Origin of the sequence: Pontivivens nitratireducens, from assembly GCF_014235845.1 — a bacterium.
Taxonomy (GTDB): Bacteria; Pseudomonadota; Alphaproteobacteria; order Rhodobacterales; family Rhodobacteraceae; genus Pontivivens; species Pontivivens nitratireducens.
This window is the reverse complement of sequence record NZ_JACJUQ010000002.1, coordinates 1-115343: the sequence shown is the minus strand read 5'-3', so window position 1 is coordinate 115343 and position 115343 is coordinate 1. Positions and strand designations below refer to the sequence as shown.

The following is a 115343-nucleotide window of genomic DNA, read 5'->3' as shown; positions in this document are numbered from 1 at the left end:
ATGGTGCCGATAAAGGCGATCAGCTTGAGAAAGCTCAAATCGACATCCGCCAGACCCAGCCAGCCCCAGGCACCATCCTGCAAAAGACCATTGAAAATCAGGTTGTTGATCGGGACGGTCACGGTCTGAACGACGATAACCGCCATGCCCAGTCCAAACGCCGTCTCGAACCGCTGCGATACTGCCAGAAACGTGCAGATGCCCAGAAACGATGTCAGCGCGAGGTTTTGATGAAACAGCGACGCCAGCAAAAGATCGGTCATTGCTCCACCTCGGATCGGGAGAGTTGATGTTGCGGTTTTTCAATCTGTTCCACACGCACGGACCGAATGGCCCAGATCAGCAGCGCGATGATGAAAAAGCCGCTTGGGGCAAGCTGCATGAGGCTCAAAGGTTCGAACCAGCCGCCCTCCGCCTGGGGGAGGAGAAGCGTGTAGCCCAGAAGCGAACCCGTTCCCAGAACCTCCCGGATTGTGCCGACGATGATCAGCACAAGACTGTAGCCCAACCCGTTGCCCAGCGCATCCAGTACCGATGGCCCGATCGGGTTGCGCGTGGCGAAGGCCTCGGCGCGGCCCAGCACCAGACAATTCGTCACGATCAGGCCAACGAAGATCGACAATTGGCGACTGACCTCGAACGCAAAGGCCTGAAGCAATTCGTCAGCAACGACCACAAGCGTTGCGATCACCACGATCTGAACGATAAGCCGAATGGCATTCGGGATATGATTGCGCATCAGGCTTATGGTGGCGGAGGACAGTACCAGAACGGCGGTCAGCGCGCCTGACATGACAAGAGCCGTCTGAAGCGTCGTGGTCACGGCCAGCGCCGAACAAATACCCAGGATCTGCAACGTCACCGGGTTGTTGGCGATCAGAGGTTCCGTCAGGTAGCGAAGCGTAGCGTTCATGTCACATCCCCTCTTCGCGAAGGCGATCGAGGAAGGGGCCGAAACCGTCATCGCCCAGCCAATAGCGCAGCATATTCGCCACGCCGTTGCTGGTGATGGTGGCCCCGCTGATGGCATCGACCTCATGCGGGCCTTTCGCCTGCCCACGAACGACGTCGATGACGATCTGCCCGGTTTCGTCCGTGACCTCCTTACCCGCCCACAGGTCTTGCCACTGCGGTGTTTCAGCCCGTGCGCCAAGTCCGGGCGTCTCCGCCTGCTCGGTGATGGTCAGGGCCGCGATTGTCGTCAGGTCGGCGTGCAGCGCCAGGGTGGCACGCAATGTGGACTGATAGCCCTTGCCGCTGACCGGAAGCACGACCAGCAAAATATCGCCGTCACGTTCCAGAAGATATACCGGTGCGATCCGTGCTCTGCGGCCCAACCGGGCCAGATCGGCCTCGGGCTGGATTTCCACACTGCGCTCCGGATCGTTTTCGGCCTCGCGCAGATCATAGGTTTCGGGATCCGGCTCCTCGACAAAGGCGCCAGTTTCCAGATCGACGAGCCGGGTCGTCAGCGCATCTACACCTGCCTCGGCCATGATATCGCGCATTCCGGGCAACGTATCGAGCATCTGCTCCATCCGGGCCGCGCGCTCGGCCTCCAGATGCGCGTCTTGCAGGGGTTCCAGCGTGACCGAGGCCACGGTGACCACAACCGCGCTGAACACGGCCGTCAGAAACGCGACGCCAAAGATCTTGACCCGGTCGTCATTTGGCCGGGCCAGAAAGCCGCGCCATAGGGATACGGGGCTACGCATGTCGCCCACCCCCTTTGTTCCCGGCCCGTCTGCGATAAGCATGTGCGAGAATGACCAGACGATCGAGCAAGGGCGCGAAGATGCTGGCAAGAAGGGCCGCGAAAACCATCGCCTCGAACGGCAGTATGGCACCTTGCGAGAAATTGACGAACAGACCGCCCGCCAACACACCGTACAGCCAGCGGCCCGCCCGTGTCGTGCTGGACGCAGTCGGATCGCAAACCAGAAAGACCAGCCCGAATGCCAGCGTCGCGGCAACGGCCCCCGGATCGGTCACGGGCCCGCCGATTGACAGCAAGACACCGGCGGCGACACCCGCCCCAAGCATGACGCGCCAGCAGACCAGACCCATCAAAATCAGCAGGACAGCGCCCGGCACCGTCGCAAGACCCAGCATTGCGCCCGGTATCGGAAGTTCGACTTGCGGAAACGAGATCATCAGCAACGACAGGACCACCGTCGCCGGGCTGAGAAAACCGAACCCCCGCCCCCCGAACACCTGCTCTGCCAGCACGACGCCAAGCGAGATGGCAAGGATCAGTTGCCAGTACGCAAGGTCAGGCGGGCAAAGGATCGTGACGATCAGCGCCGTGGTGATCCCGTGAAAGCTGAACCCCCGCTTACGAACAAGGCAAAACAGCACCTCCCACGCCAGCGCAACGCCACCCGCGACAAGGAAAAGCGCGACAAATTGCAAAGGCGCGCTCCATGCGACCGCGACAGCAGGCAGCATCAGCGCCAGCGTCTGTGACAGCGTCACACCGGCAACGGTTCGCGGGGCGGCAATTCGAGGGGTGGGAAAGGTAATCACGCGGCGTCCAACTCCAGCTCATCCAGAACCCGGCGCAGCATCGCGGCATAATCGGTTCCGCTGGTGCATCTGCGCGTCAGGGCGGCGACGTCCTCCTCGATCAGACCCAGACATCCCAGACGTTGTGCCGCGTCACTGTCCCCCACGCTGAGGGCCCGCGCCAGGGGGATGGCGTAGGTGTCGGTCGCCACGGCTTTCTCCATCGAGGCGGACGGGATCAGCGGCCTGAATATTGTAGCCCGCCGTGCCTGCCGCGACGGGTCAGCGGCCTGCGGGCGCGGTTCCAACAAGCTCACCTGATCGTCGAAAGGTCCCAGAAACTGCGCATCCCGGCCCGTGATCGGATTGCCCGAAAGGATGTGGGCAGCCCCGCCTTCGCTGAGTTCTGCAAGCCGGGCACCAAGGACGCTGCGCACCAGCTTCGGCGTCGCTGCTTGCGGACCCGTGATCGAGACGACGCGCCGCGCCATATACGTGCCGGTCCCGAACAGATGTCCGATCGCGATCACATCCTGATAACTGATGCTCCACACCGCCCCCCCGAAATCCACGGGGCAAAGCCTGTCGATCTGTGTTCCCGGCAGACCGGCCGCCATCGTGCCGGAAAAGCTGGCATGAATGATGCGCTCCCCCTCCGGGCCGAGCGGCTTGCCGGGGGATTGGCACAGGAAAACATCTGCGGGCGTCAGCTTGGTCAGGACGCTGAGCCCAAGGTGGAAGGCGTCGCGCTGACCCTCCAGAACAACTGCCGGATCAGGGGCTTGCGGCGATGTGTGAACTGCATTCACGACAATCGCATCCGGCACGGCGTCGGGCGCCGGCATACGGCCAAAGGGGCGTGTCACGAATGCGGACCACATTCCCCGCGCCTGCAAAATCTCGCGCGGCGCGGCATCCGGCATCTTATGGGGTGAAGGCTTTTCATTTTCGGGTGCGACAGTGACAACGCACAGATCCAACGTTCGGCGTGAACCGTAGGTCAGCTTCGACACCACCCCTGACGCGGGAGAGACAAAGGCGATCTGGGGTTGTTTGCGATCTGTGAACAATGTCTGGCCGCAGGTGACGCCCTCCCCTTCGCTGACAACAAAGTGCGGGCGAACCCCGGCGATATCCCGCCCGAGCAAAGCCACTTCGCGCGGCAATCCGATATTCTCAACCTGCTGCGCCGGTGCGGGAGTTTGCGGCGCGGGGTCGCCTTGTCTGATGTGAAAATGTCTCAATCTGCCCATCCTGTCGGCATCTGGCGAACGCGCTGCATCACCCTGCAATTCGCACCGAAGCTAGATGTGAAACACGGGGCCGAGATTGATATTTCTCAATCCAAAACCGCTCCGCCCGTTTATCACTGTTCATGCGGCAGAAAGGGACGTTCCATGAATCGAAATATCCTCGGGACCATGATGACAGCCAGTGGTGCGGCTTTCGTAAGTGCGACTTTCGTCGGCGTGGCCGCAATGGCCCAAAGCGAAGCGCCGGATATAGCAGCGATAACAGAAGCATGGCTTGCATCGCCCCACGCCGACCGAATGTCGGAAGCGTTTACGCATTGGGACGAGGAAGGCGAGATACCGGGCACCTGTGCCGTCTGCCATTCCGGGGAGGGGATCACCGATTACCTCAGCGGACCCATCAGCACACCGGGCCTCATAGATCATCCGGTCAGTCTGGGAACCCCGGTGAATTGCACCGCTTGCCACAGTCCCGGCGCGTCGGAGCTTGAATCTGTCCCATTTCCGTCCGGCGTCACGATCGACACCTTCGGGTCCTCCGCCGTGTGCGCGGTATGCCACCAGGGTCGCAGCTCGACCAATACCGTCGCGGCCGCGACCGATGGTCTGGAGGATGACACCGTCTCAGCGGATCTGGGCTTCGTGAACATCCACTACGCCCCCTCGGCGGCCACGCTGATGGGTGGCATCGCTCATGGCGGGTTCGAGTATCCGGGGAATGTCTACAAGGGCCGCTTCGATCATGTGCCCAACCTGAACACCTGCACGAGCTGCCACAGTCCGCATTCGCTGGAAGTCGAGATCGAGACCTGCACCACGTGCCATCAGGGCATCGCGAGTTTCGACGAGATCAGGATCTCACCCACCGATTTCGATGGCGACGGCAACACGGCCGAGGGCATCGCAAATCCCATCGCCGACTTCCACAGACGCCTGGAGGAGGCCATTCAGAAATACGCCGCGGAGGTCACGGGCGTTTCTATCGCCTATAACTCGGCAACCTATCCGTATTTCTTTGTCGATACGGATGGCGACGGAACCGCGTCAGAAACCGAAGCCGTCTTTCCCAACCGGTATCAAGACTGGACGCCCCGCCTGTTGAAAGCAGCCTATAACTATCAACTGGTTGTCAAGGAACCTGCGATCTTCACCCACAACCCGCATTATGCGCTTCAACTGCTTTACGACAGCCTTCAAAACCTGTCCGAAAAGGTCGAGGTCGATATTGCCGGATTGACCCGTCCCTGAGCGAAACCGCACGTGCATCACGATGTCCGAAACGCCTACCATGCGCCTCAAGGGCGGATCAGATCGCCGTGACCTCGCAGCGTTGAAACAACGCCTCGGCCTCGTCCCGGGAACACAGTTCCGTGGCCGGCGTGTTCACCGTCGCACAGGCAGCGGCGACACCACGGCGAAGCGCCTGATCCGGCTGTTCGCCGCGTGCGAATGCCAGGATCATTGCACCGACCAAGGAGTCGCCCGCTCCGATCGTGCTGCGCACCGGCACCTTGACCGCTCGGCAGAAATATCGCGCGTCCCGCGTCACCAATACCGAGCCTTCTGCCCCGCGCCCGGTCACGACGATCCGGGCCACGCCGCGTTCGATCAGATCCAACGCGAAGGTCACGCTGTCCGCGATGGTTTCCATCGCATGACCCGCCGCTGTCTCTGCCTCCTTGCGGTCAATCCTGAGAAGGAAAACCGGATCGACGGGGTTCGCGGTCAGATGGGCAAGCGGGGCCTGTGATGTATCGACGATCAACCGGTCAGTCAGCCGCGAGATGGCCTGCTGCACGCGAGAGGGGAAGTCGTCGCCCAATCCCGGCGCAACCCCGCCGCTGAGGACCACGAAGTCATCCGGCCCCACGACATCCGATATCGCCGTCAAAAGCCGCGCCCCCTCATCCGTGGTCAGCGTTTCCCCCGGAAGGTTGAAGCGATATTGCGCGCCGCTGGTGCCATCGGTCACGGCAAAGCTGAAGCGCGTTTCCCCATGTATTGGCACGGGAACCACCGGAACGCCCTCGACCTTCAGCAGTTGCAACAGCGTCTCACCCATGGCACCGCCGACCGTGACCAGTGCCGTGGCGTCCCCACCCAGCTTTTGAATTGCGCGGGCGACGTTCACACCCCCGCCTCCGGCGTCGAGACTGGGTTGCGCGCAATAGAGCTTCGGCCCGGCGACGACCTCATCCACCGACGTGGCAAGATCGACGGCCGAATTCAGCGTGATCGTCAGGATGTTGACCATGAATACCCCTCCTGTTCATGCGCCGCGTGGCAGGCAACGCCAAGTGCGTTCTGTTCCGCAACGGCGCCTATTCCTTGACATAGGGCTTGCCGTCCGCCGCCGGTGCCCGTGCGCGTCCGACCACGCCGGCAACGACGACAATTGTCGCGATATAGGGGGCCATGGCAAGGAACTCCGACGGAATCGGCGTGCCGAGAAGCGCCAGCTTTTGCTGCAAACTATCGGCAAATCCGAAGATCAGCGCAGCCATGAGGGCACCGACCGGATGCCACCGCCCGAAGATCATCGCCGCCAACCCGATGAAACCACGCCCGCCGGTCATCCCCTCGTCGAACCGGCCGACAGAGCCTAGCGTGAACCAGGCCCCGCCAAAGCCCGCGACCATCCCCGCAATGGTAACATTCACGTAGCGCGTGCGATAAACGTCGATCCCCAGTGTATCTGCGGCGCGCGGATGCTCGCCCACCGCGCGGGCGCGCAGGCCATGCCGGGTGTGAAACAGATAGTAGGTGGCGAGTCCGGCGAGGATGAAGGCCCCATAGACGAAGATATTCTGGCTGAAAAAGACCGGGCCAAGCACCGGCAGATCGCTCAGCACCGGGATCTCCACCGCGCGAAACACCGGCGCGTTGTTGAGCGCGCGATATTCCTGAAAGACCTGGCTGGAGATGTAGCTGGTCAAACCCAGCACGAACAGATTGATGAACACGCCCGCGATAATCTGATCCATTCGATATGTCACGACCAGCGCCGCCAGAACGAAACCGAACACACCGCCCACGGCAACCGCCGCGGCCAGCCCTGCAAGCCCCCCGGCCAGCGACCCCACCAGCGCCCCGGTAAAGGCCCCGGCCAGCAACATCCCTTCGATACCTATGTTCACCACGGCGACCCGTTCAGACAAAACGCCCGCCAGCCCCCCGAGGGCGATCGGCACCGCGCGCACCAGGCTCGCCTGCAACATGCCGGTCAATGAGAACGACTTGCCCGCCGTCGCCCAGACTAGAAACGCGGCCACCGCGATGATCAGGCCGATGCCCAGAAACCGCGCGCTCCACCTTGCGCCGCCGCGCAGGAACAGGCGCACACCGAAAAAGGCCAGAAGGGCCGAGGCGACATAGACGAAGGCTCCGCCCGGAACGACCAGATTCGGAACCGGCCAGACATCGGTCGGGCGCGACAGGCGGAAGGTGGCGACCCCGCTTGAATCGGGGGCGAGGAAAACCGCGATCAAGGCACCGAGAGCGATCAGGATGCCGCCCGTGATGCGGGTTTGCCGTTGTCGCGCTTTATCAAGTAGGACGGTCACGACTTGTTCTCCCTCTTGCCCGCTTTTCTGAACCCCCAGGGAAAGATCGCCTTGACCAGAAGGGGGGCCGCTATAAAGACGATGATCAGTGACTGGATGATACCGATCAGATCTATGCTGACCCCTGCATCCACCTGCATCTGCCGGCCGCCGGCCTCCAGCGCGCCGAACAGAACCCCGGCAAAGAACACGCCGACCGGATGCGATCGACCCAGAAGCGCCACCGCGATGGCGTCGAACCCGATCCCGGCGGAAAAGCCGGGCGTCGCGCGGCCCAGAATGCCAAGCGTCTGGTTGGCCCCTGCCAGCCCCGCCAACGCCCCCGCGACGGCCATGGCCAAAACGATGGTCCAACCCGCGCTCATACCGGCAAAGCGCGCGGCGACGGCGTTTTCACCGCTGGCGCGAAACTCGAACCCCAGCTTGCTGCGAAACAGCAGCCAATAAGCAAACGCGACCATGGCCAGCGTCAGAAAAAGACCGGCATGCAGGCGCAGGTTGGCGTCGAGAAAGGTCAGCAGCTTCGGCAATTCGGCGGCGTCGGGCACGGATTTGGAGATCGGATCGGCGCGATCTTCCTTCTGAATGAAAGGCGTGCGCAACAGATAGTCGAGCAGCCGGAAGGAAATCAGGTTCAACATGATGGTCGTGATCACCTCATGCGCGCCGGTCGCCGCGCGCAGCCATCCCGCGATACCTGCATAGAATGCACCCGCCGCAGCCCCGGCGAGCAGCGCACCGGGAAGCGCTATGAAAGCCGACATATCGCCAAGGGCCACACCGGCCACCACGGCGGCCAGCCCGCCCACGACGATCTGGCCCTCGGCCCCGATGTTGAACAGCCCGGACCGAAAACCAAGCGCAAGCCCCAGACCCGCCAGAACCAGGGGCAAGGCCGCGGTCAGCGTTTCCGAGATCGCGTTGACCGACCCGACAGAACCTTTCAGCAACGCCACATAGGATTGCGCAATGGTTGCGGGTGAAACACCCGTGGCGGCCATCACCACCGCGCCCAGAACGAGCGCCGCGACAAGCGCGAAGAGCGGCACGATCACCATGTCCTCCAGCTGCGTCCGGCCAAACACCCTGCCCTGTGTTGCATCGGTCATTGCATCGCTCATGTCGCCGCCCCCGCCATTGCCAAACCGATCGTTCCCTTATCGACCGGAGCCTCATGCGGCGTGTATTCAGCCACGACGCGGCCCTTGAACATCACCAGAATGCGGTCGGACAACGCCATGATCTCGTCCAGCTCGGACGACACGATCAACACGCCGTCGCCTTCGTCGCGCGCGGCGATCAGGCGTTCATGGATAAAGGCGATGGAGCCGACATCGAGCCCCCGCGTAGGCTGCCCCGCAATGACCAGCCGCGTATCGCGCGACAGTTCCCGGGCCACGACCAGCTTTTGCTGATTGCCCCCCGACAGATGCGCGGCGGCGGACCGCACAGACGGGGTGCGCACGTCATATTCCCTGGCCACGGCTGCGGCATCCTCGTGAACACGGTGCCAGTCGATACCCGGACCCTTCGCGAAGGGGGGGCCATAATAGCTGTCCAGCACCATGTTCTCGGCCACGGAAAAGTTTCCGATCAGCCCGGCGCGCTGGCGATCCTCGGGGATATGCGCGATCCCCATCCGGTGCCGTGCACGCGGCGAAGCATTCGTGATGTCTGTGCCGTCGAACCCTACCCGTCCGGCGACCGGGCGGCGCAATCCGGCGAGCGCCTCGATCAGCGCGGATTGCCCGTTCCCCTGAACCCCCGCGATGCCCACGACCTCACCACTATGCACCTGAAGCGTCAGATCATCGACCGCCACGGCCCCATCGGGACGCAATATGGTCAGTCCCTGAATGTCGAGGATGACTTCACCGGGCGCGAAGGGCGCGCGGGCCACGTCGAGATCGACCGGATGTCCCACCATCATTTCCGCCAGTTCCGGGCGGGTCAGTTTCTTCGGATCGCCGCTGCCCACGATCTCCCCCCGCCGGATGACGGCGATCCGGTCGGATACCTCCAGGATTTCGTTCAGCTTATGTGTGATGAAGACGATAGCCTTGCCCGCATCGCAGAGCGAACGAACGATCTGAAAGAACTCATCGACCTCCTGCGGCGTCAGAACCGCCGTCGGCTCGTCCAGGATCAGGACGTCCGCTTCCCGGATCAGGACCTTGATGATCTCCACCCGTTGTTGCACGCCAACCGGAAGCGTCTCGATCGTGGCATCCGGATCGACCGTAAGGCCGTATTGCGTGCTCAACCTCTCCACCTCGGCCCGCGCCGTCTTCAGGTCGAGGTGATCGAGCTGGCCGACAGGTTCGATGCCCAGGATGACATTTTCGGTCACGGTAAAGACCGGGACCAGCATGAAATGTTGATGCACCATGCCGATGCCCGCACGGATCGCATCGCCCGGACCCGCGAAGGTCACGGGGCGACCGTCAATCAGGATCTCACCTTCCGTCGGTTCGTAAAGACCGCACAGAACGTTCATCAGCGTCGATTTGCCTGCACCGTTTTCCCCCAGCAGGCCCAGTACCTCGCCCGGCTCAATGGTCAGATCGACACCCTTGTTGGCGACGACCGGACCGAACCGCTTGGTGATATTCTTCAACTCCACCCGCATGTCAGCATCCTAATCCGACACGGATATGGTGCCGGCGATGATGTCTGCGCGCAGGGCCTCAAGCTCGGCCTTCAACGTGTCCGGCACCATGGCCTCCATGTCGTGGAACGGGGCCAGACCGACGCCGCCGTTTTCCAGGCCGCCGACCAGCACCCCCCCGTGGAAATCGCCATTCATCGTGGTTTCGATCACGTCAGCGACGGTGGCATCCATACGTTTGGTGATCGACGTCAGATAGACGTGCTGCCGCTCGGTATCGGTGAAGTAGAGGTCGGCATCCACGCCGATGATCATCAGCTTCTCGACACCAAGCTCATCGGCCAGCGTGGCGGAGCCGAGGCCGACCGGGCCCGCGACAGGCAGCACGATATCGGCGCCCTCATCATACAAGTTCTGGGCAAAGGCCCGCCCGTCATCGAGGTTGTCGAAATTGTTGGTGAACAGCCCTTCGCGGGTGTCTATGTTCCAGCCGAGCACGGTAACGCCGTCGTTCTTGACCGAATTCCAGTGATCGACGCCCTGAACGAACCCATCCATGAAAATCGTCACCGGCGGGATGTTGATGCCGCCGAATGTGCCAAGGATTTTCGTCTTGCTCATGCCGGCGGCCAGATAGCCTGCCAGAAACGCCGCCTGATCCGTGGCATAGACCTGCCCCAGCACGTTGTCGATTGGCGGATCATATGAAAAATCCACAATGGAAAACGGCTGATCCGGATTGGCAATTGCCGCCTTTTCGGTCGCGTCCCCTAGGAGGAAGCCAACCGTGATGATGATGTCGCAATCGCCATCAACCAGCGAATTTATGTTGGCGTCATAGTCTGTCTCGGCCTGGGATTCGAGGAAACGGCCTTCGATCCCGAGAGTCTCGCTGGCGTCCAGCACACCCTTCCAGGCGGTCTGGTTGAAACTGTTATCGTCGATGCCGCCGGTATCTGTGACCTGACACGCGGTGAAGGCAAGCGCCGGGCTGGCGAGCGTCGTGGCGATCAGCGCGCCACAGACCATCAAGTCTTTCCGAAAAAGCACTCTCATCTTCCCGCATCCTTTCATGGTTGCCTCCATCCTTGATTGCCAACCCACTGTTCAAGGCCGGTTGAACACGAACGGGATAGCCTGATCGCCCGGTCGCCGATTGATATTCGTCAAGGCATCGCGCCCCGCGCATTCCATCAACATGCAAGAGCGTGGATTTGATAGAACAGGTGAGATCGTGGAAATCGAAACAGTGCTTCTGACGCTGGGCGGTATGTTCGTCGTGGGATTGGCCGCTGACCAGATCGGGCGTCGGACATGGGTGCCCCGGGTCACCTTGCTATTGCTTTGCGGGCTGGTTGCAGGGCAGATGGAGTGGATTCCCGACGCATTTTCAGACGCCTACGAATACCTTTCCGTCACGGCCCTGACATTCGTGGCCTTTCTGCTGGGCGGATCGCTGAAAGTGGCGGATCTCAGGCAAACGGGGCGTCGGATTCTGAGCGTTTCCATCGCGATTGTTCTCACCACCATCGTTGCCGTGTCTTTCGGTCTGATCGCACTGGGCGTCGAACCGGGATTGGCTGTCGTGCTGGGCGGTATCGCCTCTGCCACCGCACCGGCGGCAACGACCGACGTCATCCGCCAATCGAACATCGACAATGGTTTCACCCGTACTTTGAAAGGCGTCGTGGCCGTCGATGATGCCTGGGGTTTGCTGGCGTTCAGCCTGTGTCTGAGCTATGCGCATTCGATCGCGGCGACGACACCGGGCCTGCATGATCTGTCCGTCATGCGCGAAATAGGGGGTGCTATGCTATTGGGCCTTGCCATCGGTGCGCCCGGTGCGGCGCTGACCGGGCGCATCAGCGCGGGGGAGCCGATCGAGGTCGAGGCACTCGCGCTGGTTTTCCTGACGGCGGGTCTGGCGCTCTGGCTGGAGGTTTCCTTCCTCTTGGCGGGAATGACGGCGGGGGCGGTTATCGTGAACTTTGCAACACATCACGACCGGGCCTTTCATGAAATCGAACATATTCAGTGGCCCTTCATGGTGCTTTTCTTCCTGTTGGCGGGGGCGTCGCTAGAATTCGAAGCATTGCGGCAGGTCGGATTCCTCGGATTGGCATATATCGTGCTGCGCGTGCTGGCCCGCATTGGCGGCGGGTGGATTGGCGCCTTGATCGGAAACGCCCCCCCGCGTGAACGGCGCCTCTACGGCGTAGCCCTGCTGCCGCAGGCGGGCGTCGCGGTCGGCATGGCCTTGATTGCCGCGCAGGCATTTCCGGAGCTGGCCGACCGGATCATCGCGCTGACCATTGGCACGACCATTGCGTTCGAGCTTGCAGGCCCGGTCCTGACACTCTGGGCCATCCGCCGCACCGCGACCCCCGGCGACGACACCGATAGCAAGGTGCGGAAAACTTGATCGCCCCCCAAGCCGTCGCGTGCCGGAGTTGTTTCCGCAAACTGCATCGGCTTGAATGTGCAGTATCGGATGGGCCCGCTTGATCTGGCTCAAAGCCAAGACATTTTCGGAGGTTAGACAGAACCCATGGCGAAAGAACACGGTCACAGCCCAGATGAAATTGCCGACCGTCTGGCGACGGGCGGGCGTGGGGGCAACCTCAAGGACCTGATTTATGGGGCCATCGACGGCACGGTTACCACATTCGCCATCGTCGCAGGCGTCGAGGGGGCCGGGCTGTCCCATGGGGTCATCCTGGCTCTGGGTGCTGCCAACATCCTGGCCGACGGTTTTTCCATGGCCGCCAGCAATTATTCCGGGACCAAGGCCGAACTCGACGACCGCAATCGCATCATCGAGATCGAAAAGCAGCACATAGCCTTCCATCGCGACGGTGAGTTGGAGGAACTGCGCCAAATCCTCGCGCGGCGTGGCCTTGAGGGGGACGTTCTGACAGGGGCTGTCGATGCGATTTCGCAAAAGCAGGAAAAGTGGATCGGACTTATGCTGACCGATGAATACGGATTGCCGCGCGAAGAGCCCGATCCCCTGCGGGCCGCCCTGGCCACATTCGGCGCGTTCCTTGCCGCCGGTGCGATCCCGCTCCTGCCGTTCATTCTGGGGCTGGAAAGTGCTTTCCAGATTTCCATTGCCGCGACGCTCATCACGTTTTTCTTGATCGGCACCGGTAAAAGCAGGTGGTCGCTGTCGCCTTGGTGGGTTTCGGGTCTTGAAACGCTGTTTATCGGGGCCGTTGCCGCCATAATCGCCTTTTTCGTCGGATCGCTGTTTCAAACCGGCTGACCGTTTTGACCAATATCAAACCCGCGGATCGGAGCCGTGCAATTCTTTGGGATAAACGGGGTCGCAGATGTTCACGAACGCGGTGAAACTTTTCTCAATCGCTGGTTTCGATATAAAGCTCGATCCAAGCTGGCTGATCATAGCTGCAATCATCACGTGGAGCCTGGGACAGAACTATTTCCCCCACACCTTGCCGGGGGAAAGTCCGGGCATCTACTTTATCATGGCGATCGTCGCGATGATCCTGTTCTTTGCGTCTCTGCTGCTGCACGAACTTGCCCATTCCGTCATTGCGAGGCGCTACGGCCTGAAAATCGGCGGCATCACCTTGTTCCTGTTCGGTGGCGTGGCCGAACTGGAAAGCGAACCACGCGTTGCGATGGAGGAGTTTTGGGTCGCTATCGCCGGACCGGTCATGAGCGTTGCCCTCGCATTCGGGTTCTGGGCACTGAGCCTGATTGCCCAACTTGCCGACAGTCCTGCGGCGGCAGTGGTTGTGTTGTCCTACCTTGCCACGATCAATCTGATTCTGGCGCTGTTCAATCTGGTGCCTGCCTTCCCGCTCGATGGCGGACGCATCCTGCGGGCATGGCTGTGGCACCGCAGTGGCGACATCCAGCGCGCGACGGGGACGGCCACGAAGGCCGGGGTCGCCTTTGCCTATGTTCTGATGGGTCTTGGGCTTCTGGCGCTGTTCCAGGGTGCGGTGATCAGCGCGATCTGGCAGATCATGATCGGTGGTTTCCTGCTGGTCGCCGCGCGGTCCGCCTATCAGGAACAAATCACGCGCGTGGCCTTCTCAGGCCGCACGGTCAGCGATCTGATGCGGCGCGAACCGATCACGGTCGGGCCGGATCGCAGGCTGTCGGACCTCGTCGATCAGGTCGTGCTGCGCCACGGTCTCAGCTTTGTTCCCGTCGTCGAGGATGACATCCTTCTGGGGCATATCGACCGTGCGATCCTTTTGAAGATTGACCGGGAGCATTGGTCCAGCACCCGCGTCGGTGATGTTTTCGCGGGATTGGACGAAACGCCGACCATCCCGCCCGACACGCCGGTGGAGGACCTGATGAAATCCATCGCGAAGACCGGTCAGCGCAAGTTTCTGGTGGTCGACGGACACAGCCTTCTTGGCCTCATCTCCCTCTCGGATATCGTCCGGCATCTGGAGCTTTCGGACCTCGTGGTGGCACGAACACGCTCATCATCCTTGCCTTGACCCTCAGTTTTCCCCAAGACTACGCATAAATTGCGGGGTGCTATGGAAAGCGCGGTTACAGGCAAGGCACTTCTTCACGCCGTTCTCGAAGCGGCCGTGGACGCGATCATCCTGTCGGATCGGCATGGGATCATCATGCGCGCCAATCCGGCGGCCGGCGCGATGTTCGGCCACGCGACCGACGACATGATCGGCAAAAACGTGAGCATGCTGATGCCCGAAGCCTTGGCAATCAAACACGACGGCTTCATCCAGCACCACATCGAGACCGGCGAAAAACGTATCATCGGCATCGGGCGTGAAGTCGAAGGCCTGCACAGCGACGGCACCGTCTTCCCGCTGCATCTGTCGGTCGGGCGCGCCGAGGTGGACGGCAGGCTGATGTTCGTCGGCATCCTGCACGATCTGACGAAGCGCGCCCAGACCGAGGCCGCGCTGGCCCGGTCACAGCGCCTCGACGCGATCGGCCGGATGACGGGCGGTATCGCGCATGATTTCAACAACCTGCTGACGGTCATCATGGGCAATCTGGAATTGCTCGACGCGCGCGCCCCCGACGATGCGCAGGACGCCCTGATCCGCGATGCGCTGGAGGCAGCGGAGCTGGGCGCTGACCTGACATCACGGCTGATGATCTTCGCGCGGCGCAGCAACCTGAAACCGGTGAAGTCGGACCTGCGCAAGCTGTGCGATTCCACGCTTGTCATCTTGAAACGCACACTCGGCGCGCAGATCGGGATCAGGACGGAATATGCGCCAGATATCAGCCTGGTTCTCGTCGATCCGGTGCAGCTTCAATCGGCCCTGATGAACCTTGCCCTGAATGCCCGCGACTCGATGGATGGCAAGGGCGAATTGCTCATCTCCATCGCGGATGTCACCATTGACGACACCTATATGGCGCAGGAAATCGACGTCGAGCCGGGTCACTACGTGCGGCTGTCGGTCAGCGATAACGGCGCGGGCATGACACCCGAAGCACAGAAACACGCCTTTGAGCCATTCTTCACCACGAAATCGGACAGCGGCGGAAACGGACTTGGCCTGTCGATGGTCTATGGCTTCGTGCGCCAGACAGGCGGGCACATCACCCTTTACAGCGAGGAGGGGCTGGGCACGAGTTTCGGCCTCTATTTCCCGTCCCTTTCCGAAAAAAGCGCATCAGCGGAAAGGTCGCATACCGGGCGGTACGCTGCACAGGCGCCTTTCGGCAAGGGGCGAAAGGTGCTGGTGGTCGAGGACAACCCCAATGTGCGCAGGCTGTCGGTGACGCGCCTTCGCGATCTGGGGTTCGAGGTTGCCGAAGCGGTCAACGGGGACGAAGCGCTCGCCTTGCTTCGGTCCGGTATCCAGATCGACATCGTATTTTCCGATCTGATCATGCCCGGCAGCCTCAGCGGCTATGAGCTTGCCGCGCAGGTGGCGGTGGAGTTTCCGCATCTCAAGGTTCTTCTGACGTCGGGCTATGCCAGCGATATCGTCGCCGCGCGAGGGGCCGTGGGGGAAAATCACGACGTGCTGCACAAGCCCTATCGCCAGTCCGATCTGGTGGCACGGCTTCAGGCGCTCTTGGTCGATGATCCTGAGGGATGAACCACTTCGACCTCGCAGGCCAGTGTGTAGCCGACACCGCGCACGGTCTTGATCAGGCCCGGCTCTGACGGTCTGCGCTCGATCTTCTTGCGCAGGCGCGCGACCTGGTTGTCGATGGTCCGGTCGAGCGGGCTCCAGTCCTGACCGCCGGTCAGATCCATCAGCTGATCGCGCGACAAGACACGCTTGGGACGTTCCAGAAAGACAGTAAGCAGTTTGAAATCGCCGCTTGTCAGTGAACTGTCATTGCCCTCACGGTCGATGATCTCCAGCCGGTCGGGCACGGCGGTCAATCCGTCGAACAGGTAGCGTTCGCTCTCATCGCTGTCGCGATGCGTGTCGGGTGTCCCCCCTGTCCTGCGCAAAACGCTGCGGACCCGGGCGATCACCTCGCGGACATGGAACGGTTTCGTGATGTAATCATCGGCCCCGATCTCCAACCCGACGACGCGGTCGATGACGTCGTCCTGACCCGTCACCATGATGATCGGCACGGAGGAGACGCGCCGGATCTGTCGGACCAGATCCAGACCGTTCTCGCGGCCCAGCTGGATGTCGAGGGTGATCAGGGCGATCGGGCGGGAGGCCAGCAGGTCGATCACGCCATCGCCGGATTGCGATTCGATGACCTCATACCCGTCGCTTTCCAGCACATTGCGCAGGAGGGTCCTGATCTTTGCCTCGTCTTCAATGACGAGAATGGATGCTTTTCGCATCGCAACCCCCTGATCCTGCCTGTTTTATGCTTCAGAAGCGCAGCATCCGGGCCACGCTTCGATCATCTTCATACAAAAAGATACACTTTCAGACAACTTCAACGCGAATAGAGTTACGCCGCGCACGCATGTTGACACCCAAATGGAAAATGGGGGCCACAAGATGTATGTCACGCTATCCGCCGATTATCAGAGCCGCACCGCGGTGCCCAGTATCTCCAGACCCTGCCTTAGCGCTCGCGAAGCGCAGATAAAGGCAGGTGCCTATCTGTTCTACGAAGGGGATGAGGTGACCTGGCTTTATCAGGTAACCTCGGGGGTTCTGCGCCTGACGCGTCTTTTGGAGAATGGCCGCCGTCAGGTCATCGCGTTCGGCTATCCCGGCGATGTCGTGGGCTTTCCCGCCGCAGGCTGTCACCACACCGATTGCGACGCGCTGGTCGACACGTGTCTGCAACCCTATCGCAAAAGCCTGCTTGAAAACGGTGAGAGCGATATCGAGTTGCACGGCGAGCTTTTGCAGGCCGCCTTGAGCGAAATCAGCGCCATGCAGGATCACTTCATGATGCTGGGTCGCAAATCGGCCGTCGAAAAGGTCGCGTCCTTCCTCAACGTGCTGGCAGGTCGGGTCGGGCGCTATGAGAATGGCATCGGCAAGGTGGATCTGCCGATGCGCCGCGCCGACATCGCCGATTTCCTGGGCCTGACGACCGAGACCGTCAGCCGCACCCTGACCCAGATGCGCAAGAGCGGGATCATCGAGATCGAGAACATCCATACGGTCGTCATCCTGCGACCGACGGCGCTGACATCCCTTGCCCAGGGCGACGAGGACTGAGGCGCGACGACTTGCTCGCCTTTGACGTGGCCAGGCTGCCAGTTCTGTTCGACCACAACAGGCAGCCTGGCCATCGCCCTTCATTGCGCGACGAAACCGCCGTCTACCGGGATGTTGGCTCCGGTCACAAAACTTGCGCCGGGTGAGCAAAGCCAGACGATCAGTTCCGCCACCTCTTGCGGTTTTCCGATCCGGCCGATCGGGTGCAGCGGGCTCATCATCTCGTCGGCAGTTTGCGCGCCCCCCGTTGCTTGCTCGGAAAGTGAATCGAGCATCCGGGTGTCGATCCCACCGGGACAGACCGAATTCACGCGAATTCCGCTTTTCCCGTATTCCAGCGCGGCGTTCTTGGTCAGACCGTTCATGCCATGCTTGGTCGCCACATAGGGTGACAGGTTAACAAATCCCACCAGGCCCGCTATGGATGCCAGATTGACGATGGCCCCGCCGCCGTTTTCCTGCATCTGCCGTATTTCAGCCTGCAGGCAGAGGAACCCACCGCGCAGATTGACCGCGATCACCCGGTCGAAATCCTCCACCTTCTGATCGAGCAACGGGGCGATCCGCCCTTCGATCCCCGCATTGTTGACCGCGCAGTCGAGCCTGCCAAACGTGGCAACAGTCTCTTTGATCAACGCAGCGACCGCTTCGGGATCCGACACATCGGCGGCCACACTGGCGGCCTCTCCACCCGCGTTCCTGATCATGTCGGCAGTTTCTTCCGCCGCCGCCAGATCAATGTCGCAGACAACGACCTTTGCGCCCTGCTCCGCGAACTTCAGCGCCGTCGCACGACCGATTCCCGCGCCCGAACCGGTTACAAGAGCGACCTTACCATCAACGATACCCATCCTGACCTCCTGCAGTGATTGGATGGTGTCAGCATGAAGCATCGCACCCACCCGCCTGTTGAGGAATGTCAACGCCCGGCGGGGCGAGCTAACCGCGTATCAGACCCGAACGCCCCACCATGTGCGCGAAGAGACGGTCCGGCGCAGGGCGGGGCTCAACCCCACACAAAGGATCATGATCGAGAACAGGCACCAGACCGCCGGCATCTCGTTCGGGTCACTGGTCAGCATCCAGGACAGCACCGGCCCCGCAAAGACGTGCAACAGAACGAAACGCCATGCCCCGTAAAGCAGCGGCAGGACGAACACAGCCACCATATAGGTCGGAAAGCCGGAGCCGAAGCCGAACGCGGATTCAAGCGGCACCAACAGCCCGTTATAAGGAATATCCCACGCGATATGCCACGTGCCCGAAACCGTGCACAGTTGATCGGCGCAAAGCGGTTGGCCCGGGACGCAGCGCCCGAAAGCCTCCACCGGGACAAGTTGCAAGAGCATGACCGCCGCGGAAACCCCCGCAAGCCCCAGAACCCAGCCCTGCACCCGCTGCCTGACCTGCGCAGGGACGAGTTGCAGGACGAACAGATTGATCACGATCGGCTGAAACACGATGTGCAGATAGGACAGCAAGGTGACGGCGCGGTTCTGGGGCGTTCCACATTGGCCCAGCACCCCGTATCCTGCGACCTGCAATGCCTCCATCGCCGTAAAATAGCCAAGTGTGCCCCAGATCGCAGCGGGCTGCCCCCGGTGCCAGGCAAGGCTGGTCGCAACCGAACCGAAGCCTACCATCGCGACCGAGGCTTCCACGCTCCAGCACATCGCCTAGACGCCTTCGTATCGGGAAAGCCTGCGGATCATCGCCTCGCGTTCATCCAGAAGGTCCAGCACCATCGCGATACCGGCCGTGTTGATCCCCAGATCGCGGTTCAGGCGGCGTGCGCGTTTGGCGCGTGCGATGCTGACGCCCTCGAACCGCCAGCGCCGGACCGTGGCGCCCATGGGTTCCAGAACGCCCTCATCGACCAATTCGATCACCCAGGCTTCATCCGCCTGGCAAAACCGGCACAGGTCTTCCAGTGTTAGGGTGTCGAGGATTTCCGTCTCGGGTGTTGCCTTCTTCATGGCCTATCCTTTCATCTGGGCGCGCGGATCGAAGGGCAGTTCCCTCGCCATCCGTTCGAACAATGCGCGCGCTTCATCTGTGGACACGTCGGGATTCACGATCTTCAGCGTGGCGAATATGTCCCCCGGCGACCGCCCCGGCAGGCCCTTGCCCTTCAGCCGGAGTTTCTGGCCGGAGCGGGCGTTTTTCGGGATGCGCAGATCAACCTTGCCGCCGGGCGTGGGCATTATCACATGCCCACCCAGCGCGGCCTCCCACGGGGCGACGGGCAGCGTCACGTAAAGGTCCGCCCCTTCGGCATGATAGGTGGGATGCGCCGCGAAGGAGACCTCAAGGAAGAGGTCTCCAGCCTGACCACCGCCAGCCGCCGGTCCGCCCTGCCCCTTCAGGCGGATATGCTGACTTTCGCGTATACCCTTCGGAATGGTGACGGAGATCTTGCGGTCCTCCAACGAGACCTGCCCGGAACGGTCAACCACCGGCATCCGCAGGTGGAGAACACGGGTCGCGCCGCGATAGGAATCCTCGATGTCGATCGTGATGCGCGCATGGCTGTCACGACCCTGGCCCGCATTGAAATCACCATGCGAGGTCGCGCCGCGCCTGAACAGGGTCTCGAAAAAGTCGCTGAAGCCCTCGTTGTCGTGCGGGCCGGCACCTGTGAATTCGAAACCGCTGTCCCAACCGGGTGGCGGTTGAAACGGGCCCGCGCCCTGCGGCTCCGCCCCTAATTGGTCATATGCCGCCCGCCGTTCGGGATCCTTGAGAACCTCATGCGCCTCGTTCACTGCCTTGAAACGCGCCTCGGCATCGGCGTCCTTGTTGATGTCGGGATGAAATTTCCGCGCAAGCTTGCGATAGGCCTTGCGGATATCGTCCTGGCTCGCATCCCGCGCCACGCCCAACGTCTTGTAATAATCCTCGAAATCCATGCTGAACCTGTCTTGATTGCAGTTTGACCAAGGGTATCACGGCGACCACGTTCCGCATTGATCAATGTCAGTTCCGCGCCGCCACAGCTGCCCCTGATGACGGTCGCGAGCATCTCAGACCAGATTACTGTCACCCTGACACCTGGCAACAGTTTCGCGTTCACCAATTGATGAGCGTCAATTGCCGCGTTGCGCGACCGGATAGACAGCGATCAGAATGCGGGAACCGGACATTGGCCACCGAAGCCCGGTCGTATCAATGTCGGCGCCGACCACGCCGCTTTTCACGGAGGCAAAGAGCTAAAATGGCAGTTACTTCCACTAGATCTCAACCCGCAATCACCCTGGCGCGATTGCGGAAAATCTGGTTCTGGATCGGGATCGTGATGATTGTGCTCGGCATCGGGGCGCTCCTCATGCCGGTGGTCAGTTCGCTGATCCTTGGCATCCTGATTGGCTGGCTTTTGTTCATAAGCGGTGTCGTGGCCGTTGCCTCGTCATTCTCGTTCCGTGGAACTGGCCTCTTTGGCTGGCAGCTTGCAGGGGGCCTCGTGCCGCTGGTGGCGGGGGCTCTTCTGATCGTGTTTCCCGCGCAAGGCCTGATCGCGCTGACGGTTCTGGTGGGACTCATTTTCCTGCTGACAGGTGCTGCGCAATCCTCCTTCGCGTTCTGGGCGCGCCCGGCCCGTGGGTGGGGATGGATCCTGGCTTCGGCTTTGATCAGCATCGCATTGGGTGCGTTTGTCCTCGTGGCCCTGCCGGAGGCGTCAGCGGTCGTCCTTGGCGTGCTATTCGGCATCGATTTTGTCAGCACCGGCATCTCCATGGTCTTGATTGCCATTTCGGCGCGGCACGTCGTTTGAAGCTATGCCCCGCCCGGATTGACGGATGTCAAACGCCCGATCGCTCGGTCCATTAGGCAGGGTCAAATCCGGCCCCTTACAACAATCGAGCCCAGCATGAAAAATCCCAGATATCTCCTCTACACCGCGATTGCCGTGGTCTGCGCCGTGGTGGGTTTTCTGTTCTGGCAGGACACCGGCAACGGCACGGTTCCCGAGGGGTTCGCCCATGGCAATGGACGCGTCGAAGCGGTCGAGATCGACGTCGCCTCGAAACTTCCCGGCCGGATTGAGACGATCCTGGTTCGAGAGGGTGAACTGGTCGAAGCCGGCCAACCGCTGGCCGTGCTCGACACACGTCAGTTGACCGCCAACCGCCATGAGGCGGAGGCGCAACTGCTCCGCGCCGAGATTTCGGTTGAGAGCGCCCGGCTGACGATCCAGCAGCGTGAGGCCGAAGTGCGCGCCGCCGAAGCGGTTCTGGCCCAGCAGCAATCGGCCCTTGATGCAGCCCAGCGCCAGTTCGCCCGTTCCGAGGCGCTGGCAGGCAACAGTGTCGCGTCCGAGCGGCAACTTGATATCGACAGGTCGAACGCGCTCGGCGCCGAGGCCGCAGTCGCCTCGGCGGAGGCGATGCTCGCGGGGGCGCGGATCGGGGTTTCCGCAGCCGAGGCAGCGGTGGTCGGGGCCGAAGTGGCGGTGACGGCGGCCACGGCAATGATAGAAGCGATCGACGTGCAGATCGAGGACAGCACGCTGAAGGCACCCCGGCCGGGGCGGGTGCAATACATCGTTGCCCAAGCGGGTGAAGTGATGGGTGCCGGCGGGCGGGTGATCAACATGATCGACCTCAACGATGTCTACATGACGTTCTTCCTGCAAACCGCGGCGGCAGGGCGTACCGGGCCGGGAACCGAGGTTCGCCTGATTCTGGATGCGGCACCGGACATCGTCATTCCCGCCGAGATCTCCTTTGTCTCGGACGTGGCGCAATTCACCCCGAAAACGGTTGAGACCGAGATCGAGCGCGAAAAGCTGATGTTTCGGGTCCGCGCCCGGATCGCGCCGGAGCTGTTGGGAAAATACTTGGATTACATCAAGACCGGACTGCCCGGCGTCGCCTGGGTTCGACTGGATCCCACACAGCCCTGGCCGGAGGAAGCTGAAGGCAGGGTGCTGGAATGACGGCCACCGGGCCTGTGGTGCGGGCGGAGGAGCTTTCGCTTCTCTATGGCAAGGTCCGCGCGCTCGATGCGGTTTCGATTGACCTGCCGGGGGGCTGCATCGTCGGCCTGATCGGGCCGGACGGGGTGGGCAAATCCAGCCTTCTGGCGCTGATTGCCGGGGCGCGGAAGATGCAGGCCGGGCAGCTTGACGTGCTGGGGGGCGACATGCGCCGCGCGCGGCATCGCGCCCGGGTCTGTCCGCGCATCGCCTATATGCCGCAGGGGCTGGGGCGCAATCTCTATCCGACGCTCTCGGTGCGGGAGAATGTGGACTTCTTCGGCAGGCTTTTCGGTGAGAGCCGGCAGGAGCGCGAAAGACGGATTGCCGATCTGCTGGAGGCGACCGATCTGGCCCCCTTTGCCGACCGCCCGGCGGCCAAGCTCTCTGGCGGTATGAAACAGAAGCTGGGTCTGTGCTGCGCGCTGATCCACGATCCCGACCTGTTGATTCTGGACGAACCGACAACCGGGGTCGATCCCTTGTCGCGGCGTGAATTCTGGTCCCTGATCGCGCGTATCCGCGCGACGCGTCCGGGCATGAGCGTGATCGTCGCGAGCGCCTATCTGGAGGAGGCCGCGCAATTCGATCATCTGGTCGCCATGGATGACGGCAAGGTGCTGGCCACCGGCAGCCCTGCCCAGATCATGGATCGCACCGGTACCGCCAACCTTGAGGAAGCTTTCATAGCACTTCTTCCGCCGGAAAGGCGCGACCGGCACCACGATCTGATCGTCCCGCCACTGAACCTTTCAGACAGTGACGGCTACGTTGTCGAGGCGGAGAACCTGACCGTCCGGTTCGGGGATTTCGCAGCGGTCAAGGATGTGAGCTTTCGCATCGCGAAGGGTGAGATATTCGGTTTTCTCGGCTCAAACGGCTGCGGCAAGACGACGACGATGAAGGCTCTGACGGGGCTTGTCGAACCTGTCGAAGGAACCACGCGGATCGACGGCCGAACGGTTGATGCCCGTGACATGGCCACGCGCAAACGCATTGGCTACATGACGCAATCCTTCTCGCTCTATTCCGAACTGACGGTACGCCAGAACCTCGACCTTCATGCCCGGCTGTTCGACATGGCGCACGACGGCATCGCGCCACGGATCGACGAGCTTGCGCAGCGGTTCGATCTTGAGGGGGTCCTCGACAGCTTGCCGCTGCGGCTACCGCTGGGGATCCGGCAGCGGCTGTCGCTGGCCGTGGCACTGATCCACCGGCCCGAGGTGCTGATCCTGGATGAGCCGACCTCGGGTGTCGATCCGGTCGCGCGCGATATCTTCTGGCAGGCGTTGGTGGACCTGTCGCGGAATGACGGCGTGACGATCTTCATCTCCACCCACTATATGTCCGAGGCGGCGCGATGCGACAGGATTTCGCTCATGCACGAAGGTCGCGTGCTGGTAAGCGACACGCCCGAAGCCATCCGTGAGGGTGCGGGGGCCGCGACGCTGGACGATGCTTTCATTCATCACCTGGAACGCGCGCAAAGCGAGAGCAGCACACCTGCGGCCACGCATCAGGCGGAACTGGTCACCGAAGGGGCACCCGTCTCATCCCCGCGGCGGGGACGGTTCAGCCTTGCCCGATTGCTGAGTTTTTCATGGCGCGAATGGCTGGAGCTGCGCCGGGATCCGATCCGCCTGACGCTTGCAAGTGTGGGCAGCGTGATCCTTATGATCGTGCTGGGTTACGGCATTTCGATGGATATCGAGGATCTCAAATTCGCGGTTCTGGATTTCGATCAGACCATTACCAGCCAGTCCTATGTCAACGATCTGGCCGGTTCGCGTTATTTCGAGGAGCAGCCCCCCGCGGTCGATCATGCCGATATCGACCGGCGAATGCGCGCGGGCGAAATCGGTCTGGCGCTGGAGATTCCGCCGGGCTTTGCCGCCGATATCAAACGGGGCCGCCCCGTGCAGATCGCGGCCTGGTTCGATGGCGCCATGCCAATGCGCGCGAATACGGTGCGGGGCTATATCCAGGGAATGCACGTTCACTGGCTGACCGATCAACTGCGCCAAGTCTATGGCGACGATGCCGTGAGCGGCAGCTACAGCCTGCAAATGCGCTATCGCTACAATCCGGATGTGGAGAGTCTGGCGGCCATGGTGCCCGCCGTGATCCCGCTTTTGCTGATGCTGATCCCGGCGATGCTCGCCGTTCTGTCCGTCGCGCGGGAGAAGGAAACAGGCTCCATCATGAACCTGTATGTCACCCCGGCCAAGCGGCTGGAATTCCTGCTGGGCAAACAGGTGCCGTATGTGGTGCTGGGCTTTCTCAACTTTCTGTTGCTGCTGGCATTGGCGGTGTTCGTCTTCGGTGTGCCGGTCAAGGGCAGCCTTCTGGCGCTATCGGCGGGGGCTCTGGTATATGTCATCCTGTCAACGGGACTGGGACTGCTGATCTCGGCCTTCACCCGCAGTCAGGTCACGGCATTGTTCTTCACTGCGCTGGCCACCCTGATCCCCGCGGCGCAATATGGCGGCATCATTGATCCGGTTTCCTCGCTGGAGGGCATGGGCCGCGTCATCGGTGAGGTTTTCCCGACCAGCCATTTCGTCACCATCTCACGCGGGGTGTTTGCCAAGGCGCTGGACTTCGGCGATCTGGCTGGATCCTTTGCGCCGATGCTGTTGCTGGTGCCGGTGCTTGTGGCGCTCGGTGCGTTTTTCGTGCGCAAGCAGGAGGTCTGAGCGATGCGTCCCAAGCATGTGCTACACCTTGCGATCAAGGAATTTCGGGGGCTGTTGCGCGATCCGCTGCTTCTGGCGCTGGTGCTGTATGCCTTTACCCTGGACATCTACACCCATGCCACCGCCATGCCCGAGGCGCTGAACCGCGCGACAATCGGCATCGTGGATGAGGACGCCTCCCCCCTGTCCCGGCGGCTATCGGATGGGTTCCTGCCTCCCTACTTCGTGACCCCTGACCAGATTGACATAGCCCGGATGGACGCGCGTATGGATGCGGGGATCGATACCTTCTCGCTGGTCATCCCGCCGGGTTTTCAGGGTGACCTCGTCGCGGGCGAACGGCCCGAATTGCAGCTTAATGTGGATGCGACACGGGTCAGCCAGGCCTTTACCGGCGCGGGCTATATTCAGGCGATCGTCGATCAGGAAATCACCGGCTGGTCCGGTCAGGAGGCTGCGGTGCCGATCGAGCTGGCCCTGCGCGCCCGCTTCAACCCCGCACTGGATCCCGCATGGTTCGGGGCATTGACGGCAGTGATCAGCGCCGTGACCATGCTGTCGATCATCCTGTCGGGGGCCGCCCTGATCCGGGAGCGGGAGCATGGTACCGTCGAGCACTTGCTGGTCATGCCGGTCAGCGCGGTCGAGATCATGACCAGCAAGGTGCTCAGCATGGGCGGCGTGGTGCTGCTGGCAACGGGGCTGTCGCTGACCTTCATGGTGCAGGGTGTTCTGGGCGTGCCTGTGGCCGGCTCCATCACGCTGTTTCTGGTGGGGGCGGCGCTGCATCTGTTCGCCACGACCTCGCTGGGAATCCTCCTGGCCACCATCTCCGGCTCGATGCCGCAATTCGCCATGCTGCTGCTACTGGTGCTGCTGCCGCTGGAGATCCTGTCAGGTGGAATGACCCCACGGGAATCCATGCCCGAGGTGGTGCAATACGTCATGCTGGCGGCACCCAACACTCATTTCATCACGCTGGCACAGGCGGTGTTGTTCCGGGGCGCGGGACTTGCCGTGGTCTGGCCGCAATTGCTGGCACTGGCGATCATCGGGTCGGCAATGTTCGCGTTCGCCTTGCGCCGGTTCCGCGGCTTCCTGCGGTAGCCGCTGCGTTCGCAGACAAAACCCTTTGGCCGCGCACGGCGACGTGACGGTTGGGTGATCGAAAGCAGCGGGAATTCCCGATACGGCGCACTCAGCCCCGGCGGTGGACATGGACGTCCGGCGCCGGGCTACTCTGCTGGCACAGGCTGGGCGGCCTCGCTGCTTGCCCCACCCTCTTCGGCCCGCCCATTGCCGCGCGACTTGCTGGCAATGATCGTGTAGAACATCGGCACCACGAACAGCGTGAAGAGCGTGCCGATCATCAGGCCGGTGAAGATCACCAGACCCATTGCCTGACGGGCAGCCGCACCGGCACCTTCGGCCAGCATCAGCGGCACGACGGCCAGTGCAAGGGCCGCCGTGGTCATCAGGATCGGCCGCAGCCGCACCTTGGCCGACTCCACGATCGCATCGCGGATCGACATCCCCTCATCGCGCCGCTGGTTGGCGAACTCGACCAGCAAAATACCATGCTTGGTGATGATGCCGATCAACGTGATCAGCCCCACCTGAGTATAGATGTTCAGCGTCCCCAGGCCGAGATTCAGCGGCAGGATCGCGCCGAAAATCGCCAGCGGGACCGACATCATGATGATGAGCGGATCGCGGAAACTCTCGAACTGCGCGGCCAGCAGCAGATAGATTACCACGACCGCCGCGCCGAAGGCGACGAGGATCGTGTTGCCTTGCGTGACCTCCAGCCGCGACTGACCGGAATACTCGATGAAGAAGCCGTCAGGCAGCACGCGTTCGGCGATCTCGACGATGACGCCGAGCCCCTCACCCGTGGTCACGCCGGGCAGCGGCAGCGCCGAGATCGTGGCCGAATTCAGCTGGTTGAACTGCTCGATGGCCGCTGGTGAGGCATTGGTCGACACCTCGATCAGCGATGACAGCGGGATCATCTCACCCGTGCTCGACCGCAGGAAGTACTCGCCCAGCCGTTCGGGATTCTCGCGGAAGTTCTGTGGCACCTGGGTGATGACGTCATAGCTCTGCGATTCGCGGTCGAACTGGCTGATCGCGCCACCGCCCACCAGCAGGCTGAGCGTGCTGCCCACGTCGCGCACCGGAACGTTCAGCGCGGCAGCCCGATCGCGGTCGATGGTCACGGTGACCTGTGGCGCGTCGAAGGCCAGCGAGTTCTGCACCACGATAAACCGGCCCGTCTGTTGGGCTTCGCGCTGGATTTCGGCGGCGACCTCGTAGACTTGCCTCGGATTGCCGGTGGACTGGATGACCATCGAGATCGGCAAGCCGCCGCCTGCGCCAGGCAGCGACGGCGGCGCGAAGACCAGCGCCTCGACCCCGTCCACGGCCGAAATGCGACCTTGGATGTCGGCCTTGATCTCCGCCTGGCTGCGCTCACGCTCGGACCAATCCTTCAGCGCCCAGATCGAGAAGGCGGTATTCGTGGCGCCGCCCACACCGACGATCGAGAACTGCGAGCGCACTTCCTCGATGTCCTGGGTGCGCTCACCGATTTCGGCAGCGTAGCCGCTGGTGTATTCACTTGTGGCATAACGCGGGGCTGTGACCAGTGAGAACAGGCCGCCCGAGTCCTCCTCGGGCGCAAGCTCGCTGGGCGTGTTGAGGAACATGAAGCCGGTCAGTCCAACGAGGACCAGCACCATCAGCATCGTCACCGGCCGGTAATCGAGCGAGCTTCGCACCCGGCGCTCATACCAGTTCGACACCCGGTCCGACGTTCCGTCGACGACCCTCTGGAACCGGGTGTGTCCGCCCGAACTCAGCAACCGCGCCGACATCATCGGCGTGATCGTCAGCGCGACAATGCCCGAAATCAGCACCGCGCCCGCCAGCGTAAAGGCGAATTCGCGGAACAACGAGCCGGTGAGACCGCCGGTGAAGCCGATCGGGATGAACACGGCGACCAGCGTCAGCGACATCGCGACGATCGCCAGCCAGATTTCCTGCATGCCCTTGATCGCCGCCGCCATCGGGGCCATCCCATCCTCGACGTGGCGGTGAATGTTCTCAACCACGATGATCGCGTCGTCGACCACCAGGCCGATTGCCAGAACCATCGCCAGCAGCGACAGAAGATTGATCGAGTACCCCATCGCATAGAGGAAGAAGCAGACGCCGACCAGCGACAGCGGGATCGTCACGATGGGCATCAGAACCGAACGAAATGACCCGAGGAACAGCAGGATCACCAGAATTACGATGATCACCGCCTCGGCGATGGTCTTGAAGACTTCCTCGATTGAGGCGCTGATCGTCTCGGTCGAGTCGTAAACCATCGAAACGGTCATGCCCTCCGGCAGGCTCGCCTGGATTGATGGCAGTTCTTCGAGGACCGCGCTCGCCGTATCGAGCGGATTGGCCGATGGCGTTGGGAAGATGCCGATGAACGTGCCGGGCTGTCCGTTGAAACGGACCACCGTATCGGTGCTCTCGGCCGCCAGCTCGATCTCCGCCACGTCTCGCAGTCGCACCACATCATCGCCATCGGAGCGAATCGGGAGGGCCCCGAAGGCCTCGGGCGTCTGGAGCGTCGAATCGAGCGTGATTGAGTATGAGACCAGATCGTTCTTGGTCCGCCCGGGTGCCGACAGGAAGTTCGAGGTGTTGATCGCGTTCAGCACCTCCGTCGCCGTGGCGCCCCGGCTGGCGAGGCGCACCGGGTCGATCCAGACCCGCATCGAATAGTTCGCGGCGCCAAGGATCTGAACCTCGGCCACGCCCTCGATCGTCGACATACGGGGCCGGACCACCCGTTCGAGATATTCGGTCAACTGCTCGGGGCTCATGTTCTCGTTCTGAAAGGCAAGATACATGATGGCGAACTGCTGGCCGGTGCCCTTGAGGATCACCGGGTCCTCCGCTGCGGTTGGCAGCTGGCCGCGAACCTGTTGCACCTTGGACATCACCTCGGTCAGCGCGATATCCGGGTTGGCGCCGAGCTGCATCTGAACAGTGACGGAGCTGCTGGAGGGGCGGCTCTGCGAGGTGACATAATCCACATTTTCGGTGGTCGAGACCGCCGCCGCAATCGGCGCTGTCACAAAGCCCTGGATCAGGTCGGCGCTGGCACCGGGATAGATCGTGTTGACGGTGATGACCGTCTCTTCAACTTCGGGATACTGGCGGACCGGCAGGTTGAACAGGCCCTGGAAACCCAGCAGCAGGATCAGGCAGCCCAACACGGTCGACAGGACGGGGCGGCGGGTAAAGAGCTCGGGAAGGCTCATTCGGTAGCCTCCGCCGCGCGTCCCGCGCCGATGAACGCGTTCGTATCGCTATCCTCGTCCGCCTCCGGTTCAGGCGCGGGGTCGGGAGATGCCTCGGATGCCTCCGCGCCAGACAGCTTGACCGGCAAGCCGTTCGACAGCCGGTTCTGGCCCGCGACCACGATCCGATCGCCTGCGCTGACGCCCTCGACGATCTCGACCAGGTTATCCTGGCGCGAGCCGGTCTGGACGAAAATTTGTTTCGCCATCAGTTGCGGCTCTTCTTGCGTGCTGTTTTCGGCCGGCACGACGGAATAGACGTAATCGCCGTAGAGGCTGGTCACGACCGCTGTCTGCGGCAGCGCCACCACGTTCTCCATGTCTGGCAATGTAACCCTGACCCGAACGAACTGACCGGGGCGGAAGACCTTGTCCTCATTCTCAAGCTCGGCCCGCACTTTCACAAGGCGCGTGGCCGGATCGATCCGCGGTTCGATCGCGGTGATGATGCCGGAACCGGTCGTCCCCGACTCTCCGGCCAGGGTGACCGATTGGCCGATGTCGATCTGCGCCAATTCCTGTTCGGGCAGCGAGAAATCGACCCGCAGCATGTCTGTGTCCTGCAGGGTCGCCACGGTGCTTCCGACAGTGACGAACTGGCCTACCTCGATCTCAGGGATACCGATCTCACCGGCGAACGGTGCTTCGAGCACCTTCTGGTCGAGGATCGCCTCGATGCGCTGCATCTGCGCCAGCGCGGAATTGGCGGCGGCTTCGGCCTCCTCGATACTGGCGGTTGCCGTAATGCCCCGGTTCCCAAGGGATTCGGCACGTTCCAGCGTCTGTTGGGCCAGGTGCAGCGAGGCTTGCGCCGCGGCGAGGTCCGCCTGCTGGATCTCGTCGTCGATCCGGACCAGCATCTGGCCTTTCTCGACGCGATCATTTGCCTCGAATCCAATCTCGCGGACAACGCCGCCCGTCTCGAATGCGAGATCGATGCCGCGGCGCGAATAGATCGTGCCGATCGCCTCCAGCGTCGGCGTCCACGGACCCGCCTCTGCAACGACCGTGTCCACCGGCAGGGCGGGCGTGGGCCGATTGGCAAAGAAATCCGTGATCGCCTGATCACGAAACTTGTTGAAACCAACGACGCCGCCCACCGCGATTGCAAGGAGCAGGACAGCAATTATTAAGCGTTTTATCATGAATTCGGGTCCCGGTCTTTACAGTCAAATCGGCGACGATGCCTGGTTCGAACGCCAGTCTGCCTACTGTACCGTCCGGTCGGTATTGTCAATAAAGAGGTTCGATGGGCCAGACTTCGTTGCCGGGCTCAACAGGTTGGATGCGCGAGACCGCATGATAAAAATGGCCGAGAACACGACCGCGTGAAAATCCGTTCCGGCACCTTTTTGATCTCGATAATCCCGTCGCACGCGTTATATGATGCAACGTGACGCCCCGCTTGATGCCGGTGGATTGTCCCAACTTTTCGTGCACATATGCCATCCCCCAGTCTTGTCGGCCTGTACCGGCGCACTACAATAACGCCAGTTATCGCTCGGATGCGGGGAGCCGATCGGCGCGGGAGCTGATCGCCAAGTGAAAGGAACAGCCAGATGTATAATCTCACAGTCAACAACCGAGAGGTTTCCGTCGATGTTCCGGGGGACACGCCTCTCCTGTGGGTGCTGCGCGATGAGTTGCGGCTGACCGGAACGAAGTTCGGCTGCGGCGTGGCGCAATGCGGGGCCTGCACGGTCATGATGGACGGGATGACTCGTCGCTCTTGCGTGACGCCGATCGAGATGGCCGACGGTGCCTTCGTCGAGACGATCGAAGGGCTCGACACGCCTGAATCACAGGCGGTGCAGGCGGCCTGGGTCGCGAACGACGTGCCGCAATGCGGATGGTGCCAGTCAGGCCAGGTGGTCAGCGCGACCGCGCTGCTGACCGAGATCCCGCAGCCGACCGACGATGATATCGACAATGCGATGGCCGGGAACATTTGCCGTTGCGCCACATACCAGCGCATCCGCAAGGCGATCCATGACGCCGCCAGCACGCTGGAGGGATGATCCGATGACCGAACACACACGCCGCCAATTCCTTTCCGCCTCCGCCGGGCTCGTCGTCGCGGTGACGCTTCCGCTCCCCGGTCGGGCGCAATCGGGTGCCGCCGCCATTCTCGGGCAGGATGCGCCGACGCAGGGCGACTTCGCCCCGAACGCCTTCATCCGCGTCGCCCCCGACGACACCGTGACCGTCCTCATCAAGCATATCGAGTTTGGACAGGGCCCCTATACCGGGCTCTCCACGCTGGTGGCCGAGGAGATGGACGCCGACTGGTCACAGATGCGCGCCGAAGCGGCACCGGCGAATGCCGAACTTTATGCCAATCTTTTCTTTGGCATGCAGGGGACCGGCGGCTCCACCGCCATGGCCAATTCCTACATGCAGATGCGCAAGGCAGGTGCTGCGGCGCGTGCGATGCTGGTCGCTGCCGCGGCCGAAGAATGGGGCGTGCCCGCCGGTGAGATAGAGGTCGCGCAGGGTGTCGTACGACACGGGGCAAGCGATCGCAGCGCCCGCTTCGGTGAGCTTGCCGAACGCGCCGCCGGCATGACGGTGCCCGAGGATCCGCCGCTCAAGGATCCGGGGCAGTTCAAACTGATCGGCACCGAGGTCCAGAAGCTCGACACTAAACCCAAGTCCACGGGTCAGGCGACCTTCACCCTCGATGTCTACCGCGAGGGGATGGAAACCGTCGTGGTCCGCCACCCCCCCTTCTTCGGCGGGCGCGTGGCGAATTTCGATCCAGCGCCAGCGATGGCGGTTCCGGGTGTCGTTGCGGTTCGTGAAATCCCCTCCGGCATCGCGGTCTACGCAACCTCGACCGCTGCGGCGCTCAAGGGGCGCGAGGCTCTCGACGTCGAATGGGACGACACCGAGGCCGAGACCCGCTCATCCGAAGAAATGCTTCAGGCATTCTCCGAAGCAGCGGCGGCAGAAACGCTCGTTGCCGAGGAAGCCGGCGATGTCGATGGCGCACTCGAAGGCGCCGAGCAGGTGATTGAGACCGAGTTCCGCTTCCCCTACCTCGCACATGCGCCGCTTGAGACGCTCGACGCGGTGATCGAGATGCGTGACGGCGTTGCCGAGCTGTGGATGGGGTCGCAATTCCCATCGCTCGACAAGCCGACTCTGGCCCAGACGCTGGGTGTCGACCCCTCGAATGTGATCATCAACGTCATGTTCGCCGGCGGCAGCTTCGGACGCAGGGCTCAGCCTGACGCGCATCTGGCGGCTGAGATCGCGGCCATCGCGAAGGCAGCGGGACGCAACGGGTCGTGGAAGCTGCTATGGACACGCGAGGATGACCTGCATGGCGGCTACTACCGCCCCATGACCGTGCACCGGATGCGCGGTGGCATCGATGCGGAGGGCAACATCGTCGGCTGGACCGACGTCCTCGCCAACCAGTCGATCATGGCCGGCGGGCCGATGGAAGCGATGATGGACAAGGGGCTCGACCCCACGGCCTATGAGGGCGCGACCAAGATGCCCTACGACCTGGTCAATTTCCGAACCAGCTGGGCGCGAATGGAAAGCCCCGTTCCGGTGCTGTGGTGGCGTTCGGTCGGACACACCCATACCGGCTACGCGACCGAAGTGTTTCTCGACATGCTGCTCGAAGCGGCGGGCAAGGATCCTGTGCAGGGCAGGCTCGACCTGCTGCGTGCGGATGCCGGGCGCGACCGGGCGGTGCTTGAGCGCGTCGCCGCCATGGCGGGCTGGGATGGCCAGCGCGTGAAGGGCGATCGCGGCTACGGCATTGCTCTGCACGAGAGCTTTAATACCTATGTGGCGCAGATCGCAGAGGTCTCTAACGATAACGGCATGCCGCGCGTTCACCGCGTCTGGTGCGCGGTCGATTGCGGCGTGGCAGTCAATCCCGGTGTGATCCGGGCGCAGATGGAAGGCGGCATCGGCTACGGCCTCACCGCGTTGCTCTACAGCCAGATCACGCTGCTGCCGGGCGGGCGCATCGCCGAGAACAATTTCGACGATTACCGGATGCTGCGTATCAACGAGATGCCGGCGGTGGAGGTCGAGATCCTCGACACCGACCACGACCCGAGCGGCGTTGGCGAACCCGGAACGCCACCGATCGGCCCGGCCGTCGGCAATGCATGGAGAGCGCTGACCGGCCAGACCGTGACGCGACTGCCTTTCACCGTGGGAGTTCAGTCATGAAAATGTGGAAAGTCTCAACCGTTGCGCTGATCGCAATCCTGTCCGCCGCATCGAGCGGTTGGAGCGAGGAGGTAAACGGCCTGCGCACGGTCGACGAGTTCGACGGTTTTACGGACGAAACCGCTCGCTCGCAAGCGCTGTTCGAGGAGATGGCGAAGGTCATCCAGCATCCGCGGTGCCTGAACTGCCACCCTGCGGACAACACACCGCGGCAGGGCATGGAAATGCGCATCCACGAGCCGCCGGTGGTTCGGGGCGACAGCGGGTTCGGTGCCCCGGGAATGCGCTGCAACACCTGTCACGGCAGTGAGAATGTCGATTACGTCTCTGGTGACGGGTCGATCCCCGGCCACTCGCCATGGATGCTGGCCCCGATCGAACAGGCCTGGATCGGCAAAACGGTCGCCGAGATCTGCGCACAGATCAAGGACCCTGAACGGAACGGCGGGCGAACGCTGGCTGAACTGCATGAGCATAATGCCCATGACGGGCTGGTCGGCTGGGGCTGGACTCCGGGAGAGGGACGCGAATCCGCACCGGGTACACAGGAACTCTTCGGCGAGCTGACGAATGCCTGGATCGAGGCGGGCGCAGCCTGCCCGGAGGGATGACGCGCGCACCCAATCAATAGCGTGTGGGGAGCCGGTCATGTAGGCTCGGATTGAGGGGCTGGGGAATTCTGTGAAGAACCCCCTGCCCCACAGTTGAATTTGTCCCATGAGTTAGCTCCGGGCGAACCAGGTGATCGCCGCCAGCGAAGGTCCGGTCCTGCGATACGCGCGGCCGACGACATCCCTCACCGTGGGGACGGCTAATCAATGTTGCAACAAATTGCGTATGTCCGAGAATCGCCAGTCAGCGTGGCAGTTGTGCTCAGGCGAAGACGTTGACGCTCTCAGACGCATCCCGTGTCATCAAGCGGCTCAGAATGGCGTCGTGGTTGGATTCTACCTCCTTCGACGGTTCATGATGGCTCCCGCAACGCCCGCGATACATCCGACCAGCGCCCCGAACCGGATCTGACGGACTGCGCACCGCGCAAATAATGCTTTGAACTTCGTGGTGGAGGGGGTAACTCGCCCCGGAATTCGGCTGTTTTGATGTTTAGGGTGAGGCTAGAAAACACGCAAATCCTCGAAATTTTGTGAATAGTTTCCGCCCCCCATATCGGCATGCCTGTTCCATATCGAACGCTTCGATTCCGTTTGCCGATCACGTTTTTACCAACGCGGTCTGGGCATGGAACTACGGCAAGGTGCGGTTCGTTATTTTAATGATTCATCTTAGGAAACGGAGGTCGGACATGGGACGCCTGGATAACAAAAGAGTGGTCATAACCGGGGGTGCAGGTGGCATTGGAGCGGAAACCGCCAAGCTATTCCTCAAGGAAGGTGCGAAGGTTGCGCTGGTTGATCTGGATCAGGATGCACTGAATAACGTCGCTGAAACGCTTGAAGAACACGGCAAGGTCGTTGTCATCGCTGCCGACGTGTCGAACGAAGCGGATGTGGAGCGATACGTTCAAGAGGCGAAGGACAAGTTGGGCGGTATTGATGTTTTCTTCAACAACGCGGGTATCGAAGGAACCGTCGCACCGTTGATTGAACAAAAGGTAGAGGATTTTGACAAGGTCATGGCCGTAAACGTGCGTGGCATGTTTCTGGGCCTAAAACATGTGATGAAGGCCATGAGCGAAAGCGGCGGAAGCATTATCAACACGTCGTCGGTAGCGGGCCTGTCTGCGGGTCCGGGCCTGACACCCTATGTCACGTCCAAACATGCGGTGGTCGGCCTCACACGCAACGGGTCAGCCGAGGGTGCTGGTCAGAATATTCGCGTGAATTCGGTGCATCCCGCACCTGTTAACACGCGCATGATGCGCTCTATCGAAAAGGGTTCGAAACCCGAGGACGCCGCTGCTGCTAAGGCGGAGTATGAAAAGCGGGTTCCGCTGGGTCGCTATGGCGAACCCGACGATGTTGCGCAGCTTGTACTATTCTTGGCCTCCGACGAATCGAGCTTTATCACAGGTGCCCAATATGTCGTAGATGGGGGCATGACCACTTGATCTGATACCGAAATCTTCGGGCGCGAGGGCTTACACGCCGACTTCATTGTCAGGGCGATACTAACCAATACTGCCAATGAAGACATCAATCGAAAGCTGGCGAGTCCGAAAGCCCCCAACAAGCAGTGTCATTTATACAGAAGGTCGTAAGTATAATTAAGGTCACGCCAAATCCTTCAATAAAATCAAAGATATTTGGCTCCGGCGGTAGGGATCGAACCTACGACCAATTGATTAACAGTCAACTGCTCTACCGCTGAGCTACGCCGGACCATGTCTTTCGACTTGGCGGGGTGTAGCAAAGGCATGGGGGGGCGGCAAGCGCAATCTAGCGCAATTCCGGCAAAAAGTTACGGGGTGCGTCCGCCATATTCCTGCGTGACTTCCAGCGCAATCTTCCGGACCTCGTGACCGAGTTCCGCCAATCTCTCCCCGCTCAAGCGCGACTGGGGGCCGGAGACGGAAATTGCGGCGATCGGGTCGCCTGTCTCACCGAAGATGACCGACGCTGCACAGCGCAATCCTTCGGCATGTTCCCCATCATCCGTGGCGTATCCGGCGGATTGAGCCGCGTTCAGAGCAGTGTTCAGAAGGCTCCGATCGGTGATCGTGGCGTCCGTCAATCTGATCAGGTCGTCGGATGACAGTGCGCGTTCCCGGCGGTCCTTCGGCATCATTGACAACAGGGCCTTGCCGGAACCGGATGCGTGCATGGGCAACCGGCCGCCGACCTGGGTGATCGCGCGCATTGCGTGTCTGCTTTCGACCTGATCCAGACAGACCACTTGCCCGCCGCTTTCGACGAAAATGTTGGCTGTTTCGCCTGTCGTCTCAACCAGACGCCGCAGGAATGGCTTGGCCACGTGCAACAGATTGCGGGTTCGAACGAAGGCGGACCCGGTGACGAAGGCGGTAACCCCGATCTGCCAGATGCCCGCGTTCATGTCGTATCTGACGAAACGCTCACTCTCCATCGTGGTGAGCAATCTATGCGTGGTCGAGGGGGGCAGATTTGCGCGCTCCGCCACTTCCGTCAGCGTCAGGCCGCTATCTGAGGCCGCGATCTCTCGCAGCAGGGTCATCGCGCGTATAACCGCCCGCACCTGACCGGCGCGTTCGTTGGGAACCGTCTCGTTGCTGTTGCTGCTCATGCGAGGTACGTAGTTCGGGCATTTCGACTGACGAGGGGGAACACGGCAGTTTGAACTGCTCAGGAGCATTGTTTCGCCATTTGACCCGAGGTTTTGGAAGATGATCCATTTGCCAGACAGCCCCAGCCTGCATGTTGAGGATCTGCACAGTGACAACGCTCCGGCTGTGGTCCTGATACATGACTTCCGTCTGGATCGGCGCGTCTGGGGTGATGTGGCAAAACGTCTGCCCCAGCAGGTGCGATGCGTCATACCCGATTTACGTGGATACGGGCACAGCCCCGCCCCGGACGGCCAGTGGTCGATGCGCGATGTGGTCTATGACCTCGCGAACACTCTGTTTTCGCTGAATATACGCGATGCGGTCGTTGTCGGCTCGGGAACTGGCGGCATGATTGCGCAGGCACTGGCCGCCGAGGTGCCCCAGACCGTGCGCGCACTGGTTCTGATCGGAACCGGGGCCAAGCTGGAGACGGAGGACAGATGGCTGCATCGGGCACAGGTTCTGAGCGGTCTGCCCGACACAGCGCGCGCCCGGCAGTTGCTGGACGCCGCGACTTATCGCGCACCTGACCCGCATCTGTGCGAAATCGCGGCCTCGACCCGGCCGGACACCTTGCGGCGGATGTGCGAGGCGGTGGCCCACACCGATCTGCGCCGCTCGACCGATGCGCTGCGCTTGCCTACTTTAGGCTTGGTCGGGCGCGACGATCGCATCACGCCGCCGGATCTGATGCGTGAAATGATCGACGGCATTCCCGGTGCCTCGCTGGAGTTGTTGCCGCGCTGCGGTCATATCACGGCATATGACGCGCCTGAGGCGACGGCGGATGCGATCAACGGATTTCTGGACCGCACCGGGCATCTTCTACCCGATTTCGACAGCAAGGACCCCTCCTGATGAGTTTCACTCCATTCGACAGCCCGCTTTATCGTGAACTGGTCTCGGACACCGAACTTGCCGTGCTGTTCAGCGATGCCGCGGAAATCCGCGCAATGTTGCTGTTCGAGGGGGCATTGGCCGATGCGCAGGGTGAGTTGGGCATCATTCCGCTGGAAAGCGCGCTGTTCATCTCTCGCAGCGCGCGGGAGGTTCAGCTCGACCCCTCCGCGTTGACCAAGGGACTGGCTGCCGCCGGTGTCGCTGGCCCTGCCCTCGTTGCCGCCTTCCGAGCGGAGATGAAGGCCCCCGAGCACGCGCAGTGGGCGCATCACGGTGCCTCCTCGCAGGACCTTGTCGATACAGGTCTGGTGATCCGCTTGCGGCGTGCCGCCGATATTCTGCAACAGCGGATCGAGGTGCTGGCCGAAACGCTCGGCGCGCAGGCGACCCAGCACGCGCATGTCGTGATGGCCGCGCGCACCCGGCATCAGATCGCGACGCCTACGACGTTCGGCGCGCGGGTCGCGACATGGCACGCCCCCCTGCCCCGCCACCTGCAACGGCTGTCGCAATTGCGACCCCGGGTGCAGGTCGTCAGTCTGGCAGGTGCGTCGGGGACCGCCGCCGCGTTCGGCCCGCAAGCGGTTGAGGTGGAGGACCGTGTCGCCGGCGCGCTGGGTTTGGCACCCTCGCTGCATCCGTGGAATGCAACCCGCGACGGCCTGGCGGAATTCGCCGGTTGGCTGGCCCTGGTCAGCGGCTCGATGGGCAAGATTGCGACTGATGTCCTGCAACTGATACAGGCCCAGCCGCCGCAGATCGGGCTTTCCTCGGGCGGCGGATCCTCGACCATGCCGCACAAGGCGAACCCCGTCGCGGCGGAAACCATCGTCGCCCTGGCGCGTCATGTCGCGACCCTGTCCTCCTCCCTGATGCATTCCCAGCTTACCGAAAGCGACCGCGACGGGGCCGCGTGGGCGCAGGAGTGGCTTTGCCTGCCGCAGTTGATCTGCGCCACGGGGGCCGCGCTGCGGCATACGCAACAGATGATCGAGGGGATCGTGCCCGATGCGGATGCGATGCGCGCGACGATCGAGGCCACCCACGGCACGATGTTCGCGGAACCTGTGACCTTTGCCCTGGCCGAACATATGCCGCGCCCCGAGGCCGCCGCGCTGGTCAAGGAGGCTTGCACACGCGCCGGTCCCGTCCGATCATTGCGCATGATCCTCGAAGCGGAAAGCCCGGTGGTGCTCGACTGGGATGCGCTGTTCGATCCGGTGGCGCAATGTGGCCGCGCGGTTGCCCTCGCCCGTGCCCCTGCGAAAGGTGGCGATGATGACCGCGAATGAGATTATCGCGATGCTGGACCTCGCCCCGCACCCCGAGGGCGGCTGGTACCGCGAAACATGGCGCGCGCCGACCACCGGCGATGCGCGGGCCAGTGGCACCTCGATCTATTTCCTGCTGGCAGCGGAGCAGTTTTCCCACTGGCACCGCGTCGATGCTGCCGAGATCTGGCACTGGTATGCCGGCGCGCCGCTGGTCCTGTCGTTGAGCGAGAATGGCCACGACGCCGAGGCGGCGATCCTGGGCCCCGAACTGACCGCCGACCAAAGACCCCAGCGCATCGTTCCGGCAGGATGGTGGCAATCCGCCACATCGCTGGGCGAGTGGACGCTGGTGGGTTGCACCGTCAGCCCCGGCTTTCAGTTCGCGGGGTTCGAACTGGCCCCACCGGACTGGCGTCCCACACGTCGGGGGAGCACGCCGCGAGGGGATTGAGGACGTCGCCACGAACCGCTAGACGTTTGCCAACTATGCAGGAGCGCACAATGGCCGATACCGTCGTCGAAGACCCCCAGATCTACCTGATCACTCCGGCCAAATTCGAATTGGCGACGTTCAGCGAAACCCTGCAAAGGGTGCTGGATACGCGTGAGATCGGCTGTGTCCGCCTCGACATGCCGGGGGCCGAGGCTGGCGACATCGCACAGGCCGCCGATCTGTTGCGCGACATCTGCCATCAGCGCGACGTGGCGCTGGTGATCGCGGATCATTTCCGCATGGTCGGCGTGCACGGTCTGGACGGGGTGCATCTCAGCGATCCACGTGCGGTGCGCGATGTGCGCCGCGAACTGGGGGCGGACGCCATTGTCGGCGCATTCTGCGGCAGTTCGCGTCATGTCGGCATGAACGCCGGGGAGGGCGGTGCGGATTACGTCACCTTCGGTCCCACCAGCCCCGATCCCCTGCTGGGGGACGGGTCCGTCGTCGATCTGGATCTGTTCGACTGGTGGTCAAAGGTTGTCGAGGTTCCCGTCGTGGCGGAGGGCGGCCTGACGCCGGAGCTGGTCGCCAAGCTGACCCCGCTGGTCGATTTCTTCGCCGTGGGGCGCGAAATCTGGTCAGAGGAAGACCCCGTCGCCGCGATGCAGACACTGGGCCTGCCGCGCGGCGACTGATCCTCAGCTATAGTCGCGCTGATCGTCGATGACCTTGCCGTCGTTGGGCAGGCTTCCCTTGGCCACGACTTCGACCTTTCCGCCCAGTTTGAGGATGTCGCGCACGCTGCCCGAGACTGCCTCTACGTTGACATCATCCGCCTCGACCTGAACCAGCATCTGGTCCCGCTCATCCTGGCGGGTGGCGGTAACACGGGCGCGGGCGATCTCGGGGTGGCGGGCGACCAGAGTCGCGACCTGCTCCGGCCGGACGAACATGCCCTTGATCTTCGCGGTCTGATCGGCGCGGCCCATCCAGCCCTTGATGCGCATATTCGTTCTGCCACACGGGCTTTGCCCCGGCAGGATCGCGCTCAAATCGCCGGTCGCGAACCGCACCAGAGGGTAATCGCGGTTCAGCGAGGTAACGAGGACTTCGCCCACCTCGCCCTCCGCCACAGGATCGCCGGTGCCGGGGCGCACGATTTCCACGATCACGCCCTCATCGACGATCATCCCCTCCATCGCCGGGCTTTCATAGGCGATGTTGCCCAGATCGGCGGTCGCATAGCATTGCAGGCAGTGGATGCCACGATCCGCGTATTCCGCACGCAGCGACGGGAACAGCGCGCCGCCCCCGACGACAGCACGGGTGATGGCCAGCGACAGGCCAAGTTCGTCCGCCTTTTCCAGAATGGCCTTAAGGTAATCGGGCGTACCCGCATAGGCCGTGACCCCCAGATGCGCCGCCGCCTGGGCCTGAAGCTCCGTCTGCCCAGTTCCGGCGGGAAAGACCCGCGCTCCGACAGCCGCCGCGCCGCTCTCGAACATCATGCCGGCAGGTGTGAAATGATAGGAGAAGCAGTTCTGCACCAGATCGGCACCGCTGAGGCCCGCCGCATGTGCAAACCTGCCCATCCGATACCAGTCATCGCCCGTGCCACCCGGTTCGTAGATCGGTCCGGGCGATTGAAACGCATGCTGCAAACGCCCGACGGCGAACCCTCCGAAGGGCGGGTTGGCCTTTTGCGCCGGTCCCAGATCGGATTTGCGCAGCACGGGCAAGGTCGCCAGCGCCTCACGCGAATCCACCCTGCCCGGCTGGCCCAGATGTGCCGCCATACCGGGTGCATAGCTCACCGCGTGGTCGATCAGCGCGGCGAGCGCGGCGCTCTGATCCTCCTCCCGCTGCTCAGGGGTTCTGGTCTCAAGCGCATCGAAATGGGTCATATGAGGTCCGTAAGGTTAGGAGGGTAATTTATAGGTCGTGGGATCGTCGCTCTTGTCCAGGACGATCTCATCGTTGGATAGCATCTTCTTGGCCACACGTTCCACCGTCTGTTCCCAATTTTCGACGGGCTCACGCTCATCCGGCAGGACGGCCACGGCAGATGCCAGTTCCTCCTGCGGGACGGGTCCGCTTTCCAGCAGTTCCAGGATGCGGGCGTGGATGGCCTGCGCGGTTTCTTCGGTTACGGTCATATCAGCCTCCGATGACAATTCATCGGTACAAGCTAGATCGCCCCGCGCGGACTGCCAGCATCAGTTCAACCACCGTTTGCGACGCCGGTACGAACGCACATCGCGAAAGCTCTTGCGGCCCTCATCGCCAACGCCGAGATTTTCACGCAGATCGGTCGCTGGTCACGCACTTCCAGCCCCTTGTCCACCTGCTCCTGACCGTCGCCGATCGCCGACTTTGCGGAACAATTGTCCAGGACGTAGGCGATCTCCTCCGCCACGCCGTCCTGATAGATCGGAGCGGCAACACCACCGGCCCCGCAGAGGGCGGTCATCGTGACATACAACTCGGGCCGGTTCGGCCAAACTCCCTGTAAATTTTGCACTCAAAAAAAGCCGCCCCGGAGGGCGGCTTCGCATTGTCGATCAAAAAGTGATCAGGCGTCCACAGGCTCGCTCGTCAGCGCCTTGTTTGACCGGATTTCGATCTGTCGGGGCTTCAGCGCCTCGGGGACTTCACGAACCAGATCAATGATGAGCAGACCGTTTTCGGTCCGCGCCCCGCTCGCCCGAACGTGGTCGGCCAGTTGGAACCGCTTCTCGAACGCGCGGGTCGCTATCCCGCGGTGCAGGTAGCTGCGATCCTCGTCGTCGGTTTCCTTCTTGCCCGATACGACAAGCTGTCCGTCACGCGCCTCAATCGACAGTTCATCCTCCGCAAATCCCGCGACGGCGACCGTGATCGCGTAAGTGTCGTCACCGGTTTTTTCGATATTGTAAGGGGGATAACCAGTCTGGCCGTTGTCGGACACGGTGTCGAGCAAGTTGAACAGGCGGTCGAAACCGACAGTGGAACGGTAGAATGGCGAAAAGTCAGTATTACGCATGATGCATCCTTTCATAAGCGATACTATTGCTTGAGCCTTCCTTGCGCGGACAGGCCCGGTTCTGTGCGAGGCCCGGTCACCGGCACCTCACATCCCCTATTTGGGAAACCACCAATCGGTGTTCAAGAGGGTCTCACTCGCGTCCGAGCTGCTGCGCGATGCTGGAACCTGGGCGTCTGATGCCCCGATCCGCGTCCCCGTGCACGATGTCGGTCAGCACCGAATCGAGGGCCCCTTCGTCAATCGCGGCGCCATAGGCCACCTGCTGATCGCCGCCGCGCATCCCGATGGCCGACACGACCGACGATATCCGCGGCCGCCCGTTGCGCACAGTAAAGACCGGGCTGCCCGACGCGCCGAAGGTCACGTCGCAATCCATCACGACGAATCTGTCCTCGACGGCAATCGTGTCGCACGGCTCCTGAATCGAGGGGGCCTCGGGCCGGTCCGCCGCATAGGACACCACGACGATGGGATCACCCGCGCGCGGTCGCAATTCCCGCTCGAACGGATGAACCTCGTTGATCGGGGTCACCAGTTCCAGCACCGCGATGTCGGACGTGATCTGTCGTTCGCTCAATTCGCGCAGGGGGTCGTAACCGCGATGTACCATCACCCGTCGCACCCGGCGGTGCGCGATATAATCGCCGATATAGTATCCCGCGACGAAGTGCAGTGCATTTGGCCTGACCGGCAGGCGCGTCCGGTCGGAAAACACGCAATGGGCCGCCGTCAGCACCAGATCGGGCGCAATCAGCGTGGCGGTGCAGAACCCGCGGCCGTCGATGTTCAACCGCCCCACGGCGCGCCAGTCCGCCGCCTCGGTTCGCGACAGCAGCCTGCGCCCCTCGGCCTGTGCGGCACCGGCCCACAGCAACACTATCAACAGCACGTATCGCATGAACCCTCCGCCGCGCGACCTTGGCAGGCTGCGCCGGAGGGATCAATCGTTCTTGATGAGCGCGGGCGGTTTCGGGCCGCCTGTCGCCCAGTCGAGAAGTTCGACCGTGTGCACGACAGGCACGCCTGCTGCGGACCCGATCTGCATCATGCAACCGATATTGCCCGCTGCGATCACATCGGGCTGCGTTGCCTGCAGGGTTGCGACCTTGCGCGCCTTCAACTCGCCCGAAATCGCGGGTTGCATCAGGTTGTAGGTTCCGGCGGAACCGCAGCACAGATGCGGGTCGCGCGGCTCCACCACGGTAAAGCCCGCCTTTTTCAACAGCTTCTTCGGCGTATCCTTGATTTGCTGCCCATGTTGCAGCGAGCAGGCGGAATGATAGGTGACGCGCAGCGGTTCGGCGCGGGCGTTCAGGTCCAGTCCCTCCAGCACCTCCGAGATGTCGCGCGCGATGGCCGACACCCGCGCCGCATTCGCGGCCAGCGGATCGTTTCGGAACATGTGCCCGTAATCCTTGACCGTCGTGCCACAGCCGGAGGTGTTGATGACGATGGCGTCCAGCCCCTCGCCGTCCATCTCCGCCACCCAGGCCTTGATGTTCGCGGCGGCGGAGGCATGGCTCTGCCCCTCGCGGCCCATATGGTGGGTCAGCGCGCCACAACATCCCGCACCGCGCGCCACCACAACCTCGACCCCGTGCCGGCGCAGGATGCGGATCGTCGCGTCGTTGATATCGGTGTTCAGCGCCTTTTGCGCACATCCCGTCATCAGTGCCATCCGCTTGATCCGGGGCCCCTGCGCGGCGAAGGTCTGCGGCCGATCGTTGGGCGAGGGCGAGGGAATGTCGCGCGGCGCCATGTCCAGCATCGCCCGCAATCGCGGGTCCGGCATGAACCGTCGAAACGGCCGCCCCAGTCGCGCCAGCCCCAGTGCCGCACGAAACCGCCCTGAATAGGGCAGCACCTGCGCCAACGTCCAGCGCAATGCCCGGTCCATGAAGGGGCGTTTGTAGTTCTTTTCGATATAGGCGCGGCCATGATCGACCAGATGCATGTAATGCACCCCCGAGGGGCACGTGGTCATGCAGGCAAGGCAGCTGAGGCAGCGGTCGATATGCTTGACCGTCTTCGCGTCAGGGGTGCGTTCATTCTCCAGCATATCCTTGATCAGGTAGATGCGTCCGCGCGGGCTGTCCAACTCATCCCCCAGCACCTGATAGGTCGGGCATGTCGCGGTGCAAAAGCCGCAATGAACGCAACTGCGCAGAATCTCGTTCGAGCGTGCGATGGCCGGATCGGTGAGCTGCTCGGGGGTGAAGCTGGTCTGCATGTGACGCGATCCCTAGATCATCTTGCCGGAATTGAGGATGCCGCGCGGGTCGAATTGCGTGCGCAGACCCTGGCTGAGCCGTGCCACCGGCATCGGTTCGGGCTGGAACGCCCGCTTGTCGGTGCCGCGCATCAGCGTCGCGTGGCCGGGATATTCAGCGATGCGGTCGCGCAGCACGGTGCCCTGCGGCATGCGCAGCCACACCAGCCCGCCCTGCCAGTCGTAAAGGGCCGGATGCCCCCCCGCCGCCGCGACGACACGCGGTCCGTCGGATGGCTTTACGCAGATCCGCCAGATATCGCCCTGCCCGTCGCATAGCGGCCTCGCGTCCCGAATATCCGCCCATATCGCGGCGCTGTCATCCTCAATGATTTGCGCAGCACCCCGGCTCGACAAATCCTGTGACAGCGCCTGCGCACGGTAGCTGACGGATTGTTCCAGCCCCTCGATCCGAACCAAAGTACGCCCCGAGGCCGGATCATGCGCGGCACCTGAAACGTCGTAGGGGGATCGCATGGCCGCTGCCAGCAGGGCCACCGCCGCCCCGTCGTCCAGACCCGACCAGACCAGCGTGGCGACCGATTGCGGTTTGGGCAGGACCTTGAACGAAACCTCGCTCAGCACCCCTAGCGTGCCGTGACTGCCCGCCATCAGCTTGACCAGATCGTAGCCGGTGACGTTCTTCATCACCCGACCGCCATTCTTGACCACATGCCCCTCGCCGGTGACGAAGCGCACGCCGATCAGGCTGTCGCGACAGGCACCGACCTTTAACCGGCGCGGACCGGAGGCGTTCGTTGCCACCACGCCGCCGATGGTCGGTGTGCCTGTGGTGCCCAAAATGCCCTGGTGATCCATTGGTTCGAAGGGCAGCATCTGCCCCTCCGCCGCCAGCGCGGCCTCGACCTCGGCCAGAGGCGTGCCGGCCCGCGCCACCAGCGTCAGCGCCCCCGGATCGTATAGAGTGATGCCGCTGAGGCCGGATGTCTGCAACACCGCGTCCGCCCGAACCGGATTACCATAGGGGCGCGTGCCGCCGCCCCGGATGGCCAGCCGGGTCCGCTGCGCGTGGGCGGCGCGCACCATCTCGGCCAGCTGCTGCTCCGTATCGGGGGTCAGAACCGTGTCGGTCACGTCGTTCATGTCAAACTCCTGTCCCCGCCAGCAAGGGTGTGGAAAGCATCGCGCATCAAGCGATCGCCGCGTCCTGCGTCTGGCGCTGCGGAACATCCCGCGCCGCGCGCCGCGCCTCGGTCGCGTCCAGCGGAAACACCTTGGCCGGGTTCAGCAACCAACCGGGGTCGAAAACATCCTTCACCCGGACCTGCATTTCCAGATCGGCGGCGTCGAACTGCACGTGCATCAGGTCGCGTTTCTCGATCCCGACGCCGTGTTCGCCAGTCAGGCAGCCGCCGACCTCAACGCAGAGCTTCAGGATCTCGGCCCCCAGCGCCTCGCAGGTGTTCAGATCGCCGGGTTTGTTGGCGTCGAACAGGATCAGCGGATGCATGTTGCCGTCGCCCGCGTGAAAGACATTGGCCACGTCCAGACCGAACTCGGCCGACAATTCGCGGATGCGGCGCAGAACGAAGGGCAGTTCGCTGACCGGAATCGTCCCGTCCAGGCACATGTAATCGTTGATCTGCCCCATCGCGCCGAACGCGGCCTTGCGCCCGGCCCAGATCGCGGCGGATTCCGCCTCGGACTTGCTTTCGCGCATCTCGACCGGATCGTGCGTGGCAGCGATGGCCTTGATCTTGGCGAGTTGCTCGTCGATTTCGGCGTCCGAGCCTTCGACCTCGACGATCAGCAGGGCCTCGCAATCGGGATAGCCGGCCTGGGCGAACCGTTCGCAAGCTGCGATGCAGGGGCGGTCCATGAATTCGATGGCCACGGGCAGAAGGCCCGCGCGGATGATGTCGCTGACGCAGGCGCCCGCCACCTCGTTCGCGTCGAAGGCCAGCAGGATCGGGCGCGCGCCCTCCGGCTTCGCGATGATGCGCAGGGTCGCCTCCGTCACCACGCCCAACTGCCCTTCCGAGCCGCAGATCAGACCCAGCAGGTCGTAGCCGCCGGAATCCATGTGGGCACCGCCGATCTCGACGATCTCCCCCTCCATCGTGACCATTGTCACGCCCAGCAGATTGTTGGTCGTGACCCCGTATTTCAGGCAATGCGCCCCGCCGGAATTCATCGCGATATTGCCCGCGATGGCGCAGGCCAGCTGGCTGGAGGGATCGGGCGCGTAAAAGAACCCGTCCTGTTCGACCGCGCCGGTCACGCTCAGATTGGTCCGGCCGGTCTGCACGCGAATGAAGCGATTGTCGTAATCCGTCTCGATCACCTCGGTCAGCCGGGCCACGCCCAGAATGACCGCATCCGCCGTGGGCAAGGCCCCGCCCGCGAGTGAAGTGCCCGATCCGCGCGGCACAACCGGCACGGCCTCCTCATGACAGATGCGCAGCACCGCCGCGACCTGCGCGGTGGTGGCGGGCAGAACAGCGGCCAATGGCGGGCACTTATATGCGGTCAGCGCATCGCATTCATAGGCGCGAACCTCATTGTCGGAATGGATCACGGCCCCCTCCGGCAGAACCTGCTTCAGACGCGCGACCAGATGCGCCTTGCGCGCGATAATGGCCTGATTTGGGTCCGGCATCTGCATGTTACATTCCCCCGTTCCGCGAATTGGTCCAGATGTATGACCAATTCCAGCACACGACCAGCCATTTCCGGCCTATGCCCGGCCCAATTCCGGTGTAGCCCGCCTTTGCGCGCATCGCCGCTTTCCGATGCTCATTGCTCAGCTTACTATCAAACCGATGTGAAGGAAGGTCAGACAATGCAAATCGACGTGAATATCCTGCTGAACAGCTTCGATCTGCTCGACCTTGTGGCACTGGCGCTCTTCTGGTCATGCTGGCTGACAACGACCTTCCTGATCGAGAGGGATAACGCGAAGCGCCCCTCCGTTCACGTCCTGATGAAGCGTCATCGGTATCGCTGGATGGAGGAGATGGCCGCCCGCGACGTGCGCATCTTCGACAGCGCGATCCTTGCCAGTATCCAGCAGAGCACCGCGTTCTTCGGCTCCACCACCTTGCTGGTGATCGGGGGGATCGTCGCGATTCTGGGCAAGCCCGAAACCTTGCTGTCTGCGGGTGAGGGCCTGATGCCGGACTGGTCCAGCCAGACCTTGCAACTGGAATTGCTGATGGTTCTGGGGATCGCGTTCTATGCGTTCCTGAAATTCGTGTGGTCCAACCGACTGTTCAGCTATTGCGCCGTGGTCATGGCATCCATGCCCAATGACGGCACCGTGCCCGAGGCCGGGCGTATCGCGATCCGCGCCGCGCGGCTCAATTCCTACGCGGCCCGCAGCTTCAACCGGGGTTTGCGGGGGATCTACTATGCGTTGACAGCCATGGCCTGGGTGCTGGGCGCGGAGGCGTTGATCGTGGCGACCGTGGTCACGACGGCTGTGCTGATCCGGCGGGAGTTCTTCTCCCGCTCACGCAAAGCGCTGATCGCCAGCTAGCGGCTCTCGATCCGCCATGCGCCCAGGATCAGCGCGGCTGTCAGCAAGAGCATCAGCCATGCCGGGGCCAGCGGGGTCAGGCTGACATTCTCAACCGTGTAGGCATCGCGGTCAGCCAGTCCCAGCCAGCCGCGCCCGGCGGCGTTGCGCCCCTCGCGCACGCGCCGCAGATCGGGAACACCGTCCGAGACGCGGATCGCACCGCCATCGGTCGCGTCGATCAACGGTTTCAGAACTTCGTCGGTGGACAGGGCGTTCTCGAACTCCTTGGGCGCGGCATTGCCAACCGCCGCGACGCCGGTGACATCGCCATCGCGCAATCGCCATAGTCCTTGAACAGGGTCCTCGATGCGGACCTCCCAGCGACCGGGCCCGACCTCGACCATCTGCGGCGTCAAGATCGTTTCGTCCGGGGCCGTCAGTTCCAATGTCGGCGCTACGTCACCCAAAGTGCGCCGCGTGACCAACAGATCGCCGCTTACCTCATCCCCCAACAGGACTTCTTCCTCCAGCTCAGGCTCCTGCATCAGCCAGTGAGCCAGCCGCCGCAACAATTCCACCTGCGGACCGCCCCCCTCGTATCCGCGCGCCCACAACCATGCGTGATCCGAGGCGAGCATCGCGATCCGCCCCTGCCCCGGCCTGTCCAGGATCAGCAGGGGTCTGCCGTCCGGCCCCTCCATCACCGTATCGCCAGCGGTCTGTTCCAGGTCGATCAACCGGAACCACCGGCCCCAGCCGGGCACACCATCGACCGCCGGGCGCGGAGCGTAATCCTCCAATCCCGCCGTGACGGGATGGCGGGCACCAAGCTCGGATATACGGGGCAGATAGCCCTCCTCGATCACCCGCGCGGTGGGATCGGCCGGCAGCACCCGCGCCAACGGCGTACGCCACAGGCTCTCCACCCCGGCAAAGGCAGGACCCGATGCGACGAGGACCGCGCCGCCATCCTCCACATACCGGGCGATATTGTCCAGATAGGACGGCGGCAGAACGCCCCGGCGTCGGTAGCGGTCAAAGATGATCAGATCGAATTCGTCGATCTTCTCCATGAACAATTCGCGGGTGGGAAAGGCGATCAGGCTCATCTCGAACACCGGCACGCCGTCCTGTTTCGAGGGGGGGCGCAGAATGGTGAAATGCACCAGATCGACCGCTGCGTCGGATTTCAGCAGGTTGCGCCATGTCCGCCCCCCTGCGTGCGGCTCACCCGAGACGAGCAGGACCCGCAGCCGGTCGCGAATGCCGTTGATCTCGATCAGGGCGGTATTGTTGCGCGACGTCAACTCTCCCGCCCCCTCCGCGACCGAGGCTTGCAGCACGTTCATGCCGCCGCGCGCGATCGGCACGTCGAAGGTAATGTCCTCTCCTACCGGGACGGACAGGCGCAGCACGTCCTCACCGTCCAAGCTGATCGACAGGGTCACCGCATCGCGGTCGCGCGGAACGAAACCCAGTTCGTCGACGCGCAAGGCCATCTGCACCGTTTCCCCCACGATGCCAAAGGCAGGTGCGGCCACGACCGACAGCTTGCGGTCCCATTCGCGCGGCTGACCCGTCAGGACCAGATGCAGTGGCGCGTCCAGTCCGGGCGCGTCGGCCATGTCGTGAACCTGTCCGTCGCTGAGCAGGATCGCCCCCGCGATCCGGTCAGGCGCGACCCCGGCGAGCGCGTCGGACAGCGCGCGCATGGCCAGGGTTCCGCGCCCTTCATCTGCGCCGGTTGCGTCGCCCACCTCGACCCGCCGCCATTCCAGCGGCGCATCCGGGTCCAAGGACAGCGCATCGAGCGAGGCCGAAAGCTCCTCCTCCGCCCGCGCGATCTGGTCGGGCCGCATGCCGAGGCTCTGACTGTCCGAGCGATCCACCAGCAGGAACGCGATATCGGTCAGCGGCGCACGGTCCTCTTCCTTCAGGCTCGGCCCGCTCAGCGCCAGCAACAGGACCAACCCTCCCAAGCCGCGCAGCGCCCATCCTGCAAGCCGCATCCACGCCGCGTAAAGGCACAGCGCGGTCAGCCCGCCTGCCAGTGCCACGATCACCACCATCGAAACCAGAGGGGAAAATACCACGCCGCTCATTGTCCCAACCTTTCCAGCAAGGCAGGCACGTGTACCTGATCCGATTTGTAGTTCCCGGTCATCACATACATCACCAGATTGACGCCGAAGCGCAGGGCCATTTCGCGCTGACGCTCCCCCGGCACACCGCGTCCGACGGGGCGGATGAAATTGCCCAGATCGTCCACCGCCCAGGCGCTGGCCCAGTCATTGCCGCCGATGATAACCGGGCTGACACCATCATTGAGGTTGCGAAACGGCACGCCGTCCACATCCTCGGGGGCGAAGGATGCCTCCGCCCAGACGGGTGCGCCGACATAACGGCCCGGAAAATCGTCGAGCAGGTAGAACGCCCGCGTCATCACGTGATCCGGCGGGATCCGCTCCAATGGTGGCAGGTCGAGTTGTCCGGCAAGGCGGCGCAACTGCGCATTTCCCGGCCCCTCGGCCCCGACGGCCAGATGGGTGTCGCGGGTGTCGAACAGGATCATGCCACCGGTGCGCAAATAGGTGTTGATGCGGGCGACCGCCTCGGGCCCCGGCGGGGCCTGCGCGTCGGTCACGGGCCAGTACAGCATAGGATAGAAGGCCAGTTCATCCCGCTCGATATCCACGGCGACCGGCTCCGCCGGTTCGATGGCCGTGCGCCGGGCCAGAACCAGCGACAGGCCCGACAATCCAGCGCGACTGATCCTGTCCACCTCTGCGTCCCCGGTGCGCACATAGGCCAGAACCGTTTCGGACGTGGCATAGATCGCACGGGGATCGTCGCGCACCGCCTGCGTCTCAACTGCCTGCGTATCCACATTCTGCGCCTGCACATCCTGCGCACCCATCACGAACAGAAGGGCCAACCCGCCAAGACCCGCCCGCGCCGCCGGTCGCAGCCGCCCGCCCAGCGCCAGCGTCGCCAGAATATCCAGCATCAGTGCCAACATCGCCCCGCTCAGGAACAGGCCCGTCAGGTCCCGCTCCGCCCGAACGGTATAGCCGCGCGTCGCGGTGCCCGCAGGCAAGTCCAGACGCTGCAGCGCTGTCGCATCGCGCATGACGTTATAGGCATGCCCCCGCACACCGGCGCGGTACAGCCCCGGCGGCGCGTCCGGCCCCGGCGCCTGCGCCAACCTGGCACCTGCAACGCCTGCGATCCGGTCGGCGTCCGTGACCTCCCCCATGCCGTCGAGAACCCGTTCAGGGGTCCAGATCGCACCTTCGAGTGCGGCCTCGCCCCGCTCCCCGGATTGGGCAACCCGTGCGATCCGGTCGAGCATCTGCAGAAACAGACCTGACAAAGGCAGGCTGGACCAGCGCGGTGTCGCCGTCACGTGGAACAGGATCACCCGGCCGCGTCCCTCATCCCGGGCGGTGACCAGAGGGGTGCCGTCCTCCAGCGCCACCAGCGTGCGATCCGCCAGATCGGGATCGGGCTGCGCCATGACCTGTGAAACGACGTCCACATCCTCGGGCAAATCCAGACCATCGAACAGGGTGCCCTGCGGAAAGGGCCGCAACCGCTTGGGGTCGCCCCATGACATCGCACCGCCCAGCGACCGGCCCCCCTCGCGCAGACGCACGGGCAGAAGGCTGTCCCTGACCATTTGTCCGGTGGCACTGGCCGCCATGCGGGGTCCGGCGAAGCGGACCAGCAGACCGCCCTCACGCACCCAATCCTCCAGACCTGACCTCTCCTCCTCCGAGAAGTTCGCCACATCGGCCAGCATCACGATATCGGGGCTCGCATCCAGCACCTCGGCCAGGGGTGGCTCGACAAGTTCGGCCACAGGCTGGAGCGCGGTGCGCAGATAATGCAGTGGAGCCGTCAGCGATTGCGCCTCACCGCTGCGCCCCCCCGCGACGAGGGCGATGCGGCGGCGCTGCAACGCGTCATCCGTCAGGACGGTCGCCCCCGCGGATTTGTAAGGCGCAGAAAGCGTCAGCCTGCTGACGCGGTTGCGCAGTTCCAGCGGCAGGTCTATCGCCACGCGCGTTACCTCATCCCCCGGCGCCAGAATCTGCCCGACCTGATCCAGCACACGCTCGATACCCGCTGCATCGGTTCCGATCACCTGAACGGATACCTCCTGTGCGGGGGCACCGGGGGCCCGCAGGATATGCGTCACCAATTGACCGTCCTCGAACATCGCAGGGGCCAGCGCCAACGCCACATCCTCCGGCAGGACAACCTCCACCGGGCCACGAGCGGAGAGGGCCTCGACCAGATTGTCCGCCTCACCCAAACCGTCGCTGATCCAGATGCTTGCGCCGATATCGCCCATCTCATCCAGCCGCGCAGCGAAGGCCGCGCGGTCCGGGGCCCAGCCCGCAGGCCGCATGGTGTCGAGGACACCGGCCCAATCCGCAGCGGCCCTAGGTGCCAGATCAGGCGCGGCATCGGAGAGGGAGACCAGGTGCACCGCCCGACCGGCACGATCCGCGCGATCCAGGATCTGGCGAACCTCGCCCTGCCGGGCGCTCCAATCCGGGGCGCTGGCACAGCCGCCATCCATCACGATCAGCAACGGCCCGTCCGCCCGCTCCGGTGCGGGGGCGGGGTTCAGCAGCGGCCCGGCCAGCCCCAATATGGCCAGCGCCAGAACCGCCATGCGCAACGCCAGCAGCCACCACGGCGTGCGCGCGGGTGTCCGCTCCGTATCCTTCAGCCCGAACAGCAGCGAGATGCCGGGAAACGCCCGACGCATCGGCGCGGGCGGTGTCGCCCGCAGCAACCACCACAGCACCGGCAGGGCGAGCAGAGCCGCCAGCAACGCGGGCGTCACGAATCCGATTGCGCCAAAGCTCATCATATCAGCGCCGCTCCCCCTCGATCACGCGGTGCAGCCACAACAGCGCTCGGCTGGCCGGTTCCTGCACACGGTGAGTGGCAAAGGACCACCCCGCGCTGCGGGACCGCGCGCGCAGCATGTCACGCCGCGCCGCCAGCTTTGCCCGGTATCCATCGCGCAGGGCGCGCGCCCGCTCCGCCTCGAACGACAGGGCACCGGACATCGAGCGGAACTCCGTCCGTCCGTCGAAGGGGAACGTCTCCTCGCTCTCATCCGTGATCTGCAACAGAACGACGCGCTGCCCTTGCGCCGCCAAGGCGTCCAGCGCAGGCATTAGCAGGGGGTCCGGTGCCAGAAAATCCGAGAGGGCAACCAGCAGACCGCGCCGTCCGTCAGGCATGGCGGGGACGCAATAATCCTCATGCGGCGTCATACCGCTCAACAATCCGGCGATGCGGTCCACCTGCCCCCGCCCCGCACCCGGCGGCAGATCGGGAGCGGCCAGGCCGACACGCTCCCCCCCGCGCACCAGCAGCAGCGACAGGGCACACGCCAGGACGGCGGCTCGGGTCCGCTTGCTTTCCCCGTGTTCGGGGTAGTCCATGGACAGCGCCGGATCGACGTTCAGCGTCACGGTCTGCGCCGCCGACCACTCCGTCTGGCGGACGAATGCGGTATCGGACCGGCCCGAACGGCGCCAGTCAATCGCACCCGCGGCATCACCGGGGATCGCCTGCCTGTATTGCCAGAACTCCTCGCCTATGCCGGCCCGTCGGCGGCCATGTTCGCCCAGCACGACTGTCGCGGCCAACCGTTCGGCCCGCGCCAACAGGGGCGGCAGGGCACCCGCCGCGCGTCTTGCCGCGCCTTGCAGATTATCTGATGGACCGGATCGCATCGTCACGCTGCGGCAGCCGTGCCAAGCTCCCGCTCGACCAGACGGGCGATCAGATCGGGCAACTGCACACCCTCCGCCCTGGCGGCGTAGTTCAGCGCCATGCGATGCGTCAGAACCGGCCCGGCGAGAGCAGCGACATCCGACAGATCGGGTGCGAGGCGATTGTCGAGCAAGGCCCGCGCCCGCACCCCCAGCATCAGCGCCTGCGCCGCGCGTGGCCCCGGCCCCCACGCGACCGCGTCGGTCAGATCGCTTGCGGCACCGGAATCCGGTCGCGCCGCGCGCACCAGATCGAGGATCGATTCAACCACCGCTTCGCCCACCGGCATCCGGCGCAGCATCGACTGCATCGCCATCAGGTCGGGCGTGTTCAAGACCGGCTCCAGCACGGCGCTTTCAGCGCCGGTGGTCGCCAGCAGGATTGCGCGTTCATCGTCACGGTCGGGATAGCTCACGTCGATCTGGAACAGGAACCGATCCAGCTGCGCCTCGGGCAATGGATATGTACCCTCCTGCTCGATCGGGTTCTGGGTGGCCAGCACATGGAACGGGGCGGGCAGGTCGCGGCGCATCCCGGCCACGCTGACGTGATGTTCCTGCATCGCCTGCAACAGGGCCGATTGCGTGCGGGGGCCGGCGCGGTTGATCTCATCCGCCATCAGAAGCTGGCAGAAAACCGGCCCCTTGATGAAACGGAACGCGCGGCCGCCATCGGGCGCTGTCTCCAGCACCTCCGCGCCCAGAATGTCCGAGGGCATCAGATCCGGCGTGAACTGCACCCGGTTTGCGTCCAGCCCCAGCACGGTGCCCAGCGTTTCGACCAGCAGCGTCTTGGCCAGGCCCGGCGCGCCGACCAGCAGGCCGTGCCCGCCTGAAAGGATCGCCGCCAGTGCCAGATCCACCACATCCGCCTGACCGATGACCCGCCGCGCGACCATCTCTCGCACCTGCGACAGACGCGCTCCCGCCTGCTCGATCTCGATCAGAAGTGAATCGCTCATACTGCATCCCCTGTTTTGCGCGGAATAAGACCTACTATGTATAGAACACGTAATCTGACTGCACCGAAAGGCACGGACCCGTGAACAGTGAAAAAGCCGAAACAGCCAAACCCAGCGCCGATGGCATCATCAGCGCCGTAAAGCGCGCCGCACCGCGCGGAATTCCGCCGGTCGAGAAATGGGATCCGCCCTTTTGCGGCGATCTGGACATGCGCATCGCGCGGGACGGAACGTGGTTCTACCTTGGCACGCCCATCGGACGCAAACCGCTGGTCAAGCTGTTCTCCTCGATCCTGAAGAAGGAGGGCGACGACTATTTCCTCGTCACCCCGGTCGAGAAGGTCGGCATCACGGTCGAGGACGCGCCCTTCGTTGCCGTCGATTTCAGTGTCGAGGGGGAGGGCAAGGACACCACCATCACCTTTTCCACCCATGTCGGGGACACGGCAACCGCAGGCCCCGACCATGCGATGCGAATCGTCCGCGACCCCGAAACCGGTGAACCGTCGCCCTATATCAACATCCGCCGCAATCTGGATGCGCTGATAGATCGCAAGAGTTTCTATCGCCTCGTCGATATCGGGGTTGCGCATCAGGTCGAAGGCGAAGACTGGTTCGGGGTCTGGTCCGAAGGCGTGTTCTTCCCCTTCATACCGGTGTCGGAACTGAAATAGATTTCACAGGTGTATCATGCGTTCTTTCGTTGTGTTTATGGCAGCCGCCGCGCTTGCTGGTTGCGCTGTACCGCCCCAGAACACCGCGACCCCCGGCCGTGAGGCTGCGGGCACGGTGTTGCTGGCCCGATCCGGCCTGATCGTGGAGGATTCGCGCGACAGCCTGCTGGCGTTCGGCACGGCGCTGCCGTCAGTCGAAATGCGCGTGACCCCGATCCTGGGCCCGGTGGTGACCCGCACGACCCGTGTGGATTGCGGCCCCGCGCCGGTGTCCCTGATCGCGTTCCAGGATATCACCCTCATCGCGCGCGACGGGCAGCTTGCGGGCTGGATGACAGATGAGGACGGCTTGCGCACCGATGCAGGCATCGGCCTGGGCAGTACCGAAACCTCCCTCACCGCCGCTTACAAAACAGAATACACCCTGGATGCGCTGGATCGGGAGTTCGACGCGGAGGGATTTCACGGCACCGTCCGGAACGGGCGGGTCAGCAGCATGTGGGCCGGAACGTCCTGCCCGTCATGACGGCGATCAGCGGTGGGGGGCATATGCCCCCTGCCCTCGCAGCGCTACCATCCCTCTTCAGCTGTCGAGATATTCGGCAAATTCGTTCAGAACGGTCTTGTAGACAGGGCGTTTGAACGGAACGATCGCGGCGATCATCTCCTCTGGCGTCATCCAGCGCCAGTCGGAAAATTCAGGATGATCGACCGCGATGTCGATCACATCCTCCCCCGCATCCAGCCGGATCAGATACCAGATCTGTTTCTGCCCGCGAAACCGGCCGCCCCAGCGGTTGGGAATCACATCGCGCGGCAGATCATAGAAATGCCAGTTGGCTGTCCGGGCCAGAACCGTGACATGCTGCGGTTGAACGCCGGTTTCCTCCTCCAACTCGCGCAGGGCGGCGGCCTGAGGCTCCTCACCGTCGTCGATGCCGCCTTGAGGCGCCTGCCATGCGCCGGCGGCGCCGTGCATACGCGCCCCCGCGAACAGCCGTCCCGCACCGTCCGTCAGCATGACGCCGACGCACGGGCGATACGGCAGGGCCGCGATATCATCGTCGCTCAACATCACCGATCCGAATACACGGACAACCCCTTGAGGATGTCGAGTGCATAGGCGAGTTGGAAATCGTCATCGCGCAGCAGTGCGTCCGCTTCTAGGCGCGCGCGTTCCTCCTCCAGCTGTTGCAATTCCTCGGGCGTCAGGCTGTCATTGCGGATCGAGCCGCGCAGGTCAGCCTCGGATCGGCGGGGGATAACGCCGTCTTCCTCAACCTCGCTGGCCAGACGTTGTCCGACGATGACGTCCGGCTCGATGCCCAGCGCCTGAATGCTGCGCCCCGACGGGGTGTAATAGCGCGCCGTGGTCAGACGCATCGCGCCGTTCCCCTGCAACGGCATGATCGTCTGGACGGACCCTTTGCCGAAGCTTTTCTCACCCACGATGATCGCCCGCCGGTGATCCTGCAACGCCCCCGCCACGATTTCGGAGGCGGAGGCCGAACCGCCGTTGATCAGCACGACCATCGGCAGCCCCTGCGCCAGATCGCCCGCACTCGCATTGTAGCGGTCGCTGTCCGCCGCGGTGCGCCCGCGAGTGGATACGATCTCCCCCTGCTCCAGAAACGCGTCGGAAACATAAACTGCCTGATCCAGCAAGCCACCGGGATTGTTGCGCAGATCCAGAACGACACCGCGCACGTTGTCGATGCCGCCCAGTTCCTCGACCTGTGCGGCCATCTCCGCCTCCAGATTGGCGAAGGTCTGCTGGTTGAAGGTGGTGACGCGCAGAACGATCGCCCCCGACTCTACCCTGCCCCGCACGGCGCGGATCTGGATGGTGTCGCGGATGATGCTGACCTCGAACGGTTCGACGCCCTCACGCACGACGGTGATGACGATCTCCGATCCGACGGGGCCACGCATCAGATCCACCGCCTCGTTCAGGTTCAGGCCCAGCACGCTTTCACCATCGACGTGTGTGATGAAGTCGCCCGCCTCGATCCCGGCCTCCGCCGCCGGGGTGTCGTCGATGGGAGAGACCACCTTGACGAAACCGTCCTCCTGCGTGACCTCGATGCCCAGACCGCCAAATTCACCGCGCGTCTGTTCGCGCATGTCGGTGAAATCATCCGGCGGCAGATAGCTGGAATGCGGGTCAAGCGATGTCAGCATCCCGTTGATCGCATTTTCGATCAGCTCACGGTCGTCCACTTCCTCGACGTAATCGGCCCGCACCCGCTCGAAAATATTTCCGAACAGGTCGAGATACTCGTAGGTCGAGCGCGGTCTGGTGTCGTCTTGCGCCAGCAGGGGAGCGGCCAGTTGCGTTGTCGCCAGTACACCTGCCAGCGCCCCCGCGACCCCCGCTACGAACATCTTGTTCATGGATTTCTTCCCCAATGTCTTTTTTCTCAATTTTCTCACTCAATCGAAACCGAACCACGGCGTCGGATCGACGGGTACGCCCTCATGGCGCAATTCCACATATAGAACCTGGCGCTGATTTGGGCCGGATTCGGTGGCAGGTTCAACCCCAAAGCCCGCGACCCCTCCGCGCGATTGCGTGAGGGTGCCGACAGGTTCACCCGCCAGGATGACTTCTCCGGCCTGTCTTTGCACGTCGTTCAACCCGGCGAGGATCATCAGCCAACCCTCCGCCGGTTCCAGCACCGCGATCTGGCCGTATTCCAGAAACGGGCCGCTATACCGCAGGGAGGCGGTCCACGGTGCCGTGACCTGACGGACACCCTCAACCCCCAGAACGATGCCGGGGCGCACGGTTCCATCGGCATCGCGCGCGCCATATGCCCGCAGAACATGGCCCGGCGCGGGCAAGGGCAAGGTTCCGCGCGCCTCCTCAAACCGTTGCGGCGATCCCGTGGCCATGGCCGCGCTCTCACGCGCGAGCAGCCGGGCGAACGCCTGAAGGTTCTGGCTGTCCGCCCGCAAACGCGCAACCAGCGCGGGTTCCGGCTCAGGGGGAACGGTTCTGGCGTCCAGCGCGTCACGCAGCGCGATCCGCGCCTGTTGCACGCCCGCCAGCCCGTCCCGCATCAGGTCTTCCGCCCGATCCTGCTCATTGGCGACGATATCGAGTTCGATCATCATGGCCCGCAGCTCGTCCGCCTCCGCCTGCAGGTGGGGTACGATGGCGGCCATCATCTGGGCTGCCCGCGCGGCCCCCTCCGGTCCCGAAGGATGCAGCAACAGCAGCGGCGCAGGTGCCCGACTGACCCGATGCAAGCCGCCCAGCAGGCGCGCCAACCGATCCCGATCCTGCGCCATGCGCGCGCTCAGAACATCCGCGCGCAATGCCAGATCGCGGCTGGCGGACCGTTGCGCGGCCAATCCCGTTTCGTATCCCTGAACCACCCGCCCCAGCACAGAGAGCCTCCGCTCACCGCGCGGCGCGGATGCCAGCCCCTCAGCCGCGTCGCCGATCAGACGCGCCGCCCGCTCCGTCTGCTGCACGGCATCCGTCTGTGCCAGGGCACCGGTGGCCACCACCAAGCCCAGCAAGGCCGCGATGATCCGCATCAGGCGATCAGGCTCCGCCCCGTCATCTCCTCCGGTTTCTCAAGGTTCATCAGATCCAGCAAGCTGGGCGCCAGGTCGGCCAGACGGCCGCTCGACAGGGTCGCCCCCTTGGGACCGCCGACCAGGATCACCGGCACGGGGTTGAGCGTATGCGCCGTGTGCGGCTCACCAGTGGTGGGATCCACCATCACCTCGCAATTGCCATGATCCGCCGTAACGATCATCGCGCCGCCCGCGCTTTCCAAGGCATCCACGACACGGCCCAGCCCGGTATCCACCGCCGCGCAAGCCGCCATCGCCGCCTGCAAATCGCCGGTATGTCCCACCATGTCGGGATTGGCATAGTTCACGACGATCAGATCGTATGTGCCGCTTTCAATGGCGGCGACCAGCTTGTCCGTTACCTCAACCGAGCTCATCTCCGGCTGCATGTCATAGGTCCGCACGTTCGGAGATCTGGGCATGGTGCGATCCTCACCCTCGCTGGGAACCTCGACCCCACCGTTGAGAAAAAACGTCACATGCGGATATTTCTCGGTCTCCGCGATACGAAACTGGTGCTTTCCCTGTGCGGCAACCCACGCGCCCAGCGTGTTGGGAATGTCTTCGGACGGGAACATCACGTCCAGATACGCGTTCAGGTCCTCCGAATACTCGACCATGCCACATGCCGCCGCCAGATCGATCTTGTCCCGCTCGAACCCGTCGAAATCCGGCGCAACGAAGGCGGACAGGATCTCGCGTGCACGATCCGCACGGAAGTTCAGGAACAACACGCCGTCCCCATCCGCCATGCCGGAATATCCGCCCAGCGCGGCGGCGGCGATGAATTCGTCCGTCTCCCCCCGATCATAGGCGGCGGCAATGGCGGTGTCGGCATTGGCCATCGCATCGCCGGTGCCCTTGGCGATCAGATCATAGGCCGCCTGAACCCGGTCCCAGCGATTGTCGCGGTCCATCGCATAGAACCGCCCGATCAGGGTTGCGATCTGCACGCCCTGCGGCAGATCATGCTCCAGCGCATAGACCTGCTCACGCGCTGATTTCGGGGCCACGTCCCGCCCATCCGTGAACAGATGCAGCTTTACCGGCACACCCGCTGCGGCCACCACCTTGGCCGCTTGCAGGATGTGACGCTGGTGCGCGTGAACCCCGCCCGGGGAGGCCAACCCCATCAGATGCGCGGTACCGCCGCTGTCCTTGAGCTTGCGTATGAATCCCGTCAACGCCGCGTTGGTGTCAAAGGAACCGTCCTCGATCGCCTTGTCGATCCTGGGCAGATCCATCCAGACGACGCGTCCCGCGCCGATATTGGTGTGCCCAACCTCGGAATTTCCCATCTGTCCGTCCGGCAGGCCGACATCCCGCCCATGCGCGGCCAGCGTGGCATTGGGACACTCAGCCATCAGCCGATCGAAGACCGGCGTCTCGGCCAGGGCCACGGCGTTCGCTTCGGTCTGCTCGCTTATTCCCCAACCATCGAGGATACACAGGATCACGGGGCGTGGTGTGGACATGGGGCAACTCCTAAATGCTGCACATGACATAGGACGCTACCCATATGTCGGGCAAGCCTGCGGCGCACTTTCGCCAAATATCCCCGCCAACATCCCCGCCAACATCCCCACCGGTGGCATCCTTTATCCAGACTTGCGAAAACAGGCCTCCTTGGCCTAGATGCGCGAAACCGAACACAGGGGCGCATTGCATGAACATCCTCATCCTCGGCGGCGGCGGGCGTGAACACGCGCTGGCATGGGCCATATCGCAGAATCCCAAATGCGATCGGCTGTTCTGCGCGCCCGGCAATGCCGGAATAGCCGAGATTGCGGAATGCGTCCGCATAGACCCTGAGGATTCCGCCGACGTCATCGCCTTCGCCGGGGAACATGCAATCGATTTCGTGGTGATCGGGCCGGAGGCTCCGCTTGCCGCCGGTGTGGCGGACGAATTGCGCGATGCGGGCTATCTGACCTTCGGTCCGTCCAAGGCCGCGGCGCAGGTCGAGGCATCCAAGGCCTTCACCAAGGAATTGTGCGATGCAGCCGGCGCCCCCACCGCCGCCTATGCCCGCTTTACCGATGCCGCCCCGGCGAAGCAGTACATCGCCGCCCAGGGTGCACCGATCGTCATCAAGGCGGACGGCCTCGCCGCAGGCAAGGGCGTGACCGTCGCGATGGATGAAGCCACCGCGCTCTCCGCCATAGACGACTGTTTTTCAGGTGCGTTCGGCGCGGCGGGCGCGGAAGTCGTGATCGAGGAATTCATGGATGGTGAGGAAGTTTCGCTGTTCGTACTGACCGACGGCACCGCCATGCTGCCGCTCGCCTCCGCGCAGGATCACAAACGGGCCTTCGATGGTGACGAGGGGCCCAATACCGGCGGTATGGGCGCATATTCCCCTGCCCCCGTGCTAACGCAGGAATTGCTGGATCAGGCGATGTCGCGCATCGTCGCCCCATGTCTGGCCGAACTGCGCGACCGGGGCACACCGTTTTCAGGCGTGCTTTATGCGGGATTGATGATTCAGGACGGTCAGGCGCGGCTGGTGGAATACAACGCCCGTTTCGGGGACCCGGAATGCCAGTTGTTGATGGCGCGGATGGGTGCACAGGCGCTGGATCTTCTGATCGCCACGGCAGAAGGCAACCTTGCCGACGCAAAGGTCGCCTGGGCGGACGATTACGCCATTACCGTCGTGCTTGCCGCGCGAGGGTATCCCGGCAGCTACGCCAAGGGTGAGGATATCGGCCTGCCCGACCTGACCGGCCAGCCGCTGGTGCAGATATTCCATGCCGGAACGAAGGACGTGGAGGGGCAGCTCGTCTCGAACGGCGGGCGCGTGCTGGCCGTCACCGCGCGGGGGGACACCCTGCGCGCGGCTCGCGATCTGGCCTATTCCGTGGTGGAACGTATCGACTGGCCCGGCGGATTTTACCGAACCGATATCGGCTGGCGCGCGCTCTGAGCGCACGGAAATAGCTGAACGACCGGGAAGACCTGCGCCACGAACCTGCGGCGCAGCCATGTGGCTCTGACGTGCGTGTCAGATCTGCTTTTCAGGCATCCGAACGACCAGCCCGTCCAGCGCGTCCGTCACCTTGATCTGGCACGTCAGGCGCGAGGTGGCGGGATCGGGCTGCCATGCGAAATCGAGCATGTCTTCCTCCATCGGATCCTTGGCCGGTAATTTCTCGGCCCAGGCGCCATCCACGTAGACATGACAGGTCGAACACGCGCACGCGCCGCCGCAATCCGCCTCGATGCCGGGGATGTTGTTGTCGCGCGCGCCCTCCATAACGGTCAGACCGTTGGCTACGTCCACGACGTGCTCGGTGCCGTTATGCTCGATGTAAGTGATCTTAACCATGTCGGTTTCCTCAAGAAATTCTATCCGTGTCACACGGTTTCTAGCGCCAAGCATGAAGCAGCCACAACGGATAACTTTGCGTCGCGTCAGATCGGCGTCCCCGCCGCCGTTAACCACTTTTTCAGCAATTATTAGGATTTTATATAAATATGGATCATATGTATCGAAACAGTTTAGTAAAATTGGAGCGGTTTCATGGAGTGGACGATCGACCTACCCGACAGCGATGCGGAACAAGCGGTTCAGCAGAGCCGTACCGTTCTGACCTCCGATATCCTGGTGGGGCACGTCATGGACACCCCGTTGCAGGGCAATCGCGAAATAGGTGAGGGCGATGACACGGTTGAGGTCTTGGCCACCGCCGACAGCTTCGACTTCGCACTTGAAACGCCTGAGATTGACATCACCGCACCGGCGGACTTCACTCCCATCCCCATGGACCGTACCCGCCTGGATGAAGCGCCGGTGAACTCAGTTCGGCAGGAAGCACCGACGCCGGACGGAACCCTCTGGAATGTCGAGGTTTTCGAGGAGGGCCGTCAGGTCATGACGCCTGCAAACGATCTGATGCAGCAGGCCACGGGCAACCGTATCGACGGCACCGAACTGTTCGGAACGCGCCATGACGACATTCTGACCGGTACGATGGGTGACGACGTCCTGAACGCGGCGAAGGGGGATGACGTGATGACTGGCAGCGCCGGTGCGGATGTGTTCGTCTTCAGCCAGAGCAGTACCGGCAGGGATCGGATCACCGATTTCACCACGGGTGAGGATCACCTCTACTTCGCGGCGGAAACGATCTTCGATCTGGGCGAAATCACCATGACGCAGGAAGGTGACGATGCGTTGCTGAGCTGGCATCGCGGCAATTCCGAGCTGCTGTTGGAGCAGGTCAATCTTGCCGATCTGAACGCGGACAGCTTCATCCTCGCCGCCGCGTAATCACCGCCCCGCGATGCGGGACGGTGTAGCGTTAACCCTTATTGGTCCAGATCGAGCGCGACGAAGCGCGGCTCACCGCCGTCGCGCACCAGCATCAAGACCGATTTGCGACCTGCCGCTTGCACTTCCTCGATGATCGCGACCACATCCGACGGGGCCGCAACGGTTCGCTGGCCGACCTCTGCGATCACCTGTCCCGGACGCATGCCGCGCTCATAGGCATCGCTGAGTTCATCAACCGCCGTGACGACGACGCCATCCACCGAATCGGGGATGTCGTACTGCTCCCGCATCTGGGCCGTAATGCCGCTCAGGGTCATGCCGGCGATCTCGGCCTGCTCGGGCTGGGTGGTCTTTCCGTTCTGCCCTTCGGAATCCGCCTCGACGGTGGAGCTGTCCTCCAACCGACCCAGCGTTACCAACAGGGTTTTTGTTCGACCGTCGCGGAACACGATGACACGCACAGCTTTACCCACCTGGGTCGCGGCAACCACGCGCGGCAGTTCCCGCATCTCATCGATTTGCTGACCGTCGAAGCTCAGAATGACGTCGCCAGCCTCGATTCCGCCCTCGGCGGCGGGGCCGGGGGGGACATCCGCGACCAGGGCGCCCCGCACATCCTCCAGCCCGATCGCCTCGGCCACGGCCTCATCCACGGGTTGAATGCGCACGCCCAGCCAACCGCGGCGGGTTTCACCGAACTCACGCAACTGATCCACCACGCCCGTGACGACAGCCGAGGACATCGAGAATCCGATACCGATCGACCCGCCATTGGGCGACAGGATGGCGGTGTTCACGCCGATCACCTCCCCCTGCATGTTGAACAACGGGCCGCCCGAATTGCCCCGGTTGATCGCCGCATCCGTCTGGATGAAATCGTCGTAGGAGCCTGAAAGCTCCCGATTGCGCGCCGACACGATACCGGCGGAGACGGAAAAGCCTTGCCCCAGCGGATTGCCGATTGCCAGCACCCAGTCCCCCACGCGGGCCAGATCGCTGTCACCGAACGCGACGAATGGCAGCGGGTCCTCCGGCTCGACCTTCAGCACGGCGATATCGGTACGGGGATCGGTGCCAATCAGCTCGGCCGGCAGTTCACTGCCATCCAGAAACTCGACCATGATCTCATCCGCCTGCTCGATCACGTGGTTGTTCGTGACGATGTAGCCATCAGCGGAAATCACGAAGCCCGAGCCAAGAGCCTGCGCGCGACGCTGCTGGGGCGCACCTTCCTGCCGGTCCATGAAATCGCGGAAGAAATCCTCGAACGGCGATCCCTCGGGGATCATCGGGGACAGGCCGGGGTTTTGCGCGGTAATGGTCTGACTGGTCGTGATATTGACCACGGACGGGCTGAGCCGCTGTGCGAGATCGGCGAAACTGCCCGGGCGCGATTGTGCCTGAACCGGGCCGGCATCCGCCGCGATCACGGCAAGGCCCAGACAGGTCGCGAACACGACATGGCAACTCTTGCGGATCACGTTTCTTACTAGGGTCAAATTCTGTCCTCCTGAACGCATTTGGCGAGCCCCGTTCACGGCCCTCGCCTGTAATAATATCTGTCCGCTGACTGTGGCAAAGACAACACAGGGTTCATCGCATCGTTTCACACTTGCGTGAGATTACGTAGTCCGCGCCTGCAATTTCGCAACCAGGGCCTCGAACGCTTCGCCGCGCGCCTCGAAGCTCGCAAACTGGTCGAAACTGGCGCAAGCGGGGGCCAGCAGGACCGTATCGCCGGGTTTCGCAGCGGCGTGAGCCTGCGCGACCGCCTGATCCAGGGTGCTGCTGATCCGGTGCGGATATGTGCCGAGCGATCCGGCAAAATCCTCTGCGGCCTCTCCGATCAAATAGGTGCTGCTGACCCGGTCCATCAGGGGCAACAGGGCGTCGATGCCGCCCGCCTTGGCCACTCCGCCCGCGATCCAGTGGATGTTGTCGAAGGCCAGTAGGGCCTGCGCCGCCGCATCCGCGTTCGTGGCCTTGGAATCGTTCACATAGCGGACACCGTCGATGGTCGCGATCACCTGACAGCGATGGCGCAGGCCGGGATAGCTGCGCATTCCGCCCTCGATCTGCCGTGGCCCCAAACCGAGCGCGCGGCCCACCGCAAACGCGGCGCAAGCATTCTGATGGTTGTGCGCACCGGGCAGACCGGCAATGTCGCGCAGATCGAAGGACGCGACCTGACGGCCCTTGCGCCATTCGGCAAGGTGCCCCTTGCGCGCGAAAACTGACCAACCGTCCCCCGTCAGCCGCTGCCCTGAGGAGACCCTGATAACCGGATCGCCCGTCGCGGCCTCCTCACGCAGTTGCTGCGCCAGATATCTGCCCTCGACCTCATCCACTCCGATGATCGAGCGTTCGGGACCGCCCTCCGCGAACAGGCGGCGCTTTGCTGCGAAATATCCCCCCATACCGCCGTGGCGGTCCAGATGATCGGGCGAAAGGTTCGTGAACACCGCGATATCGGGGGACAGGGCGCGGGCCAGCTCGGTCTGATAGCTTGAAAGCTCCAGCACCACGACACCGCCATCGCGGCCCGGATCCAGGTCGAGCACACCACGCCCGATATTGCCGCCCATCTGCACGGACATTCCGGCAGCTTGCAGGATATGCGCGATCAGTGCCGTCGTGGTGGACTTGCCGTTCGAACCGGTAACGCAGACCACGCGGGGCGGACGCTCGAACTCATCCCAATCAGGGGTGGCGAAGCTGCGAAAGAACAATCCGATATCGTTGTCCACGACCGCATCGTGCCGCCACGCCTGTTCGATCGCGGGATGCGGGGCGGGATACAGATGCGGAATACCGGGCGAGGTTATCAGCGCGTCGATCCCGTTCCAGACATTCTCGCGGGTCAGATCGGCGATGGCGAACCCCTCAGCCTGCGCGGCTGCGCGAGCGGCCTCACCATCATCCCAGCAGATGGGAATCGCATCGCCTGCCGCCAGCGCACGCGCCGTGGTCAGGCCGGAGCGGCCCAATCCCAGCACCGCGACCTTGCGCCCCGCATAACCGCGCACTGGAATCATGATCCGCCCCCAATTTGCTCAATAAATATTCCCGGTGAAGGCGGTTTAACGCAGCTTCAGCGTGGCCAGTCCGATCAGGGCGAGAATCAGCGCGATAATCCAGAACCGAATGACGATCGTGCTCTCGGCCCAGCCCTTTTTCTCGAAATGGTGGTGGATCGGGGCCATCAGAAACACACGCTTGCCGGTCTGCTTGAACACCGCGACCTGAATGATAACGCTCAGCGCCTCCACCACGAACAGGCCGCCGATGATGCTCAGAACGATCTCGTGCTTGGTGGCGACGGCAATCGCGCCCAGCGCGCCCCCCAAGGCCAGCGAGCCGGTATCGCCCATGAACACCGCGGCCGGTGGCGCATTATACCACAGAAAGCCGAGGCCCGCGCCGATGACGGCGGCACAGAAAACCGTGATTTCTCCGGTCCCCTCGACATAATGCACATCCAGATATTCGGTGAAGTCGGTCCGGCCCACGAAATACGCGATGACCCCGAACGAGGCGGCCGCGATCATCACCGGCATGATCGCCAACCCGTCCAGCCCGTCTGTCAGGTTCACGGCATTCGCGGCCCCGACGATGACGATCATCGCGAAGGGGATGAAAACGAAGGAAAGGTTCAGCAAGACATCCTTGAAGATCGGAAAAGCCAGCTGGCCTGACAGCTCCGGCGTATGCAGATACATCGCCCAGATCGCCGCCGCACCTGCCACTGTGAATCCAATGGCCAGCCGCACCTTGCCCGAAACACCCTTGTGATTGCCCGCGCTGACCTTGGCATAATCGTCGGCAAAGCCGATTGCCCCGAAGCCGAAAGTGACCATCAGTACCATCCACACCCAGCCGGAATCGAGCCGCGCCCACAGCAGGGTGGAGATCAGCAGCGCCAGCAGGATCAGCACGCCACCCATGGTGGGGGTTCCGGCCTTTTCGATGATATGACGTTCAGGCCCGTCCGCGCGGATCGGCTGGCCCCGTTTCTGCCGTCTGCGCAATTCGTCGATCAGCGGGCGACCGAAGGCGAACCCGATGATCAGCGCGGTCAAAAACGCGCCACCGGATCGAAAAGTCAAATATCTGAACAGGTTGAAGACGTCGCCGCCGTCGGAAAGATTGGTAAGCAGGTAAAACATTAAGCGTCCTCATCCTCGGTACTCTGCGCTGGAACCGCCTGCCCCAGTTTCAGCACCGCGTCAACGACCCGCGACGCGCGTGAGCCCTTCGATCCCTTGACCAGTGCGACATCGCCCGCATCCAGCAATCGCCCGGCCCGCGCGGCCAACTCGTCCGCCGTCGCGTACCATTCGCCGCGTCGCGACGGTGGCAGCGCCTTGTGCAGGGCACGCATCAATGGACCCGCACAATGAATCCGGTCGATCCGCTCGATGGCCCGCAGGTCCGCCAATGCGGCGTGATGCCGTTCGGCGTCTGGTCCCAGTTCGAGCATATCTGTCAGGAACGCCACCCTGCGCCCCTTGGCCACGCGCCCGATGCCGTTCTTCGGCTCGGCAGCATCCAGCACATCAAAGGCCGCCGCCATCGAGGTGGGATTGGCATTATAGGCGTCGTCGATCAACAACAGCGATCCGTCGATGGCGGCCTGACCCAACCGGATGCGCCAACGCGCGCCGCGCCCGTCAGGCGCGCTCCACCGGCCCAGACGCATCGCGGCCTGTGCGACATCCGCGCCGACAGCCTCGACCGCGGCAAGGACCGCCATCGCGTTCATCGCAAGATGTCGCCCGGGCGTGCCAAGCTTGAACAACAGCCGATCCCCGCGCACCCGCGCAATCGCGCAGGTGGTGGCGCCGCGCAATCGGGTGGAGATCAGGCGAAACATCGGGCGTCCCGCCCCGCCGAAGGTCACGATGCTGGCCCCCGCCCGCTCCGCCCGCCGGCGCACCGTGCGGTAGGTCGCATCATCCCGATTGAGGATCGCCGTGCCCCCCGGTTCGAGACCCGCCACGATGGAGGCCTTTTCCCGCGCGATGCCGCGAACGTCGCTGAAGGCCTCTGCGTGAACGGCGGCGACGGTGGTGACTATCGCCACATGCGGGCGGGCCAGACGCGACAGGGGTGCGATCTCTCCCGGTGCGTTCATCCCGATCTCGATCACGGCAAAATCCGCCTCTCGCGGCATGCGTGCCAGAGTCAGGGGTACGCCCCAATGGTTGTTGAAGCTGCGCTCCGCCGCGTGGACGATGCCAACCTCGCCCAGAACCGAGCGGAGCATGTCCTTGGTTCCGGTCTTTCCAACCGATCCGGTGACGGCGATCACCTTGCCGTGCATCCGGGCGCGTGCAGCGATGCCCAGTTCCTCCAGCGCCTTCAACACGTCCGCTACGATCAGCAGTGGGGCATCCTCGGCCACGCCCTCGGGCCGATGGCTCACCAGCGCGGCCGCCGCGCCTGCGGCAAGCGCCTGCGCCACGAATTCATGCCCGTCGCGCACGTCCTTGAGTGCGACGAACAGATCGCCGGGCTGCAATTCGCGTGTGTCGATGGACACGCCGGTCGCGCTCCACCCCTGGGGGCCGGTGCCACCGGTGGCCTGCTGCGCCTCCTGTGCTATCCATAGAGGTGTCATGACGGCTCCCCCCCGTGCTGGGCGTGCTGGTCGTGGGAGATATTCCCGCCGGATGCATAAGACGCCATCATTCCGCCGTCACCGCCGAACGTCGCGCGACCTCCACATCATTGAACGGCAATGTTTTATCACCGACGATCTGACCCGTCTCGTGACCCTTTCCGGCGATCAGCAATGTATCGTGCGGACCCAGCATCGCCACCCCGGCGGCGATCGCTTGCGCCCTGTCCCCGATCTCCCGCGCGCCTGGGGCCCCGGCCATGACGGCGGCGCGGATGACGGCTGGATCCTCGCTGCGCGGGTTGTCATCGGTGACGATCACCACATCCGCAGCCTGCGTTGCGGCCTCACCCATCAGGGATCGCTTGCCCGGATCGCGGTCGCCCCCGGCACCGAGGATGCAGATCAGCTTTCCCTCGACATGCAGACGCAGCGCGCGCAGCGCCGTGGCGATGCTGTCGGGCGTATGGGAATAATCGACGTAGATCGCCCCGCCCGAGGTGGCATGGGCGGCCAGCTGCATGCGCCCGGCGACCGACTCCAAAACCTCCAGCGCGGCAAAGACATCCGGCGCGGCACCGCCGCATGCCAGCGCCAGTCCGGCGGCCAGCAGCGCATTTTCCGCCTGAAAGGAGCCGATCAGCCGCAACGATGCGGTATGCTCCGCCCCCCCATAGGCGAATGTCACGCGCTGGCCGGAAGCCTCGAACGTCGTATCGCACAGGCGCAGGTCCGCTGTAGAAGTCCGACCAACGGTCAGAACCTTGCGCCCTGCCCCCGTGGCGCGCGCGATCATGCGCTCACCCGCGTCGGTATCCAGATTTATCACGGCGGTAGCGCCCTCGGGCAGGACGCGGTCGAACAACAGGCCCTTCGCGGCCTCATAATCCGCCACGGTCGCGTGATAGTCGAGGTGATCGCGGCTCAGATGGGTGAAGGCCGCCGCGCGCAATCTGACACCGTCCAGCCTGCGCTGCGCCAGGCCGTGGCTCGACGCCTCCATCGCGCCGTGGGTGACGCCGCGCCCGGCCAGATCGGCCAGCAGGCGGTGCAACGTCACCGGCTCGGGGGTGGTGTGGCTCAACGGTGCGCTGACCGCGCCCTCGACGCCCGTCGTGCCGAAATTGACCGCACAAAGACCCATCGCGGACCAGAGCTGCCTTGTGAAACTGGCGACGGAGGTCTTGCCATTCGTCCCCGTCACGGCGACCATCGTTTCGGGTTGCGCACCGTACCAGCGCGCCGCAAGCCCCGACAGGGCCGCACGGGCATCCTGCGCGACCAGCCACACGGCACCGTCATCGGGCGTCGCATGGGCGTAGCCATCCTCATCCGTCAGGATCGCGACGGCTCCAGCCGCGAGGGCGTCGGATGCGAAACGGGCACCATGCGCGTTGACCCCCGGCAGGGCCGCGAACAAAACGCCGGGTCGCACATCGCGGCTGTCCACCGCCAGACCCGTGATCTGCGGCGAGCCGGAACCACGGCGCAGATCCGTCAGCCCCAGCGAGTCCAGCGTTCTGGGCATCATGTTCGGTGCTTCGGTCACGCTATCGTCCATTCCTTCAGGTCATCGGCCTGCCACCGAATTTCCCGCGAGTTGTAGCCCTGCGCCATCCCCGACAGGCAACGCGCAAGGCAAGTTGTGTCACTGTGCAACGCGCGCCAGTGTGGTGGTCCCCTGATCCGCAACGATGACCTCGGGCGTCGGTCGCATCCCCAGGATCGGTGCGATGCGCGTCACCAGCATTCCCATCGTCGGTGCCGCCGTCCAGCCTGCCGTGCGCCGGATCATTCCGGCGGCAAATGTCTCCGGCTCATCCAGCGAGACGACGACGACATAACGCGGATCGGAAGCGGGAAACATCCCCGCGAATGTGGCGATCACCTTGTCATCGGCATAACCGCCTGCGATGGGCTTGTCCGCCGTACCCGTCTTTCCGCCGACCTGATAGCCTTCGATATCGGCGTAGCTGGCCGTGCCACGTGACACGACGGCCCGTAGCATCTGGTTCAGCGCCTGCGAGGTTTCGCGGCTGACCACGCGGTCTTCCTCGGTCGGGGCGGGTGCCCCTGCCAACAGCGTCGGGCGCACGCGCAATCCACCGTTCACGATGGACGCATAGGCAGAGGCCAGATGCAGCGGTGTCGCCGCCAGCCCGTGCCCGTAGCTGATCGTCATGGTGCTCAATTCGGACCAGCGCGGCGGCAACAGCGGCCTTGCGCTGCGCGCCTCGGGCAATTCGACGGGTGAGGCATCGAAGAAGCCCAGTTCGCGCAGAAAATCCTGCTGTGCCAGCGTTCCCGTTTCCAGAGCGATCCGGGCGGACCCGATATTGGAGGATTGGACCATGACCTCCGTCAGGGACAGTTCCGGTCCGTAATTGTGAAAATCGCGAATGCGAAACCGGCCCCAGGTCAGCGGGCCGCGCGTGTCGATGATCGTGCCGGGGGCGGCCACTCCGCGTTCCATCGCGTTGGCGGCCGCGAACGCCTTGAACGTGGAGCCGAGTTCGTACACGCCCTGCGACGCCCGCGAAAACAGCAGATCGCCCTGCGGCCCGCGCGGTGCCGGGCGATCGTTCGGATCGAAGTCGGGAAGCGAGACCATCGCCACGACCTCACCGTTTTGTGCATCCATCACGATGGCGGCGGCACCGATTGCGGTAAAGTTCTCCATCTGGGCGGCCAGCACGTCGCGCACCGCGTTCTGAACACGCATGTCGATGCTCAGTTGCAGCGGAGTATTGACCTGCGCCGGATCGCCGAGGCGGTCGTCATACTGGTATTCGATGCCGGCGACACCTTCCAGCTCCGCCGCGCGGGCGCCTTCCCGTTCGTATCGTGAGCCGCCCAGAATATGCCCGGCCCGCTGCCCCTGCGGGTAAACGCGCGTCTCACGCGGGCCAAAGTAAACGCCGGGCTGGCCCAGATCGAACACCGCCTGTTGCTGCTCGGGGCTGATCTCGGAGCGGATCCAATGGAAATTGCCGGGGCCCTCGAACTTCTCCAGCAGGGTTTCGGCGCTCAGATCGGGAAAGATCGCGGCCAGTCCCTGCGCCACGCCGGCCTTGTCCACCATTTGCCGGGTTTCGACATAGATCGCGTTCGTCACCATGTTCGTCGCCAGCAGGACGCCGTTGCGATCGACTATATCCGCCCGGTGCGCCCGGATCGGATCGCCCGCGATTTCGCGCACAGGCTCCTCGGGATCGGTTGCGGCGATCAGCGCCATCTTGCCGCCCACGGCGGAAAACCCCATGACGAACACGGCGCAGAGCAGCCATAGCCGCCATTCGGCACGGCGCCGCTCCTCGGACCGACGATTGCGCAGCACCGCCGCGCGGCGCTCAGCCTCGGCCAGATCGGGATCCAGCCCTTGCGATCGGGCCGCGATCACACGTGCCAGCGGTCTGAGGGGAACCCGCATCATTGCGCCAGCCCCGCCTCTTGCAAGGTCATGGGCAGACGCCCCTCACCCAGGGCCACGGCCCGCGTTGGCGCAGGAACGAAGATGTCATGCACGGGATAGGCCACCATGCGCAGTTCCCCGAAATGATCCGGGTGCAGCGGCATCAAGCCCAGCGTGGCAAGGTGCAGTTCGACCAGAGCCTCCAGCCGCTCGGGCCGGTTCAGCCAGGCCCATTCGACACGCAGCACCGAAATGGCCTCACGCTCCGCCGCGATCTCCCTTTGCAGGGTCGCCACCTGCTCCAGCGCGGATTTCGTGCGGTAGTTGACCTGATAGGCCCAGAACGCCACCCCGACGACCAGAGCGATGGCCAGCACGTAGATCGGAGATTTCATTTCGACCCTCCTTCGGATGACAGCAAAGTCCGGTCCAACCCCGGCAGGCCGAGGCCCGCCACATCCGCCGCGAACGGCGCGGCAACCGTGCGGCGCGCGGCGCGCAGTTTGGCGGAACGGGCGCGCGGGTTGCGCTCCAGTTCCTCACGCCCTGCCGTCACGGCCTTGCGCGTTATCATCTCGAAACTGGGGGGCGTCACGTGCTGCACCGGCGCGTATCTGCTGCCGCCGCCGCCCTTGCCCGCGCGATCCGCCAGAAACCGCTTCACGATCCGATCCTCCAGCGAATGGAAGGTCACGACGATCAGCGTGCCGCCGGGTGCCAGCATCCGCTCGGCCGCCAGAAGGCCGCGCACCAGTTCGGCCAGCTCCTCATTCACGGCGATGCGCAGCGCCTGAAAGGTGCGGGTCGCGGGGTGCGGCTGACCCGGTTTGCCGCGCGGCACTTCCTTGCTGATGATCTCAGCCAGAGCCAGGGTCGAATCCGCGACCGGCCGGGCCGCGACGATGGCCTTCGCGATGCGGCGCGAGGCGCGTTCCTCACCATATTGAAAGATGATGTCGGCCAATTGCGCCTCGGTCGCGTCATTCACCAGATCGAACGCGCGCAGCCCGTTGCGCCCCATGCGCATGTCCAGCGGGCCATCCTTTTGAAACGAGAAGCCCCGCTCCGCCTCGTCGATCTGCATCGAGGAAACGCCGATGTCCAAGACCACGCCGTCCAGCGCGTCGGCCCCGGCATCGCGGGCCAATATGTCGAGTTGCCCGAAGGTTCCGGGCAGGAAGGTGAACCGGTCGGCATAGGGCTGCGTCCAGGTGCCCAGCTCCGCCTCCGCCCTCGGATCACGGTCCACGCCCATGAGCCGTTGCGCGCCGGCGTCCAGCAATGCGCGGGTGTATCCCCCCGCGCCCAGGGTTCCGTCCAGCCAGACACCGCCGACCGGGGACGCGGCGGCGATGACCTCATCCAGCAATACGGGTATGTGTGGTGCGCCGGTCATGCCAGATACTTCTGCTGCGCCGCGCGCATCAGGACGAACAGATCGTCCGGGGCGGGTTCGGCCTGCAACCATTCCAGCATGTTCGCCTTGTGCGCGGCATATTCGGCTGGCGACCAGATCTGAAAGCTGTCGATGAGGCCGACGAAAACCGCCTGATCGGTGATGTTTGCCTTCGCCTTCATCTCCGCCGTCAGTCCGAACCGGCCGTTGTCGTCCAGCGTCAGATTGTCCGATCCCGCGGCCAGCAGCGCCGACAGGGCGTCACGTTCCTTGGCGAATCGCGGAAGCGCCGCGACATCGTCGTCGATCTTGGCCATTTCATCGGTGGTATAAACGTTGAGACATTTGCGGCGGTCCTGATTCTTGACCACGACCATCGGCACGGGCGCGCCTTCGGCCCACCCCTCGACACCTTCGAGAACCCGGCGAAACGGCGCAGGTACGGAGACGCGACCCTTCGCGTCCACCTTATGCGTCGATTCTCCACGAAACCTCAGCGCCACGCAACCTGTCCCCTGTTAGTACGCACAGTATAGGGCTTTAATAGAAACGGCGGGTGCGCCGCTCGATTGCACACCCGCCGACTGTCCCTCGAAGATCTACCGACGCATTGGCTGCATTGGTTCGGTTTGCGCCTTATTATACTGCTGTCGTGCCTTCTTTTTGTCTCAGACGAGAGCTTGCCTGTATGAGTTCTGCCAACTCCCGGCCGAATTCTTTGAACGATCCGATCCGGTTCTGCTCTCGTCTGTGAATGTTCTAGCATGGGAAGACATGGGAAACAAACAAATTTGATGGGATTTGAGCACAATCTGGCAGGACGCAGTTTACCGGAAACGGAGGCGAAGCAGGTGAAGCACAACCTGTCGTGACAAACGCCCAGCACACCCACTACATATAGCGAAGTCTCGCGCCCCATATCGGTGGGAGAAAATTGCACGTCTGCCCATATGTGCCCGCAAGCGCCGGAATCTGATGTGCGGAGGGTCTATAAGCCGGATTCTGTCCAGGAGGGCTTGAGGCCTTCCCTGAATGATCATTCCTCTGGGCACACGTTTACACGTGGCCTCAAGCAGCCAACCCGAATCGTCGGGGCGAAAGCAGCCCCGGACCCGAAGGCCCACGCGATTCCTATTCGGCCTTGCTCCCGGCGGGGCTTGCCATGCCCGGTCTGTTACCAGCCCGGCGGTGGGCTCTTACCCCACCGTTTCACCCTTCCCCGGCCGCAACCGGGGGGTCTGTTCTCTGTGGCGCTGTCCCTCGGGTTACCCCGGCCGGGCGTTACCCGGCGCCGTGTCTTTCTGGAGTCCGGACTTTCCTCGACGTTGCCGCCGCGATCATCCAACCCTCCGCACGGCATCCTGATAGCGCCGCGCGCGCCACGACGCAAACCACTTTGCGGTGGCAAACTGGACGGTCCGCCCGTTTGTGCGTTTCGCCATGATGCCTCCGGCGGGGATATTTGGTGAAAGTGAACAGGTCAGGCGGATTCGGCCAGCAGGGCCGCGTTGCCACCTGCGGCGGTGGTGTCGATGCAGACATGGCGTTCCATCACGCTCCGCTCCGCCACCTGGGCGCTGCCGACCAGCGGTACGATCGGGCCGGAGCGTTGTGCCAGGGCCTTGCGCAGCGCGCGTCGCGGCTCCGTTGTCACGTCGGAGGCTACGACGGCGATGTTTCGCAATTGGGTCAACGCCTCGACCGGCAGAACGCCGTCGATCCCTTCACCGGCCGTCGCGCCGGGTGCGACGATGACAGCGCGGCAACCGGACTTTGTCGCCTCGGCCATCTGTGCCCGCGCCGTTTCGATGCTGGGGCCAAGGCACAGAACGACACCACGGCCCAGCGTGGACAGCCGGTTCGATTCGCCCGTCGGGCCGGGCAGATCAATCTGCTTCAGTTCGGCCTTCGGTCCGACGGCCTGGTCGAGCGCGCGCTGAACATCATCGAGGGGGGCAACCCTGCCCGCCCCCTGCGGTTCACGTGCCTTCGCGGTGGCGGTAAAGCGTGGCAGGTAGTGAGGTCCGCCCGCTTTGGGGCCCGTGCCCGACAACCCCTCCCCCCCGAACGGCTGCGATCCGACGATCGCGCCGATCTGGTTTCGATTGATGTAGATGTTGCCGACCTCCAGCCGGGCGCAGACCTGCTCCACCCTGTCGTCGATGCGGCTGTGCATCCCGAAGGTCAGGCCGTAGCCTCTGGCGTTGATCGCATCCACGACCTTGTCCAGATCGCGCGCATGGAAGGTGGCGACATGCAGAACGGGACCGAAGATTTCCTCCTCCAGCGCCTCGATTCCCGACACCTCTATCAGGGCGGCGCTGGTAAAGGTGCCGGATGCCGGCTTCGACAAACGCTTGCGCAGGCGGCCCTCGGCCTCGGCCCGGGCCACATGCGCCTCGATCTTCTGACGTGCGGCGTTGTCGATCACGGGGCCGATATCGGTGGACAGGTTCCACGGATCGCCCGTGACCTGTTCGTCCATCGTGCCTTCGAGCATCCTCCGGAACGCCGGGGCCACATCCTGTTGCACATAGAGCACCCGCAGCGCGGAGCATCGCTGCCCTGCCGACTGAAACGAGGACATCACGATATCGCGCACCGCCTGTTCAGGCAGAGCGGTCGAGTCCACGATCATGGCGTTCAGGCCGCCTGTCTCGGCTATCAGTGGGGCGTCGGGCGCCATGCCTTCAGCCATTGCGCGGTTGATCCGCATCGCCGTAGCGGTTGAGCCCGTGAAGCAGACGCCGCCGATACGCGCATCGGAGCTGAGGGCAGCCCCCACCACAGACCCCGCGCCCGGCAGGAATTGCAGCACCGCGCGGGGCACACCGGCCTGATGCAGCAGTCGCACCGCCAGCGCCCCGATCAGTGGGCTCTGCTCCGCCGGTTTGGCCAGCACACCGTTGCCGACAGCCAGCGCGGCGGAGATCTGACCGCAAAAGATTGCCAAAGGGAAGTTCCATGGGGAAATGCAGGCGAAGATACCCGCAGGTGCCAACCCCTCACCCGCTTGCCCGGCATAATATCGCAGGAAATCCACAGCCTCCCGCAGTTCCGCGACACCGTCGATCAGGGTCTTGCCCGCTTCACGGGTCAGCAGGGCGAAGATCTCTCCGAATGCGTCCTCCATCAGGTCGGCGGCGCGCCGCAGGACAGCTGAGCGCTCGGCCACGGGGGCGTTCCAGATCGTCGCATGTGCGATTGCCGTCTGCACATCCGCGAAGCTGGCATCGCGCACCGTGCCGACAATATCGTCGGGCCGCGCCGGGTTCACCCGCTCGACCGCCTCGGTCGGCGCGGTGGCCACAGCAAGCATCGGCGCGGCTTGCCACCTGTGGCTTGCAAAGGGCGTGCGGGCCGCCTCGATTTCGTCGAGCGTCGTGAGGTCGCGCAGATCGAAGCCCCGCGAATTCGCCCGGCCCGGAAAGATATCCGCCGGGTCCGTCACCGATGGCTGGGTCCGCGCGGCCTGCCATGCCGCGAAGGGATCTGCGGCGACCACGGCGGGGGGAACGTCCGCGTCGACGATCTGGTTCACAAAGGACGAGTTCGCGCCGTTTTCCAACAGGCGCCGCACCAGATAGGCCAGCAGATCGCGATGCGCCCCGACCGGTGCGTAGATACGGCACCGCGCGCCCGGCTGACGCAGCACGATGTCATAGAGCGCAGCCCCCATGCCGTGCAGGCGCTGAAACTCGAACGTCTGATCCGGCTGCGCCATTTCCAGCACGGCGGCGACCGTATGGGCGTTATGGGTCGCGAATTGCGGATAGATCCGGTCGGTCAGGCCCAGCAGTTTTTGCGCCACGCAGATGTAGCTGACATCGGTGGCGGGTTTGCGGGTGTAGACCGGAAATCCGGGACGTCCCTCGACCTGTGCGCGCTTGACCTCCGTGTCCCAATAGGCGCCCTTGACCAGACGGACCATGATCTTGCGGTCCAGATTTTCTGCCAGCGCATACAGCCAGTCGATCACCGGGGCTGCCCGCTTGCCATAGGCCTGGACCACGACGCCAAAGCCATCCCACCCGGCCAGTTCGGGATCCGACAGCACCGCCTGGATCACGTCGAGCGAGATGTCGAGGCGGTCGGCTTCCTCGGCGTCGATGTTCAGACCCATGCCTGCTGCGCGGGCCTGTCGCGCCAGATCGGTGGTGCGCGCGACCAGTTCGGTCATCACCCGCTGCCGCTGCGCCACCTCGTAGCGGGGATGCAGCGCGGACAGCTTGATCGAGATGCCGGGATTGTCGCGGATGTCGTCGGCGGTGCAATAGGGGGCCAGCTTCGTGATGGCATCGCGATAGGCTTGCATGAAATTGTCGGCGTCGCGGGCGGTCAGGGCCGCCTCTCCCAGCATGTCGTAGGAATAGGTGTAGCCTTCGGACTGGCGCTGTTTGCCACGCTTCACCGCCTCCTCAATGGTGCGGCCCAGTACGAATTGATGGCCCAGTTCCTTCATCGCGCGGCCGACGGCGGTGCGGATCACCGGCTCACCCAACCGTTTGACCGCACCGTGCAGCGTTGCGGCAACGCCCTTGCGGCGATCCTCCTTCAGCACCTTGCCCGTCAGCATCAGCGCCCAGGTGGATGCATTGACCAGTGAGGAGGACGATTTCCCCAGATGTTCCCCCCACGAGGACGGCGCGATCTTATCCTCGATCAAGGCGTCTATAGTCTCAGGATCAGGCACACGCAGCAGCGCCTCGGCCAGACACATCAGGGCCACGCCTTCGTCCGTCGAAAGGCCGTATTCCGCGAGGAACACCTCCATCACTCCGGGTTTCGCGTCAGTGCGGATCGCCTCGACCAGCGCGGTGGCGCGCGTCACGATTCGGGCCCGCATGTTGTCGTCCAAGGGCTGTTCGCGCATCAGAGCGTCCAGCGCCGCTTCATCAGGGGCGACATGCAAGGTACGGATCGTGGCGCGCAAGGCGTCCAGACGGGGCGTGCTCTCAACGTTCATTGAGGAAAATCCTTGATCAGGTTACACTTGCAGTCTACCCCCCTTCGGAAAGTTTTTTCGCCTGCGTTTGCAGTTTATGAAAGCAAATCGCCTGAGATTTCGGCCCATTTGCGGGAAAGTTGAGGTTATATCCATGAATGACGGTCAACTGGATGTTTTCGACCGGAAGATTCTGACGATCCTGTCGCAGGACGGGCGGATCGCGGTCACGGACCTCGCCCGGCATGTGGGCCTGTCCAAGAGCCCCTGTCAGGTGCGGATGAAACGCTTGCAGGCCGATGGATATATCCAGGGATTTCGCGCCCAGCTCGACCCAGGCAAGATGGGGTTGGAGCATGTCGCCTTCGTCGAGGTTCGCCTGACGGACACGACCGAAACCGCGCTGAAGGCCTTCGCCGCCGCCGTTCTGAAAGTCCCCGAGATCGAGCAGTGCCACATGATCGCGGGCGCGTTCGACTATCTGTTGAAGGTGCGCACGCGCGACATCATAGGGTATCGGCAAGTGTTGGGGGAGAAAGTCTCCGCTCTGCCCTTCGTTGCCAGCACCTCCACCCATGTTTCGATGGAATCGATCAAGGACGATGGGTTCTGAGGGATACCCGCCGGTCTTGCCCCTGTCAGCTTGCGCAAAACGTCGCAATGCGGGGTGGCGCGGAAACTGCCCCTTGACCCTCCAGTCACTGGAAGCCTTATGTGACAGGGCGAAGGAGTTCCCCATGCCCAACATTACGCTGCAAATCCAGAACATGACCTGCGGTGGCTGTGTCGGCCGGGTCGAGGCCGCATTGGCGAAAATGCCATCCGTGCAGGATGCGCACGTCAACCTTGCGACGAAAACCGCCAGCATCACCACGACGGATATTGCCGGCACGACCGAAGGTCTGGCCGCTGCCGGCTATCCCGCGCAGGAGACCACGACGGAGCTGACCATCAACGGAATGCATTGCGGATCCTGTGTGGGGCGTATCGAGCAGGCGCTGATGGCATCGCCCTATGTCGTCGGGGCGAAGGTCAACCTCGCGGCGGAAACGGCGCAGGTGCGCCATGTCGGTGAGGTCGATCTGATCGGCATCGTGCGCGACGCCGGATATACAGCCGAAATTGCGACGGACGACCTGCATACCGAGGAGAAGGCGGACGAGACGGCGCAGATCCTGCGTCAGGTCATCATCGCCGCGATTCTGGCGATGCCGGTTTTCATCCTGGAGATGGGCGGGCACCTGATCCCCGCATTTCACATGGCGATCGAGCGCAGCATCGGCCTTCAGACCAGTTGGATCATCCAGTTCGTGCTGACCACCGCCGTGCTGGCCGGGCCGGGGCGGGTCTTCGCCCGGTTGGGATGGCCCGCCTTGCTGCGGGGCGCGCCGGACATGAACTCGCTCGTGGCACTGGGCACGACTGCGGCGTGGCTCTATTCGACCGTGGCCACCTTCGCGCCCGGATTGCTGCCGGAAAACAGCCGCGCGGTCTATTTCGAGGCCGCCGCCGTCATCGTCGTGCTGATCCTGCTGGGCCGCTGGATGGAGGCGCGCGCCAAGGGCCGTGCCGGGGCCGCGATCTCCGCCCTTGCCGGATTGCAGCCGCGCACCGCGCGGGTCGAGGTGGACGGAAAGGTCGAGGAACGCGACATCGCCCGCATCGTTACCGGCGATCTGGTGCATGTCAGACCGGGGGAGCGCATCGCCGTCGATGGCATCGTCACCAGCGGCAACTCGCATGTGGATGAAAGCATGATCACCGGCGAACCGATGCCCGTGGACAAGAGCGACGGGGATGCCGTGACCGGCGGCACGGTCAACGGCAATGGCGCATTGGTGGTTCGGGCACAGGCGGTCGGGCGCGATACGGTTCTGGCCGGGATCATGCGCATGGTCTCCGACGCGCAGGCCGCGCGCCTGCCGATCGAGGCGCTGGTGAACCGGATCACCCTGTGGTTCGTGCCGGTGGTGATGGGCATCGCGGCCTTGACCGTCGTGGTCTGGTTGCTCTTCGGCCCCTCGCTGGCCCATGCGCTGGTGGCCGGGGTTGCGGTCCTGATCATCGCCTGCCCGTGCGCCATGGGCCTGGCGACGCCGGTCTCGATCATGGTGGGCACAGGCCGCGCGGCCGAACTGGGCGTTCTGTTTCGCCAGGGCGACGCGCTGCAAACCCTGCGAGAGGTCGAGGTGGTGGCCTTCGACAAGACCGGCACCCTGACACAGGGCCGCCCGGAACTGACGGATTGCGAGACTGCGGATGGCTGGACCCGTGAGGAGGTCCTGGGACTGGTCGCCAGTGTCGAGGCCGGGTCGGAGCATCCCCTGGCCCGCGCGATCCTGCGCGCAGCCGATCCCGTGGCTAAGGCGGAGGCATTTCAGGCGCTGACCGGGCTGGGCGCGCAGGCCACCGTTGCGGGCAGGACCGTTATGGTCGGCGCGGATCGCCTTATGGCGCAGCAGGGCATCGCGCTGGGTTGGGCCGAGGCAAAGGGCGCCGAGATCGCGCAGGCCGGGCGCACACCGCTCTATGCCGCCGTGGACGGGGTTCTGGTCGCCGCGCTCGGCATCGCGGACCCGGTCAAGGAAACCGCCCGCGCCACGGTCGAGGGTCTGCGAAAAGATGGTCTGCGGGTCGCCCTGCTGACCGGCGACAATCCCGTCACCGGACAGGCCGTCGCCGCGCAGCTGGGCATAGAGGAGGTTCACGCCGGTCTGATGCCGGATGACAAGGTGGCGGTGTTGCGCGACATGAACGCCCGCGTGGCCTTCGTCGGCGACGGCATCAACGACGCCCCCGCCCTCGCCGTGGCGGATGTGGGCATCGCACTGGGTTCCGGCACCGATATCGCGATGGAAAGCGCGGATGTCGTCCTGATGTCCGGCGATCCGCGCGGGGTGCGGGATGCGCTGCATCTGAGCGAACGGACCTTGCGCAACATCCGCCAGAACCTTGGCTGGGCCTTCGGCTACAACGCCCTGCTGATCCCGGTGGCGGCGGGTGTGTTTTATCCGCTGGCGGGCGTATTGCTGTCACCAGCTCTGGCGGCGGGTGCGATGGCGCTGTCCAGTGTGTTCGTCGTGACAAACGCGTTGCGCCTGCGGCGTGTGGGAGGGGTGCGATGAACATCGGACAAGCCGCCGAGGCGACAGGACTGCCTGCCAAGACCTTGCGCTATTACGAGGAAATCGGGCTGGTCAAACCCGCACGCGATCAAAACGGATACCGTCGGTTCGCCACGGTGGACTTGCACAACCTGGCCTTCGTGGCGCGGGCACGGGCGCTGGGATTCACGATCGAGCAGTGCCGCACCCTGCTGGCACTGTGGCAGAACAAGAGCAGGGCGAGCGCAGACGTGCGCGCCCTCGCCCTGGAGCATCTGGAACACATCGAGGAAAAGATCGCGGATTTGACGGCAATGCGCGACACCCTCTCCGTTCTGGTGACGGAATGCGCGGGGGACGACAGGTCCGACTGCCCGATTCTGACCGATCTGGCACAGCCGGACCGCCGGGGCCCGGACGCTGCATCGCAGGCGTCACCACCCCGGCCGCCCCGCGTCAAAGCTTGAACTCCCCGTCCGACAACGCAGGTGAAATTGCCGGGCACGTCACGTAATCGGGGGCACGCCCTCTCGACAAGCGCGGCCTGAGCGCATAGTGCACCTGCTTTGGTATCGTTTTGCCTGTCCAAGCTGCTCTCTGGGGTGCGGCGTCCGGGTGAAAGCGTGAGGGGCTGACGCCCCGCCTTCATCCCGACCTCTGCGTCGATAAAATTGAGAGAATGCTCGTGAAACAAGCTCTTGCCGATGCGCTGGAACAGCGCGGCTATACAGATTTGACCCCCGTTCAGGAGGCCGTGACCAAACCCGAGCTGGAGGGCGCGGATCTGCTCGTCTCCGCCCAGACCGGATCGGGAAAGACGGTGGGCTTCGCGCTCGCCCTTGCCCCGACCCTACTGGGCGAGGCTGAAACCTTCGATCAGGCGCAGGCCCCGCTGGCCCTGATCATCGCCCCGACCCGCGAGCTGGCCTTGCAGGTCAAGCGTGAGTTGGCCTGGGTGTACGAGAAGGCCAACGTGGTTATGGCGTCCTGCGTCGGCGGCATGGACATGCGCGATGAGCGTCGCGCCCTGTCGCGTGGTGCGCATATCGTCGTCGCCACGCCGGGACGTCTGCGCGACCACATCCAGCGCGGCTCCATTGATCTGAGCGCGGCGCGTGCCGTGGTGATGGATGAGGCAGACGAGATGCTCGACCTCGGCTTCCGCGACGATCTGGAGTTCATTCTGGAGCACGCCCCCGAGGATCGCCGCACGCTGATGTTCTCCGCCACCGTGCCCAAGGCGATCGGTGAGCTGGCCAAGCGCTATCAGAAGGACGCGGTGCGCGTCACCACGCTGGCCGAACGTTCGCAGCACGCCGACATCACCTATCACGCGATGAGCGTGGGTCAGCGCGATGCGGAAAACGCCGTCATCAACGTGCTGCGCTATTACGAGGCGCCCAGCGCCATCGTCTTTGCCAACACCCGCGTCGTGGTGAACCGCCTGACGACGCGCCTGTCCAATCGTGGTTTTTCCGTCGTATCCCTGTCGGGTGAGTTGTCGCAGAATGAGCGCAGCCATGCCTTGCAGGCGATGCGTGACGGGCGGGCAAAGGTCTGTGTGGCGACGGACGTGGCCGCACGCGGCATCGACCTGCCCAATCTGGAACTGGTCGTGCACGCCGAACTGCCCTCGAACCATGAGACGTTGCTGCACAGGTCGGGCCGGACGGGTCGCGCCGGGCGCAAGGGCACCAGCGCCCTGATCGTCACCCCCAAGGATCGCCGCAAGGCCGAGCGTATCCTGAAATTCGCCCGCCTGAACGCCCAGTGGGGTGAGGCCCCCTCCGCCGAGGCCGTGATCGCCAAGGATGAGGAGCGGATGCTGGGCTCCGACGCATGGCGCGAACCGATCCAGGAAAACGAGGCGGAGATGGTCGCGACCCTGACCTCCAGCTACGATCCCGATCAGATCGCGGCCGCCTATCTGCGCCTGTACCGCGAACGGCAGTCCGCGCCCGAGGAACTGAGCGCGGCGGGCATCGACGCGCCACGTCAACCGCGTGAGGCCTTCGGCCCCAGCACCTGGTTCGCCATTGCGGGCGGTCGTGCCGCCGGGGCCGAGCCGCGCCGCCTGTTGCCGATGCTGTGCAAGGCGGGCGATCTGACCAAGAACGATATCGGTGCGATCCGCATCCAGCAGGACCAGTCCTATGTCGAGGTGCGCCAATCCAGCGTTTCGAAATTCATGAACGCTCTGGGATCCGGCATGACGGTCGAGGGCGGGACCAAGGTCTCGAAGCTGGACGGCGCCCCGGATCTGGGCGCCCGCCCGCAACGTGCGCCGCGTCCCCCCCGCCCGAAATACGACCCTGACGCCCCCCGGACGGAAAGTGCCCCCCGTGCGGAGCGTGCCCCCCGCGAGGAACCGCAGGTCGCCGTGGATGCCAAGCCGACCGACTGGAACGACGCCCCCGCCCCGCGCCAGCGCAAGCCGAAACCCGAGGAACGCCGCCGGGCCGAGGCCGCGCGTGGCAGCAAGCCCGCAAAGCCGAGCGGCACCCCGGTCGGAAAACCTAACTCCAAGAAAAACAAGGCCCGCGCTGCCGCTGCCGCCGCCGAGGGCAAGCCCCCCGGCCGCCCCGGAGCAAAATTCCGCGCAGGCGGTCCCGGCTTCAAGAAGCGCGACAAGCGCTGAATCGTGACGCCGCCCCCTCACTTCTGTGCAGGGGCGGCTTGCTCAAACTGTCAAAGCGGCAATTCCGCGATCAGCACCGCAAAGGACGCGCCGTGCATGTCGCGATCCGCACGCGTACCCTGAATGGCCGGGCGCGGCGCGCTGAACTTGACGACGTTCAGATTTGCCAGATCGAAACGTTTCAGAACCCCGGGATCGACCTGCAAGGCTGCCGCCACATCCGCACTGTCCAACCCCTGACTGATCCGGGCAAAGGCATCGGGCGTGCCGCAGAACACATCCACAGTCAGCCAGAACGGGCCGGCATTCTTCGACCGGACCTTGTGAGCGATGTCCCCGACCGTGCTCATGCGCCCACCTCGATGACGTCCAGATGGAAGGCTTCCATCGGATCGTCCAGCGACAGTATGTGGTTCAGGCAGAACTCATGTATCGCGCCGCGCGGCATTTCGGGCGGTGAGAACGGAAAGGCGAAGGTCGGCATTTCCTCATCCTCGCTCAGCGGGTGGTGCAACAGGTAGGGGTTCAGCATCTTGGCGACTTCCATCGACAGTGCCTCGGTTCCGGCGGTGACGATGCCCATCACTCCGACCTCCGTCCCGGATTTTGCCGCAGTGTCGAGCGGACCGAGCGTGGAATCCAGGCCGATAATGCGCAGCTCAATGCCGAAATCGCCTTCTACGCGGGCCTTCGCCTTTGCTGTGCACTTGACCACGATGTCGTCGCACCAACTGCGGATATTCGCGACATATCGGGGATCGCGGATCAGCGCGATACTGACCGTCTGGAACCCACTGCGACACGCGCCCTCCAGCTTCACGGTATAGGGACCGGGAACCCAGGCGCTGCCCTCGACCCGGACGGATCGGTCGTCACACGCGGTATAGACGGCATCGCTGACGTCGAGATATCCGCCCGGCTCAAACAGTCGGATCGGATCGCTGTTCTCATACAGCATGTGGGCGGACACGGTGTGCGGCGTGGCGCGCACCCCTTCGCCCATCGGCTGCATGGTAAAGCCGGTTTCGTCGAAATCTATCAGGATCGTGCCGGAATTGGGATGGGTGGTCGCCAGCGCGCCACACTCCCCGATCTTGGCCCCGTGCCACGCGCCACCGGGATGGCAGCCCCGTTGCAAGGGCAATGCCGCGATGATCGCCGTGTCCGTCGTGCGCCCCGCAATGACGATATCCGCGCCGGTCTGCAAAGCGGCGGCGATCTGCTCCGCCCCCGCCAGTGCGACGATATTGGTGCAGGCATCCAGCACATCCGCGTCGAGAGCGGAAGCGGGCGGCAGGGGCGCGATGCGTCCCGCCTTCAGCGCCGATTTGAGAATTTCCGCATCCTGACCGCTCTTGAGCACGGCGATCTTCAGCTTGCTGTCTGTTTCGGCAGCGATCTCCCGCGTTATATCGACCAGCCAGTCCACCGCGTCGTCCGCACCGCAGGTTCCGGCGGTTCCGATCACCAGCGGCGCCCCGGCCTCGGCACGTGCGGCCATCAATTCGCGCCACTCCGCCTTTGTGGAATTGCGCGAATATTTCGACGTGCCCGTGCCCAGATAATGCGGACCGCTGTCAGTGGAGCCGCCGTCGATCGCGATGATGTCGGGCCGCATCGCAATCCCACGTGCGAGGGCCGCCCGGTCATAGCCCAGACCCAGCGCGCCGGATGGTATGAGAACACGCACCATCAGTCCGTCACCGCCTGCGGTTTGCGCAGCACGCCGCGCAGGAACATCGGCGCGATGAACCCCGCGATTGCCGCGACCCACAACCCGATCGAGATCGGGCTGGAGAACAGATACGTCATGTCGCCGTCGGACAGGACCATCGCCCGGCGCAGCGCATTTTCCATGTTTCCGCCCAGCAGGATGCCCAGGATCACCGGAACCGTCGGGATATCAAGCTTGCGCAGGATATATCCCAGCCCCCCGAACCCGATCATCAGCAGCAGGTCGAAATAGCTGCCGGACAGCGAGTATATTCCGACGAACGAGATCATCGTCACCCCCGGCAGCAGCACCCAGGCCGGGACCATCAGGATCTTCACGAAGATCTTCACCATCGGCACGTTCATCAGCAACAGCACGAAATTGGCGATCAGCAAGGAGGCGATGAGGCCCCAGACGACCTCCGGCCGGTCCGTGAACAGGGTCGGGCCGGGTGTGATGTTCAGCGTCATCAGCAGCGCCAGAAGCACCGCAGTCGTGCCCGACCCCGGAACGCCCAGCGTCAGCATCGGCACCAGCGCCCCGCCTGCGGCGGCGTTGTTGCCTGCCTCGGGGGCGGCGACGCCCTTGGCCACGCCGGTTCCGAACCCGCCCTTGGGTCCGGCGATGGATTTCTCGACCATGTAGGTCAGGAACGATCCCAGCGATGCGCCCGCCCCCGGCAGGATACCCGCGATGAAGCCCACACCCGAGGATCGCAGCATGGTCGGCGTCGTTTCACGAATGTCCTTCCACGGGATGCGGACCTTTTCCAGCTTCACCCCGATGGACGATCCCTTGCCGTGGCTCTCGATAAAAAAGAAGACCTCGGCAATGGCGAACAGACCCACGATGGCGACGAGGAAGTCGATCCCGTCCATCAGATGCAGATTGCCCCCCGTCAGGCGCGGCAGGCCCGAATTGTTGTCCACGCCGATCATCGCGATGCCCAGACCGATGCAGGAGGCCAGCGCAGCCTTGGCCTGATTGTTCGATGCCATACCCCCCAGCGTGCAGAACGCCAGCAGATACAGCGCGAAATATTCGGATGGCCCGAACAGATAGGCCACGCGGGCCAGCATCGGGGCCAGCAGCATCAGGCCGATGGTCGCCAGCAGCGCTCCGACGAAGGAGGCGACGCCCGACAGGACCAGCGCATCGCCCGCCCTGCCCGCCTTGGCCATGGGATAGCCGTCCAGCGTGGTCATCAGCGCAGGCTCGTCGCCCGGAATGTTGAGCAGGATCGAGCTGATCCGCCCCCCGTACATCGCGCCATAGTAGACCGCCGTCATCAGCACCAGCGCCTGCGTCGCGTCCAGGCCCAGCGTGAAGGTGATTGGAATCAGGATCGCCACACCGTTCGACGGGCCCAGCCCTGGCAGGGCACCAATGATCGTGCCCAGAAAACAGCCGATAACCGCCAGCATCAGCGTGTAAGGCGTCAGTGCGACCGAGAAGCCGAGCGCAAGGTTGGCAAGAATGTCCATGTCAGAACAATCCCTTCGGCAGCGGAATCAGGCCGAGACCCAGCGCATAGCGAAACAGGACGAACAGCCCGACCGACAGGGCGACACCGGTAACGGCGGCCGCAACGGGCCGGGGCGATAGCTGATAGCTCAACACGCCAGCCGCGATGGCGGTGGGCACGATGAAGCCGAGGGGTTTGAGCGTATAGGCATAGCCGACCAGAACCAGCACCGCGACGACCAGCGAAACCCATGTGCGACCTGTCGGCCATGCCGGATCGGGATCGGGGCGCACGATCATGGCCAGCGCGCTCAACGCCGCGACCGCACCCACCAGAATGGGGAAGGCTCTGGGACCGACGGGATCTGCCAGGAAACTGGTCTGGATCTGTGTGGCGCTCGCGATATAGGCGAGCGCCACGAAGAGTGCCACCAGACCGAAAATACGGTCTGAGGCCATTACTGGATCACTCCGATTTCCCGGCTGAGCGTGTTGATCTCAACCACCAGGCCATCGACATAGGACTGGAACTGATCGCCCACCATGGTGAACGGCGCCAGTCCGTTCGCGGCCATCGCCTCGACCCACTCATCCGAATCCGCCACTTGCTGAAGCTTGTCGGCCCAGCTTGCGAATTCCTCATCCGAGATACCGCGCGGCACGTACAGCCCGCGCCAGTTGACGGCGACGACATCGTAGCCCTGCTCACGCGCGGTCGGGATATCCTCGAAGCCGGGCACGCGTTCCTCGGTCAGGACGGCCAGCACGCGGATCTCGTCTGTTTGAAGGAAGCCGACGATTTCGGACATATCGCCGGTCATGGCCTGCGTGAAACCGCCGACCGTCTGGGTGATCGCATCCGCGCCACCGTCCACACCGATATATTTCACGGCGCGGATGTCGTCGAATCCGGCGCGCTGAAGGATCATCAGAGGCTTGAGATGGTCAAAGCCACCCACGGCAGACCCACCGGCAAACGCGACGGAGCCGGGATCGGCCTGAATTGCGGAAACCAGATCGTCCAGCGTCTGATACTCACTGTCGGCGGCGACGACGATCACACCCGGATCGGCACCGATGGCCCCGACGAAACGAACCTGATCGGCCGTGGCACCGGCATAGGCGTTTTGCGCCAGACGTGTCGTGGTGGCAGAGGATGCCGCGATGATGACATCGGCATCGTCGTTCCGCTCGTTCACCACGTGGCTATAGGCCAGACCACCGCCGGCCCCGGCCATGTTGGTGACCTGCACCGGCTGATCGACCGCGCCGATATCGAACATGATCTTGCCGATCTGACGGCATGTGAAATCCCAGCCGCCGCCGGGGTTTGCGGGTGCAATGCACTCCGCCGCCGTGGCGGCAACGGGGGCTGCGAATCCCAGAACGGCACTCGCAACGAACGCCTTGAACAGACGGTTTGTCATGTGATCCTCCCATTTGACTTGGCTTATAAGAATGCCAATGCTGGACTGAGACCCCTTCAACCTGACACCAACCTGTCACGCTGGCCAAAAAAGTGAACCATGCGATTCTTGCTGATCGAGGATAATGCAAAGCTGGCCAGCGCCATAGTCGAGCGGTTGCGCCTCGACGGTCATGCGGTGGATCATGCGGGAACGCTGGACGCGGCGCAGGCCTGCCTGGATGTGGCGCAATACGATCTGATGCTGCTCGACATCATGCTGCCCGACGGCGACGGGCGGGCTCTGCTGAAAAGCCAGCAGAACGTCAGCGACCGCTGCCCCGTGATCGTCATCACCGCGCGCTCCGCCGTGTCGGATCGGGTCAGCCTGCTGGACCTCGGCGCGGACGATTACATCACCAAGCCGTTCGATTTTTCCGAACTGGAGGCCCGGTGCCGCGCCGTGATGCGCCGTCAGGGCCGCGCGACCGACAACCGGATCAGCATTGGCGGCACGACCCTGGACTGCACCACCGCCGAACTGTCGTTCGACGGGCAGACCATCGCCCTGCGCAATCGTGAGCTGCGCTTGCTCGAAGTGTTCTTCAAGGCGCCGGGCCATGTGTTTTCAAAGTCCCACCTGCTCGACCGGATGTTCTCCCTCTCGGACGAGGCTTCGGAAAACGCGATCGAGGTTTATGTCGCGCGTCTTCGCAAGCGGCTGGACGGTTCCGACACCCGGATCGAGACGGTTCGCGGCCTCGGCTACCGGATGGTCCCTGTGTGAGGGCTCCAACCGTCACCGGTTCGATCCGGCAAAGGCTCTTTTTTCAACTCGCCATGGTGGCGGCAATCCTGTCGGTGGCCTTTTTCGTGATCGTGCGCAGTGTGGCGGAACAGGCTGCCGAGAGCACGCAGGACGACATTCTGTCCGCCTCCGCCACCGCGATCGCGGATTCGCTTCGTTCCGAGGGCAGCAACGTGATGCTCGACCTGCCCTATTCGGCGCTGTCGATGCTGGGCACGTTGAGCGAGGATCGCGTATTCTACCGTGTCTTTACCGGTGACGGCACGCTGACAGGCTATGACGATCTGCCGCTGCCGGATCGCACGCCGCAACGGGGGCAGCCCGCCTTCGCCACGTTCGATTATCGCGGCGATCAGGTGCGCGCGGTGTCCGTCGTGCGCCCCGTGGGAACGGGCACGTCCGCGCGCGACATCATCGTCACCGTCGCACAGACCCGGCTGGGGCTGGAGCAGACCTCACGCACGATCACCACCACGGCGATGGGGGTCGGGGCCGGGTTTTTTCTGGTGGCCACGGGGTTGAGCCTGTGGGCCGCATCCGCCGCACTGGCCCCGATCGAGCGCCTGACCGGAGCGGTAGCGCGGCGCGGCCCCCATGACCTGCGGCCCGTCACGGCGGATACTCCGGCCGAACTGATGCCTCTGGTGAACGCGCTCAATTCCTTCATGGCGCGTCTGCGTGCATCGCTGTTGCGCAACGAGGATTTCATCGCCGAGGCGGCTCACCGGGTCCGCACTCCGCTGGCGACGGTACGCGCGCAGGCGGAAATCACGCATCGCAAGCTCAACAAGCCCGAACATCGGCGCGCCATGAGGGAAATGATTCGCGCCATCGACGAAAGCGCCCGCTCCGCCGGGCAGATGCTGGATCACGCGATGGTCAAGTTTCGCACCGATACGCTGGCTGGCGATAGGCTGGACATGTGTGCGTTGATAGGTGAGGTCTGCGACAGGTTGGGGGCGACCGCCGACCTGAAGGATATCCAGATCGTGCGCGATCTGCCGGACGAACCGATCCCCGCGCGGGGGGACGGCATCCTGCTGCAGGCGGCTTTGCAAAACCTGCTCGACAATGCGATCAAATATTCGCCCGAGGACAGCCGGATCGTCGTGCGGGTCGAACAGGGCTTCGATCTGAAAGTGTCGATTCAGGACGAGGGGCGCGGCTTCGGCGATGCCGATCTGACCCGGCTCAAGACCCGTTACACCCGTGGCGCCAATGTCGGGGACATCGTCGGTTCCGGTCTCGGATTGACCATCGCGGATGAGGTCACGCGCGCCCATGGGGGGCGGCTAGAGATCGTCACAAACCAGACGGGGGTCGGTGCATGTATCTCGCTCATACTGCCCAGAATCTGATCGCGGGCCTGATCGCCGCCGCGCTGATGGCGACGCCGGTCGCGAGCTATGAGATACAGGAGCGCAGGATATATCCCGCGCAGGGCGAAACCTCCGTCCTGCGGGTAATCTCCACCGCCGATCTGGACGTGTTCGATCCGATTCTGGCAGCATTCCAGGCGGACAATCCCGGTGTCAGCGTCGATTATACCGTGACAGAAACTGCCGACCTGATGCAGGCGCTTTATGAGGAAGGCGCATCCTTCGATCTGGCGATCTCCTCCGCCATGGATTTGCAGACGAAACTGGCGAATGACGGCTTCGCGCGGACCTATACCTCCCCCGCGACGGAGGCATTGCCCGATTGGGCACGTTGGCGCGATCAGATTTTCGCCTTCACACAGGAACCCGCCGTGGTCATCGTGTCGGATGCGTTCTTCGAAGGGCAACAGCCCCCTGACAGCCGCGACGCCCTGATCGCGTTGTTGCGCGAAAGCCCGGAACGGTTTCGCGGTCGCATCGGCACCTACGATGTCCGCCGGTCGGGCTTTGGCTATATGATGGCCACGCAGGACAGTCGCAACAGTGAGTCCTACTGGCGATTGATGGAGGTGATGGGACGACTGGACGCGCAATTGTACTGCTGCTCGGGTGAGATGATCCGCGATGTCGCCACCGGCCATCTGGCGCTGGCCTACAACGTTCTGGGCAGCTACGCGCAATCGCGGCTGGCCATGACGGACGGGTTTAGGATCGTTCAGTTTGGCGATTACGTCAACGTCATGCTGCGCACTGCGCTGATCCCGCAAACCGCCGAAAACATCGACGACGCGCAGACCATGGTCGATTTCCTGACCCGGCTGGGCACGCGCCCCGATCTTGTCGCGCTCTCGGAACTGCCGGCAATCGCACCCGATAGCTTTCAGGCAAATACCGCCCTGCGCCCGATCCGTTTCGGCCCCGGTCTGCTGGTCTTTCTCGATCAGCTAAAGCGGGGGGCGTTCCTGCGCAACTGGGAGGATTCTCTGCTGCAAGATTGAACAGCGCCGGACGCCTGAATCGAAACAACGCAATCTCGCAAGTGCATTTTGTGTTTCGAGAGGTGAGAATAGTGCACCATTTCTCCATTTAGGCCTGTCAAATCCCCTAACACGGACGACAGCCGCATCGTGGTTCTCGACAACGCTACCGGGATTACCTCGTCCGATTATCGCGCTCTGCGCCTGCTCGGCAACGGAGTTCACCCTCTGGCAGCAGCACATGCGTGGCACACTCTCGCAGCTGCCCATGGCCTCGGGCCCGTGGATCTGGCGACCAAGCCAAGAGCCGGAGGGCCCAGCGCAAATGAATCTGTTTGAAGGATTGCTCCCATGAGCATGCAGGGACGGATCGGTCGTGCCGGTGGCGCAAAGGTGAAACGCGCGCTGGGCGTGCAGGCAGCGCTGGAATGGGCGTTCCGGGTGGAAAAGGCACAGTTGGAATTGCCCCAACCAAAGGACGTGGTCGAGGAAGGCTTCGGATTTGGCCTGGAGTATGTCCTGATGCAGCGTGCTGCGCTGGGCTGCAAGGTCGACGGCGGCCAGCCCAAGATGGGCAGCTACACCCACGCGGATGCAGAGGTGATTGCCGCCACCGTCGCCGCAATGCCCGACAGTCTGGGCGGCATCCGCATGGCAATCCGCATCGCGGAACTGGCCCGTGTCGGGCTGACCCCCGATTGGATGCCAGGCGTTGTTCCCCGCTGTGTGCCGGTCGAGACGCGGCAAAATCAGCACGGTGTTCGGGCCGTGACGGAAGTTGTGGGCTCCGAACGGGTGCTGACCCGGGGCAAATGGCGCACGGTCGAAGTTCTGGCCTGCCCGGTCACCTGGCGGCCGCATCCGCAACAGATCGCCTCCGCCCGTCGCGGCTATGAGGATTGGTGGCAGGCGCTGGACTGGGTGCGCGATGGGCTGATAATGGGGCGGATGCTGCGGGAGGTCGAGGTGACGGCGGCGATGCCGAAAGTGCGGCCTTGGCGCTGAGAGTCGCATCGACCTTACTGGAAACGGCATCTTGTCAAATGGCATATAACCTATATATTTGTGTCATAGAGGATTTGCCATGCAGTTTGCCACAATCGAACCCACCGCGTCCCGACCGGACCTTCCCGCCATCACGGATGAGGAGGCCGCCGCCCTCGCGCGCACCACCGTGAACCTGTTCCGCGCCTGGCAGCTCAGCGACATCGAGGCCCGCACCTTGCTGGGCGACATGGCCCAGCGCACATGGGCCCGCTGGAAGGACGGCAGTATCGGCCGGATCGACCGCGATTTGCGGGCGCGCATGGCAATCCTGATGGGGATTCACAAGGGCCTGCGCTATCTCTTCACCGATGCGGCGCGTGGTTACGCGTGGATCAGAAAGCCGAACGCAGCCTTCAACGGCCAAAGTGCGCTCGACGTGATGATGCGCGGCGAGATCACCGACCTGATCGACCTGCGCAGCTATCTGGACGCCGAGCGCGGGGCATGGTGACAGCGCCCACGCGCCGCGTCGTCTGGCCGCGCAGCGCCCGGATCATCCGCTCGATCTATCCGCCGATTGACCTCTTCGAGGATATCGCTGACCCTGCCGATTGGGAGGCACTGGCCTCGGCTGAGGCCAAGTTCAACCCGCGCATCCGCGACAGCATCGGTGATTTGGCGAAGGTGCCGGTGGCGCGGCGTGTCACCGGGCCGGGCGCAAGCTGGGTGATGGCGGCGTTTGTTCATTGCTCGCCACTTCGACCGGGGCGGTTCTCCGATGGGACATATGGTCTGTATTACGCAGGCGACAGCACCGAAGTGGCTATCGCCGAAACCATCCACCACCACAGCAAAACCATGCTGGCTACGAATGAGGCCTCCGGCTGGACATCGCAGTTCCGCGAGCTGATCGGATCGGTGGACGCGGACATGGACGATGTCACGGGGATGGCCGACCTGCTGGATCCCGACAACTACCGCCCCTCACAGGTGTTCGGCGCTGAGCGGCGCGCGGCGGGCTCCGATGGCATCACTTGGCCCAGTGTGCGCTATCAAGGCGGCCGCTGCATCGCCGCATTCTGGCCCGATGTCGTGCCGATCCCGACGCAAGGCGCGCATTACGCATATCACTGGAATGGCAGCGCGGTCGATTACGTCAAAAAGCTGGATACAGGTGAGATTATGAGCGTGCGCTAAAGCGGAGGACTGCCTCATAGCGCGACCTCAAATCAGCTTACAAAAGGTTCAGTAATTATCGGTCGCACGGCAATCTGATCGACGCTAAGCTGACGAAAAGTTTTTCTTGAGGCGTTTATGACTGCTGTTGATCGAATTCTTCAATCTTACCGTGATGCAGCCGTCACCGAACGTGAAAAGGGTACGTACTTCGAACGCCTTGCCTCTGCTTTCTTCCTGAACGACCCGGTTCAGGCCGAAGAATACGAAGCGGTCTGGTCGTGGTCCGCATGGGCGCAGGCGAACGGCTGGGACGGCAAGGATGTCGGGATCGACCTTGTCGCCAAACTGCGCAACGAGGATGGCTTCGCTGCGATCCAGGCAAAATTCTATGCCGCCGATACACGGATCCAGAAATCGCATATCGACAGCTTCATCTCGGCCTCTGGCAAGGACCCGTTCCGTCGGCGGGTCGTTCTCGACACGACAGAACAAGAGTGGGGGACAAATGCCGAGGAGATGATCCGCGGTCAGGCAATCCCTGTTGTCCGGATCGGGCTGACCGATCTGCGGGAAAGCCGGATCGACTGGACGATCTTCGAGGCACGGGGCGAGATCGTCTTGGCGGCGAAGAAAACCCTTATGCAGCATCAGCGCGATGCACTTGCAGACGTCAGCAGGGGCCTGGCTGCGGCCGATCGTGGCAAAATGATCATGGCGTGCGGCACGGGCAAAACGTTCACCTCACTGAAGATCGCCGAGACCATCGCGGGCAAAGGCAAGCGCGTTCTGTTCATGGTGCCGTCGCTGGCGCTGATGTCCCAGACGGTGCGCGAATGGACCAATGACACCGAAACGCCGATCCGTGCTTTTGCCGTCTGCTCCGATGCCCATGTGGGCAAGCGCCGCAAAAGCACCGATGACGTGGCCGAGATCGAGATCCACGATTTGGCGTTTCCAGCCACCACCGATCCGGCCAAGGTTGCCGAAAATGCGCGCGAGGACGATCCCGAGCGGATGACCGTCATCTTCTCGACCTATCAGTCCATCGTCACTCTGACCCGAGCGCAGGAAGCGGGCCTGCCTGCATTCGACCTCATCATCTGTGACGAGGCCCATCGAACGACCGGCGCGACACTTGGTGGCGAGGAAGAGTCGAACTTTGTCAAAATCCACAGCGATGATCATGTCGAGGGCCGCAAACGTCTTTACATGACTGCCACGCCCCGGATCTTCGGAGATAACGTTCGCAGCAAGGCCGACGAGGTTGGTGCTGAACTCGCATCAATGGACAACCCCGACCTCTTTGGCGAAACCCTGTTCTATCGCGGCTTTGGCTGGGCGGTGCAGAACGGTCTGCTGACCGATTACAAGGTCATCGTCCTGGCGATGGACGAGGGGCTGGTCAGTGCCGCGGTGCAAAAACGGCTCGGCGATGCGGGCAGCGAACTGGTGCTGGACGATGCCACCAAAATCATCGGTTGTTACAAGGCGCTGACCAAGATCGACCTTAAGACCGACGTCACCGCCGATCCCCATCCGATGCGGCGCGCGCTGGCGTTCGCCAAGGACATTCGCAGCTCCAAGCTGATCCGCGATGAATTCACCGCCGTGGTTGATGAATATCTGGGCCAGGACGGCTTGATCGACGATGAACCTGCCTCAGACCACCTCCAGTGCGAAATCGAACACGTCGACGGTACCTTCAACGCCAAAACGCGCAGCGCCCTCCTGGATTGGCTGAAGGCCGACGCAGGCGAGAACACCTGCCGCATCCTGACGAACGCGCGCTGCCTGTCCGAAGGTGTCGACGTGCCCGCCCTCGATGCGATCATGTTCCTGCACCCGCGCAAAAGCCAGATCGACGTGGTGCAATCGGTTGGCCGCGTCATGCGCAAGACCGACACCAAGAAGATGGGCTATGTCATCCTGCCGGTCGGCGTTCCCGCCGGTGTGCCGCCCGAACAGGCACTGGCCGACAATGAGCGCTACCGCGTCGTCTGGCAGATCCTGAACGCGCTGCGCGCCCATGATGAACGCTTTGACAGCACCATCAACAAGATGTCGCTGGGGCAGGATATCAGCGATACCGTCGAGATCGTCGGCATCAACGCCGAGTCCGAAGAGCTCCGATCCGTCACCGCCGTTGTCGACACGCTGCCAACGAAGACCAAGGCTGCCGGTTCGGGCATCGGCTCGGACAGCGGTGGCAACGGCGATGAGGTCATCGAGGGCCCGGGACCGACCCAGACGGAGATGACTTTCTCCATCGACGAATTCTCCCGCGCCATCATGGCCAAGATCGTCAAGAAATGCGGCACCCGCGACTATTGGGAGGATTGGTCCGCCTCCATCGCCGAAATCGCCAAAAGCCACATCACCCGCCTGACCGCGCTGCTGAAAGACCCCGACAGCGACCCGCGCCGCGCCTTTGACGGGTTTCTGGCCGAACTGCGCGACGATCTGAACGACACCATCTCCGAAGGCGACGCCATCGAGATGTTGGCCCAGCACATCATCACCCGGCCCGTGTTCGAGACCCTGTTCGAGGGGCACAAGTTCACCGCCGAAAACCCCGTGTCACGCGCCATGCAACGCGTGCTGGATGTGCTGAACGAGGCCAACCTCGACAAGGAGTCCAAGGACCTCGAAAAGTTCTACGCCAGCGTCAAGATGCGCTCGCAGGGCATCACCGATCCGCAGGCCAAGCAAAAGCTGATCGTCGAGCTTTACGACAAGTTCTTCCGCAACGCCTTCCCCCGCACGACCGAGAAGCTGGGCATCGTCTATACGCCGGTCGAGATCGTCGATTTCATCCTGCATTCGGTCAACGAAATGTTGCAGGAGCATTTCGGCCAGACACTGGGGTCCAAGGGCGTCCACATCATCGACCCCTTCACCGGCACGGGCACCTTCATCACCCGGCTGCTGCAATCGGGCCTGATCGCGCCCGAGGAACTGGAGCACAAGTTCCGCCACGAGATCCACGCCAACGAGATCGTGCTGCTGGCCTATTACATCGCCGCGATCAACATCGAGGCGGTCTATCAGGGGATCACGGAAAGCCATGAATACGTGCCCTTCGAGGGGATCTGCCTGACCGACACCTTCCAGATGTATGAGGGCGACGACGAGCTCGCGCTCTACATGCCCGACAACTCCGAACGCCGCACCCGGCAGAAGGAGCTGGATATCCGGGTGATCGTTGGCAACCCGCCGTATTCGAAAGGGCAAGGTAGCGAGAACGACAACAACGCGAATGTTAGCTACGCGGGTCTTGATAAGCGCATCCGCGAAACTTACGCGGCGGCATCTGACGCACACCTCAAGACGGCGCTTTATGACAGCTACGTTCGCGGCATTCGCTGGGCTTCGGACCGTATAGGGGATGCCGGCGTCGTCGCCTATGTCACAAACGCGGGCTGGGTCGAAAGCAACGCCGCGGATGGGATGCGTGCCTGCTTGGCGAGGGAATTTACGGATCTCTATGTTTTCCACCTTCGCGGCAATCAGCGCACCAGCGGCGAACGGTCTCGCAAGGAAGGCGGCAAGATATTCGGGTCGGGCAGCCGCGCACCGATCGCCATCAGTGTCTTTGTCAAGAACCCAGTTGCCACTGAGCATGGCCGGATCTTCTTCCATGACATCGGCGACTATCTGGACCAGAAGCAGAAATTGGCGATCATCCGCGACTTTGGAGCAGTGAAGGCAATCAGTAATGCGGAAAGATGGCAGCGGATCACGCCGGATGATAAAAACGACTGGCTGAACCAGCGTGACACCAGTTTCGATGCGTTCATCCCAATCGGGAATAAGAAGGACAAGTCTTCTATATCGCTGTTTGGTAATTTCTCGCAGGGTATCCTCACGAGCCGCGATGCGTGGTGCTACGGTTCCTCTCGGAGTCAATTGATCTCCAATATCTCTGGCATGGTTACGCGCTACAATTCCGAAGTTGAAAGGCTGAAATTAAAAGGCCAGCTAAGGCAAGCTAAGGATCATGTTCTGCGTGATGGTTCCAGGATAAATTGGTCGAGAGCGCTATTGAATAGCGTCACGCGCGGTCGCACTATAGATTTTAAGGAGGAACACGTTGTAAAAGCGACATACCGGCCATTCGCCAAGCAGTGGATTTATTATGATCGTCATCTGAACGAGATGATGTATCAGAATGAACGTCTGTTTCCCAAAGGCGTTGCAGAGAACATGATTATAGCCACAACCGGAAACGGCGGCTCCCGTGGGTTTTCAGTTTGCCTGCTCGAAACTCTGTTCGACTTCAACGCGATGGAGGCCGGGTCCCAATGTTTCCCTCTCTACCTCTATGACCAGCAGGACGAGGAACCGGGCGGCCTGTTCGAAGGCCAGTCCTCCGGCCTCCAGCGCCGCGACGCGATCACCGATGCCGGGCTGGCGCATTTCCACGCGGCCTATCCGGGCGATGAGATCACCAAGGAGGACATCTTCTACTACGTCTACGGCCTGCTGCATTCGCCCGACTACCGCGACCGCTACGCCGATAACCTGACCAAGGAACTGCCCCGCATTCCCTGCGTGAAAACCTACGCCGATTTCCGCGCCTTTGCGGACGCCGGTCGCGCGCTGGGCGATCTCCACGTCAATTACGAAACGGTGGAGCCATACCCCGTCACCTACAAGCAGGGCACGCCCGAGCTGTGGAACGTGGGAGACGCAGAGGCCTTCTACCGCGTGACCAAGATGAAGTTCGGCGGCAAGGCCCGCGACAAGGACAAGACCACGGTGATCTACAACGCCAACATCACCATGACCGATATCCCGCTGGAGGCCTACGACTATGTTGTCAACGGCAAGCCCGCGCTGGAATGGGTGATGGAGCGCCAGGTGGTCAAGACCGACAAGGCCAGCGGCATCGTCAACGACGCCAATGATTACGCCAATGAGACCATGAACAACCCCGCCTATCCGCTGGAGCTGTTCCAGCGGGTCATCACCGTGAGCCTGGAGACGATGAAGATCGTGGACGCGTTGCCGAAACTGGACCTGCCGGAATGAACCTCAAAACGCTGCTCATCACCCTCGCGCTGATCCCGTCTGGCGCGCTTGCGCAACAGGGCTTCAGCTGTTCCTACGGCGACCGCGGTGCCTGCCTTGGTTTTGGCGAAACGGTCTGCTCCAGCAGCGGAATGTGCGTGAATGAAAACGCCGCGTGTTTCGACCGCTACCAATGCGATTACGAAGGCTTCACCTGCCGATCCAACGTGACCGAATGCACCGAGGCCCATGACGCCCTGCTGCGACGACACAACGAGCTGGTCGACGATTTCAACGAGAACCTCGAAATCGCGAGGGGGATGGCGGCGCGATTGGATGATGTGGAAACCTGCCTGATCTACGCGAACACGCTGGAGGACGCCAAACTATGCGCGCCATGACTGCCCATCTGGCACGCCGGGTCTTTTGGGCAAAAGCAGAATGCCGCCCGGATCCATTCGGCCCGTTGCGGTATTGTTCAGAAAGGGTGTCCCATGGCGCTTTTTAACTGGCTGTTCGGCCGAACCCCGGAATCGTCTCAAACTGCCGCTACTGGCCAGCGGACGCCAGAAACCGCCCGCCCCTCTCCCAGACCTGCCTTCGCCCACGCAGACCGCGTGCCGGAGGGCAGCTTCCGCTTCATCGCACTGGACGTTGAAACCGCCTGTAGCGATGTGGCCAGCATCTGCCAGATCGGCCTGGCCTGTGTTCAGCCCGACAATCAGATCCAGACCTTCTCGATGCTGGTCAATCCAGGCACACGATTTGACCCGTTCAACATACAGCTGCACGGCATCGGACCTGATCATGTCGCCAATGCGCCCCATTTCCCCGATGCGTTGGGGTCGATGCTGCAGCTGCTGACAAATCATCACCTCGTTCAGCACAGCAACTTCGACAAGCGGGCTATGAATGCCGCCTGTGGTTTCTGCGGGATCGACACCCCGGACCTTCGCTGGAGTGACAGCGTCAGGATTGCGCGACGTGCTTGGCCAGAGTTGAAGGGGAACGGCGGACACGGGCTGGCGAACCTGAAGCGCACGCTGGATCTCCAGTTCCATCATCATGACGCTGGCGAAGACGCGCGTGCCGCGGCGATGGTCGTGCTGCACGCCGAAACTCATCTTCGACTTCCCTTTGAGGAACTGATCAAGCCCGCCCCCAAAAAGAAAAAGAGCTATCCAGCTGCAATCACTATGGACGGTGATCCTAATGGGACATTGGCCGGATCAATCGTGGTCTTCACAGGTGCGCTGGGCATGTCGCGAAGCGAAGCCGCAAACCTGGCTGCCCACGCCGGAATGACCGTAAAGGCCGGGGTCACAAAGAAGACAACGCATCTGGTCGTCGGAGATCAGGACCTGACCGTCCTTGCCGGGCACGCCAAAAGCAGTAAGCACCGCAAAGCGGAAGAAATGCGCGATGCTGGTCATCCCATTCGGATCATGGGGGAAAGTGAATTTAAAAATCTGCTATCAGGAGGTGTTGCCGAATGAACCGAACAAAATTTCTAGTCCTAGCTTCCGCTACTGCGATGATTGTATCGACGGCACAAGCACAGAACATCTATGCGGATATTGCGACCGGAATGGCGGAGCAAGGCATTGCTGAAGCTGAGAAGCTGTTGGAGGCTGCGCCTGGCCTTCTGGATGAAACGCTCAGACGCGGTGAGGTCGGTGAAGAATTCGAGACCGCTCAATATTGCAGAGGAGCACTACAATCCGCCATCAACCTTGGCGCGGCCGTGTCCAATATCATGCCCTTTTCCGAGGTATGGACCCTTGAGGATCAAAGGGGGCCCGTTGGACGTTTTCGCATCATGTTGAATGGCGAACAAATCCACACTGATGTCTACTGCGAAGGCAGCCTTTTGCGTTCTGTTCTATTGCCTTGGGGACCTGGAAGTTCGGATCCTGACCCAGTTCAAATCACGACGTTCAGCGCAATTGCAGGAGCAGCTCTCAACCTCAAGCTTCAGGGCGCTTTTGATGATCCAGAGGTTGATGCGGCAGCGGCACCCAACGCGGACACGTCTCAGACAACCGACACTTCAAGTGATATGGACTCAGCACAGAATGCCGACACCACCTTTGATGTTGCAAGCAGTGCTGCGTTGGCGAGTACAATTCAAAGGTGTTGGAATGTTGGATCGCTGTCGGCCGAAGCGCTCCAGGTGAATATCAGGGTTTCTGTCAGTCTGGAAGAAAACGGTATGCCTGACGTCAACAGCATCACGATGTTGTCTCATAACGGAACGAGCGAAGCGGCGGCGAGACAAGCGTATGAAGCCGCGCGGAGAGCCATAATACGTTGCGGAGCAAATGGCTTTGAGCTGCCGCCTGATCAATATGAGCAATGGGAAACACTTACGCTGGAATTTGACCCAACGCAGATGCGCATTCAATAGCGGGCTTCGGTTGCGAGTTCTGCTACCCCCCATGCCTTGGTTCCTCCCGGGCGTGATCCTTATACGGGGGGGCGCAGCGCGGCATTTTGCTAGCGACTGGCTTCTTCACCGGGGAATCCAGGCGGAAGCCACCTCAGCGGCGTGACGGAATAAAGTCACTATATTACAGAAGCTTACGCTGGCCTGTTCAACTCTCAGGGTGGATTTTACTATTTTTGTCAAGAATCCACCCTGGGAATCCAGAGAAGCCACCTGAACAAGAAGCCAGCCAGCGGAAGCCACCTGTCCGGAAGCCGTTGATTCCAGGCGGTTTTCGTTTGACAAAGCTGCCCCCCTTGACCTACCTATTAATCATCGAAGAATAGCGCCCGGAGGAAATCCCTCGCGGGCGCTTTTGTTTTCCTGACATCACGGATCCCGATCTCACGGCCTTGGCCGCGTGGCTCGGCATGTCCACCCCGCCTAAAATGAGAGCCCTCCCATGGACCTTGTCTTCGCACCAAGCGAGATCGAGACGTGGCCGATTGACCGGCTGCGCCCCTATGCCCGCAATGCCAAGATGCACGGCGACGACCAGGTGGCCAAGATCGCGGCCAGCATGGCGAAGTTCGGCTGGACCGTGCCCTGCATGGTGGCTGACGATGGCGAGCTGATCGCGGGCCACGGCCGGGTGCTGGCCGCAACGATGCTGGGCCTGACCGACGTGCCGGTGATCCGCCTCGGGCACTTGGATGAAGCCGAGCGGTGCGCCTATCGCATCGCGGATAACAAGCTCACCGAGCTTGGCGAATGGGATGAGGCCATGCTGCGTGATGAGATCGCGGGGTTGCTGGCTAAGGATTTCGACCTGTCGCTGCTGGGCATCACCAACGCCGATCTGGACGCGCTTTTGCAGGATCCGGATGCGCTGGGCGGCGATGGCCCGGTCGAGGGCGAGTATGACATGCCCGAACCACCTGCCACGCCGGTGTCCGTTCCGGGCGACCTTTGGCAGCTGGGATCGCATCGGCTGATATGCGGCGACAGCACTTCCGCCGATGTGGTCGGGCGGTTGCTAGACGATGTGACCCCTCTGCTGATGGTGGCGGCGGACATCGCCCGCGCGGTGTCGCTGGGCAGAAGAGGCATGTGATGGCATTTCATGAGGTCCGGTTTCCAGACAATATAAGTCGCGGCGCGCGCGGCGGGCCGGAGCGGCGGACCCAGATCGTGGAGCTCGCTTCCGGCGACGAGGAACGCAACGCCAGCTGGGCCAACTCGCGTCGCCGCTACGATGTCGCCTACGGCATCCGCCGGGCCGACGATCTGGCGGCGGTGGTCGCCTTCTTCGAGGCGCGCAACGGGCGGCTACACGGATTTCGCTTCAAGGACTGGGGTGACCACAAGTCCTGCCTGCCCTCGGGAACGCCATCGCCCACCGATCAGGTAATTGGCACCGGCGATGGCACGATGACCGCCTTCCAGCTGGTCAAACACTACGCTTCGGGCAGCCAGACCTGGACGCGGACGATTGCAAAGCCAGTCGCGGGCAGTGTCGGGATATCCCTCGACGGCGCAGAGCAGGTTTCGGGCTGGTCGGTCGACAGCACAACCGGCGTCGTCACTTTCAGCGTCGCACCGGGCGCGGGCAACGCGATAACTGCAGGTTTCGCCTTCGACGTACCGGTCCGCTTCGACACCGACGCCCTCGACGTGACGCTCGACCTCGAGCGGCTGGGCTCAATCACATCCATCCCGCTGCTGGAGATCCGCAGATGAAGACCCTCACCCCTGATCTTCAGGCCCATCTGGACGAGGGCACGACCACGCTCGCGTGGTGCTGGCGCATCAGAAGGGCCGATGGCATCACCTTTGGCTTCACCGATCATGACCGAACCCTCAGCTTTGACGGCACCGACTTCGAACCCGAGAGCGGGCTCACGGCGTCCGAGGTGCGTTCCGGCTCGGACCTGTCCGTCGATGCACAAGACGCAGAGGGCGTGCTGACCTCGGACCGCATCACCGAGACCGACATCCTCGACGGCCGCTGGGACAACGCGGAGGTCGAGGTCTGGCGGGTGAACTGGGCCAAGACCGGCCAGCGTGTGCTGATGCGCCGCGGTGCCATTGGCCAGATCCGCCGCGGGCGATTGGCGTTTGTCGCCGAAGTCCGGAGTCTCGCCCATGTGTTGGGCCAGACGGTCGGGCGCACGTTCCAGGGGACCTGCGATGCGGCTTTGGGGGATGCCCGCTGCGGGGTGGATCTGGGCAATCCAGTGTTCAGGGGCATCGGCACGGTCACCAATCTGCAGCGCGACCGGGCGTTCACCGCCTCAGGGCTGGGCGCTTTTACATTCGGGTGGTTTACCTTCGGCACGGTGGAGTGGACCGGCGGGGCCAATGCCGGGCGGCGCGCGGAAGTAATCGCCCATGATGTCATCGATGGTGACGCGGGGCTAACACTGCTCGAAGCACCGGTGCGGCCCATCGCTGAGGGCGACGCCTTTATTGTCCGTGCGGGCTGCGACAAGCGGATCGAGACCTGTGGCGCGAAGTTCGCTAACACCACCAACTTCCGTGGCTTTCCCCATATTCCCGGCCAAGATGCCATTCTGCGCTACGCCAACAAAGATGGCGGACACGAAGGGGGCGTATTGTGATGTCCCCGGTCGTTGCAGCGGATCCCGCGCGGGTCATTGCAACCGCGCGCGCTTGGCTTGGCACGCCATATCACGATCAGGCCAGCTTGCGCGGCGTCGGCTGCGACTGCCTTGGCCTCGCCCGAGGCGTCTGGCGCGAGGTCGTCGGCCCCGAGCCGTTCCCGATCCCGCCCTACAGCCGCGACTGGGGTGAGACCGGCCCGCGCGAGGTTTTGGCGGATGGGGCGCGGGCCATGATGTCAGAGATCGCATCATCTGACGCCGGTCCCGGCGCGCTCGTGCTCTTCCGCATGGCCCCACGCGCCATTGCCAAGCATGTCGGGATCCTCACCGGGCCCGGCACCTTCCTCCACGCCTACGAGCGGCTCGGCGTGATCGAGGAACCGCTCACCCCCTCCTGGCGGCGGCGTATCGCTTTCGCTTTCCTCTTTCCCCAACCCTGAGATCACCCCATGGCCAGTCTTGTTCTCGGTGCTGCCGGTGCCGCTATTGGCGGCAGCATCGGCGGTACGATCCTTGGTGTCAGCGCCATCCCCATCGGCGGCTTTGTCGGTTCCACCATCGGCTCCGTGGTCGACAGCTGGATCATTTCGTCGCTGGCCCCCACCCAACGGATCGAGGGCGCGCGGATGGACAATCTGCGCATCACCTCCGCCACCGAGGGCGCAGTGATCCCGCGCGTCTATGGCCGCATGCGGGTCGGTGGCAATATCATCTGGGCCACGGATTTCCGCGAGGAGACCAGGACCACCACGCAAGGAGGCGGCAAGGGTGGCGGCGGAGGTGGCAAGGTCCAAAGCACGGAGTATTTCTATTACGCCTCCTTTGCGGTCGCATTGTGCGAGGGCCCGATCACTGGGGTTGGCCGCATCTGGGCCGATGGCAAGCTGCTGGACACTGCCGGGGTCACCTGGCGCTGGTATCCGGGCGATGAGGCGCAGCCAGTGGACCCGTTCCTGTCGGCGAAGATGGGGGCGGCCAACACACCCGCCTATCGCGGTACCGCCTATGTCGTGTTCGAGGATCTGCCACTGGGGGATTACGGCAACCGCATCCCGCAGATGAGTTTCGAGGTGTTTCGGCCTTTGGCGGACGCGGACACGGCCGAGGGGCTGACTCGCGCCGTCACCATGATCCCCGCGTCGGGCGAGTTCAGTTACGCCACCCAAGGCATCCGCAGGGGCAGTGGCGGCGCGCAAACGCCCGAGAACCTCAACGCGGTGTCGGACACCGCCGACATGGTGGTGGCGCTGGACCGGCTGCAGGCCATGGCGCCTGCGGTGGAGAGCGTGTCACTGGTCGTGGCCTGGTTCGGCGATGATCTGCGCGCAGGCAATTGCAAGGTGCGGCCCGGCGTCGAGGTGTTGGAGAAGACCACTACGCCGCAGACATGGAGCGTCAATGGCGTGAGCCGCGCCAATGCCATGCTTGTGAGTCGAGACGCTCAGGAGCGCCCGGTCTATGGCGGCACGCCCGCTGATTTCGCAGTGGTGCAGGCCATTCGGGAGATGAAAGCGCGCGGGCTCCGGGTGACCCTTTATCCCTTCATCCTGATGGATGTGCCGCCCAACAGCACACTGCCGAACCCCTACAGTGATAATTCTGCCGAGATCGGCCAACCCGCTTTCCCATGGCGGGGGCGGATCACCTGCTCTCCGGCCGCGGGGTATGCCGGGACAGTGGACAAAACCGCAGCCGCGGCCGCGCAGGTGTCCGCGCTCTTCGGCGCGGCAACGCCCGCAAACTTCAGTACCTCTGGCGAGAACGTCAGCTGGACCGGGCCCTCCGGCGATTGGGGCCTGCGCCGCATGGTGCTGCATTATGCCCATCTCTGCAAAGCGGCGGGCGGCGTTGACGCCTTCCTCATCGGCACCGAGATGGCAGGGCTGACCACGATCCGCTCGGGTGCCAGCACTTATCCCGCCGTGCAGGCGTATCGGGATCTGCTCGCGGATGTGCGCTCCATCCTCGGGTCCGGGACGAAGATCGGCTATGCCGCTGACTGGTCGGAATACTTCGGGCACCAGCCGGGCGATACCTCTGGCGACGTGTTCTTTCACCTCGACCCGCTCTGGGCCGATCCGGAGATCGATTTCGTCGGCATCGACAATTACATGCCGCTGTCGGACTGGCGCGACGGGTTTGAGCATGCGGACGCGGTCGAGGGCTGGCCCGCGATTTACGACCGGGCCTACCTGCAGGGAAACATCGCGGGCGGCGAAGGCTTCGATTGGTTCTACGCCTCCGACGCTGATCGCGCGGCGCAAGTTCGCACGCCGATCAGCGATGGCAGCACCGCCAAGCCGTGGGTTTTCCGCTATAAGGATCTGCGCAGTTGGTGGTCGAACGCACACTATAACCGTCCCGGCGGGGTGGAGAGCGCAACGCCCACAGCATGGATGCCGGGGTCCAAGCCGATCTGGTTCACCGAGCTGGGCTGTCCCGCCATCGACCGGGGCACCAACCGGCCGAACGTCTTTTCCGACCCCAAATCCTCCGAGAACATCACGCCGTATTTCTCACGCGGCTGGCGCGATGACACGATCCAGCGCGCCTATCTCGAGGCCACCTGTCTGTTCTGGCGCGACGCCGCGCACAACCCGGTGTCACCGGCCTATGGCGACCGCATGGTGCATGTGCCGGAATGCGCCGCCTGGACATGGGACGCGCGGCCTTATCCGTTCTTTCCCGAACTCACCGACGTCTGGACCGATGGGGCAAACTGGCGGCTGGGGCATTGGTTGAACGGTCGCCTTGGAGCCGTGGCGCTGGCCGCCCTCGTGCGTCACCTCTGCCTGCGCGCGGGGCTGCCCGAGACCCGGATTGATGTCACCGGCCTCTGGGGTGCCGTCGAGGGCTATGCCATTGGCGCGTTGGAGAGCCCGCGCGCATCAATCACTACCCTGTCGCGTCACTTCGGGTTCGATGCGGTCGAGACCGAGGGCATGATCCGCTTTGTCATGCGCGGGCGGGCCGCCGTCGCAACCCTCGGGCCCGACGATCTGGTGTCCGCTCGTGAGGGCGATGTACTGGAACTGACGCGGGGCCAGGAAACCGAACTGCCGCAAGCGCTCAAATGGCAAGTGGCCCGAGCTGACGAGGACTACGACGCGGCGCTTGTCGAGGCGTGGCGCATCACCGTGGACACCACGCGCATTGCCTCAGAGAGCTTCCCCATGGCGGTCCCGCCCGAGGAAGCCGAACGGCGCTGCCGCCGCGCGTTGATGGAAGCCTGGACCGGGCGAGAGACGGCCGCGTTTCGCCTGCCACCCTCGCGACTGGCCCTTGATCCGGCGGACGTCGTGACGCTCAGCCATGATGAGCGGCACATCTCGCTCCGGCTCATCTCAATTGCCGATGCAGAGGCCCGTGGGATCGAAGCCGTTCGCCAGGACCGCGAAGCCCACGACCTGCCACCCGGATCGCCACGCCCATCGTCCTTGTCAAAAGCCGTGGTGTTCGGAGCGCCCGAGGTGGTGCTCATAGATCTGCCGCAGCTGACCGAGGGCCAACCGGCGCATCGCCCGCTCATCGCAACGCACGCCACTCCTTGGCCCGGCGAGATGGCCGTGTTCCGCAGCCCCTCAAGCGATGGGTTCGAGCTTCTGACCACCTTTGGCGGTCGCGCCCGCATCGGAACGCTGGTCTCGGATTTCTTCGCAGGCCCCACGTCGCGCTTTGATCTCGGCAATACACTGGAGGTCGATCTGCTCTCCGGCATGTTGGAAGGTGTCACGGATCTGACGCTATTCGGCGGTGCCAACGCACTGGCAATTGAAAGTGCGCCGGGTGTCTGGGAAATCCTGCAGGCGGGCAAGGCGGAGTTGATCGCACCAAGCCGGTATCGCCTGACACGCCTTCTGCGCGGCCAGCGCGGTACGGAAGGCCCAATGGCCAATCCGGCACCGGCAGGCGCGCGGGTTGTGGTGCTGGACGAGGCTTTGGCATCCTTGCCAATCGCCGAGGGTGATCTGGGGCTGCCGTGGAACTGGCGCATCGGCCCAGCCAGCCGCCCGGTCAGCGACGAGACCTATGTCGCACAGACATTCACGCCCGCTGGCATCGGGCTCCAACCATTCTCTGTGGCCCATGTCGAGCAGCCATGGCGCAGGCCACGCATGCCTGGCAATCTAACAATCCGCTGGATGCGCCGATCAAGAGCGCTCGCCGCCGACAGCTGGGGTGGGCTTGACGTACCACTCGCCGAGGAGCTGGAAGCCTATGAGGTCGAGATCCTCGATGGCAGCACGGTCAAGCGGGTGCTGACCACCTCCACGACAAGCGCGGTCTACACCGCCGCCCAGCAGACCGCCGATTGGGGCGCACTGCTCGCGCCCGGCGATACGCTTGATGTCCGAATCTTCCAGCTCTCCGCCCTTGTCGGTCGGGGGGCCGCCAACACCATCACGCTCCAACTCTGAAGGTCCTCTCATGTCCGATGCCACGACCAACCTGCTGCTGCCCTACATCCTGGCGGCGCAGGCACAAAAGCATGTCACCCATAACGAGGCCCTACGGCTGCTCGACGGGCTTGTGCAACTTTCCGTCCTCGACCGGGACCTGACCGCGCCGCCCGGCAGCCCCGCAGACGGCGACCGATACATCGTCGCCTCCGGCGCGACCGGCGACTGGGCTGGCTGGGACCTGAACGTGGCGCTCTGGACCGATGGGGCTTGGCTTCGCCTGCCGCCCCGGACCGGCTGGCGCGCATGGGTCGAGGACGAGAAATTGCTGCTCGTTTACGATGGCTCCGCATGGGTCGGCACCACGCCTGCGTCTTTGCAAAATCTATCATTGCTGGGCCTCGGAACAAACACCGATGCATCAAACCCGTTCTCGGCCAAGCTGAACGCCGCGCTCTGGACGGCGAAGACCGTGGCCGAGGGCGGCACCGGCGATCTGTTCTACACCATGAACAAGGAGACCGCAGGCGACGATCTCGGGCTCACGCTGCAGACCGGCTTCGTGACCAAGGCGCTGGTTGGGATCTTCGGCTCCGACAGATTCCGCGTCGCGGTCTCGGCCGATGGCAGCACCTTCTTCGACGGACTCAGCGTCGATAACGCCACCGGCATCGTCGATCAGCCCCAGCTGCCGCGCTTCAAGGCCTATACCAACTATGACAACTACGTGGGCGTCGGGACCTGGACCAAGATCGGCCTGAACAACACCGACTACAACGATCAGGGCGCGTTTGATGCCGCGAACAACTATTTCGTGGCCCCGACGGACGGCACCTATCTCTTTGGCGCGACGTTGCTCTACAAGGCCAATGCCAGCACCGCGGCCCGCATGCGCGGGCGGCTGGTGCTGAACGGCACCACGGAAATTCGGGGCGCAGGCGGCGAGATCGGCGGCGCGCATGTGTCACTCGCCACCGCGCTTGGCCTGCAAACCATGGTGCCGTTGACGGCGGGCGATACCGTCGAGCTGCAGGGCACTTTCCGCGCTCAGGACGGATATTTTGCGGCCGACCAGACGTCCTTCTGGGGCTCGAAGATCGGCTGACGCCCCTGCGCAGATCACTGAAAGACAGCACTATGACAGACCGGAACTCCCTCGCGCAGGAGGTTGGCGCGGCCTTCCGCGACCATGGCCTGACGGCCGCAATCACCGCTCTGATCGGCGGCACAATCGCCTTGCTGGCCTCCGTCGCGCGCAAGGCATTTACTAACGACGCCATGCTCGCCCGGCTTGACCGCGAACTGCTCACCGAGCGCAACCGCATCGAGCGCCAGCGCGCGGAAGACCGAAAAACCGACGCCGACCGGCTGGCCCGGATCGAGGCCGACATCCATGCCATGCGCGCCCTGATGTTCGAAGCGTTCCAGCGCGGCGGCGGCGACTGACAATCCGCCCGCCTTATCGACCTTTACCTCGACCGCTCCTGTGGCGGTTTTTTGTTCTTGGAGGACCCCATGACCACGATCTTTTACGACCATTGGCGGGATGTGCCTGAAAGAGCCTGGCGCTGGCCGAACTTCTCGCCCGCCGAGATCGCCTGCCGGGGCACCGGCAAGCTGCTGATCAACGAGCCCGCGCTCGATAAGCTGCAGGCGCTACGGGTCCTTCTGGGCAAGCCGCTGATCGTGCGTTCCGCCTACCGCAGCCCCGAGCACAACCGCGCCGTCGGCGGTGCCACCCGGTCCAAGCACATGGACGGTGCGGCGTTCGATATTGCTATGTCGAACCACGACCCGGTAGCCTTCGAGGCGGCGGCGCGGGAGGTTGGGTTCCTTGGCTTCGGCTTCTACCCGCGAGCCGGGTTCATGCACGTCGACCTCGGCCCGGCACGGCATTGGGGCGAGCGGTTCCCGGTCCGGGCGACGGCATCTGCAGCCGAAACCCCGCCTGCGCGCGAGGTTCTGGCGCAGAGCCGCACCATGAAAGGCGGCGGTGCAGCGGGTGTGGCGACAGTTGGCGCGGCCGGGGTCGAAGTGGCACAGCAGGTGCTGGCCGACACGCAGACTGCCATCCTGCCGCTGGTCCCGTATCTCGACACCCTGCGCTGGGTGTTCATTGCCGTGGCGCTCGGAGGCATCGCAGTTACGATCTACGCCCGCCTTGATGACTGGAAGCGAGGGCAGCGGTGATGGCCTGGATTGCAGCGATCCTTGCCAGCCGCCCGGCGCGCAAGGCGCTGGGCCTGGCTTTGGTTGCTATCACCATCACCCTGTTCCTTCTGAATCTGCGCCGCGCCGGTGAACGCGCTGGGCGGCTGGCGGAACGGTTGCAAAAATCGGAGAAAACCCATGCCATTCAACGCCAGATGCTTGATGCTGCCAGCCGCCGTCCCGCTGACCGCGATGCTTTGGTTGAGCGGTTGCGCGATGGTCGGTTCTGACGCAGGCGCGTCATGTCCGCCTGTGGTGCCCTACAGCGCCACCGACGAGGCGCGCGCCGCAGCCGAGGTGGCCGCCATGCCAGAGGGTGCGGTCGTGGTCCGAATGCTCAGCGACTACGCCGTGTTGCGCGACCAGGCGCGGGCTTGCCGATGAAAAGGGGCGAGAAAATGGCCTGCGGGAAACGCCCGAAACCTCGAGCGCAACTGCACGCCCGGTCCGTTTCGCGGATTCACAAGTTCAAAGAATGGCAGCGCGCCGCTGCACGGACATGGTGACATGCGACCTCTCCCTCTGGCGCGTGTGGGAATGGGCACAATTGTGCACCCATGTCAGGGCCGTTTCCGACGCCTCGGCTTGGAGGCGGCGGGCCGTTTTGCCGTCGCGATCTTCGCCTTGCCAACACAGGTCGGATAGCGAACGCAGCCGAGGAACCCTCCGTATCTCCCCTTGCGCTCGACCAGCCAGCCATCTTTGCAGTCTGGACAGCTTGGATAACTGACCCCGCAACCACATCGAACCTCGGTCGTGCCTTCCGCCTGGCGTGGCAAAGCGGTACCGCAGGACGGGCATGCGGGCAGCAGGTTTCCACAATGCTGAACATGCTCACAACGATACCAGATGCGCCCGTCTTTCCCGGTCACGCCCAGCAACCGCCCACCACATTCTCCGCAAACATGAACGTCGGGTTCCGCATCGGGTGCTGCAGCTATGTCGTAAGCAGGATCCTTCCTGAGTTCGGTGACAAAGGACGACGGGCGCGAGTGCGAGGCGAGAAGTGTCAGGGTATACTTGGCCCGTGTCATGGCGACATACATGACACGCCGTTCTTCAGCGTTCTCAAATGCCTCTTCTTCCGGTGAGACGAGAGTCAGCAGAGGATCGTCAACGATCTCCGAGGGAAATCCGATCCGACCGCTGTCGGCATTCAGGAGGATCACGTGATCGGCTTGCAGGCCTTTCGAGGCGTGAATGGTCTTGAAGGTGATTTGCAGGCGCGGGAACCGGCGCCGCAAATCGCGCATGCGTGGTTCATTGAAACGGTATCGCCCAAGCAGCAGCACACTTGCTGGCTTGGCGTCTGTGTTTGGCCGTGTCGATAATGCGGCGAGGACGTCAGACAGCTTTCGCTCATCCTCTGCACGCGGCACAGCCACGATACTGATGGCTGGTTCTGTTGCTGTGCTAGCCGGGATGACCTGCTTTTCGATCTGGGCGGGGTTGCGAAGCACGAAGGTTCTAGCCGCAAAAGCGATCTGGTCGACCGACCGGAAGGTTCGACCAAGATCGACTGTACGGTGCACGCCCGAGGCGTTGTCGAACGTGCCGCCAAATTCGGCTCCAAATTGGCGCATGAGGTGAATGTCGGACCCGGCAAAGCGAAAGATCGACTGCCAGTCGTCGCCGACGGCAAAGATGCGTGCGTCCGGTTGCTGGGCCTTCAGCGCTTTCACCAGCCGCGCACGGCTTTGCGAAATATCCTGGAATTCGTCGATCAGTATGTGACGGAACGGGCTGACGTAGCGGCCGGTCTCGGCGTATTGCGCGGCGCGGAGGATCATGTCCTCAAAGTCGATCCGCCCCTCAAGGCGCTTCTGGTATTCCTCAAAGACCGGCGCAAAGACGTCTAAGAAAGCCTTGGCACGTTTACCGAGCTTCATCCGGTCGGATTTGGTTTCGCAGTCGTCGAGGCTGTAACCACCGCTTTTGAACTTGCGAAGGAAGGTTCCCAGCAGCTTCGAGAAATCATCCACCTGGTTGAGCTCGACGATCTGGTCGTAGATTGTGTCGGCTGGGCGGGGCTTCAGGGTCACATGCGGGGCAAGCTTTTCCGCAAGGCCTGTCAGCAAACGACCTTCCTGCCGCTCATAGCTGTAGGTCTCAATCAGGGTGGTTTCATGATCGGCGTGGACCTGACGCTTCCACTCCATGCCAGCCAAATATGGCTCGCGCTCCACGAACGGGGCCGTGACCAGCCGCTCGCTGCCATCCGCCATTTTCTGACGACGCACACCAAAATGCTCGATGTAGATACCGCTTTCGGTCAGGCGAAAATCAGGCTGGTAATCGCGTCTGCCGGTCTCCGGGATCTTGTGCTCGTAGACGGGCTCGTACTCGTATTCGACACCATTTTCGTAAAGCCAGTTGGCGATCTGGAGTTCTTCATAGCTTTTGACTTTTTCACCCTGAAGCGTGCGAAGATCCTGACTTTCCATGTGGGTGTAGAAGTCATGCTTGTTCTTGAAGTCCCATTCGGTTTTGGGCTCAACGAGGAAATGCGCGAAAAACTGGATGATTGCCTGCGACACGTCTGACAACTTGTGGACGAGGTCCTTCAGGATTTGCTTGATCAGATTGCTGAAGGCCATGTCGTCGGTGGCGTGATCCGCCAACGCGGGCTTTGATCCTTCAACGATCCCAATGATGTCATAGGCAAGCGCGTGGAACGTTCGCGCAACAATCGGTACGCCCGACCGTGCCTCAACGCGTTCGGACATCTCCTCCGCTGCGTTCTTTGCGAATGCCAACAGCAGGATTTCCTCGGCCTCACGGATGCCAGCCTTGAGCAGATAGGCCGCCTTTGCAGTGATCACGCTGGTCTTGCCGGATCCTGCCCCGGCAAGGACCAGTGTCGCGTCTTCATCCACCACGACCGAAAGTCGCTGTTCTGGCGTCAGAGGCTGGCTCTCGATCGTGTCGAAAAAGTCTTTCCAGTGGTCCAATTCAGCATCGACGAAGGCAGCGATGCTTTTGGACCGTGCCGTCTGCGGATGCGTGGCAAATTGCTGAATGACCGAAATACGCTTGGACCCATCGGCGCCGATGGCTTCGGGCTGGAGCTTTGACAACAACGACGCATCAAGAGCGCGCGCATCATCCAAAAGGGGCGCAATCTGGCACGCCGCCGGATAGCGGCTTGGGTGCGCCAGCGCCTGGACACCTGCATGAATGCGATCAAACCGGCTCGCTTCCTTTTCGAGGGCAGCACGATTGAAGCGGATCCAAGCGGCTTTGAAGATTTCGGAAAACGCCGCTGCCTCAACTTTGGCCGCGGCCTTGAGAACCACATCGCCGCCAGAATCAGAAGGGATCGTCAGCATGGCACCAAACGCGCCCTTCCGAACCACTGGCGCCGCATTCACAGCTTCAAGGGTCAGAGACTGCTTGCGACGACCCTTGGTGATCTGGAGAAGGTCCCCATTGAGCTCCAGTGCTTTGGCCGTTTTGCCAAAGGGGTTCACAAAGAGTCCAAGCAAGGGGCGTTGTTGTAATCGAATCAATGATCTGGCCCTCGTCGTCTTTGCACGAGAGCTTGGGCTGCCCCTGCCATTGACTTCAACCGTGATCGGCCACCGTTCCTAACGCTGCTTACCACGGTTCAAAGTGCACGAAACCGTCGATTCGCTGGAGGACTCGCCAAACGTTGAGGTGGCGTTGAGGTGGAATGCACATAAGCAAAAAGCCCCGCGAGATGCGAGGCCTAAGGCTTTGGTATTGCTTGGTATTTTTGGTTGCGGGGACAGGATTTGAACCTGTGACCTTCAGGTTATGAGCCTGACGAGCTACCGGGCTGCTCCACCCCGCGCCAAAATCATTCATCATAAGAGAGCGGAGGAGGTATTGACAGGTTTGGCGGTGACCTACTCTCCCACGTCTTGAGACGCAGTACCATC

Annotated in this window: 96 protein-coding genes, 2 tRNA genes, 1 other RNA gene and 3 pseudogenes (1 of these 102 running past the window's edge); 47 read left to right on the top strand and 55 right to left on the bottom strand. The window is 63.2% G+C overall.

Features of this window, described 5'->3' with window-relative positions; genetic code table 11:
- The 5 genes in view from nqrE to H1S03_RS03315 are tightly spaced (at most 1 nt apart) and all read right to left on the bottom strand, a layout consistent with a single transcriptional unit that may run on beyond the window.
- Positions 1-263, bottom strand: partial view of an NADH:ubiquinone reductase (Na(+)-transporting) subunit E gene (gene nqrE / locus H1S03_RS03335; RefSeq protein WP_166192354.1) — the 5' end (the start) only. 337 nt of this gene lie to the left of the window's left edge; the window shows 263 of its 600 coding nt (coding positions 1-263); it begins with the start codon at positions 261-263; its stop codon lies beyond the left edge, outside the window.
- Complete coding sequence (locus tag H1S03_RS03330) at positions 260-913, bottom strand: NADH:ubiquinone reductase (Na(+)-transporting) subunit D (protein ID WP_185803154.1); 654 nt, start codon at positions 911-913, stop codon at positions 260-262. The genes nqrE and H1S03_RS03330 overlap by 4 nt, the downstream gene beginning before the upstream one ends.
- Before the next feature lies 1 nt (position 914).
- On the bottom strand, positions 915-1715 hold the full coding sequence (gene nqrC / locus H1S03_RS03325) for an NADH:ubiquinone reductase (Na(+)-transporting) subunit C (protein ID WP_185803153.1): 801 nt from the start codon (positions 1713-1715) through the stop codon (positions 915-917).
- On the bottom strand, positions 1708-2526 hold the full coding sequence (locus tag H1S03_RS03320) for an RnfABCDGE type electron transport complex subunit D (RefSeq protein ID WP_185803152.1): 819 nt from the start codon (positions 2524-2526) through the stop codon (positions 1708-1710). The genes nqrC and H1S03_RS03320 overlap by 8 nt, the downstream gene beginning before the upstream one ends.
- Complete coding sequence (locus H1S03_RS03315) at positions 2523-3749, bottom strand: hypothetical protein (RefSeq protein ID WP_185803151.1); 1227 nt, start codon at positions 3747-3749, stop codon at positions 2523-2525. Before H1S03_RS03315 ends, H1S03_RS03320 begins: the two co-directional genes overlap by 4 nt.
- Positions 3750-3926: 177 nt before the next feature.
- On the opposite strand from H1S03_RS03315, the gene H1S03_RS03310 reads away from it, so the two are divergent.
- Complete coding sequence (locus H1S03_RS03310) at positions 3927-5006, top strand: polyheme membrane-associated cytochrome C (protein WP_221892579.1); 1080 nt, start codon at positions 3927-3929, stop codon at positions 5004-5006.
- A 58-nt stretch (positions 5007-5064) separates the two neighbouring features.
- On the opposite strand, the gene H1S03_RS03305 is transcribed toward H1S03_RS03310, so the two are convergent.
- The 5 genes from H1S03_RS03305 to H1S03_RS03285 all read right to left on the bottom strand — a co-directional run bounded on the left by H1S03_RS03305 (position 5065) and on the right by H1S03_RS03285 (position 10985).
- Complete coding sequence (locus H1S03_RS03305) at positions 5065-6012, bottom strand: 1-phosphofructokinase family hexose kinase (protein WP_185803150.1); 948 nt, start codon at positions 6010-6012, stop codon at positions 5065-5067.
- Between the two features lie 67 nt (positions 6013-6079).
- On the bottom strand, positions 6080-7321 hold the full coding sequence (locus H1S03_RS03300) for an ABC transporter permease subunit (RefSeq protein WP_185803149.1): 1242 nt from the start codon (positions 7319-7321) through the stop codon (positions 6080-6082).
- Entirely contained in the window at positions 7318-8430 is a 1113-nt protein-coding gene (locus H1S03_RS03295) for an ABC transporter permease (RefSeq protein ID WP_185803148.1), read from the bottom strand. The genes H1S03_RS03300 and H1S03_RS03295 overlap by 4 nt, the downstream gene beginning before the upstream one ends.
- An 8-nt stretch (positions 8431-8438) precedes the next feature.
- Positions 8439-9950: an ABC transporter ATP-binding protein gene (locus H1S03_RS03290; RefSeq protein ID WP_185803147.1), complete on the bottom strand. Its 1512-nt coding sequence runs from the start codon at positions 9948-9950 to the stop codon at positions 8439-8441.
- 9 nt (positions 9951-9959) lie between these two features.
- On the bottom strand, positions 9960-10985 hold the full coding sequence (locus H1S03_RS03285) for a BMP family lipoprotein (RefSeq protein WP_185803146.1): 1026 nt from the start codon (positions 10983-10985) through the stop codon (positions 9960-9962).
- A gap of 178 nt (positions 10986-11163) precedes the next feature.
- On the opposite strand from H1S03_RS03285, the gene H1S03_RS03280 reads away from it, so the two are divergent.
- From H1S03_RS03280 to H1S03_RS03265, 4 genes are all read left to right on the top strand, one after another.
- Positions 11164-12351, top strand: a complete 1188-nt coding sequence (locus tag H1S03_RS03280; RefSeq protein WP_185803145.1) for a cation:proton antiporter domain-containing protein — start codon at positions 11164-11166, stop codon at positions 12349-12351.
- A 126-nt stretch (positions 12352-12477) separates the two neighbouring features.
- Positions 12478-13194 (top strand): VIT1/CCC1 transporter family protein, encoded by a 717-nt coding sequence (locus H1S03_RS03275; RefSeq protein ID WP_185803144.1) that lies wholly within the window; start codon positions 12478-12480, stop codon positions 13192-13194.
- Positions 13195-13261: 67 nt separating this feature from the next.
- Positions 13262-14413, top strand: a complete 1152-nt coding sequence (locus H1S03_RS03270) for a site-2 protease family protein (protein WP_185803143.1) — start codon at positions 13262-13264, stop codon at positions 14411-14413.
- A gap of 42 nt (positions 14414-14455) precedes the next feature.
- Positions 14456-16006, top strand: a complete 1551-nt coding sequence (locus H1S03_RS03265) for a PAS domain S-box protein (RefSeq protein ID WP_185803142.1) — start codon at positions 14456-14458, stop codon at positions 16004-16006.
- Here the strand turns inward: H1S03_RS03265 and H1S03_RS03260 are convergent.
- Positions 15973-16722 (bottom strand): response regulator, encoded by a 750-nt coding sequence (locus H1S03_RS03260; protein WP_185803141.1) that lies wholly within the window; start codon positions 16720-16722, stop codon positions 15973-15975. The genes H1S03_RS03265 and H1S03_RS03260 overlap by 34 nt on opposite strands.
- A gap of 163 nt (positions 16723-16885) precedes the next feature.
- Between H1S03_RS03260 and H1S03_RS03255 the strand changes: the two genes are divergently transcribed.
- Positions 16886-17560 carry a helix-turn-helix domain-containing protein gene (locus H1S03_RS03255; RefSeq protein WP_185803140.1) on the top strand — a complete coding sequence of 225 codons (675 nt, stop codon included), beginning with the start codon at positions 16886-16888 and terminating at the stop codon, positions 17558-17560.
- Positions 17561-17640: 80 nt separating this feature from the next.
- On the opposite strand, the gene H1S03_RS03250 is transcribed toward H1S03_RS03255, so the two are convergent.
- The 4 genes from H1S03_RS03250 to H1S03_RS03235 all read right to left on the bottom strand — a co-directional run bounded on the left by H1S03_RS03250 (position 17641) and on the right by H1S03_RS03235 (position 20469).
- Positions 17641-18411 (bottom strand): SDR family NAD(P)-dependent oxidoreductase, encoded by a 771-nt coding sequence (locus tag H1S03_RS03250; protein WP_185803139.1) that lies wholly within the window; start codon positions 18409-18411, stop codon positions 17641-17643.
- Between the two features lie 99 nt (positions 18412-18510).
- Positions 18511-19233 carry a DUF5765 domain-containing protein gene (locus H1S03_RS03245; protein WP_185803138.1) on the bottom strand — a complete coding sequence of 241 codons (723 nt, stop codon included), beginning with the start codon at positions 19231-19233 and terminating at the stop codon, positions 18511-18513.
- 3 nt (positions 19234-19236) lie between these two features.
- Entirely contained in the window at positions 19237-19536 is a 300-nt protein-coding gene (locus tag H1S03_RS03240; RefSeq protein ID WP_166192411.1) for a chaperone modulator CbpM, read from the bottom strand.
- Positions 19537-19539: 3 nt separating this feature from the next.
- On the bottom strand, positions 19540-20469 hold the full coding sequence (locus tag H1S03_RS03235; protein ID WP_185803137.1) for a DnaJ C-terminal domain-containing protein: 930 nt from the start codon (positions 20467-20469) through the stop codon (positions 19540-19542).
- Positions 20470-20855: 386 nt separating this feature from the next.
- Between H1S03_RS03235 and H1S03_RS03230 the strand changes: the two genes are divergently transcribed.
- The 4 genes from H1S03_RS03230 to H1S03_RS03215 all read left to right on the top strand — a co-directional run bounded on the left by H1S03_RS03230 (position 20856) and on the right by H1S03_RS03215 (position 26341).
- On the top strand, positions 20856-21332 hold the full coding sequence (locus H1S03_RS03230) for an HdeD family acid-resistance protein (protein WP_185803136.1): 477 nt from the start codon (positions 20856-20858) through the stop codon (positions 21330-21332).
- A 96-nt stretch (positions 21333-21428) separates the two neighbouring features.
- Positions 21429-22496: an HlyD family secretion protein gene (locus H1S03_RS03225; protein WP_185803135.1), complete on the top strand. Its 1068-nt coding sequence runs from the start codon at positions 21429-21431 to the stop codon at positions 22494-22496.
- Complete coding sequence (gene rbbA, locus H1S03_RS03220) at positions 22493-25234, top strand: ribosome-associated ATPase/putative transporter RbbA (protein WP_185803134.1); 2742 nt, start codon at positions 22493-22495, stop codon at positions 25232-25234. The genes H1S03_RS03225 and rbbA overlap by 4 nt, the downstream gene beginning before the upstream one ends.
- A gap of 3 nt (positions 25235-25237) precedes the next feature.
- The gene (locus tag H1S03_RS03215) at positions 25238-26341 is read left to right on the top strand and encodes an ABC transporter permease (protein ID WP_185803133.1); all 1104 of its coding nucleotides are present in this window, start codon (positions 25238-25240) and stop codon (positions 26339-26341) included.
- 128 nt (positions 26342-26469) lie between these two features.
- Here H1S03_RS03215 and H1S03_RS03210 read toward each other — a convergent pair whose 3' ends face one another.
- Both H1S03_RS03210 and H1S03_RS03205 read right to left on the bottom strand, forming a co-directional pair.
- The gene (locus H1S03_RS03210) at positions 26470-29559 is read right to left on the bottom strand and encodes an efflux RND transporter permease subunit (RefSeq protein ID WP_185803132.1); all 3090 of its coding nucleotides are present in this window, start codon (positions 29557-29559) and stop codon (positions 26470-26472) included.
- Positions 29556-30743 (bottom strand): efflux RND transporter periplasmic adaptor subunit, encoded by a 1188-nt coding sequence (locus H1S03_RS03205; protein ID WP_185803131.1) that lies wholly within the window; start codon positions 30741-30743, stop codon positions 29556-29558. The genes H1S03_RS03210 and H1S03_RS03205 overlap by 4 nt, the downstream gene beginning before the upstream one ends.
- 414 nt (positions 30744-31157) lie before the next feature.
- On the opposite strand from H1S03_RS03205, the gene H1S03_RS03200 reads away from it, so the two are divergent.
- From H1S03_RS03200 to H1S03_RS03185, 4 genes are all read left to right on the top strand, one after another.
- On the top strand, positions 31158-31616 hold the full coding sequence (locus H1S03_RS03200) for a (2Fe-2S)-binding protein (RefSeq protein WP_166192436.1): 459 nt from the start codon (positions 31158-31160) through the stop codon (positions 31614-31616).
- 4 nt (positions 31617-31620) lie between these two features.
- Positions 31621-33795 (top strand): xanthine dehydrogenase family protein molybdopterin-binding subunit, encoded by a 2175-nt coding sequence (locus H1S03_RS03195; protein ID WP_185803130.1) that lies wholly within the window; start codon positions 31621-31623, stop codon positions 33793-33795.
- Entirely contained in the window at positions 33792-34406 is a 615-nt protein-coding gene (locus tag H1S03_RS03190; RefSeq protein WP_430700870.1) for an Isoquinoline 1-oxidoreductase subunit, read from the top strand. The genes H1S03_RS03195 and H1S03_RS03190 overlap by 4 nt, the downstream gene beginning before the upstream one ends.
- A 692-nt stretch (positions 34407-35098) precedes the next feature.
- Entirely contained in the window at positions 35099-35863 is a 765-nt protein-coding gene (locus tag H1S03_RS03185; RefSeq protein WP_185803129.1) for an SDR family NAD(P)-dependent oxidoreductase, read from the top strand.
- Positions 35864-36059: 196 nt separating this feature from the next.
- On the opposite strand, the gene H1S03_RS03180 is transcribed toward H1S03_RS03185, so the two are convergent.
- Together H1S03_RS03180 and H1S03_RS03175 are read right to left on the bottom strand one after the other, a co-directional pair.
- Positions 36060-36134 (bottom strand) — tRNA-Asn (locus H1S03_RS03180).
- Positions 36135-36213: 79 nt separating this feature from the next.
- Positions 36214-37014 (bottom strand): IclR family transcriptional regulator, encoded by an 801-nt coding sequence (locus H1S03_RS03175; protein ID WP_185803128.1) that lies wholly within the window; start codon positions 37012-37014, stop codon positions 36214-36216.
- Positions 37015-37114: 100 nt separating this feature from the next.
- Between H1S03_RS03175 and H1S03_RS03170 the strand changes: the two genes are divergently transcribed.
- Genes H1S03_RS03170 through H1S03_RS03155 form a run of 4 tightly spaced genes read left to right on the top strand, consistent with a single transcriptional unit; the run spans position 37115 to position 40362 of the window.
- Positions 37115-37915, top strand: a complete 801-nt coding sequence (locus H1S03_RS03170; RefSeq protein WP_185803127.1) for an alpha/beta fold hydrolase — start codon at positions 37115-37117, stop codon at positions 37913-37915.
- Positions 37915-39249 carry a lyase family protein gene (locus tag H1S03_RS03165; RefSeq protein ID WP_185803126.1) on the top strand — a complete coding sequence of 445 codons (1335 nt, stop codon included), beginning with the start codon at positions 37915-37917 and terminating at the stop codon, positions 39247-39249. The genes H1S03_RS03170 and H1S03_RS03165 overlap by 1 nt, the downstream gene beginning before the upstream one ends.
- Complete coding sequence (locus H1S03_RS03160) at positions 39236-39682, top strand: cupin domain-containing protein (RefSeq protein ID WP_185803125.1); 447 nt, start codon at positions 39236-39238, stop codon at positions 39680-39682. The genes H1S03_RS03165 and H1S03_RS03160 overlap by 14 nt, the downstream gene beginning before the upstream one ends.
- Positions 39683-39732: 50 nt before the next feature.
- Positions 39733-40362 (top strand): thiamine phosphate synthase, encoded by a 630-nt coding sequence (locus H1S03_RS03155; RefSeq protein ID WP_185803124.1) that lies wholly within the window; start codon positions 39733-39735, stop codon positions 40360-40362.
- A gap of 3 nt (positions 40363-40365) precedes the next feature.
- Here the strand turns inward: H1S03_RS03155 and H1S03_RS03150 are convergent, their stop codons facing one another.
- From H1S03_RS03150 to H1S03_RS03115, 9 genes and pseudogenes are all read right to left on the bottom strand, one after another.
- Positions 40366-41571: a phenylacetate--CoA ligase family protein gene (locus H1S03_RS03150; RefSeq protein ID WP_185803123.1), complete on the bottom strand. Its 1206-nt coding sequence runs from the start codon at positions 41569-41571 to the stop codon at positions 40366-40368.
- A 15-nt stretch (positions 41572-41586) separates the two neighbouring features.
- Positions 41587-41823 carry a hypothetical protein gene (locus tag H1S03_RS03145; protein ID WP_166192647.1) on the bottom strand — a complete coding sequence of 79 codons (237 nt, stop codon included), beginning with the start codon at positions 41821-41823 and terminating at the stop codon, positions 41587-41589.
- A gap of 60 nt (positions 41824-41883) precedes the next feature.
- Positions 41884-41985, bottom strand: a pseudogene (locus H1S03_RS17755) (ABC transporter ATP-binding protein); the annotation flags it as partial.
- Positions 41986-42023: 38 nt separating this feature from the next.
- Positions 42024-42137 (bottom strand): annotated as a pseudogene (locus tag H1S03_RS17620) (hypothetical protein); the annotation flags it as partial.
- 102 nt (positions 42138-42239) lie between these two features.
- Positions 42240-42689: an Hsp20 family protein gene (locus H1S03_RS03135; protein ID WP_166192668.1), complete on the bottom strand. Its 450-nt coding sequence runs from the start codon at positions 42687-42689 to the stop codon at positions 42240-42242.
- A gap of 133 nt (positions 42690-42822) precedes the next feature.
- Positions 42823-43590, bottom strand: coding sequence for a trypsin-like serine peptidase (locus H1S03_RS03130; RefSeq protein WP_185803121.1), 768 nt, complete (start codon positions 43588-43590; stop codon positions 42823-42825).
- Between the two features lie 42 nt (positions 43591-43632).
- Positions 43633-44922, bottom strand: a complete 1290-nt coding sequence (gene glcF / locus H1S03_RS03125) for a glycolate oxidase subunit GlcF (protein WP_185803120.1) — start codon at positions 44920-44922, stop codon at positions 43633-43635.
- Between the two features lie 12 nt (positions 44923-44934).
- Complete coding sequence (gene glcE, locus H1S03_RS03120) at positions 44935-46041, bottom strand: glycolate oxidase subunit GlcE (protein WP_185803340.1); 1107 nt, start codon at positions 46039-46041, stop codon at positions 44935-44937.
- A gap of 70 nt (positions 46042-46111) precedes the next feature.
- Entirely contained in the window at positions 46112-47587 is a 1476-nt protein-coding gene (locus tag H1S03_RS03115; protein ID WP_185803119.1) for an FAD-linked oxidase C-terminal domain-containing protein, read from the bottom strand.
- Between the two features lie 177 nt (positions 47588-47764).
- On the opposite strand from H1S03_RS03115, the gene H1S03_RS03110 reads away from it, so the two are divergent.
- Positions 47765-48460: a DUF599 domain-containing protein gene (locus tag H1S03_RS03110; protein ID WP_166192681.1), complete on the top strand. Its 696-nt coding sequence runs from the start codon at positions 47765-47767 to the stop codon at positions 48458-48460.
- On the opposite strand, the gene H1S03_RS03105 is transcribed toward H1S03_RS03110, so the two are convergent.
- The 4 genes from H1S03_RS03105 to H1S03_RS03090 are packed head-to-tail and all read right to left on the bottom strand — an operon-like array spanning position 48457 to position 55205.
- Complete coding sequence (locus tag H1S03_RS03105) at positions 48457-50544, bottom strand: hypothetical protein (RefSeq protein ID WP_185803118.1); 2088 nt, start codon at positions 50542-50544, stop codon at positions 48457-48459. The genes H1S03_RS03110 and H1S03_RS03105 overlap by 4 nt on opposite strands.
- Positions 50541-53327 (bottom strand): DUF4159 domain-containing protein, encoded by a 2787-nt coding sequence (locus H1S03_RS03100; RefSeq protein WP_185803117.1) that lies wholly within the window; start codon positions 53325-53327, stop codon positions 50541-50543. The genes H1S03_RS03105 and H1S03_RS03100 overlap by 4 nt, the downstream gene beginning before the upstream one ends.
- 1 nt (position 53328) lies before the next feature.
- Positions 53329-54204 (bottom strand): DUF58 domain-containing protein, encoded by an 876-nt coding sequence (locus tag H1S03_RS03095; RefSeq protein WP_185803116.1) that lies wholly within the window; start codon positions 54202-54204, stop codon positions 53329-53331.
- A 2-nt stretch (positions 54205-54206) separates the two neighbouring features.
- Positions 54207-55205 carry an AAA family ATPase gene (locus H1S03_RS03090; RefSeq protein WP_185803115.1) on the bottom strand — a complete coding sequence of 333 codons (999 nt, stop codon included), beginning with the start codon at positions 55203-55205 and terminating at the stop codon, positions 54207-54209.
- Positions 55206-55285: 80 nt separating this feature from the next.
- Between H1S03_RS03090 and H1S03_RS03085 the strand changes: the two genes are divergently transcribed.
- Together H1S03_RS03085 and H1S03_RS03080 are read left to right on the top strand one after the other, a co-directional pair.
- A complete protein-coding gene (locus H1S03_RS03085) occupies positions 55286-55879 on the top strand; it encodes a DUF1285 domain-containing protein (protein WP_185803114.1) in 594 nt (197 codons plus the stop codon).
- 16 nt (positions 55880-55895) lie between these two features.
- Positions 55896-56405 carry a hypothetical protein gene (locus H1S03_RS03080; protein WP_185803113.1) on the top strand — a complete coding sequence of 170 codons (510 nt, stop codon included), beginning with the start codon at positions 55896-55898 and terminating at the stop codon, positions 56403-56405.
- 57 nt (positions 56406-56462) lie between these two features.
- On the opposite strand, the gene H1S03_RS03075 is transcribed toward H1S03_RS03080, so the two are convergent.
- Genes H1S03_RS03075 through gpmI form a run of 4 tightly spaced genes read right to left on the bottom strand, consistent with a single transcriptional unit; the run spans position 56463 to position 60942 of the window.
- Positions 56463-56951 carry an RNA pyrophosphohydrolase gene (locus H1S03_RS03075; RefSeq protein WP_185803339.1) on the bottom strand — a complete coding sequence of 163 codons (489 nt, stop codon included), beginning with the start codon at positions 56949-56951 and terminating at the stop codon, positions 56463-56465.
- 2 nt (positions 56952-56953) lie between these two features.
- Positions 56954-58273, bottom strand: coding sequence for a S41 family peptidase (locus H1S03_RS03070; protein WP_185803112.1), 1320 nt, complete (start codon positions 58271-58273; stop codon positions 56954-56956).
- 39 nt (positions 58274-58312) lie between these two features.
- On the bottom strand, positions 58313-59425 hold the full coding sequence (locus H1S03_RS03065; RefSeq protein WP_185803111.1) for a murein hydrolase activator EnvC family protein: 1113 nt from the start codon (positions 59423-59425) through the stop codon (positions 58313-58315).
- A complete protein-coding gene (gene gpmI, locus H1S03_RS03060) occupies positions 59425-60942 on the bottom strand; it encodes a 2,3-bisphosphoglycerate-independent phosphoglycerate mutase (protein WP_185803110.1) in 1518 nt (505 codons plus the stop codon). Before gpmI ends, H1S03_RS03065 begins: the two co-directional genes overlap by 1 nt.
- Positions 60943-61133: 191 nt before the next feature.
- Here gpmI and purD point away from each other — a divergent pair, with 191 nt between their 5' ends.
- Positions 61134-62393 carry a phosphoribosylamine--glycine ligase gene (purD, locus tag H1S03_RS03055; RefSeq protein ID WP_185803109.1) on the top strand — a complete coding sequence of 420 codons (1260 nt, stop codon included), beginning with the start codon at positions 61134-61136 and terminating at the stop codon, positions 62391-62393.
- Between the two features lie 78 nt (positions 62394-62471).
- Here purD and H1S03_RS03050 read toward each other — a convergent pair whose 3' ends face one another.
- On the bottom strand, positions 62472-62795 hold the full coding sequence (locus H1S03_RS03050; RefSeq protein ID WP_185803108.1) for a 2Fe-2S iron-sulfur cluster-binding protein: 324 nt from the start codon (positions 62793-62795) through the stop codon (positions 62472-62474).
- A gap of 195 nt (positions 62796-62990) precedes the next feature.
- On the opposite strand from H1S03_RS03050, the gene H1S03_RS03045 reads away from it, so the two are divergent.
- Entirely contained in the window at positions 62991-63740 is a 750-nt protein-coding gene (locus tag H1S03_RS03045; protein WP_185803107.1) for a calcium-binding protein, read from the top strand.
- Positions 63741-63778: 38 nt separating this feature from the next.
- On the opposite strand, the gene H1S03_RS03040 is transcribed toward H1S03_RS03045, so the two are convergent.
- The 11 genes from H1S03_RS03040 to putA all read right to left on the bottom strand — a co-directional run bounded on the left by H1S03_RS03040 (position 63779) and on the right by putA (position 79137).
- Positions 63779-65263, bottom strand: a complete 1485-nt coding sequence (locus tag H1S03_RS03040) for a DegQ family serine endoprotease (RefSeq protein WP_185803106.1) — start codon at positions 65261-65263, stop codon at positions 63779-63781.
- Between the two features lie 102 nt (positions 65264-65365).
- Positions 65366-66778 (bottom strand): UDP-N-acetylmuramoyl-L-alanine--D-glutamate ligase, encoded by a 1413-nt coding sequence (murD, locus tag H1S03_RS03035; protein WP_185803105.1) that lies wholly within the window; start codon positions 66776-66778, stop codon positions 65366-65368.
- 45 nt (positions 66779-66823) lie between these two features.
- Complete coding sequence (gene mraY, locus H1S03_RS03030; RefSeq protein ID WP_166192725.1) at positions 66824-67909, bottom strand: phospho-N-acetylmuramoyl-pentapeptide-transferase; 1086 nt, start codon at positions 67907-67909, stop codon at positions 66824-66826.
- Positions 67909-69363, bottom strand: a complete 1455-nt coding sequence (locus tag H1S03_RS03025; RefSeq protein ID WP_185803104.1) for a UDP-N-acetylmuramoyl-tripeptide--D-alanyl-D-alanine ligase — start codon at positions 69361-69363, stop codon at positions 67909-67911. Before H1S03_RS03025 ends, mraY begins: the two co-directional genes overlap by 1 nt.
- Positions 69364-69430: 67 nt before the next feature.
- Positions 69431-70924, bottom strand: coding sequence for a UDP-N-acetylmuramoyl-L-alanyl-D-glutamate--2,6-diaminopimelate ligase (locus tag H1S03_RS03020; protein ID WP_249777792.1), 1494 nt, complete (start codon positions 70922-70924; stop codon positions 69431-69433).
- Positions 70925-71011: 87 nt separating this feature from the next.
- The gene (locus tag H1S03_RS03015) at positions 71012-72796 is read right to left on the bottom strand and encodes a peptidoglycan D,D-transpeptidase FtsI family protein (RefSeq protein WP_185803103.1); all 1785 of its coding nucleotides are present in this window, start codon (positions 72794-72796) and stop codon (positions 71012-71014) included.
- Positions 72793-73170 (bottom strand): cell division protein FtsL, encoded by a 378-nt coding sequence (gene ftsL, locus H1S03_RS03010; RefSeq protein ID WP_166192734.1) that lies wholly within the window; start codon positions 73168-73170, stop codon positions 72793-72795. Before ftsL ends, H1S03_RS03015 begins: the two co-directional genes overlap by 4 nt.
- Positions 73167-74171 carry a 16S rRNA (cytosine(1402)-N(4))-methyltransferase RsmH gene (gene rsmH, locus H1S03_RS03005; protein ID WP_185803102.1) on the bottom strand — a complete coding sequence of 335 codons (1005 nt, stop codon included), beginning with the start codon at positions 74169-74171 and terminating at the stop codon, positions 73167-73169. The genes ftsL and rsmH overlap by 4 nt, the downstream gene beginning before the upstream one ends.
- Positions 74168-74674 (bottom strand): division/cell wall cluster transcriptional repressor MraZ, encoded by a 507-nt coding sequence (locus H1S03_RS03000; protein ID WP_166192739.1) that lies wholly within the window; start codon positions 74672-74674, stop codon positions 74168-74170. The genes rsmH and H1S03_RS03000 overlap by 4 nt, the downstream gene beginning before the upstream one ends.
- Positions 74675-75146: 472 nt before the next feature.
- Positions 75147-75524: RNase P RNA component class A (gene rnpB / locus H1S03_RS02995), an RNA gene on the bottom strand.
- A 127-nt stretch (positions 75525-75651) separates the two neighbouring features.
- Positions 75652-79137 (bottom strand): bifunctional proline dehydrogenase/L-glutamate gamma-semialdehyde dehydrogenase PutA, encoded by a 3486-nt coding sequence (gene putA / locus H1S03_RS02990; RefSeq protein WP_185803101.1) that lies wholly within the window; start codon positions 79135-79137, stop codon positions 75652-75654.
- A gap of 133 nt (positions 79138-79270) precedes the next feature.
- Here putA and H1S03_RS02985 point away from each other — a divergent pair, with 133 nt between their 5' ends.
- The 4 genes from H1S03_RS02985 to H1S03_RS02970 all read left to right on the top strand — a co-directional run bounded on the left by H1S03_RS02985 (position 79271) and on the right by H1S03_RS02970 (position 84858).
- Positions 79271-79729 carry an Lrp/AsnC family transcriptional regulator gene (locus tag H1S03_RS02985; protein WP_221892577.1) on the top strand — a complete coding sequence of 153 codons (459 nt, stop codon included), beginning with the start codon at positions 79271-79273 and terminating at the stop codon, positions 79727-79729.
- A gap of 124 nt (positions 79730-79853) precedes the next feature.
- Entirely contained in the window at positions 79854-82241 is a 2388-nt protein-coding gene (locus H1S03_RS02980) for a heavy metal translocating P-type ATPase (RefSeq protein WP_185803099.1), read from the top strand.
- Positions 82238-82687 (top strand): Cu(I)-responsive transcriptional regulator, encoded by a 450-nt coding sequence (gene cueR / locus H1S03_RS02975; protein WP_185803098.1) that lies wholly within the window; start codon positions 82238-82240, stop codon positions 82685-82687. The genes H1S03_RS02980 and cueR overlap by 4 nt, the downstream gene beginning before the upstream one ends.
- A 212-nt stretch (positions 82688-82899) precedes the next feature.
- Positions 82900-84858: a DEAD/DEAH box helicase gene (locus tag H1S03_RS02970; protein WP_221892576.1), complete on the top strand. Its 1959-nt coding sequence runs from the start codon at positions 82900-82902 to the stop codon at positions 84856-84858.
- A 50-nt stretch (positions 84859-84908) separates the two neighbouring features.
- Here the strand turns inward: H1S03_RS02970 and H1S03_RS02965 are convergent, their stop codons facing one another.
- The 5 genes from H1S03_RS02965 to H1S03_RS02945 are packed head-to-tail and all read right to left on the bottom strand — an operon-like array spanning position 84909 to position 89463.
- Positions 84909-85208, bottom strand: a complete 300-nt coding sequence (locus H1S03_RS02965; RefSeq protein ID WP_166192757.1) for a DUF4387 family protein — start codon at positions 85206-85208, stop codon at positions 84909-84911.
- Positions 85205-86551, bottom strand: coding sequence for an acyclic terpene utilization AtuA family protein (locus H1S03_RS02960; protein WP_249777791.1), 1347 nt, complete (start codon positions 86549-86551; stop codon positions 85205-85207). The genes H1S03_RS02965 and H1S03_RS02960 overlap by 4 nt, the downstream gene beginning before the upstream one ends.
- The gene (locus H1S03_RS02955) at positions 86551-88056 is read right to left on the bottom strand and encodes a tripartite tricarboxylate transporter permease (RefSeq protein WP_166192760.1); all 1506 of its coding nucleotides are present in this window, start codon (positions 88054-88056) and stop codon (positions 86551-86553) included. Before H1S03_RS02955 ends, H1S03_RS02960 begins: the two co-directional genes overlap by 1 nt.
- Position 88057: 1 nt before the next feature.
- The gene (locus H1S03_RS02950) at positions 88058-88495 is read right to left on the bottom strand and encodes a tripartite tricarboxylate transporter TctB family protein (protein ID WP_185803097.1); all 438 of its coding nucleotides are present in this window, start codon (positions 88493-88495) and stop codon (positions 88058-88060) included.
- Complete coding sequence (locus H1S03_RS02945) at positions 88495-89463, bottom strand: Bug family tripartite tricarboxylate transporter substrate binding protein (RefSeq protein WP_185803096.1); 969 nt, start codon at positions 89461-89463, stop codon at positions 88495-88497. The genes H1S03_RS02950 and H1S03_RS02945 overlap by 1 nt, the downstream gene beginning before the upstream one ends.
- Positions 89464-89562: 99 nt before the next feature.
- Between H1S03_RS02945 and H1S03_RS02940 the strand changes: the two genes are divergently transcribed.
- The 20 genes and pseudogenes from H1S03_RS02940 (at position 89563) to H1S03_RS02845 (ending at position 111825) form a co-directional block, all read left to right on the top strand.
- The gene (locus H1S03_RS02940; RefSeq protein ID WP_185803095.1) at positions 89563-90228 is read left to right on the top strand and encodes a response regulator transcription factor; all 666 of its coding nucleotides are present in this window, start codon (positions 89563-89565) and stop codon (positions 90226-90228) included.
- A gap of 53 nt (positions 90229-90281) precedes the next feature.
- On the top strand, positions 90282-91607 hold the full coding sequence (locus tag H1S03_RS02935) for a sensor histidine kinase (protein WP_185803335.1): 1326 nt from the start codon (positions 90282-90284) through the stop codon (positions 91605-91607).
- Entirely contained in the window at positions 91577-92626 is a 1050-nt protein-coding gene (locus H1S03_RS02930) for an ABC transporter substrate-binding protein (protein ID WP_249777790.1), read from the top strand. The genes H1S03_RS02935 and H1S03_RS02930 overlap by 31 nt, the downstream gene beginning before the upstream one ends.
- A 330-nt stretch (positions 92627-92956) precedes the next feature.
- Complete coding sequence (locus H1S03_RS02925) at positions 92957-93610, top strand: hypothetical protein (protein ID WP_185803094.1); 654 nt, start codon at positions 92957-92959, stop codon at positions 93608-93610.
- A 79-nt stretch (positions 93611-93689) separates the two neighbouring features.
- Entirely contained in the window at positions 93690-94103 is a 414-nt protein-coding gene (locus tag H1S03_RS02920) for an MbcA/ParS/Xre antitoxin family protein (protein ID WP_185803093.1), read from the top strand.
- A complete protein-coding gene (locus tag H1S03_RS02915) occupies positions 94097-94789 on the top strand; it encodes an RES family NAD+ phosphorylase (RefSeq protein ID WP_185803092.1) in 693 nt (230 codons plus the stop codon). The genes H1S03_RS02920 and H1S03_RS02915 overlap by 7 nt, the downstream gene beginning before the upstream one ends.
- Before the next feature lie 117 nt (positions 94790-94906).
- Positions 94907-99802 carry a DEAD/DEAH box helicase gene (locus H1S03_RS02910; RefSeq protein WP_185803091.1) on the top strand — a complete coding sequence of 1632 codons (4896 nt, stop codon included), beginning with the start codon at positions 94907-94909 and terminating at the stop codon, positions 99800-99802.
- Positions 99799-100182, top strand: a complete 384-nt coding sequence (locus H1S03_RS02905) for a hypothetical protein (RefSeq protein WP_185803090.1) — start codon at positions 99799-99801, stop codon at positions 100180-100182. The genes H1S03_RS02910 and H1S03_RS02905 overlap by 4 nt, the downstream gene beginning before the upstream one ends.
- A 93-nt stretch (positions 100183-100275) precedes the next feature.
- Entirely contained in the window at positions 100276-101277 is a 1002-nt protein-coding gene (locus H1S03_RS02900) for an exonuclease domain-containing protein (protein WP_185803089.1), read from the top strand.
- On the top strand, positions 101274-102188 hold the full coding sequence (locus tag H1S03_RS02895; RefSeq protein ID WP_185803088.1) for a hypothetical protein: 915 nt from the start codon (positions 101274-101276) through the stop codon (positions 102186-102188). Before H1S03_RS02900 ends, H1S03_RS02895 begins: the two co-directional genes overlap by 4 nt.
- Before the next feature lie 481 nt (positions 102189-102669).
- Positions 102670-103272, top strand: a pseudogene (locus tag H1S03_RS02890) (ParB/Srx family N-terminal domain-containing protein); the annotation flags it as partial.
- Between the two features lie 47 nt (positions 103273-103319).
- Positions 103320-103946: a DUF2460 domain-containing protein gene (locus H1S03_RS02885; protein WP_185803087.1), complete on the top strand. Its 627-nt coding sequence runs from the start codon at positions 103320-103322 to the stop codon at positions 103944-103946.
- The gene (locus tag H1S03_RS02880) at positions 103943-104827 is read left to right on the top strand and encodes a DUF2163 domain-containing protein (RefSeq protein ID WP_185803086.1); all 885 of its coding nucleotides are present in this window, start codon (positions 103943-103945) and stop codon (positions 104825-104827) included. The genes H1S03_RS02885 and H1S03_RS02880 overlap by 4 nt, the downstream gene beginning before the upstream one ends.
- Positions 104827-105270: an NlpC/P60 family protein gene (locus tag H1S03_RS02875; RefSeq protein WP_185803085.1), complete on the top strand. Its 444-nt coding sequence runs from the start codon at positions 104827-104829 to the stop codon at positions 105268-105270. Before H1S03_RS02880 ends, H1S03_RS02875 begins: the two co-directional genes overlap by 1 nt.
- A 9-nt stretch (positions 105271-105279) precedes the next feature.
- Positions 105280-109248 (top strand): baseplate multidomain protein megatron, encoded by a 3969-nt coding sequence (locus H1S03_RS02870; protein WP_185803084.1) that lies wholly within the window; start codon positions 105280-105282, stop codon positions 109246-109248.
- Between the two features lie 10 nt (positions 109249-109258).
- Positions 109259-110335, top strand: coding sequence for a DUF2793 domain-containing protein (locus H1S03_RS02865; protein WP_185803083.1), 1077 nt, complete (start codon positions 109259-109261; stop codon positions 110333-110335).
- A gap of 32 nt (positions 110336-110367) precedes the next feature.
- Complete coding sequence (locus tag H1S03_RS02860; RefSeq protein ID WP_185803082.1) at positions 110368-110676, top strand: hypothetical protein; 309 nt, start codon at positions 110368-110370, stop codon at positions 110674-110676.
- Positions 110677-110745: 69 nt separating this feature from the next.
- The gene (locus tag H1S03_RS02855; protein ID WP_185803081.1) at positions 110746-111420 is read left to right on the top strand and encodes a YcbK family protein; all 675 of its coding nucleotides are present in this window, start codon (positions 110746-110748) and stop codon (positions 111418-111420) included.
- Complete coding sequence (locus H1S03_RS02850; protein WP_185803080.1) at positions 111420-111671, top strand: hypothetical protein; 252 nt, start codon at positions 111420-111422, stop codon at positions 111669-111671. Before H1S03_RS02855 ends, H1S03_RS02850 begins: the two co-directional genes overlap by 1 nt.
- Positions 111658-111825 (top strand): hypothetical protein, encoded by a 168-nt coding sequence (locus H1S03_RS02845; RefSeq protein ID WP_249777789.1) that lies wholly within the window; start codon positions 111658-111660, stop codon positions 111823-111825. Before H1S03_RS02850 ends, H1S03_RS02845 begins: the two co-directional genes overlap by 14 nt.
- Positions 111826-112001: 176 nt before the next feature.
- Here H1S03_RS02845 and H1S03_RS02840 read toward each other — a convergent pair whose 3' ends face one another.
- Both H1S03_RS02840 and H1S03_RS02835 read right to left on the bottom strand, forming a co-directional pair.
- Positions 112002-114770 (bottom strand): UvrD-helicase domain-containing protein, encoded by a 2769-nt coding sequence (locus H1S03_RS02840; RefSeq protein WP_249777796.1) that lies wholly within the window; start codon positions 114768-114770, stop codon positions 112002-112004.
- A 408-nt stretch (positions 114771-115178) separates the two neighbouring features.
- Positions 115179-115255: transfer RNA gene (locus tag H1S03_RS02835), tRNA-Met, on the bottom strand.
- Positions 115256-115343 lie beyond the last annotated feature (88 nt).

What these genes read in the sequence shown, in the direction of transcription:
- H1S03_RS03330 (WP_185803154.1), bottom strand. Translation starts at nt 913, where the DNA reads ATGAACGCTACGCTTCGCTACCTGACGGAACCTCTGATCGCCAACAAC.
- nqrC (WP_185803153.1), bottom strand. Translation starts at nt 1,715, where the DNA reads ATGCGTAGCCCCGTATCCCTATGGCGCGGCTTTCTGGCCCGGCCAAAT.
- H1S03_RS03310 (WP_221892579.1), top strand. Translation starts at nt 3,927, where the DNA reads ATGATGACAGCCAGTGGTGCGGCTTTCGTAAGTGCGACTTTCGTCGGC.
- H1S03_RS03305 (WP_185803150.1), bottom strand. Translation starts at nt 6,012, where the DNA reads ATGGTCAACATCCTGACGATCACGCTGAATTCGGCCGTCGATCTTGCC.
- H1S03_RS03295 (WP_185803148.1), bottom strand. Translation starts at nt 8,430, where the DNA reads ATGACCGATGCAACACAGGGCAGGGTGTTTGGCCGGACGCAGCTGGAG.
- H1S03_RS03290 (WP_185803147.1), bottom strand. Translation starts at nt 9,950, where the DNA reads ATGCGGGTGGAGTTGAAGAATATCACCAAGCGGTTCGGTCCGGTCGTC.
- H1S03_RS03285 (WP_185803146.1), bottom strand. Translation starts at nt 10,985, where the DNA reads ATGAGAGTGCTTTTTCGGAAAGACTTGATGGTCTGTGGCGCGCTGATC.
- H1S03_RS03275 (WP_185803144.1), top strand. Translation starts at nt 12,478, where the DNA reads ATGGCGAAAGAACACGGTCACAGCCCAGATGAAATTGCCGACCGTCTG.
- H1S03_RS03270 (WP_185803143.1), top strand. Translation starts at nt 13,262, where the DNA reads ATGTTCACGAACGCGGTGAAACTTTTCTCAATCGCTGGTTTCGATATA.
- H1S03_RS03265 (WP_185803142.1), top strand. Translation starts at nt 14,456, where the DNA reads ATGGAAAGCGCGGTTACAGGCAAGGCACTTCTTCACGCCGTTCTCGAA.
- H1S03_RS03260 (WP_185803141.1), bottom strand. Translation starts at nt 16,722, where the DNA reads ATGCGAAAAGCATCCATTCTCGTCATTGAAGACGAGGCAAAGATCAGG.
- H1S03_RS03255 (WP_185803140.1), top strand. Translation starts at nt 16,886, where the DNA reads ATGTATGTCACGCTATCCGCCGATTATCAGAGCCGCACCGCGGTGCCC.
- H1S03_RS03250 (WP_185803139.1), bottom strand. Translation starts at nt 18,411, where the DNA reads ATGGGTATCGTTGATGGTAAGGTCGCTCTTGTAACCGGTTCGGGCGCG.
- H1S03_RS03245 (WP_185803138.1), bottom strand. Translation starts at nt 19,233, where the DNA reads ATGTGCTGGAGCGTGGAAGCCTCGGTCGCGATGGTAGGCTTCGGTTCG.
- H1S03_RS03240 (WP_166192411.1), bottom strand. Translation starts at nt 19,536, where the DNA reads ATGAAGAAGGCAACACCCGAGACGGAAATCCTCGACACCCTAACACTG.
- H1S03_RS03235 (WP_185803137.1), bottom strand. Translation starts at nt 20,469, where the DNA reads ATGGATTTCGAGGATTATTACAAGACGTTGGGCGTGGCGCGGGATGCG.
- H1S03_RS03230 (WP_185803136.1), top strand. Translation starts at nt 20,856, where the DNA reads ATGATTGTGCTCGGCATCGGGGCGCTCCTCATGCCGGTGGTCAGTTCG.
- H1S03_RS03225 (WP_185803135.1), top strand. Translation starts at nt 21,429, where the DNA reads ATGAAAAATCCCAGATATCTCCTCTACACCGCGATTGCCGTGGTCTGC.
- rbbA (WP_185803134.1), top strand. Translation starts at nt 22,493, where the DNA reads ATGACGGCCACCGGGCCTGTGGTGCGGGCGGAGGAGCTTTCGCTTCTC.
- H1S03_RS03215 (WP_185803133.1), top strand. Translation starts at nt 25,238, where the DNA reads ATGCGTCCCAAGCATGTGCTACACCTTGCGATCAAGGAATTTCGGGGG.
- H1S03_RS03210 (WP_185803132.1), bottom strand. Translation starts at nt 29,559, where the DNA reads ATGAGCCTTCCCGAGCTCTTTACCCGCCGCCCCGTCCTGTCGACCGTG.
- H1S03_RS03205 (WP_185803131.1), bottom strand. Translation starts at nt 30,743, where the DNA reads ATGATAAAACGCTTAATAATTGCTGTCCTGCTCCTTGCAATCGCGGTG.
- H1S03_RS03200 (WP_166192436.1), top strand. Translation starts at nt 31,158, where the DNA reads ATGTATAATCTCACAGTCAACAACCGAGAGGTTTCCGTCGATGTTCCG.
- H1S03_RS03195 (WP_185803130.1), top strand. Translation starts at nt 31,621, where the DNA reads ATGACCGAACACACACGCCGCCAATTCCTTTCCGCCTCCGCCGGGCTC.
- H1S03_RS03190 (WP_430700870.1), top strand. Translation starts at nt 33,792, where the DNA reads ATGAAAATGTGGAAAGTCTCAACCGTTGCGCTGATCGCAATCCTGTCC.
- H1S03_RS03185 (WP_185803129.1), top strand. Translation starts at nt 35,099, where the DNA reads ATGGGACGCCTGGATAACAAAAGAGTGGTCATAACCGGGGGTGCAGGT.
- H1S03_RS03175 (WP_185803128.1), bottom strand. Translation starts at nt 37,014, where the DNA reads ATGAGCAGCAACAGCAACGAGACGGTTCCCAACGAACGCGCCGGTCAG.
- H1S03_RS03170 (WP_185803127.1), top strand. Translation starts at nt 37,115, where the DNA reads ATGATCCATTTGCCAGACAGCCCCAGCCTGCATGTTGAGGATCTGCAC.
- H1S03_RS03165 (WP_185803126.1), top strand. Translation starts at nt 37,915, where the DNA reads ATGAGTTTCACTCCATTCGACAGCCCGCTTTATCGTGAACTGGTCTCG.
- H1S03_RS03160 (WP_185803125.1), top strand. Translation starts at nt 39,236, where the DNA reads ATGACCGCGAATGAGATTATCGCGATGCTGGACCTCGCCCCGCACCCC.
- H1S03_RS03155 (WP_185803124.1), top strand. Translation starts at nt 39,733, where the DNA reads ATGGCCGATACCGTCGTCGAAGACCCCCAGATCTACCTGATCACTCCG.
- H1S03_RS03150 (WP_185803123.1), bottom strand. Translation starts at nt 41,571, where the DNA reads ATGACCCATTTCGATGCGCTTGAGACCAGAACCCCTGAGCAGCGGGAG.
- H1S03_RS03145 (WP_166192647.1), bottom strand. Translation starts at nt 41,823, where the DNA reads ATGACCGTAACCGAAGAAACCGCGCAGGCCATCCACGCCCGCATCCTG.
- H1S03_RS03135 (WP_166192668.1), bottom strand. Translation starts at nt 42,689, where the DNA reads ATGCGTAATACTGACTTTTCGCCATTCTACCGTTCCACTGTCGGTTTC.
- H1S03_RS03130 (WP_185803121.1), bottom strand. Translation starts at nt 43,590, where the DNA reads ATGCGATACGTGCTGTTGATAGTGTTGCTGTGGGCCGGTGCCGCACAG.
- glcF (WP_185803120.1), bottom strand. Translation starts at nt 44,922, where the DNA reads ATGCAGACCAGCTTCACCCCCGAGCAGCTCACCGATCCGGCCATCGCA.
- H1S03_RS03115 (WP_185803119.1), bottom strand. Translation starts at nt 47,587, where the DNA reads ATGCAGATGCCGGACCCAAATCAGGCCATTATCGCGCGCAAGGCGCAT.
- H1S03_RS03110 (WP_166192681.1), top strand. Translation starts at nt 47,765, where the DNA reads ATGCAAATCGACGTGAATATCCTGCTGAACAGCTTCGATCTGCTCGAC.
- H1S03_RS03105 (WP_185803118.1), bottom strand. Translation starts at nt 50,544, where the DNA reads ATGAGCGGCGTGGTATTTTCCCCTCTGGTTTCGATGGTGGTGATCGTG.
- H1S03_RS03100 (WP_185803117.1), bottom strand. Translation starts at nt 53,327, where the DNA reads ATGATGAGCTTTGGCGCAATCGGATTCGTGACGCCCGCGTTGCTGGCG.
- H1S03_RS03095 (WP_185803116.1), bottom strand. Translation starts at nt 54,204, where the DNA reads ATGCGATCCGGTCCATCAGATAATCTGCAAGGCGCGGCAAGACGCGCG.
- H1S03_RS03090 (WP_185803115.1), bottom strand. Translation starts at nt 55,205, where the DNA reads ATGAGCGATTCACTTCTGATCGAGATCGAGCAGGCGGGAGCGCGTCTG.
- H1S03_RS03080 (WP_185803113.1), top strand. Translation starts at nt 55,896, where the DNA reads ATGCGTTCTTTCGTTGTGTTTATGGCAGCCGCCGCGCTTGCTGGTTGC.
- H1S03_RS03070 (WP_185803112.1), bottom strand. Translation starts at nt 58,273, where the DNA reads ATGAACAAGATGTTCGTAGCGGGGGTCGCGGGGGCGCTGGCAGGTGTA.
- H1S03_RS03065 (WP_185803111.1), bottom strand. Translation starts at nt 59,425, where the DNA reads ATGCGGATCATCGCGGCCTTGCTGGGCTTGGTGGTGGCCACCGGTGCC.
- gpmI (WP_185803110.1), bottom strand. Translation starts at nt 60,942, where the DNA reads ATGTCCACACCACGCCCCGTGATCCTGTGTATCCTCGATGGTTGGGGA.
- purD (WP_185803109.1), top strand. Translation starts at nt 61,134, where the DNA reads ATGAACATCCTCATCCTCGGCGGCGGCGGGCGTGAACACGCGCTGGCA.
- H1S03_RS03050 (WP_185803108.1), bottom strand. Translation starts at nt 62,795, where the DNA reads ATGGTTAAGATCACTTACATCGAGCATAACGGCACCGAGCACGTCGTG.
- H1S03_RS03045 (WP_185803107.1), top strand. Translation starts at nt 62,991, where the DNA reads ATGGAGTGGACGATCGACCTACCCGACAGCGATGCGGAACAAGCGGTT.
- H1S03_RS03040 (WP_185803106.1), bottom strand. Translation starts at nt 65,263, where the DNA reads ATGCGTTCAGGAGGACAGAATTTGACCCTAGTAAGAAACGTGATCCGC.
- murD (WP_185803105.1), bottom strand. Translation starts at nt 66,778, where the DNA reads ATGATTCCAGTGCGCGGTTATGCGGGGCGCAAGGTCGCGGTGCTGGGA.
- mraY (WP_166192725.1), bottom strand. Translation starts at nt 67,909, where the DNA reads ATGTTTTACCTGCTTACCAATCTTTCCGACGGCGGCGACGTCTTCAAC.
- H1S03_RS03025 (WP_185803104.1), bottom strand. Translation starts at nt 69,363, where the DNA reads ATGACACCTCTATGGATAGCACAGGAGGCGCAGCAGGCCACCGGTGGC.
- H1S03_RS03020 (WP_249777792.1), bottom strand. Translation starts at nt 70,924, where the DNA reads ATGGACGATAGCGTGACCGAAGCACCGAACATGATGCCCAGAACGCTG.
- H1S03_RS03015 (WP_185803103.1), bottom strand. Translation starts at nt 72,796, where the DNA reads ATGATGCGGGTTCCCCTCAGACCGCTGGCACGTGTGATCGCGGCCCGA.
- ftsL (WP_166192734.1), bottom strand. Translation starts at nt 73,170, where the DNA reads ATGAAATCTCCGATCTACGTGCTGGCCATCGCTCTGGTCGTCGGGGTG.
- rsmH (WP_185803102.1), bottom strand. Translation starts at nt 74,171, where the DNA reads ATGACCGGCGCACCACACATACCCGTATTGCTGGATGAGGTCATCGCC.
- putA (WP_185803101.1), bottom strand. Translation starts at nt 79,137, where the DNA reads ATGAACGTTGAGAGCACGCCCCGTCTGGACGCCTTGCGCGCCACGATC.
- H1S03_RS02985 (WP_221892577.1), top strand. Translation starts at nt 79,271, where the DNA reads ATGAATGACGGTCAACTGGATGTTTTCGACCGGAAGATTCTGACGATC.
- H1S03_RS02980 (WP_185803099.1), top strand. Translation starts at nt 79,854, where the DNA reads ATGCCCAACATTACGCTGCAAATCCAGAACATGACCTGCGGTGGCTGT.
- cueR (WP_185803098.1), top strand. Translation starts at nt 82,238, where the DNA reads ATGAACATCGGACAAGCCGCCGAGGCGACAGGACTGCCTGCCAAGACC.
- H1S03_RS02970 (WP_221892576.1), top strand. Translation starts at nt 82,900, where the DNA reads ATGCTCGTGAAACAAGCTCTTGCCGATGCGCTGGAACAGCGCGGCTAT.
- H1S03_RS02965 (WP_166192757.1), bottom strand. Translation starts at nt 85,208, where the DNA reads ATGAGCACGGTCGGGGACATCGCTCACAAGGTCCGGTCGAAGAATGCC.
- H1S03_RS02960 (WP_249777791.1), bottom strand. Translation starts at nt 86,551, where the DNA reads ATGGTGCGTGTTCTCATACCATCCGGCGCGCTGGGTCTGGGCTATGAC.
- H1S03_RS02955 (WP_166192760.1), bottom strand. Translation starts at nt 88,056, where the DNA reads ATGGACATTCTTGCCAACCTTGCGCTCGGCTTCTCGGTCGCACTGACG.
- H1S03_RS02950 (WP_185803097.1), bottom strand. Translation starts at nt 88,495, where the DNA reads ATGGCCTCAGACCGTATTTTCGGTCTGGTGGCACTCTTCGTGGCGCTC.
- H1S03_RS02945 (WP_185803096.1), bottom strand. Translation starts at nt 89,463, where the DNA reads ATGACAAACCGTCTGTTCAAGGCGTTCGTTGCGAGTGCCGTTCTGGGA.
- H1S03_RS02940 (WP_185803095.1), top strand. Translation starts at nt 89,563, where the DNA reads ATGCGATTCTTGCTGATCGAGGATAATGCAAAGCTGGCCAGCGCCATA.
- H1S03_RS02935 (WP_185803335.1), top strand. Translation starts at nt 90,282, where the DNA reads ATGGTGGCGGCAATCCTGTCGGTGGCCTTTTTCGTGATCGTGCGCAGT.
- H1S03_RS02930 (WP_249777790.1), top strand. Translation starts at nt 91,577, where the DNA reads ATGTATCTCGCTCATACTGCCCAGAATCTGATCGCGGGCCTGATCGCC.
- H1S03_RS02925 (WP_185803094.1), top strand. Translation starts at nt 92,957, where the DNA reads ATGAGCATGCAGGGACGGATCGGTCGTGCCGGTGGCGCAAAGGTGAAA.
- H1S03_RS02920 (WP_185803093.1), top strand. Translation starts at nt 93,690, where the DNA reads ATGCAGTTTGCCACAATCGAACCCACCGCGTCCCGACCGGACCTTCCC.
- H1S03_RS02915 (WP_185803092.1), top strand. Translation starts at nt 94,097, where the DNA reads ATGGTGACAGCGCCCACGCGCCGCGTCGTCTGGCCGCGCAGCGCCCGG.
- H1S03_RS02910 (WP_185803091.1), top strand. Translation starts at nt 94,907, where the DNA reads ATGACTGCTGTTGATCGAATTCTTCAATCTTACCGTGATGCAGCCGTC.
- H1S03_RS02905 (WP_185803090.1), top strand. Translation starts at nt 99,799, where the DNA reads ATGAACCTCAAAACGCTGCTCATCACCCTCGCGCTGATCCCGTCTGGC.
- H1S03_RS02900 (WP_185803089.1), top strand. Translation starts at nt 100,276, where the DNA reads ATGGCGCTTTTTAACTGGCTGTTCGGCCGAACCCCGGAATCGTCTCAA.
- H1S03_RS02895 (WP_185803088.1), top strand. Translation starts at nt 101,274, where the DNA reads ATGAACCGAACAAAATTTCTAGTCCTAGCTTCCGCTACTGCGATGATT.
- H1S03_RS02885 (WP_185803087.1), top strand. Translation starts at nt 103,320, where the DNA reads ATGGCATTTCATGAGGTCCGGTTTCCAGACAATATAAGTCGCGGCGCG.
- H1S03_RS02880 (WP_185803086.1), top strand. Translation starts at nt 103,943, where the DNA reads ATGAAGACCCTCACCCCTGATCTTCAGGCCCATCTGGACGAGGGCACG.
- H1S03_RS02875 (WP_185803085.1), top strand. Translation starts at nt 104,827, where the DNA reads ATGTCCCCGGTCGTTGCAGCGGATCCCGCGCGGGTCATTGCAACCGCG.
- H1S03_RS02870 (WP_185803084.1), top strand. Translation starts at nt 105,280, where the DNA reads ATGGCCAGTCTTGTTCTCGGTGCTGCCGGTGCCGCTATTGGCGGCAGC.
- H1S03_RS02865 (WP_185803083.1), top strand. Translation starts at nt 109,259, where the DNA reads ATGTCCGATGCCACGACCAACCTGCTGCTGCCCTACATCCTGGCGGCG.
- H1S03_RS02860 (WP_185803082.1), top strand. Translation starts at nt 110,368, where the DNA reads ATGACAGACCGGAACTCCCTCGCGCAGGAGGTTGGCGCGGCCTTCCGC.
- H1S03_RS02855 (WP_185803081.1), top strand. Translation starts at nt 110,746, where the DNA reads ATGACCACGATCTTTTACGACCATTGGCGGGATGTGCCTGAAAGAGCC.
- H1S03_RS02850 (WP_185803080.1), top strand. Translation starts at nt 111,420, where the DNA reads ATGGCCTGGATTGCAGCGATCCTTGCCAGCCGCCCGGCGCGCAAGGCG.
- H1S03_RS02845 (WP_249777789.1), top strand. Translation starts at nt 111,658, where the DNA reads ATGGTCGGTTCTGACGCAGGCGCGTCATGTCCGCCTGTGGTGCCCTAC.
- H1S03_RS02840 (WP_249777796.1), bottom strand. Translation starts at nt 114,770, where the DNA reads ATGCTGACGATCCCTTCTGATTCTGGCGGCGATGTGGTTCTCAAGGCC.